Source organism: Desulfopila aestuarii DSM 18488 (assembly GCF_900143695.1).
GTDB classification, from domain to species: Bacteria; Desulfobacterota; Desulfobulbia; order Desulfobulbales; family Desulfocapsaceae; genus Desulfopila; species Desulfopila aestuarii.
Genome location: NZ_FRFE01000002.1, coordinates 288,181 through 385,536, shown reverse-complemented (window position 1 = coordinate 385,536; position 97,356 = coordinate 288,181). Strand labels below are relative to the sequence as shown.

The following is a 97,356-nucleotide window of genomic DNA, read 5'->3' as shown; positions in this document are numbered from 1 at the left end:
CTGCTTTTCCTGGACCTGGGATTGTACCGCAAGAGGAAAAAAACGCGGTTGCGGTTCGTGAGAAACCTTCAATGAGCTCTTTCGACGCCAGTAACCAAATGTCGCCAAAGAGAGCATGTTCTCCCGGCAATATGATGATTGCGTCAGGCCGCTACTCTCCCATGAGCGGATGTGTTCCTGCCAATATTCCTGCTTGGCCGACCGATTCTTGCTATGCTCTGTTTTCATTGTGCCCTCCCGTGGTCTGGTTTGCCACAATGAAACAGATTGTTAACGATATGAAAAGATGGCGTTTGTTGAGCGCTTACCCAATAACAGTTGGGGTACCTATCCGTTCGACTGTATGAGTTGTCATGACGGCGAGTTTAACGAGATGCTCGACTCAACCCACTACAAATGGGTTGGCGCCACCACGGAAATGGCGAATCAGAATGGAACTCTCCAGGGTAAACTGACCAATTCTGTAAACAGCTATTGCATCAACATTCTCGGTAACTGGAACGTTTGTGGCAAATGCCATGTCGGTCGGGGATTGCGTCCCGACGACCAGCTTGCCGGTAAGACCAACATCGATTGCCTCGCCTGTCACAATGAAGACTATGCTCTTGCCAGGGGGCGCCAGGCGGACGGCTCACTCGCGCCAGCGCTGGCGGTCAAGATCGACAGGACACCGGAAGAACAGCTTATCCTCGATGGATACACCAAAAATATCACCAAACCGACCCGTACCAGCTGTCTGACGTGCCACGCCTTTGCCGGAGGCGGTAACGGAGTGAAGCGGGGCGATCTCTCCATGTCGGGGACAGATCTTCACGGGGTTCCTTTAGCTGAGGGAAGCAACAACAACACAGATCCCAATTTTGATGTTCATATGAATAAGGCAGGGGCCGACTTGAGCTGTCAGTCCTGCCACACCTTTGAAAACCACAAAACCATCGGCAGGGGCTCTGACTTGCGACCCACCGACGACCTGGCCAGAGGTGCGGAGATCAGCTGTGTTACCTGCCATACCGGCTTTGATGTCAAAGGTGGCCACGCCGCAGCAGGTGCCAATAGGACCGACGCCGACCGCCACGTTGCACGTGTTTCCTGTCAGGCGTGCCATATCGACAGATATGCCAAGGTGACGACAGAGATCAATCGTGACTGGCGCTATACCCCTGACAGCAACCCGGCCGATGGCACAGCAGGCCCGAGTCATCCGTATCTCGAGATCCTGGACAATATCCTGCCAGTCTACAAATTCTGGAACAGGACCAGCAACAACTATCTTCTCGGTGATGTCGCCGTAATGGACCCGGAGACTGGCGGTTACCCCACCTCCAAACCGGTTGGTGACATCAACAATGGCAAACTCTACCCGTTCAAGTACAAAACGGCGGTACAGCCAATGGTCACCTCGGACAAACGCCTGGTGGCTCTCGATACCTACGAGTACCTCAAAGTGAGCGGCAATGTGGATGCTGCGGTCGCTTCAGGTCTTGAGAACATGGGGTACCCTGCAAGCGAGCCCGTTGAATGGGTTCTTACGGAAACCTACCAGCTGCTCAACCATGGCATCCCGACCGCTGCAACCGTCGACTGTCTGAAATGCCATCAGTCCATTGATGTCAGCACGGACAGCGAACTCGATCTCCTCGGCTACAAACTGAAAGACGACACATCGCTCATATGCGCCCAGTGCCACCGGGAAAAGCGACCCAAGTCGAGCCATAGTAGCATGCATAGCCATATCAACAAGGGTGCCGGCATGGATTGCCTGTTCTGTCATTCGTTCACACGCCAAGCTGAACGAGGTGGTATCAGCCCGTGTGACCCAGAGGCGAGCCAGTTCGTCGATAATATCCCATATCAGCATCAGGAATGTAAGTAATCGCCCGTCGTCTTGTAGCCTGCACTGGGGCTGCCCCTGTTAAGGGGACAGCCCCAGTGCGGGTCAAAGCGCTCGTTGACACCGTCAACAGGTTGAAAGTCAAAATAGCTCTATCTTTCTAGGCTCTAATAAATAGACATTAACTACTTCTGACTCCAATGTGCGCCATAACCAAGCTGTGCAAGCAATTGGGGATAGTCAGTGATGATTTTGTCCACGCCTTCTCTGAGGAAGCGGGCCATGGATTGTGTATCATTGACTATGTATAGATTTACCCTGCAACCATGCTGTAACGCTTTCTCAATCTGTTCTGAATCTATAACATTTGCATCAGCGTTATAGACCGCAAATTCATAATTCCCCCAATTGTTTATCAGAAAGGGGTATCCGCCAATGAGTGCATTGACTTCTATATCGGGACGTAGCTTCTCAATTTTTTTGAGATAAAGGTGATTGAATGAAGAAATGGAGAACATGTCAGAGGCGAGTTGCACACTATCGAGCAAAGAGAGAACTTTTTCCACAATAGGGAAGGTGGCAATTGCTTCGGGCAAGTTCTTTATCTCTATATTGATAAATAATGATTTTTGCTTAACAAATAATAGCAGCTCTTCAAGTGATGGTACGGAGATGTTTACCATAGCCTGCTGCTCCTCAAAAGTAACTTCACCACTTTTGATCGTTGCAAAAGGGTCGACCTCAATGAACCAGGAGCCGGCGTCGAGTTTTTGGATTTCTTGCCAAGTAAAGGTGTGTAGCGGGTCTTCTTTTCTCTTCGGAAAAATCTTTCTGATATCAGTAGTTCGTATGAAAGTGTCATCATGGAAGAGAATAAGTTGACCATCCGATGTTACGGAAACGTCAGTTTCAACTCCATGAGCACCCGTTTGCCATGCCTTAACAAAAGCTGGCATGGTGTTTTCTGGAGCGAGGCTGCGAGCCCCACGATGGGCAATATTATAGATATATTTGCAGTTTGACATAATAATCGATAAGATACTTTCACTGTAGCTCATTCACGAATTAAGATACCAGATTTCTGTACCTCGTAAAGCGGGGAATGATGTCGAAATACCACTATCAACGATTGCAGCCCCAATCTACACCCAAGATAAGGAAAGAGCCTCGGTCCGCAACTATGGATGTTGTTCGTCGTCGACTGTGCAAGAGGCGGAGCTTTAGTTTTGGAAAGGTAATCCAGGTTTAGATGCTACTGCGTTTCTTGGACGCATAGATCCTGATCCGGTCACAGCAGTGCCAGTCAAGAAAAAACGATCAGATGATTTTTTCCCGTGTGAACCAGAACATCAAACCTGATTGATGTGAGGCAGTATACGAAACTTCGACCGTGGGATGCGTCGATTTTTTCGACGTATTCAACTTATATCTATCTGTGTTGTATTTGATTTTATTTAAAAAAATTGAGATCAACCTAGGCGGAAAATTTAATCATTGAGGTAAGATTTCAGTATGACCATTGATACATCGAACAACGTCAATTTCAGCGAGACAAAGAGAAAACCGAATCAGATCTGGCCTGATTGGTGTGAGGCCATGAGAAAATTTCGGGCCTCTAATAACCTGAAAGCCACCTGGCAAATAATCAACACGATAGTCCCCTATTTTTGCTTATGGTATCTGACGATCCGATCAATACAGCATGATTATCCATCGGTGATTATAATACTTCTTATTATAACTTCCGCCGCCTTTCTGGTCCGGATATTTATTTTGTTTCATGACTGTGTGCATTATTCGTTCTTTCAATCCAAGAACGCCAATATATTTTTCGGCTACTTCTTCAGTCTGTTTTTGTTTATTTCATTTGCAGATTGGCGTTTCACGCACCTCAGACACCATGGGAAATACGCCAATCTCGATTCCAGAGGTTATGGAGACGTATGGACCATGACAAAAAAGGAGTATGAAAACACAACAACGTTTCAACGCATACGGTACAGACTCTTCCGTAACCCTTTGGTGCTCTTCGGCCTCGGAATATTCTTGCTCAGCAAGCGTCCCTCATATTTCATGGTAAAAACGAGAGAGCGTATAGACGTTCTTTTTACCTATCTACTCATCTCTGCAATAGCATTCGCTGTCTCAAGGATTATAGGATGGTCTACATACTTTCTTATTCAGTTGCCGGTGCTGTGGCTTGCTGGTGGTTTTGGCATCTGGTTGTTCTATGTCAACCATCAGTTCGAGGGGGTATACTGGGCACGCAGAGGTGAATGGAATCCATTTTTTGCCGCGATGAAAGGGAGTTCTTTTTTTAAATTGCCAGCAGTGTTGAACTGGTTAACCAGTAACATCGGTTACCACCACGTTCATCATCTTGATCCCAGGATTCCCAACTACCACCTGCAGCGCTGTTACAATACCGTTCCAGAATTGCAGAATGCTCCACCAGTGACTGTTACCAAAAGCGTGGATTGCTTCCGTTTGAAATTGTGGGATGAGGATTTACAAAAAATGGTACCATTTCCTTGCTAAGGGAAGTTCAAATGGAGACTCCAGAGTCCTGCCAAGCAAAATGCTGCAAAACGAAGATGAACAGACTTGGGGGGGAGGCTAAAGTATTATTTTCTTATCCAATTGCTTGTCATTTCAGACGCTTCAGTTGCTGTGGCAATGAGAGCTATACAGAATAGCTCCTTTAACTCACTACTTCTAAATCCTGATAACCACGGAGAGAGCATACCAATGGGAGATTGTTACAATAAAATCGAAATTCATTCTCCAATCTCAGACGTTTGGAACACCATTAGCAATTTTCATGATATGACATGGGCCACTGGTGTCACTATTAATGTCAGCAAGGTCGGAGACAAAGAGGGAACTGAAATCGGAGCAAAAAGGGTTATTAATGGTGCAATTCATGAGACATTAACCAACTTTGACCCTGAAAAATTTACTTTTTCATACAGTATAGATCACGGGTCAGGACCAGTTTCGAATTTTGTCAGAAATTATTTTGTAGTAGTCAAGCTCACTTCTACTGAGAGTGGTACTCTCGTTGAATGGCATTCAAGTTTTGAGTCTGATAATGATAACGATGTTAAGGGATTTATTTATCCCATGTATTCCACACTGCTTTCAGCTCTCAAAAAGACACTTTCATGATTTTTCCCATACTCTTCTCGATTGTTGGTTGCTAAAGAGTATTAGGGCGATTTGACCGGTGTTTCTGTCATATATTTGTATTGCCAGCCTCATTCATGTCTCGCGATAATACCTTATTTTATTACACTTTCTTGAGCTGGTGAGGCGGGAAACCGGAACGCCTCGCCTATCCGATCAAAGGTTACAATGGAAAAACCAGACGGTTTTCAAGGAACAAAAAACAAATCAGGCAATCTTCTGATCTGTAATGCAAGAGTGATTGACGGGACCGGAGGTCCCATACGTAAGGGTGTATCGATATTGATCCGTGAAGGTCAAATTGAACAGATAGACGAAAATATCTGCGCCGACGGTACACCTCTGCTCAATGTGAATGGAGCGTATGTGCTTCCGGGTCTCATAGACTCACATGTTCATCTTATGTGGGGACCTGGTGTTGTGTTACAGAATTCGGAGATACCAAACGAACAGAATTGGAAAAACGGTTGGGGTAAATATTCTTCTCTCTACTTGAAAGCGTATCTGGCTTGCGGTGTCACCACGGTTCTCGATGCTGGATCTCCTCCATATGTGGTTCGTGCAATTCGTAATTATCTTTCCGAGAATAATCCGGGTCCTCGTTATCTCGCTCTTGGTCCGTTTATAGCTCCTCCTGGTGGCTATGGCACTCGAATGGAGCATACTGTCTCAACCCCTCATGAAGTGGAAGAGCGATTGAATGGCATCCAAGTCCTGCATACGCATGGCATAAAGACATCAATTGAAAAAGGTTGGTGTCCGTGGGGATTAAAATATGTAAGGCATTCACCTGAAATTCTTACAGCTATCAAGCGAGAAGCCGATAGACGAAACCTACCTATCTATGTTCATGCAAGCTGTGAAGAAGACCAGACGACCGCGTTGAAGTTGGGAGTTCATGCACTGGTGCACACTCTTATAGCAAGACAGGAACAGATATCAGACGAGTTCATAGAACTCATGAAAGATATAGGCACCTATCAAATAAGTACGCTGTCGACAATGGACGCAGAGTTAACGTACTATGATACTGAACGATTAGAAGATCCGCTTTTGGTGCTGACCTCGCCAGATGTTGAGTTGTCAACAGCCAGGGACATTCAAAAAAGACGACTCGTTTTTTCTATGTCATTCATGTACGGACTCCCCTGGCCATTCGAAATGTGTGGTAGACTTGTAAAGTTTTACCAGAGATTTCCTCGTCTATCCATTGCGCTATTCTTTCGGCTCTTAAAGTTCTTACACGGTAAAAGAATTCAGCAACGATCTCTTCTGAATAGTAATAACGCTATCTTTCGCTTATATAATGCGGGAGTTCCTATTGTTATGGGAAGTGATTCAGTATATTCGCCATCGGCAATCTATGCTTTCCATGGCATTACGAGTTTGCGGGAGATAGAGCTTCTCGGGGAAGCAGGACTTCCTCCTCAAGAAGCAATTAAAGCGGCAACTCTGACGCCAGCGAATATGCTTGGTTTAGCAAATGAAATCGGAACAATAGAGGTCGGAAAGCGGGCCGATCTTGCTATCGTACGAGAGAACCCTCTAGAAAATCTTCGAGCGCTGCGGACCATTCAATGGACTGTGAAAGATGGCATAGCGCTTACCCCTAAGGAATGGATGAACCAATGATTTTCTGTTTATCCACCTTTGTTTACCTTCGATTGAATTATTATATTTACGGAAAAGCACATTCTAACAGATGCACTCGTACCGCTCCTCACCGTGACATAGCTCTGGGCAAGGCGGGTGTTACCAGTGATAAAAGTCAAAAGGCCTCCTATCGATCTGGAAATACGTTGAAAATATGTTGATATTGCAAAAAATATTGGCCAATTTCTCAGGAACGATGCAACTTTAGAAATTAGAAGCGAGTGCTTTTATGATAACAAGAGTAATATCATCATCAAGAGGTACATTCTTACAGAAAACTGCAAGCTCTTGAAATACAACATCTACGATTTCCTCAGCTGAGAGATGGCTAGATATTCTGAGTAATTCCTTGAAGCGGTCCTTGCTGAAAAACTCTCCGTCTTCATTTATTGCATTCCAAATGCCGTCAGTCCCAATAGCGATTATCGTTCCTTCAGGCGGTCTTGCAAATTGATAAGCATTATAGCAATAGTCGCAGTCAACTCCAATTGGTAACCCAAATCCTTTGAGTTCGTAAAACTTGTCAAGATCTGGTGTGAGAAGGAGAGCCGGATCGTGTCCAGCTCGTACCCAGGAACCATTTCCTGTGTCAAGATCAACATCAAGATAGAACAGGGTCATGAAATGGCCCGTTCTGGTATTATCCAGACAAAAATGTCTATTTACTTTTGAAATGAATTTGTCAGGTTTTTTAGATCTGGACCAGTGGGAGCGAATAAATGCTCTTGCTGAACTCATGAGCAATGCGGCATCTATCCCATGGCCCGAAACATCGGCAACAACGATTTTTGCTGTTTGATGAGGACAATCCAGATTGAGAAAAAAGTCAAAATAATCTCCGCCGATTCCTGTACAAGAAATAGAGTTCCCTGCAAGTTCATAGCAGCCTAGGCACTGACTGCACGATGGGAAAAATGAACGTTGGATTTTTCCTGCGATAGCTAATTCATGCTCGATAGAATCAATAGTCAAGTCATGACGGGAGAATTGTCTGCGATCATAGGTGTTCGCTATCATTTCAGAACCTCCATCTACTGTATGACACAGTAGGCAGCAATTGAAACGTATATGCTCCTACTTTATTGCAAGTTCATGACATATGGATTGCAATCTTCAAGACAGCAGTCATAAATTGTTGAATCTGTTTATATCACTGTATTGCCGTTATTATAATGGATTCCTCTTACAAATTTCTTACGAGGAAAAGTTAAGGCAGTGGAAGTAAAGGTAGTCCTCTCACCTAAAAACATGGTGAATTGATAAGCACAGCTTCTTGGTGGCGAGGACGGCTCCTTACCCATTGATGGCAACAGAAATAGAGCAACCGCCGATTTTAGATTCACAGAATAGGTTTATCAATAATTGCGGCACGTTCTGTTGTGGTTTCGAAAACTGCAAGAACACAGCTATTGATAAACCTATTCTGTCATTTTTTCACACGCCTTGATTTTGAACGAAAATGATATTTTTGCAAAAGGCTCTCAATTGAGAATTATAAACATCAGTTGATGTATTCGTGGTTAGTTGATCATTTTTAGATAGGAATGCCCGATCGATTTGATTATGTTCATGGGAACATTCAATTTCACATATCCGATCTGGATCGGACCATGACAACACCATCTGTGCTGATGACAACTCAATATATATGCTTGTAGCATTGAAAATATCATAGTGCTCAAATTCTGGGGGGAATGGGGAGCTAGATTTATCATCAATACTTCGGGAGGATACGCGATTTGTTGATCGTGTTGTAAAGGATGATGAAAATCAAACCAAAAATTTTGTTGGTAGATGATGACCCCCGCTTTATAGAAAGTTTAGAGAGCGTTCTATCTCGCTATGATTATAGCTGCACAAAGGCATTTACTGGTGCTGAGTCGAAAGCACTTCTGCAACGCCAATCTTTTGATCTTGCACTACTCGACATTGAACTTCCTGATATGTCCGGTTGTGAGATTGCCAAGTTTATCAAATCATCTTGCATTCAGACAACGGCCATCATGTTGACGGGAATGAAAACCGTTGAGAACGCGGTGCTGGCAATGAAAATGGGGGCCTATGATTTTCTCACCAAGCCGCTCAACCACGAAATGTTGTTAAAGACACTCCAAAATGGTTTAGAGCATAATCGTTTGAAAGCAGAGTTGAAAAACAGCGAGCAGAAATTTCAAATGCTCGCAGAAGCAGCCTGGGAAGGAATCGTGGTTCATGAGAACGGTAATATTGTTACGGCAAATCGACCGTTTTTAAAGATGTTCGGTATATCTCAGAGTGACCTGAAACATGGACTTTCCATAGATGTATTACTAGGTAAAGCAGTAATACCCTGGCTAAGGGACGGAGTTTCTCGTGGTGATGTGATACCTCGAGTAATGATCGGTTGTCGAAAGGATGGTGGAGAGGTACCAGTTGAAGTAATTTGCCGTCCAAGTTCTCAAATTGGCGAATCTTCTGATATCCTCGTTGTAAGAGATATAACTGAGCGTTTGAAGGCCGAGAAGGAAAATATGTTGTTACAGAAGAAACTGGCTGAAGCCCACAAGCTAGAGACATTGGGCGTAGTTGCGAGTTCAGTAGCACATGATCTTAATAACATCCTGACTGGCGTTGTAAGCTATCCAGAACTTCTGTTAATGCAAATGGACCCAACGCATACACATTATGAGCCAGTTAAAAAAATTCAGTTAGCTGGTAAGCGGGCGGCGACGGTCGTTTCGGATCTATTGACGATTGCAAGAGTTAGGACCAAACAGAAAGCAGCGCATAATCTGAATGACCTTATTATGAATTACCTGAACTCACGAGAGCATAGTGAGCTGTTGACCAAACATCAGGAGGGATTTGTGTTAACAAATTTGAGTTCAGAAGAATGTATCATATCTTGCTCTCCTCCTCATATCTACAAGGTGTTGTCCGGTCTGATCTGTAATGCACTTGAGGATGTTCTGGAGAACGGGAGGGTATGTATTTCGACAGAGAAGTGTGTATTTACACATCCTTTACATTCTGGAGAAGAGAGACCTGTAACTGACTATACAAAGCTTGTTATTGCAGGCAATGGTTCTGGTATCGAAGAAAAGCATATTGATCATCTTTTCAACCCGTATTATTCCACTAAGGTTATGGGGAGAGGTGGTACAGGACTAGAGTTGTCAGTTGTATGGAATATTGTTCAGGACCATGAAGGGTGGATTGAGGTTATAGGCAATGCACCAGGTGCAGTATTTGAAATATATTTTCCGGAATATACATTGACGTCTGTTTGATCAGGCAACCCTGTCACGGTATCAATAGAAGGCATTCCCTCCTTGGGGAATGCCTTCATCTTTTGAAAATAGTCCCAGAAAAATCGCCAATTGTCGATGTTGGACAAAGCGGCGAAGGTTTTAACTCCTTGCAATGATTGTTGAAAGAGCTATTTTTGAAAAACTTTCAAGAAGATAGCTGCACTAACCCCCCAGAGAAGGGTGAAAAAAACGGCAAAGGCTGGAGCGGTGTTTCCAAGATTCAGCCCCATCATGCCTGCGCCCATTTTAGGAAACATTACAAAGAGCATGAACAATAAAGGGCCGCAGCTTAGCAGAATACCCTTTTTGATCAAACTATCTCGCCAGAATGGTAATAGAAATAGTAACCCCCATAGGCCACTGCTTATCAATCGTGGCATTAACCAGGGAATGCTTAGCGTTGGGGTCATATTGAACCCTAGAGCCTCGTTAATCCCTAAAGCCCCGAAACCCCATATGCCGATGCTATTAACAATTCCGCCCATGATTCCGGCTAGAACAACTACGATAACCTTCATTCATACCCTCATTTTGGAATACAGATTATTAAAAGATCACAGATAGACTGAGAAATCTGACGTGTTCCATGAAATTGCTATTGTGTGGAACAGAGAATAGACTTTTGTGAATTATATTCCTGTTCGTTAATTTCTCCAGAAGCGAATCGATTTTTCAATATATTTAGTGCGTTGTCATGATTGTTTGTTTGGCGAGCAGAGAACAAATCCTTTATTCTATGGACAATGATAAAAGCGATAACCCCCCAGAATAGAATGGGGAAATCCCATCCAAGAAACCACGGCCCTTGATCAAAGGATGGTCCCCAACTGCAAAATCCACCGCTCCATTGACCAGCATGAACTCCCCACATATTAATTCTGTATGATATTTTCAAAATTTTAGCAGACGTAATGGTCTGGTAATTAGCTATATACTACACTTAAGGCGGAAGTATTTCATTAAATTCTTTTTTACCTGGGTCTGTAACTAATTGTTGCAGTGTGCTGGGAAGGTGTAGACTGAAATGGGAGGGAATTTTGATGGTAGATAGATACGAGTGGTTGAAAAAGGTCTGATTGATATTGTGTGAAAGAGAATTTTTAAATATTCCTAACGTTGAAATAGCTTACAAACCCGTCTTGGGGCTACTTCAACGATCACCCAGAGAATGCGTCCCTATCGACAGGTTCCTTTTAATGTGAACGCGAATGGACGGGGAACCTCATAAGATGAGAAATCAGGCCTGACCGACAATCACTATGAGATCCCTAGGGTTAATATATTGGAATTAGTGATTATGGTTTTATCTGTATCCTTAAAAGAGGAGGAATACATGAACAAAGGAGACACAGTCATAGCAGAACATCCTGATAGCAGGACAAAGAAAAGAGTCAGATCTTACGGTATCGTTCAAGATATAACAAAAAGAGGCAACGTCATCATCGAGATGGCCGATGGCTCCCTCATCAAGAGAAAATTCCACACAATAGCTGTTTTCATCCAGCCACCCTCGAACTGGCAGGAATTGTACGAGCAGCAGCATGTCAGCTTCGTATATGGCAAGAAGACAATGATGCCTAAAAGATCATCAACTGCATAGCTAGACGCCGCAAAACACTACAGAATCTCTACCCGACAGATCACTTGCATGTGGTCTGTTGTCCTATAGTAACTATCTAACCTTCATGACTAGGGCATTGAAGCCTATCATTTTAATGGTTTATCTTCAAAAGAAGTTGGGTATCCACTTTGACAGCCTGCCTCAAATGAAAGAGTTCCGCATCATAGCAAACAAGTGTAGCCACGAGTGATCAAATCATCTATAATTCCCGTTAACAGGTGGCTAGACTTTTCTAGGCACATCTTTTTGATCGACAGCTTGCCGCTTTGCCTGAACCAAGTACAGGATACACAAAGTATATCAAGATGAAAGACAACGTGTTTTCAGTCTGAAGCTGTTTGAATCCATCTCCCTAAAGTTAACTGTGGTAAAGAACTGTGGTTGAACCGGTACATTTTCGAGAGCCGTTTTAGCGAAGGTGGAGTTTTGATTATCCCCCATCTCGAACGGAGGCTCATTTCGAACAGACTCATGATCGTGAGAGCTCAAGCAAGGTTGGCAAATCATAGTACCTAAAGGCGCGAGAGAGACAATGACCGGCGCTTCTAAAACAACAAAAAATGGGAGGGACAAACAGATGAATGGAAAATGCCCGGGATCACATGAAATGTTTGTGCGCTGTATGTTCACTGTGGTGCTATCCTTGATGTTCCTGGTGGGAGGGGCCGAAAGAGGCAGCGCTGATGAGGCAGATGCTCGACGGATACTCAAGGCCATGTCGGATTATGTAGGAGCTCAGGAGTCAGTCTCGTTAGAATTCGATGCCACCCTCGAGGTTGTTACCAAGGAAGAGCAGAAACTGGCGCTGGCGAGTTCAGGTACCCTGACGCTTAACCGGCCGGACAAGATCCATGTTACCCGCCAAGGTGGGTTTGCAGATACGGAGATATTCTTTGACGGGAAAGTGATGACGCTGCTGGGTAAAAACCTTAATCTCTATACGCAGCTGGATGTGCCCGGCACAATTGATCATCTGATCGACGAATTGAGGGATACCTACCAAAGACCGTTGCCTGCCGCGGACTTACTGCTGTTGAATTCCTACGATGCGCTGATGCTCGATGTTACTGATGTAAAGGATCTTGGTAGCGGTGTAATCGGTGGCATTGAATGCGATTTCCTGGCTTTTCGTACAAACGAGGTAGATTTTCAGATCTGGATTGCACAAGGCAATCAACCTTATCCCTGCCGATATGTCATTACTTCAAAGCGCATTAGCGGTGGGCCGCAGTACACAATTCAGATCAGAAACTGGAAGACTGGAGACGAAGCGTTAGCAGCAGATTTCACATTCAAAAACCCTACCAACGCAGACAAGGTTGATCTGAAGGAACTTAAGGGGGTTGGTATGTTACCAGACCATTTCAAGGAAGGAGATGCAAAATGAAAACTTTGAAGATATTGGGTGTCGTTGTAGTAACCGGAGTCATCATGACACTCGGATCTGAGGTTGGAGAATGGATTTCTTTTCCCGGTAGTCAGAGTTTGGTGCCGACTGCAGCCGCCATCGTCGGTCGTCCTCTAACTCCCGTGAGTGTTGCAGGGGTGGCGCGGCGCACAGTACGACGCTGCGCTGTAGGGGTCTATCATTGCAGGCTTCCCGGTCCCCCAGCTAGGGAGAGCGTGCTTGGGCAGACACTTTCCGAGTCGATTCGCCCTGAGAATATCCGGCACGCAGAAGTCTCGAATCAATTCGTTCCGGCGGCCGGATGAGGTCGGGTTGGTGATGGGGAGATAAGTAAAAACAGGAATGAGGCGAATAAAACATCCAGCCGTCTCATTCCTCTCTCCTTACCCCTCACGTTATGTAGCTGAGCTTTCGGTGTAATCAGAAAGAGTAAAAGAGTCTTCTGCCAGTTACAGACCAAAACGGGGATAAGGAGAGAGTTGCCGGGCAACAACCACATCATTTTGCCACTTGCGCCCATCAGCTTCCAGCAATTTGTCCGCCTCCGCCGGGCCCATCGATCCTGAATCGTATACTACCGGCGGTGCGGCGAGATCACGCAGCCTGTCAATATATTCCCAACTGGCCTCAATCCAGTCGTGCCGGGGGAAGAGGCTGTGGTCACCCTCCATGACGTTGTAGAGAATCGATTCGTAGGCTTCAGGGGTATTGGGACCAAAGTGGCAATGATGGCAGAAATCCATTAACACCGATTCCGTCTCATCCTGCTCAGTAGGTTTCTGCACATTAAATGCGAGGGCCAGGCCCTCGTATGGCTGGATACGAATTATGATCATGTTCGGCTTTCCACACCTTCCGACAAGGTTGTTTGCCGTATGTTTGAAAACGATTCTGATTTCGGCGTAGCGTTGCTGCAGTCGTTTACCGGTTCGCAGATAAAAGGGCACACCCAGCCAGCGGTCGGTATCGACATGGGCACGGATGGCCACATAAGTCTCCGTCGTTGACTCATCCCCCACGCCCTCCTCCTGGCGGTATGCAAGGACGTTTTCACCGTTGATGCTGCCAGTTCCATACTGGCCCACAACAATATCCGATGGTTGTAATGGACGAAGATGCTCCAGGACCTTCACAGCTTCATTTCTTACCCCGTCTCCATCAACCTCCGCCGGCGGCTCCATGGCGACAAAGGAGAGCAGCTGCAACAGGTGATTCTGGAGCATGTCGCGAACTGCGCCGCTCCGATCATAATATCCGGCACGCTTTTCCACACCAAGGGTTTCTGCAACCGTTATCTGGACATGGTCAATGGCCTGCCGTCGCCAGGCACCAGAAAAGATCTCATTGGCAAATCTCAATGTCAGGATGTTCTGCACCAGCTGTTTTCCCAGATAGTGATCGACGCGGTAGATCTCTTCTTCATCCAGAACACTATGGATATCACGGTTCAGCTGCACAGCACTGGCCAGATTTTCACCGAAGGGCTTTTCAAACACCACCCGCCGCCAGCCTTTGTCAAAATTGAGGGCACCAATCAGCTGTGCTGTCTGGAGAAAGGCGGTGGTGGGAAGGGCGAGGTAGATGAGGATATTGCTGGTACACCCATAACTCTGCTGGATTCCTTTTATCCCTTCAACAAAGTCTCCCGTTTTGTGACTGGCCGGGTCGAAATGAAAATAGGCGATTCGTGACAGCAGGTCTTCCAGTACGTTTTTTTCGATATTGTCGACATACCGGTCAGGTGCGAGCAACTCAAGAAATGATTCCGTTGTCATCTTCCGTCGTCCGATACAGACAATCGGTGTACAGCTGGTTAACCGTTTTTTCTGCAGCAGATGGCAGAGAGATGGAATCAACTTCCGCCTGGTGAGATCTCCGGTGGCCCCGAAGATAAGAATCATCTGGGATTCGATGTTCATGGGTTTGGCACCTCCTGATCAGTCAACAACGAGTAGCCCTGCAGTTCCATTATTATCTTTGCCGGGCAATCAACAATCGATAAATGGGTATCAAGGGCATTACGCAAAGCCCTGGCTTTTGCGCTGCCGAGGAAAAGCACGACACCTGTATCTGCCTGCATGATCAGCTTGCGGCTCGCTGACATTCTCTCGGCCGGTGGTTTCGGTGCATCATGTACAATAATAAAGCTGCTGGCAGGGTTGCCAATCGATGGATGCCTGGGAAACAAAGAGGCGATGTGACCATCCTCGCCACTGCTTGCCAGGACGATGTCAAATCTGCCGCCAAGACCTTTCAGTTTTTTATTGTATTCTGCCACACCTCTTTGGGGTTCCTCCGGATAATGTGGGAACGGATGAAGCATCCCCGGTGGAGCGACCATTCCCAGTTGCTCCTTTACCAGTCTGTAGTTGCTGTCCTCATGGTCTGTTGGCACCAGACGTTCATCGAGCAGAAAAATATGGAGCTGCTCCCAGGGCAACTCCTGCTGTCGAAGTTTGGCAAAGATTGCCGCTACACTCCTGCCGCCGGGTACAGCAAGTATTGCCTCATTTTTTACGGCGATGCATTGCCTGATGGCCTGGGCTAAAATTGCTGCTGCTTTCTCTGTGAGTTGCTCGAAAGTACCTTGGATTATCATATGACTCCATGCTGTTTCAGCAAAAAGGTTTCCACGTGCTGAGTTCAACGGATTCTCTCCAACTGAGTCTCGTCGCATGTGAAGCGAATATATGGCAAGAGGCAGATTCTTTGAGCGCGAACACGATCTATAGCGGAATAGGGAGGCAGGCAGATTTTCTGAGAGGGGCCTATCTGCCCAATGGCGGCGCTCCCATCATCGCTCTGAAGTCTACTGCGGGAAAATGGGTGTCCAGAATTCTTGAAAAAAGCCCGGAAGGTGTTTCCCTTACAGCCATTGCAGCAGATCCTGTGGTAATCGTGTCTGAATACGGGGCATTTGATCCACGCGGATTCAGTATCGGAGAGCATGCCCTGGGTATCGCCTATCTTGCTGAACCGGAAGGTAGAGAGGTTACGTTTATTACCTATAGGGAAGGTTACAGTGAAAATGTAGATCCGTCAAAAAAGAAAAACAGCAGCAAACCTGACATGAATACACCGTTTGGGGTATAAAGAACTATTATTGATTTTTCGCCCCTGACGTAAGAGTTGAACATTTATTGCAGTGACCTTATCAAACGATTTTCATACCAAAAGAGCAACAACACCCATGTTGAAATTCACTCAGGCTGGAGTTCTTGAAATAGAATATTTTGATCACGGATCTGCAAGTGGCGACATCGTGTTGCTTCTTCATGGCTTCCCATATGATGTGCATGCTTTTGATGTGGTGAGCGAGATTTTGGTTTCCAAGGGTTGTCGAGTGATCATCCCCTATTTGCGAGGATATGGACCGACGCGGTTTTTATCTGCGGATACAATGCGTTCAGGCCAACAGGCAGTGCTTGCTCATGATGTTCTTGCATTCATGGACGCACTCAAGATTTCGAGAGCTGTGCTTGCCGGATATGACTGGGGTGGCCGTGCTGCGTGTATCCTGGCTGCTCTCTGGCCTGAACGTGTGAGCGGACTTGTTTCGGTAGGGGGGTATAACATTCATGACATTCCAGGTTCGATAAAACCTCAGAATCCCGAAAACGAATACCGTTTTTGGTATCAATACTACTTCCACACCGAGAGAGGGCGGGCAGGGCTCTTCGAGAACCGTCGCGAGCTTTGCAGACTTCTTTGGCGGTTATGGTCTCCGACCTGGGAATTCACAGACGATGATTTCAACCAGACGGCGACCTCATTTGACAATCCTGATTTTGTGGATGTAGTGATTCATTCCTACCGGCATCGATTTGGACTGGTACCGGGCGATCCTTCGGTCGAAGAAACCGAGCAGCGTCTTACTCAACTACCAAAAATATCTGTGCCGTCTATTGCATTTGATGGGCTTGACGACGGCGTTCTTCCCTTAGGTGGATCGGCGGGGCATCGACATTTCTTCACCGGCCCATATGATCTTCGGGCAATTCCCGGCATCGGTCACAATCTTCCACAAGAGGCACCGCGTGAGTTCGCGGAAGCTGTGCTCTCCTTGTTTCCATTACACGGTAAGCTGTGACATCTGAGGGGGCTCTCTACATAATAGAGTGACCCGGTTTTTCCCTGCTCCTTCTTTCGGTAACACGCGGGGTCTGGAAGGTGCATGAGTTGTGAAAAAAAACTTCCTGAATACTCTCTTGTGCAATTTTTTCGATTTCCTTCGTGTTGCCGATAAAAAGGAACGTCACGAACTCATCTCCGCCCAGACGTGCCAAATTCTTCATGGTTGATCACGGGTCCGGCTTGTCGTTTTTCATCTAACAACGCTTATCCAGAGTCAGCTCAACTAGGCTTCTCTTTGGTACGTAATGGACACCGGCATCATCCCGGTAATATTTGATTGATCCGTTTTCCGTCACGTCAACGATACGAACATCTTCCGCAGGTTTGCCGAGGGCTAGAACGAGACTGACATCCATTTCCGGTTGCAGGGAAAAATGAGCACGTAATTTTTCCCTGTCCAGAGCCCCGATGATACAACCACCTAATCCCTTTTCTACCGCGCCCAGCAGCATTGTCTGGGCCATTATACCCAAATCGAATTTGGCGAACTCCCAATCTTTGGATGTATTGACCATGACGATGTACGCCGAGGGCTGTTCTGATGGGGCGGGTCCGTCCCAGTCAGTAAGATAGGCTGCCCATTTCAAGCAGGTGAAAATTGCGTCATTGTCGGAAGGGGCGGTGCTCAGGATGAACCTTAAGGGCTGTTTGTTGGCAGCAGAAGGGCAAAGCCTGGCTAGTTCCACCAGTTCTTCGAGGGTTTGCATCGAAACTGGTACGCTGTGATCAAATCGTCGATAACTTCGGTTGGACTGTACGAGATCTTTGAACATGAATTTCTCCTGATTTCATGGGCAATATATGATTGAATAATCTAGGTGATTGAAGGTGATTGTATGGTTAGCATCTACTTGTTGTTGTTTCAATTTGTTATTTGCTCAAATTGAAAGAAAGTGGAAACGGTAGCAACAATTGATATGGCAGCAAGAGTACGCACTATTGATGAGGAAGCAAATAGTGATAAAATACAAGATATCCGAGACTCTGCCACTCAACAGACCATCTCAGGTTGTATACAGCTTTGGCCACAGTGGAAAACGACAGGCGAGGGGTGATTTATGTTGAAAAAGACAGGGAATGTACTTTTGCTGGGTATTTTAACCATGGCATTATTACCGACAACGAGCATGGGCGGCAAGTCAGGTTATCATGGACGAGCAGGAGTTTATTATGGTGGCTCTCATGGATACTCCAGTCATTCTTACAGTGGGTATCATGGTGGATCAGGTTACTCTCACGGTCATCATGATTACGATGACGCGTGGCTGTGGGGGGTAGGTGGTGTTTTGCTGGGAACGGCAATTGCTGCTGCAACGCTGTACTCTCCTCCGCTTCAGCAAAATGTCTATGCTGCACCACCGCCACCGCAGGTTATGTATGTTCGGCCGCAACTGCAGGTTAATATACCGGCAATACCTCCAGGCATGTGTCGATGGGAGCGGGTAGCGTGGGATAGTTATGGACGGACTGTTATGGATCAATTTGGGCAGCCAATAATCGAATACACGATAGGCCCCTGTAAATAATCATCTCATTGGGGGGAGGGCGTCAATAGTAAAAGGCCATCCTTGATTCGTTTGATCTTGCTGATTTTTGAGGGAACTGCGCCTTGCCTAACCCATTGTTCGGTTGTTTGCTGAGTGGAATTGACTTGTGAGTGCTGGCATTATTTGATAGGCTTGTGGCGAGTGTATATGATCATATTGGCGCAAAAACAGTGTCATCATGGTGACGACACATCAAATGCACAGATGTTACCCAGTTCTAATCCCGACCTGCGGGATGCTTTCAGTAGCCCCTCTCAGCGTCAATTGCCTGACTGAGGGGAAAAAGCACCTTCACGAAATATAACCTCTCAGGCCAGGGAGTGTTTTTTTAAGGTTCCGTTTATCCGAAGCGTTTTTTTTTGAAAATGCTGGCGATCATGTAAGACAATACATTTTTTTCCCATTTGTACCCTGTAGCAACGTCTCGTAATTCATTGAGGAAGAGGGTGATGGAGTGTACGTCATCCACAAGTGCTTCTTAACGAATGACCATGGAGAGGGGCTATGCCGGAAAAGATAAACTGGAATGTTGTGGCCCAGGTAATGAAAGGCCCAAGTATATCGGCGGCAGCGAGTGTTGAGGTCGACGCCTACGATAAATTTCAAATTACACTCCTCGATACTGTAACCCAGGTAGTTAATCTCGTTCCGGGAGGGACCATATCGTTGTTGGTCATCAATCCCAAAAAACCTGATGAAAAACTTACCTATGACCTGGGGGGAACCGATGTAAAGCTCGATGGCCCCCATATCCTCATTGGCACCGGAGCAGTCGGTTTGCTTGGTGGGGTTACGAGTCTATCATTCACTAACAATACCGGCGCCGATGCAACTATCGAAATATTGATCGGTCGAGACGCAACCCCCTGACAGATTTTCTACTGGAAACGCAAGGTTACTTTCTAAATCGATCTTCTCGATGAGTTTAACCGCAGCTATTCTGAGCAGATGTATCACGGGTAAATTACAAGAGCAGACAATTTAGAGATATTTGCGTTTCTGGATGGGAACCTACTCAGGGCCTGATTAAGGAGATGCATTATGCCCGTAACATTGTCCTATCCCGGCGTGTATATCGAAGAGGTTTCAAGCGGCGTCCGTACGATCACCGGCGCAGCTACGTCAATTACAGCTTTCATTGGCCGTGCCCTGCGGGGGCCGGAAAATGAGCCCACACGTGTCCAGAGTTTTGCCGAATATGAACGGCATTTCGGAGGGCTCTGGCGTAACAGCACCATGAGTTATGCGGTTCAGCAGTTTTTCCAGAACGGCGGCAATGATACCCTGATTGTGCGGGTGCACAATGGGGGTAGTGCCGCCAGCCTGACCCTTGCCGTCGATTTTCACCTGGTTGCCGCCAGCAGTGGCGACTGGGGTGAACGATTACGAGTACGGGTCGATCATGAAACACGTGATTCGGCAGATACTACGCTCTTCAACCTTACCATTCGCGATACGGCCACCGGGGTGACCGAACGCTTTCTCAATCTTTCCACGAATACGGCGAACGCCCGTTTTGTCAGTGATGTCCTGACATTTCAATCCAAGCTGATTCGCACCTCGGGAGCTATACCTGCACTCAGACCGGCTGCTCATGGCGACCCGCCGACGGGGGTTGATCCCTTGCTGGATGATAGTTCATCGACAGCTTTCAACAGTGATGGGGATGATGGCCTGGCAATTACCGACAATAATATTTCGCTGGCTTCACTTGAGGCAGCAAAGCAGGGCATCTGGGCACTTGAGAAGGCCGATATTTTTAATCTGCTCTGTATCCCGCCGCTGACCAGGGAGGCAGGGGGAGATGTGAACTCCCAGACCCGTAATGCTGCCACGACCTACTGTGAACAGCGACGGGCTATGTATGTGGTGGATCCCCTGACCAGTTGGGATGAACCATCTGACCTGACAGGAGGCCGTGGACTGGAAAGCGCGGAATGGGGCCTTGGCCGCAGCAGCAATGCGGTGCTCTATTTTCCACGCATTAAACAGCCCGACCCATTACAGGAAAACAGGCTGGCGGAGTTTGCCCCTTGTGGCGCGGTTGCAGGCGTTATGGCCCGGACTGACAGTCAGCGTGGAGTATGGAAGGCTCCTGCCGGGAATGATGCTGTTTTGAAAGGTGTTGTCGAGCTGAGCGTGAAGTTGACCGATGGCGAAAACGGCCAGCTGAATCCCCTGGCAGTCAACTGTCTGCGGGCTTTTCCGGTCACTGGCCGGGTAGTGTGGGGCGCGAGGACCCTGCGCGGTGCTGATCAGTTGGCGTCTGAGTGGAAATATCTGCCGGTGCGTCGGCTGGCACTCTTTATTGAAGAGAGCCTTTTCAGAGGTACTCAATGGGTGGTGTTTGAACCAAATGATGAACCTCTCTGGTCGCAGATCAGGCTAAATCTCGGGGCATTCATGCATAACCTGTTTCGTCAGGGGGCCTTCCAGGGTACAACGCCGCGGGACGCCTACTTTGTCAAGTGTGACCGGGAAACGACCACCCAGAACGATATCGACCAGGGCATTGTCAACATCGTTGTTGGCTTTGCGCCTCTAAAGCCTGCTGAGTTTGTGGTTATAAAAATCCAGCAGATAGCTGGTCAGATTCAATCGTAAGGAGAGATCAATGGCACAGTTTAGCGTGAATGCACAACGTTTTGATCCCTATAAAAACTTCAAGTTCCGGGTGAAATGGGATGGCCGCTATGTGGCCGGTGTTTCAAAGGTGGGCGCGCTCAAACGAACCACCGAGGTGGTGGAACACCGGGAGGGTGGCGATCCGTCCAGTTCCCGTAAGTCGCCGGGACGGAGCAAATACGAGGCCATTACCCTTGAGCGCGGTGTTACCCATGATCCCGAGTTTGAGCGCTGGGCCAATAAGGTCTGGAATTACGGCTCCGGTCTGGGCAGCGAGGTATCCCTGCAGGATTTCCGCAAGGATATCATCATTGAGATCTATAACGAAGCCGGACAGCTTGCCATTGCGTATAAGGTGTATCGCTGCTGGGTCTCAGAATATCAGGCTATACCTGATCTGGATGCCAATGCCAATGCCGTTGCTATCCAGAGCCTTAAACTGGAGAATGAGGGGTGGGAACGTGATTACGAAGTGACCGAACCCAGTGAGCCCGTCTTTACCGAGCCGGCGTAAGGGGAGTGGGCGTGAGAGGGTTGACTGCCCTGGATACAGTGGCGGTATGGGAAACCGCATACCGGCTCCACCCTATTGACCGGGTCTTGTCTCTATTGCTGCAGGTGATGGCGGATCATAGCCGCGAAACGTTGGCGGCCCTGCCGTTGAGCGAGCGCGACAGTCTGCTGTTGGCATTGCGCAGTGCCACCTTCGGCGATGCCCTGCCAGGAAAGAGTAATTGCCCCCGGTGTGGTGAAACGGTGGAGTTTACCCTCAGCTGCCGCGAGTTTGCACCACAGGCGAAACCACGGTTGAGGCAGGTGGAAAGGGACGGTTACAAAGCAACGATTCGTCCTTTGACCAGCTATGACCTGGCAGCCTCGGCAAATGCCGCGACGCTGAGAGAAGCCAGAGCGTTGCTTCTTGAGCGTTGCGTGGCTGGGGCGAGTTACAATGATGAAAGCATAGAAGCGAAATGGCTGCCGGAAGAAATTCAGCACGCTATCAGTGAGATTGTTGCCGAGACGGATCCGCAGGCGGAGATGCTGATAAACCTCAATTGTCCCAAGTGTGGGCAGCAGTGGCAGATTCTCCTTGATATCGGCCATATCCTCTGGCTTGAGATCAGCTCCCGCGCACAGCGTCTCTTGATGGAGGTGCATCTACTGGCCAAAGCCTATGGCTGGACGGAGGAGGAGATTCTGAAACTGAGCGGCCAGCGTCGATCGGCCTATTTGCAGATGGTGATGGCATGAACGATTTCCTGACACGTATGGCGCGATACAGTCGCGGTGAAGTAGATCTGGTGACGCCAGTGCTTCCCGGCCTTTTCGGACCACAGTCTGAATCAGAGCCGGTGGCGACTGCTATGGATATCTCCGTGCCACAGGGAAAGGGTACACAGCCCGATAATGAAGCAGCGATACCTGCCGTTGCTGGCAAGGGGGAGATCCTGCGGCAACCGGTAGTCCATAAGGGGGCTAAAACGGAACAATCTCCTGTGGCTGACAATGCATCCTTGCCGCCTGATAGGGAAGGGGATGCTCAATACTCTAATGCGCAGAAGGCGATGAGTGGCAGTGCCCCAGTTGCTGAGCTTCATGATCCTGCCGTTTTTCCCAGTACGGTAGAGTCACAAATACAGCCAGTCACTGTCATTCGGAGCATATCTTTAGCCGAGAAGGGATTGTGGTCGGCCTCTGCACTTGACAATAGCGAGGTGGTGCCGGCTGCTGAAATGAGGTTGGTGAACCAGGCCCCGGTTGCTACTATTGAAGATTCGGCCTTGCTCGTTCCACAGGAGAGGAGTACGTCGTTGCCTATAGAGGCGCAAGCCGTATCGCAACATGATATGGCTCAACTGACGACCAGCTTTGGGCAGGATACTCAAAAAGAACAGGCTATCCATATTACTATCGGCCGCATTGACGTTCGGGCCCGGACGCCGGCGCCTGTCTCTGTGGCACGCACGTCACGATCAAAATCCGCAAGCAGTCTTTCGTTGAGCGCGTATCTCAAACGTGGTGGAGGTGGATCATGAGCAGCCCTCTTGCGATAGCCTCTGTCACCGCGGTGCTACGCGATCTCCTCAACAATGGCATGATAGATCATAATATCGTCGGGGCACTGGGCAGCAATGTCACGGTTTCGACAGTCCCTCCGGACACCATCCAGCTTGACAGCGTAAATATCCAGACTCGGTTAAACCTCTTTCTTCACCGGGTTACGCCAAACCCTGGCTGGCGCAATGCGGGGTTTCCCTCACGGGATGCGCGTGGGGAGCGACTCACCAACCCACCGCTTGCCCTTGATCTCCATTATTTGCTCACCGCCTACGGGGCCGAGGAGCTGCATGCCGAGATTCTTCTGGGGTATGGTATGTATCTGATGCACGAGACCCCGGTGTTGACCCGTCAGGCTATTCGCACCGCTCTTGCCGGCAGCACCGTGGACAGCTCAATCCTGCCTCTTGCCTATCAGTCGCTTTCTGCTGCCGATCTTGCAGATCAGGTTGAGCAAATCAAGGTCACTCCTGTGACCATGAATAACGAAGAGATGTCGAAATTATGGTCCTCCTTGCAGGCACATTATCGGCCAACATCGGCCTATATTATTTCGGTGGTACTGATCGAGGCTGAGAAGATCACTCGCTCAGCACTTCCAGTCTTGACCAGGGGACCACGTGACCCAATAACCAGGCGTGAGGCGGGTATTACTGCCACCGCCGGTCTTATTCCGCCATTCCCGGCTCTTGCTCTTGCTGAGCCGCCCCACAGGCAACTTGCGGCAGCGTTGGGCGATACCATTGTCCTGCATGGTCATAATCTTGATGGAATAAATCTGGAGGCTCGCTTTGAACACGACCTGCTCGACGCGCCGGTCCTGATTGCGCTGGGCCCCAATGTCAACAGCGACAGGGTAAACGTGGTTTTGCCGGACACCCCTGTGGCAGTCGCAGGCTGGCCTCCCGGCAACTGGCGTGTCAGTTTGAGCTTGCAGCGACCGGGAGAAACGGAGCTTCGCAGCACCAATGCCGTTCCGCTTATGCTGGCAACAACCCTGGATATTGGTGGTTGCAGCGCCATCCGCGATGGTGGTTCGGGTGAGGTTACCGTACATCTCGTCTTTCTTCCCGAGGTGCGGTCTGCCCAGCATGTCAGCCTCAATATCGGCGGGCATGAGGCTTTGCCCCTTGATCTCGGTAGTCAGACTGATACCCTTGATTTTCTTTTTCCTGCTCTCCCGGCAGGCAGCCAATGGTTGCGGTTGCGTGTCGACGGTGTTGACAGCCTGCTGGTTGACCGGGCCGTGAAACCACCGGAATTCGATGTTTCCCAGCAACTGGTGATCCCCTGATGAATGTCTCAGCCAACATAGACCATTGGCTTGATGCCAATCAGCGGGCCTTGAGCGGGGAACTGGCGTGGCTGCAGGGTTTGCTTGAGAAGGCCATCGTGAATAGCGGGGATGCCAGCAGTGCAATTCCTGACACGACCTCGGCAGTCCTTGATTGTGTAGCGGACCAGTTCGGGTTATCGAGCTTTGAACGAGCCATACTGCTTCTCTGTGCCGGCACGGAGTTGCAATCCTGTTTCCGCGACCTCTGTGGCAAGCTGCATGGTAATGATCGTCTTGACTATCCCAGTTTCAGTCTGGCTCTTTCGGTATTGCCAGACTCGCACTGGAGTGCCTTGCTTCCCGATGCTCCCCTTCGTTACTGGCACCTGATTGAAGTGCGTTCGCCGGATACGCTGGTCATGTCACGTTTACACCTCGATGAGCATATCCTACATTTTCTACTTGGCGCTGACAGTATAGATAAACGTTTTGACGGACTCGTTCATTCTCTTGAACCGGCTGATCCTTTACCTCCTTCTCAACAGTTGCAGGCGGAACATCTTGCCGGGCTCTGGCGTGAAAGTCGAAAGCCTCCGGTTGTCCTTATTAAAGGAAATGATCGAGTTGCCGGGCGGCAGGTAGCGGCTCATTCCTGCTCTATGCTTGGTGTACGCCCGCAGCTTCTCTGGGCTCAGGATATTCCGGCTGCATCTGATGCACGCACTCTTTTCGCTAGGTTGCTGACCCGTGAGTACCTGTTGTCCCGTGCAGTGCCGGTGATTGATGCTGTTGACAATTTCCATGCACAAATAGCAGTTTTTGCAGAAGAACTTGAATGTCCGGTTATCCTGATGGGCGATGGGCCGATGCCGCTCATGCGCAGTTGCGCCATTGTAGAGGTGAAAAAGCCTACTGCCGAGGAACAGCTCAATTTTTGGAGAAGAGGGCTGGTCGGTCTGGACGGTTCAGTGCATGCTGAACTGCCATCGCTTGCGGTTCAGTTCAACCTTTCCTTGCAGGATATCGAGACGATTATCGACACGCTTCAGGCCGAAGCAAAATGGGGAATCCCTCTCAACACGGGTCTCTGGCAGCAGTGTCGGAGATATTGTCGTGGAAGCATCGGGCATCTGGCTCAACGTCTCATCCCCCATGCGAAATGGGAGGATGTTGTTCTTCCTAAAGGCCAAAAAACAGTACTGCGGGACATCAGCCGCCAGGTGAGGCATCGTGCGACAGTTTATGATACGTGGGGCTTTGCAGGCAAGAGTGAGCGTGGTCTTGGTATCAGCGCGCTCTTTACCGGTGAAAGCGGTACCGGCAAGACCATGGCTGCTGAAGTATTGGCCGCTGATCTGGGTCTTGATCTCTACCGGATTGACCTGTCGGCGGTGGTGAGCAAATATATCGGTGAGACCGAAAAAAATCTCGAGCGGCTGTTTCAGGCAGCGGAAAGTAGCGGGGCCATCCTGCTTTTTGATGAGGCTGATGCTCTTTTCGGCAAGCGAAGCGAGGTCAAGGACAGTCATGACCGGTATGCCAATATTGAGCTTGCCTATCTGCTCCAGCGCATGGAGTCCTATCGGGGACTCTCCATCCTGACTTCGAATATGAAATCGGCCTTGGATACGGCTTTCCTGCGCCGCATCCGCTTTGTGGTCCAGTTTCCCTTTCCTGATGTGGATGAGCGCAGTCAGATCTGGCACAAGATTTTCCCGGACATTCTTCCGCGCGGTGAACTGCAGATTGAGCAGTTAGCGCGCCTGCATCTGGCGGGTGGCAATATCCGCAATATTGCCATGAATGCCGCTTTCCTGGCTGCGGAGAAGAATGAACCGCTTTCCATGGCTGATCTGGCCCATGCCGTGCGCATGGAGTATGTCAAGCTGGAGAAACCCATCAATGAAGCTGAGTTGGGGAGATGGCAATGAGCGGTGATATCTTTCTCACTATCGATACCATTGTCCTGCATGGTCTCGAGCATGTTGATCGCCATGGTTTTGAAGTCGCATTGGAGGAGTCTATCCGCCAGTATCTTACGGCAAATCATTGTTTCCATCCTGCAGATGCGTCTCGGCTGCAGTTGCAGATCACGCTGCCGGCGGTTTTGACCGCCGAGAGTCTGGGGAGTGCCCTTGGCGATAGACTGGCAGGATCTATTGGAGGGAGTGGGGAAAGCCGGGACTTTGGTAAACACAACTCAGCTAAAGGTGACGGGAAATGACGCATAGCCATGTGTCTGTAATGCAGGCGGTCAACACCGGCAAGGACAATGCACCTCAACAGCAGAATTCACCTGATATTGTGCGTGATGTCCTCAGTTCTCCGGGGCAGGCTCTTGAGGAGAACATTCAAAAAGAGATGAATGATCGGTTTCAATATGACTTCAGCACAGTACGGATACATACAGATCAGCAGGCCGCCGAGTCGGCAGCCTCGGTTGATGCCCAAGCGTATACCGTTGGCAATCATGTGGTGTTTAATCGAGGGCAATATGCACCTACCTCCTCACGTGGCAGGCAGTCGCTGAGCCACGAACTTGCCCATGTCATACAGCAAGAAGGCACAGCCATGTGCTCAGCAATCCCTCTTGGTGCGCTGCATGACAGTGCCGAGCAGGAAGCGGATCAGCTGAGCAGGGGAGTGAGGTATGGGAGACAGCCTCTTGTGCGGAGGCCACTCACCCTGATGCGTCAGCCAACGAGTTTGCAGACAATCCCGCTAAGCGAGAGACGAGCTATTCAGGTCAGCACCATGGCGGTTACCATCCCCAATGCCAGGATAGTTGCATTTTTCCGGCTGATGCCGAGTGGTAATCCGGGTGAACGGCGTTCGGTCGGGGCGACGAACAGCTATTCGCCAAATATACCTGCTGCGCTTAAAGTCGGTCTCGCCAGTATCGGGGCCTGGATTCAGGGAGACACCAACGCCCTGCCGCTTAACAGCTCCATTGAAGTTGATCTTGATCTCAGTAATTTTGGAGGAAGTCATTCTACCTATCGGTTTACCTACTTTACCCACGCATCCGGAAGGGGGCGAAGCAGAACAACAGCCAATATCATGCTTATCGAGCAGGTAGGAAATGCCGTTGCTGCGCCTGCTGGTCAAGCAGCTCCTGCCAACAGCTTTACCATTGGTTCTTCCACATTTAATTTGTCAGGAACCTGGACCAACGATGAGTACGCAGTTCTCCGCCAGGCTCTTGGCCTTTTGCCGGCCCAGGCCATGAGTGATGCAGCAGGAGTGACCTTCAGCAAGTCAGGAAGCAGTGGCAGCGCAGCAGAGGCAGGCAATTATGACCCCGCTACAGATACCATCAGCCTGCATAATAATGCCTTTCCCTCATCATCGGTTCGTGTCGGTCAGCGATCACTTGGGGCTCACAATGTACTTCATGAGATCGGCCATGCCTTGGATCTTCGGGTGTTACAACGAGCCTGGAATACCTTCAATGCCGCAGGACAGCCAGCTTCGGCGCGAGCCGGATTCCTGGGGCAGCGTTCGCCGTCCGGTTCACGTCAAGTGCGGGACGCCCAGGGAGACTATAATGTTGAGCAGAGCATGGACGACACAAGCGGTGCGTTTCGCCAGGCCGCCAGACGTGATCAGGTCCGCCGAGATACCAGTGGACGCACAACGGCAGTAGGTTCCACGGCCACTCTCTCAGGTGGCGTCACCAGCTATGCAGATACCGATTACCAGGAGCTGTTTGCAGAAGCATTTGCCCTTTATATCAGTGCTCCCGAGACTCTGCGCCAGCTTCGCCCCAATATTTACACGTATTTCAACTCCCGTTATCCAAGGCCGAGGACGCCATGACAGTTAGCTACAATGGCAATTGTTCAACAATAAAAGGTTATTGAACTTTATCAATAGATGATCACGAGGTTGCCCAATGAGCAGTTTCCCCAACTCGCCCAGACTTCTTAAATGTGGAATCGTCGTAATGGAACCTGATACGGGCAGGGTGATCCGGGTGATCTCCCTGCAGTACAATCCGGATACCCTTTCTCGAAGTTTTCAGGTGCAGGCCTATGAGGAAGGGGGGGACCGCTCCGAGGTCCTTCGGCTGAAAAGCTCTCCGGTGGAGATCATACGGCTTGAAGCTGAGATCGATGCCACTGATCAGCTTGAGTTTCCAAAAGATAATCCCAACATTGTCAAGAACGGCATTCATGGGCAGTTGGCGACGCTTGAAACCATGCTCTATCCAAGCAGTGAAGCCCTGCAGAAAAACTATGAACAGGCAGGAAGGGGAGTGCTGGAGATCGTCCCCATGGAAGCGCCACTGACACTTTTTATCTGGAGCCGCCATCGTGCGGTACCCGTGCGGGTGACTGAATTTTCCGTTACTGAAGAGGCCTTTGATCCCTCTTTGAATCCAATCAGGGCGAGAATCAGTTTAAGCCTGAGGGTTCTGTCGGTCCATGATCTTGGTTTTCATCATCGTGGTGGCAGCCTGTTCATGAGTTATCTCAAAAACAAGGAAACCCTGGCCGGTTTGGTGGGGAGTGGTTCTCTGGGTACCCTCGGGATGGAGAGTATATGATGAATGATCCGCTGAAAGCATTGCTTGATGCCGGTGTCCTGAAGGCCAACACCTTTCCGGAAAACAGCAGATATCACGGTACTGACATTGGTATTCTGGTACAGGATGGCAGGATGCCGGTTGCCTATCTGAAACGTCGATTCATTCCGGGACCGGAACGTTTTGCCGTAATTCAGGAACATACTGTCGCAGAGGGTGATCGCGTGGACAATCTGGCTGCGCAGTATCTGGGAGATCCTGAGTTGTACTGGCGTCTCTGCGATGCCAACGGGGTGATGCACCCTGAGGAACTGACCGAAAGGGTTGGCGCTAAAGTTGTCATAACCCTTCCAGAAGGCGTTCCGGGAGTAACTGATGCAGAGTAGCGTCGAGCTGAATCTCTTTATCGGGCCTGCGGTGCCTGTTCCGGCACCCCGTTCGGTAATTGATGCACTCAGAAGGGTAGAGGTGCAGATCGGTTCGGGCGATACCCCGAGCGGTTTTCAACTCACCTTTTCGCTCTCAAAACGTTCACCACTGCAGACCCTTTTCCTGCTCACCGGCGGCAGCAGTATTCCGATAGTACGGGTAGTGATCATGGTCAGTATGGGGGCAAAGGCAGAAGTTGTCATGGATGGCGTTATGACCCATCATGAAATTCAGCCGGGTGGTGCCGGTGGTACATCCAGCCTGATTGTGAGGGGAAAGGACCTGACCGCCTTGATGGATTTTATCGAATTTAACGGGCTGCCCTATCCCGCTATGCCGCCAGCGCTGCGGGTGCTGACCATACTGGCCAAGTACGCAGCCTTTGGGATGGTCCCCATGGTGATCCCGAGCGTGGTTGAAGACCTGCCGATTCCCATCGAGCGTATCCCGACCCAGCAGGGGAGTGACCTCACCTATGTTTCGCAGCTCGCCAGCGAGGTGGGATATGTTTTTTACATTGATCCGCTGCCGGTTCCCGGTACATCCAGGGCCTACTGGGGGCCGGAGATCAAGGTCGGGCCGCCGCAACCGGCGCTGAATACCGATATGGATGCTTTCACCAATGTCGAGTCACTCTCATTTCGATTTGACAAGGAGACAAAAGAGATGCCGGTGGTTTTTATACAGGACCGGGTTACCAGGGCGCCGATTCCGATCCCGATTCCGGACATTACGCCGATGAATCCACCCCTTGGCCTGGTGCCGCCGCTGCCACCCAAGCTCCGGTATCTCAACGATACGGCCAGATTGTCTCCACTGGGAGCGGTGATGCAGGGCATGGCGTATGCCTCCCAACATTCGGATGCTGTTACCGGTGAAGGCAGTCTCAATGTCAGTCGCTACGGACGGATATTAAAAGCGCGCCAATTGGTCGGCGTACGTGGAGCCGGTGCCGCTTTTGATGGTCTGTATTATGTGAAAAATGTCAGTCATCAGATCGAGAGAGGTGAGTACCGGCAGAATTTTTCTCTGGCTCGCAACGGCTTGCTCTCAACACTACCAAGGGTTCACGTATGAGTAACAACCAGCAATATTTCGGCAAATATCGAGGCACAGTTGTCAACAATGTTGATCCGATGCAGATCGGCCGTTTGCAGGTCATGGTGCCGGATGTTTCCAATGTCATGATTTCCAGCTGGGCCATGCCCTGTATGCCGGTAGCAGGAACAAATATGGGTATCTACACCTTGCCGATGATTGGTGCCGGAGTCTGGATAGAGTTTGAGCAGGGCAACCCGGATTATCCCATATGGGTCGGCTGTTATTGGACCACCGCCGCGGAGGTACCTGTTCTCTCGCGTGTTGTTCCGCCGGCAGTACCAGGCATTACCATGCAGACCGCGCTCCAGAACGGTATCGTGGTGAGCGATGTGCCCGGTCCCACCGGTGGTATTCAACTGCAGACAGCAACCGGAGCCATGATCTCAATCACTGATGTCGGTATCACGATCTCCAACGGCAGGGGGGCCATTATCAACATGACCGGGCCGACGGTGGATATCAACGCCGGCGCCTTGACGGTCGTATAAGAGGAGGTTCTCCATGCCTGCCCCAATCCTTCATCTCGGTGCTGTCATCACCTGCATGCATGCTGGCCCCGCCCAGCCACTAACCCCTTTCCCGCGGGTTATGGTCAGCGGTCAGCCAGTGGTGACGCTTTCCACGCCCTATGCGGTGACCGGTTGCGCCCTGACCGGCACCGGTGCGCCACCCTGTGCCACGGCCCAGTGGGTGACAGGGGCCGTGCGTGTTATGGCAGGTGGAGCGCCGGTAATCATCCAAACCAGCCAGGCGGTTTGCACTCCTACCGGTACAGGGTTGCTGCCGCTGGTAGCGCAGACAAGGGTATTGGCAACATGATGCGAATCGATTACCCCTTACAGTTTGACGGCCGTGGCCGTACCGGCCAGAGTCGTGAGGATGAATATATCCGTGAGCTGATTGAGCAGGTGCTGCTGACCACGCCGGGAGAGCGGGTGATGCGTCCGACCTTTGGCTGTGGTGTCCGGGAGCTGGTCTTTGGCGCGGCGAGCCCTGAAGTGGCCACTGCCACCCAGTATCTGGTGCAAAGCTCTCTGCAGCAGTGGCTGGCTGAGCTGATCACGGTCGAGGCGGTGGATGTCGAGGTCCTTGAGAGTGCCTTGCTGGTAACTGTGGTCTACATTGTTCGGCGCAGTCAGAGCCGGGTCAGGGTCGAGGTCACGGTTTCGGGGGATTCGCCATGAGGTATTTCTGCTGTGATGAACGACGCCGGGAAGTAGTCAAGCTCAATGGCGTATTAAACGGCCTTGATTATGTTGAAGTGGATGACAGTGGCATAGCCGGCGATCCCATTCGTCAACGCACCCTGTTCCTGAAATTCCTTCAGCCGCCCCCTGTGCTGGCGGTAACGAATATTGTCATTGATGGCGGCGAGAGGATCGAGTCGGTTGCCGTCGACTGGCTCGCTCCGGCAACCGCTCTTCCGGCAGGCGAGCCGCCCGAGTTGGTTGAAGAACTTGATCCACCAGGCCATTTTCTGGTGATTCGCACCCGCTTTTATGGGGATTTTTCCTTCTACACCCTGCGGTTGGTCAGCGCCCCGGGGGACGATACTCCACCGGCAGGTTTTGACCCACGCCTTACCTCATTGCAATTCTCCTTCAAGGTACAGTGCGAGGCTGATTTTGATTGCGCCGAACAGACAGCCTGTGCCTCTTCGCCATCATCTGCTCCGTTGCTTGATTATATGGCCAGGGATTATAGAAGCTTTCGCCGCCTGATGCTTGACCGTATGCGTGTTCTTCTGCCCGAATGGCAGAGCCGTAGCAGTGCGGATCTCGGTGTTGCCCTGGTGGAGTTGTTGGCCTATACCGGTGACCATCTCTCATATCAGCAGGATGCTGTTGCCACCGAGGCATATCTGGGAACGGCCCGGCGCCGTACGTCCCTTAAACGGCATGCCCGATTAATGGATTATAAGGTTCATGAAGGTTGTAACGCCCGTTGCCTGGTGCGCGTATTTGTAAACGATGATGCGGTGATGCTGCCTCGTGCTACGGCCATGCTGACTCGCACTGCCAATATAGCCAACCGCATTGCTCCTGGTGGGGATGATTGGCTGGATGCTCTTGCGGCCGGAGCGGAAGTGTTTGAGACAGTCGAAGACAGTCTGCTGTACCAGCCGCATGAAGAGATGGAGCTCTATTCCTGGGGAGAACGCGAGTGTTGCCTTTCCAAAGGGGCGACAGCAGCGACCTTAAGAGGCCGTTACCCGCACCTTAAGGCGGGTGATGTAGTTATCCTGGCCGAGCAGTTCGGGCCACGAACAGGTTTTTCAGAAGATGCCGACCGCAGCCATCGGCATGGTGTGCGCCTAACGCATGTGCAGCCGTCTGAAGATCCCTCAGGCGGACTGTTTCTCGAGCCACCGGATACTCATCCCGTCCCTGTCACTGAAATTCAGTGGGAAGAGGCCGATGCTCTACCCTTTACCCTGTGTATTTCGACCATAACCGACAAGGTCCATGGCGAGCAGTATCTTGATCGAGTGAGTGTCGTTTACGGTAATGTGGTCCTGGCAGATCATGGCCGTAGCATCAAAAGTGAACCTCTGGGAGTTGTCCCCCGTGGCACCCTTGCCGGAGCCGCCTTGAACACAACATTGAATTGCGACCGTTTGTCTCCTGCCTATATCCCCCCCCGCTTTCGGCCGCTTCTCGCTGAGGGACCATTAGCCCATGCACTGCCTTTGCAACGTAGTCATTACTTTGCCATGGAGACCACCCCGGCCATCCTGGCTGATTTGGAGGGGCTGAATTACTCTGCCGATGTGCAGGCGGCTTTGCAAGGCCAGGGGATACATTTCAGCGGAACTGTGTTGATACAGGGAGGGGATGGTTGTTGGTCCGTTGCCGATGGCCGCAGTAGTTATCGGCTCGTATTTGAACTGGGGCGGCTGCAGGTTTATAGCAATGGGTTGGCCGTTACCCGTCTGCTTGCGGAAGATCCGCGCAGGGCACGGCCCCAAGTCACCCTTTCCAGTTATTATATCGACCAGACAGATACCTGGCATCCCCGGCAGGATCTGCTGGCGAGTAACGGTGAGGCACGGGAGTTTGTCGTTGAAACCGAACATGACAGGACTTCCTTTATCCGTTTTGGTGATGATTACCATGGACGACGACCCGAAAGCGACACCGAGTTCAGTGCGGATTACCGTATCGGCAACGGTATATCGGGCAATGTGGGTTTGGAATCCATTGCCCATATCGTTACTCACGATGGTCGTCTGCTGCGGGTGAGTAATCCCATGCCCGCCCGGGGTGGGGTCGATCCTGAAAGTGCCGAGCAGATAAGGCGCGATGTCCCTGAGGCCTTCCGCACCCAGGAGCGGGCGGTTACCCCGGCCGATTACGCTGAGATAGCTGCGCACCCGAGCGATGTCCAGAAAGCTGCCGCCACTTTCCGCTGGACGGGGAGTTGGCACACGGTCTTCATCACTGCTGACCGTAAGGGCGGAAAAGCTGTGGATGATCAGTTTGAAGATGAGATTCTCGATCACGTTGAACGGTATCGTATGGCAGGCTATGACCTGGAGGTCGACGGTCCCCGTTACGTGCCGTTGGAATTGGCCATGACTGTCTGTGTGAAGCCTGAGTATTTCCGCTCCGATGTCCGTGCAGCCCTGATGCGCATTTTCAGTAAGGGCTGGCTGGAGGATGGCCGGCCGGCACTTTTTCATCCGGATAATTTTACCTTCGGCCAGCCGGTGTATCTCAGCAGACTCTATGCCGCCGCCCAGTCGGTCCAGGGAGTGGCCTCGGTGGTTATCGATCGTTTTCAGCGGCTGAGAATGGTGGATGACAGACAGCCTCTCGATGATGGTGTGCTGAAACTCGGTCGACTCGAGATTGCCAGGCTCGATAACGATCCGAACTTTCCGGAACGTGGAGTGGTGCACATTGAAGTAGGAGGTGGCAAATGAGCAAAAGCGATTTTACAGACCACCCGTCGTCACAGAATGCCTGCGGTTGTTGTGAAGGTGTCGGTAGTCAGTCTCCTGCTCGTGTTTACAATCGACCTGGTCTTACGGCCGTCGCGTACCGCATTGGCAATCATGGCAGCGTTCTGGCGACCCTTCTCGCACGCCTGTCGGCGAAGGACTATCCGGCTCTGGCGAAACTGCGAACCCGCGATCGTGACGATTTTTCGATCGCCCTGCTTGATGCCTATGCCTGCATGGCCGATGTCCTCTCGTTTTACCAGGAACGTATTGCCAACGAATCCTATCTGCGGACAGCGGGTGAACGGTTGTCCATGCAAGAGCTGGCCCGTCTGATCGGCTATCGTCTGAACCCCGGGGTTGCAGCCGAAACCTATCTGGCCTTTATGGTTGAAACAGCGGAAGGTGCCCCGAAACAGGTCCAGCTTGCAGCCGGAATCAAGGTGCAGAGTGTGCCTGGGCAGGATGAAAAACCAGAGACCTTCGAAACCGTCGAAAAGATAGAAGCACGACCGGAATGGAACATCCTGCAACCACGGATGAGTGAGATGAAGGTTCCTGTCTTTGGAACCAAAACCATTTATCTGCAAGGCACCGCAACGCAGCTGAAGGCAGGTGATGCGTTACTCTTTGTCGGCAGCGAGCGTGAAAAAGAGTCCGGGAGCGAGCGCTGGGATTTTCGCAGGATCAGCAGTCTCAAGGTCGACAGTGCTGAAGGTACAACCAAAGTGATACTGGAACGCGGTCTGGGATCGGTGTTCCCAAATGTTGATCCTGCTGGAAACCCCGATGTCTTTGCGTTGCGGCAGCGGGCCTCGCTTTTTGGCTATAATGCACCCGACTGGCGCATCATGTCCGAGCAAATGCAACGCGGTTATCTGGGCATGGACGCCGATGACGCTACCGACATTCCCGCTACCGACTGGCCAGGTTTTACCATTGCCGATATTTCAGATCCGCCTGTCAGGACGGCTTCCGGAAAAGGTCTCTATGCAGAATATTTTGACACCAAAGAGCTGACCAAACGGAAACTCACGCGTATTGACCCCACCGTGAACTTTGACTGGGGAACAGGGGCGCCCGATCCGTCGATTGGTGCTGATACCTTTTCGGTACGATGGTCCGGCTGGGTTCAAGCGCCTGTGACCGGGAGTTACACCTTCTACACCCGATCCGACGATGGTGTGCGGCTGTGGGTCGATGACCAGCTGATCATCAATGAATGGTCCGTTCATGCTCTCAAAGAGGACAGCGGTACCATCTATCTTAACGAAAAAGAGAAAGTTAACATCAGGTTGGAATTTTATGAAAATGGAGTGAACGCAGTCATCAAGTTGTACTGGGCCTATCCGGGGCAGAGCAAGCAGATCATCCCGCAAGAGCGGCTGTATCCACGTAATATCCATACGCTCCATCTCGATGCCGTTTATCCGGGAATCGTTCCAGGTAGCTGGCTGGTGTTATCCATTCCGGAATATCAGGAGCTGTACAGCGTTACCTCTGCGGGAGAGGATTCCCGGGCAAGTTTCAGCCTGACTGGAAAAACGACCCGTTTGCAGGTGAAAGGCGAGAATCTGCTGGAGCTGTTCAACGATCAGGTGCGTGAGACAGCTGTTTTTGCACAGAGCGAGAAACTTACTCTGGCCAATACCCCTATAGTCAATAACGTTTCGGGTTGGTCTCTTGCTGTCGATAAGAAGGTTGAGGGAATCCTGCCTGAGCACAAACTGCTACTCTGCGGTGAGACCGTCGCCGGAGCAACGAACTGCGAAGTGTTAACCGTCTCAAAGAGTGAGCCGGATGGATCGGCGACAAAACTCTACTTCACCAGCCAGCTGAAGCAGACGTACAAACGACAAACGGTGAAGGTCTATGCCAATGTGGTTGTTGCCACTCACGGCGAAACCGTGCATCAGATTCTGGGGAGCGGTGCAGCACAGACCGCCCATCAGCGCTTTGCCCTGAAACATGCGCCCCTGACCTTTGTCCGTGCCGACAACGAGAGTGGTGCCGAGACTGCTCTTGAAGTGCGGGTGAATGATATCGCCTGGCATGAGGTCTCTTCTCTCTATGGCGCCGAGCCGGATGATCGCAGCTATGTGGTCCGGGTGGATGGAAATGGTGGTGGTGAAATCCAGTTTGGAGATGGCAAGCGGGGGGCTCGTCTCTCGACCGGCCAGGAGAATGTGCTGGGCATCTACCGTAAAGGCATCGGTAGCACCGGCAACTTGAAGGCAGGACAGCTGAGACAGCTGCTCACTCGACCGCTTGGGCTAAAAGAAGTGTCCAATCCGCTGGATGCCACCGGTGGCGTCGATGCTGAATCGGTAGAGGATGGTCGCCGCAACATGCCTCTCGGGGTGCGAACCCTTGGGCGCGCTGTTTCACTACAAGACTATGAAGATTACGCCCGTGCCTATACCGGTATTGCCAAGGCCAGGGCAGATGTCCTGAACCTCAGGGATAACCGCACCATCTTCATAACGGTGGCGGGCAAGAATGCGGTGCAGCCGGTAAGTGGTGGGCCAACCCTCACGAGTCTGCTCAACTCACTGAAAAAAAACAGTGATCCATTCGTTGCCTGTACGGTTGCAGCGTATAACCAGGCCTATTTTAAGCTGGCATTGCGCATCAAGCGTCATCCCGATCATGTAATAGAGCGTGTCCTGTCTGATGTGGAGGCAGCACTGCGAAACGCCTTTTCCTTTGATGTGCGTGAGTTTGGCCAGAGTGTTGCCCGTTCTGAGATTATTACTATTGCCCAGAAGGTAGAGGGGGTGGAAGGCGTGGATGTCGATCGCCTTTACCTTGGAACCGACTGGGCACTGGAAAGCAGGCTGGTTCCGGAACCTGCCTTCGCGGGCAGTGACGGTAACGGGGTGGCGGCCGAGTTGCTGCTGCTTGATCCAGGCCCGCTCGACTATCTTGAGGAGATGCTATGAGCAGAATTGTCGACCTGCTATATCAACGCTTGCCTGCCATTCATCGTATCCGTGATGCTGAGCAGGGCTATCCTCTGCGTGAGTTGTTGAGCGTTGTAGCCGAACAGCTGGCAGCCATGGAGGAGAACCTTGAGCAGCTCTACGATGATCAGTTCATTGAGACCTGTGCCGAGTGGGTTGCCCCCTACATCGGTGACCTGATCGGCTATCATACCCTGCACGGGGTGGTGCCGGGGGTGGCCTCTCCTCGGGCGGATGTTGCCAATACCATCCGGTATCGACGTCGCAAGGGCACAGCCTCAATGCTGGAGCAGGTGGCAAGGGATGTCACCGGCTGGCCGGCCAGGGTGGTGGAGTTCTTTCAGCTGCTGGGTTGGACCCAGCATATGAACCACCATCGCTTAAAGGCGCATTACAGCCCGGACCTGCGTCAGTGGCAGCGATTGAAATGGCTCGACACCCCGTTTGATACTGTGGCCCACAGTGTCGAGGTGCGGCGCATAGCAAGCGGGGCAGGCCGCTACAACATCCCCAATGTTGGTCTTTTTCTCTTTCGAATCCGCGCTTTTCCATTGACCCGTTCCCCTGTAGTGGCCGACCCCGCTCTGGGTGGTGGTGCACTGGTCCGTTGTAATCCGCTTGGAGTCGACATGGTGTTGTACAATGCGCCTGAAACCGAGGAGGAGATCAGCCATCTTGCCGAGCCCGGCAACGTTCCCCAGCCACTGACGAAGCGCTGGATCAAGACGCACCTGGCAGACTATTATGGCCCGGACAAAAGTTTGGTGCTGGAGCGGGCCGGGGCTGATCCGCCGCAGCTGATTTCCAGCGAAGATATCTGTATCTGCGATCTCAGTGATGTGGAAGATGGCGGCGGTACAGTAATCGGCTGGGCCTGTCAGCCTGCCGCCGGTTCCACGAAGGTTGCCATAGATCCGGAGTTGGGACGTATCGCCTTTGGCGATCCACCTGCGACTCCGGTACTGGTAAGCTTTCATTATGGCTTTTCCATTGCTATCGGCGGCGGTGAATACGAGCGAGGTACTGCCGAAATAGTGACGGTGGATCAACGCGTCAGTGGCGGCGCGCTGCTGCAGCCTGCCCTTAATCTTGTCAAGAGCGGCGGAATCGTTGAGATCACCGATAGCTATAGGTATGAAGAGACACCGGTAATTGCCGTTGATTCCCGAGCCAGTGTCACCCTTCGCGGGGCAAATGGTGCCCGACCATTTCTGCAGGCGATTGGCGACATCAGCCTGCAGCTGGGAGGCGAAGCCACCCTGGTCCTTGATGGCCTCGTCATATCAGGAGGTATGCTGAATTTGCCTGACTTCGGCGACGATGAGCCACGCTACCTGGTCCTCCGGGACTGTACCCTGGTTCCGGGCGCTGGTGCAGCACTCTCTGTGGCGCATTCTTTTACCGAAATCACCCTTGAACGCTGCATTACCGGGCCATTGCATATCGTGGCCGACAGCAAGGTGACCTTGCGGGAATGTATTGTGGATGCCACGGATCCGGAACTGGTAGCCTATCGTGGTCCGGGTGGCGATGATCTCTCTGTCGGCGGTATCATGAGGCTTGAGAACTGTACCATTATCGGCAAGATCCACACCCGGCAGGTGACGATGGCCAGTGACTGCCTGTTTGTTGCCTGGCTGGCTGCAACGGGAGATACCTGGAGCGCACCGCTATGGGTGGAACGAAGGCAGAAAGGGTGTATCCGTTTTTCCTATGTTCCATCAGGTTCACGTACTCCGCGCTGTTATCACTGCCAGCCGACAGAGGGGGATCTGCAGACCCGGCCCCATTTCACATCCCTTCGTTATGGTGACCCCGGATACTGCCAACTCCGTCAGGCAACGCCTGACACAATTCGCCGGGGAGCCCATGACGAGAGTGAGATGGGCGTCCTGCATGGCTTGTATCAACCACAGCGGGAGACCAATTTGCGGATACGGCTGGATGAATATCTTCGTTACGGTTTGGAAGCGGGCATTTTTTATTCCAGCTGAGGCAGGCAGGGAAAAGGGAGGGAACTATTCAGCCAATGGCAAATGACTCTCATTCTTCCCAGATTTGTAACTATTTATCAGTGCTTCAGATATCAATAAGCAGGTCGATTAGCTATACACCTGTATGCTGGGCGGCCTGATAGTTGACAGATGGAGTGCTGCTGAATAGTTGCAAGCGAGGAAGCACAAACGCTAGACGAGAAGGAGAAAACACCCATGAGTGGTGATTATAGTCGTTATCGATTTGGTCCTAAAAACAACTATGTCGGCGTCAAAATGCAGCAGGGCAGGGTGCAGCTCGACGCAGACTGGAACGAATGGGCCGATGCCATTGACCGGCGCAACAGGGCGGAAACCGTAGATACCTTCGGTATTGCCGGCTCCCCCGGCATTGGCTGTGTGGCAGTAGTTTCGCCGCTTACGCCCGATGGATTCCTTATCGAGGTGAGCGGCGGTAGTTTTACCATCGGCGAGGGCCGTATGTATGTGGATGGCTTGCTAGCGGAAAACTTCGGTGATCCGGATGGCGCACAGGCGTTTGATCCGGTGCTGGCCGAAGAGTATGGCGAAGATCCCATTGCTTATGATCAACAGCCGTATCATCCTGATCCTGCTTTATTGCCGGATGGCGGACCGCATCTTGCCTACCTGGAAGTGTGGCAGCGGGAGGTGACCCATCTGCAACGCCCCGATCTGGTGGAACAGGCTATCAGTGTGGATACCACTACCCGCACCCAGATTGTGTGGCAGGTCAGACTGCTGGAGAACATCTCTACCGGGATCACCTGCACCAGTCCCGACACTGATCTGGAGGCGGCATGGGACGATCTGACAAGCCCATCGGCTGGACGTCTCTCAAGTCGGGATGTTGAGTTTACCGGCGGTGATGACCCCTGCCAACTCCCCCCCAGCGGCGGCTATCGCGGAATGGAAAATCAGCTCTACCGTGTCGAGATACACGATGGAGGTGATCTCGGCTCAGCCACATTCAAATGGTCGCGCGATAACGCAAGCGTTGCAGTGTCTGTTACTGAAGTGATTTCTGCCAGCGAGTTGAAGCTGGCGAGTCTTGGACGCGATGCGGTGCTCCGCTTTAACAGCGGGGACTGGGTCGAGATCGTCGATGACTGGCGTGAGCTTTCCGGTGACGATGCAGATCCTATGCGGCGTTTTGGCGAGATGCGAAAAATTACTGTTAATGATGCCAAGCAAACCATTACGTTTAGTCCGGCACTACCCGCTAATCTCGTCCCAACCGATATCGGCGATGATACCCTTGAGAAACGGCATCTGCGCGCCATACGCTGGGATCAGAAAGGTGAGGTCCGGGACGCTGAAGATAACCTGCTCGTCGACCTTGATGGGGCCGGTAGCCAGGGTGTCATCCCGGTGCCCGCTGCCGGTGTCTGGGTGCACCTGGAAAACGGGGTGCAGATAGCGTTCAGCCGTGATCCTGACGGTGGTGAGTTCCGTTGCAACGATTTCTGGAATATCGCGGCCAGGGCTTCCGATAGTTCATTGGAAAAGCTCACGACGGCCCCGCCTCAGGGCATACACCGTCACTATGCCCGCCTGGCTCTGGTCACTTTTCCAGGGGATGAGACAGATTGCCGTGAACACTGGCCTCCCGACTTTAGCGGCGGGTGTTGTGACATCGTGGTCAATCCGGGTGAGAATATCCAGGATGCAATTGATGCCCTGGCGGAGACGGGGGGCTGTGTCTGCCTTCGCACCGGTGTACATGAGATCGCAGCACCCCTAGAAATATACACATCCGACATCCGTTTCCATGGGGAAAGCCCAGGTGCAATCGTCCGTGACAGCAGCGGTCTTGACTATATGCTGGAGATTGGCTGCGCCGATCAGGTTGTAACCAGGGTGGAAGTGGAATCCATTCGTTTTGAAACGACGGTGGCTGCGGAAGAATCGTTTCTGTTGTATCTGCATGATTGTTCCGAGGTATTGGTGACCGGATGTGGTTTAGCTGTTGTGGGACAACAGCTTTCAGGTCATGTTGGTATCCTGATGCAGGATGTGGCTGATGTGGTCGTTAGAGATAACCATATGCGTAATATGTTTGTGGGCATTTGGGTTTTCGACTTCAGCGATCGCCTGCTGATTGAGCGGAATAGCATCAGTGGCATGGTGTATAGATTATTGGATTCTACTGATAGCAATCTGACGTTTTCTTTTGGTTTGTATGGAGTCCGGATTGATAGCGACATGGACGCTTCCTGTCAGATCGACAGTAATCGGTTCCATGATTTTCAGATAGGTGTCTGGCTGCGAGGAGGGGCACGCTACTCACAGGTTGTCAATAATGAGATCCGTCGCACGGGTGAGATTGTGGGGTTGCCTGTACCTACAGACACAACAGCGTTGCGTGTCTATCTCGACGACAGTGTCTATGCAATCATGGTTGATGTGGAACAGTGCCGAGTCGCAGACAACTTTATTGAGCTGCCAGGTGCGCTCTGGGGTGGTATTCGGGCTGGGGCTGATCATACGGTAGTTGTTGATAATGTTCTACACTCCGCCAGTAAACCCTCTCCGGCGGCGGCGTTACCGGCCGGTATCTATTGTCTAGGCCCGTTGGCGAAAAATGACGGTACAGGGGATTATAGTCGTATAGACGGAAACAGGCTAATCGGTCCAAGTGTTGGGATTGTTATCTCCCGCGTGAATCATGTTACGGTCGAAAATAATCGTATCGATGGCATGGGGAGTGGCTGGTTTGGTGTACGGGTTGATGACTGCAACGAGACGCGCGTATGCAGGAATACGATAGAGGAAGTCTATTTTGGCATCTTGCACAGCACAGGTGAAGATAATCACGTTTGCGGGAACAGTGTTCAGCAATGCGGTATGGGCATTACATCCCTTCAGGAAGATTTGCTCAAAGTCAGCGACAACAGAATCTCACAATGTCTGATGAGCGGTATACTCCTTGAGATCTTCGCCTCGGCAAACCTCAGCAACAACCTTGTCAGCTGTTGTGGGTACAGTGGTTTTACCTCACTTGGCATTACTGTATTTGCCGAGCATCTTTTCGCAGAGTCGGATGCCATGGTGCGTATTGAAGGGAACGAGATCCTCGATACCGGTATTGATCCTTTGACCAATACTGGCAGGGACATGCCTGCAATAAGTATCGGTGTCGCCTGTCCGGTCTGTCAGATAAACCACAATCGTACCGGCTATACCAGTAACGGATTTGAGGCTCAGAGGGAACATCGGGCGCTGTTATTGATCGGGCCGATGGGATTCCACTATGATCTGGAAAAACTGGCCATTGAATTGATGTTTGGCAGCGCTGTGGTCACGGATAACCATTTCCGTGGTCCCGGCCGCAGTTGTCTGGTGGAATTTCGCTATTGGGCCATCAACGAATGGATAGAATTTTGCTTCGAGAAAGTCACCTTCAACAATAATGTATGTGATCACCTGCAAACTGAGCCTTTGGAGGATGGGGCTACAATACGCTTGTGGGGACGGAATTTGATTGCCATGGGCAACTATGTCAAGGCGGGATACAACGTTAATTCCATGTCGCTTGGCAATCGTCACCGGGTTGCGCTGATGGGCAATATAACTACCGGAGACTTCATTCGGGTCGGCACCACTACCCCGGCACCGCTGACCGATTTCAATATTCGTAGCTAAGGGAGCGTGAGATGGAGATAAAGGATTTTGATCAGGCAATGAAACAGCACAAAGAAATCTCGACCGCATTAATGGCCAGGATTGAGAAAATCCGCAAAGAAAAACCACCTACGACAGCAGTAACAATCAAGGAGCAGGGAAAACGTGTAGCCCAGGCCAAACGGGAACTCACTGCCGTGAAAAAGGAAATGGACCTGGTTGTAGCCTCTTTGAACAAGAAGATACAAAGCAGGAGTAAGACCGTGGAACGCCTGGAACACGAACTGCAGGAAATGAAAGAGAAGGTGAAAGAGCAGGAAAAGATCAAAAAGAAATAGGAATGTACTGGTGGGTGAAATCAGTGCTGCCCTGGATGTTGTTGTGTCACCTTTTTCTGATTAGTGAATATCAATCAAGTGGTTGGTGATGCCGATTTTGGTGCAGTCTTCCACTATTGACGAACTTCCTCAATGAGCAATAGCTGGAAAAGGCGGAGTGCAAAGCCCAGAGCATCAATAGCAGCATAAACAATTTTTTGATTACCCCTCATTCTCAGCCTGATAAGGTTAGGTGAGAGGTGAGAGGTGTGACATATTGGGAAGTGGTCACTCAACAGAATTTCTCCTACTTTCATATTGTTGGAACGAGCACTATCATTTCATGCAGGCGCTCCTCACTCCTCTCTCCTAACCCTTCACTTCATGTAGCTGAGCTTTCGGGGTAATCAGAAACAATTTTATACTGACATAAGTTTTGCTATTGCTGATAGCATGTAATATAATATGCAATAGGCGGAGAGCTAACCGCAAGGCAATGATGGACGATCGAATGTGATCAATCTTTGCAGGTTGTTTCGGAGCAAGCTTTAAAGGACATAATGATGATTCAGATGACATCTTCGGCAGCGAAGGCCATGACAGAGTTCTTTCAAAACAGGGAATCGTCACCTGTTCGCATTTCGTTGTTGACCGGTGGTTGCGGTATTCGCTTTTTCGGTATCAGCACCGATGCTCGAAAACAGGAAGACCAGTGTTATCAGATCGAAGGCTATACTATTATGGTCGATCCTGCACTGATGCATGAATATGGTCCGATCACCATAGACAGTGACGGGTTTGCATTTCGTTTAAGTGGGAGCGGAATAGTTCCTCCAAATGCATGCGGAACATGTGCATTCGGGTGTAGTCCTACCGGCAAAATGCGCTGTAACGGCATATGCAAAAGCTGCGAGACCCCCTGTGCGAAAGGCAGACGAATGAGAGCCAGACGCAAGCTTGCTGCTGCAAAAATGTAACCCACCGCTTGTCGCTTCTGTATAAGAGAAGCGACAAGGGGTGTGCTTAACCTCTGTCAGGTCCTTATTTCTACGATTTTTCTCGCTATCCCTTCAAACCTGCTTGGCGCGAGTCGGAGGGCCAGGCATTCGCTCCCAACCATCAGTTGTGCATTCCAGATGCGAAGACAGAACGTAATACCTTGGTCAGGTGACCAGCTCAAGGCACCCGTCAAATAGTCATTATTCTGCTAGCCCATCAGGTTGGGTAGAAACAGGACAATTTGCGGAAAGATAGCCATGAGAATTGAACCGATCAAAACTGCGATCATGAATGGGGCGATTCCCTTGAAAATTGATTCTAACCTCATTGGTGGGCCCGGTAATCCCTGAGACACGCCATAGACGACATAAACATTGATGCCGACAGGCGGTGTGATGACACCCATTTCAGTGACCATGACGATGATGATTCCAAACCAGATAGGATCGTAACCGAGATTCATAATAATCGGGAAGAACACAGGGATGGTAAGCATTACCAAGGCCAGGGAGTCCATAAAACAGCCACCCAGGAAGTACACCAGAATAATCATAAATAAAATAAGGAGTGGCGGCAGATCAAAACCACCGATCCAGGTGGCGATATCATACGGGATGCGGGTTACAGCGAGAAATTTACCAAAAACCGTGGCACCTGCGACCAGCATCATTATCATGCATGAGGTATTGAGCGTTTCGTAGAGGGCATCGACAAATGATTTCCAGCTGAGTTGCCGTTGGACAACGGATATTGTCAGCACACCGATAACACCTACCGATGCCGCTTCAGTAGCTGTACAGATGCCAAAAAACATACTGCCGATGACCAGAATGAAGATGAGCAGGGTTTCGCCCATGCCCCGGAGTGATCGAATTCTCTCTTTCCAGCTGAACCTTTCTCCTTTCGGTCCATGTTCCGGGGCAAGTGCACACCAGATGAGAACGGTCAGGATGAACAATATGGTTACAAGGATAGCCGGAATTATCCCGGCCATGAAGAGTTTGCCGATAGATTGCTCAGTGAGAATTCCGTAAATAATCAAGACGACACTGGGGGGCATGATCATCCCCAGACCACCGCCTGAGGCCACAGAGCCCGCTGCCAGAGAGTCGCTATAGCCGAATTTTCGCATCTCAGGCAAACCTACCGTTGCCATGGTAGCTGCGGTTGCTGCGCTTGATCCGCAGACTGCCCCAAAGGCAGTGCAGGCCGTTACTGTTGCTATGGCCAGGCCACCCTTTTTGTGACCGAGAAATCGATATGCTGTTGCGTAGAGTTTGCCGCTAATACCGGAATTGAAGGCAATTTGGCCCATGAGGATAAACAGTGGGATTGTGGTCAAGCTATATGATGAGAAAACTTCATAGAAGTCTTTGACCAGCAGATTCATGCTGCCATGCATTGAGGCGGTTAAAGCAAATCCAAGAAAGCCAACCGTAGCCATGACATAGGCTACCGGCATCTTGGTTAAAAACATGGCGATCATAAATACAATTCCAACAACACCTATCGTCGTACCACTCATTATTTCCACAATTTGGTAAAGGTTTTAATGATCGCCATGACCATAACAAGGCAGAGGATGACGCAGCAACAGGCCAGGGCCAGAATAATGAAATACTCTGGCAGATGCAGATTGAGGGATACCTCACCCGAGGCCTTTTGCTTAAAGCCAAAGAGGAACATACGCCAGCTGATTATGCTAAACAGTGCAAGGCTCAGTATCTCGACACACAGCTCAATGAACAATCGTAATTTTTTTGGCAGCTTCGTTACCAATAGTTCGACACCGATATGGATTCGGCTGACCTGGGCAACCGGCATTGCTGTGGCTATGGCGAAAACTGCCATGAAACTGACAAGTTCTACCGTACCAAAAATCGGATGTTTAAACAGGCGTCCGATGATGTCGGCACAGGTGAGGACTGCCATGCCAAAAAGACAGAATGCTCCAACAATTCGCAGTTTTTCCGAGAGAAACTGGATCGACTTTTCCAAAATATCCATTACTCTCCCTTCTCCTTGTAAGGGGAATTGCCCGTCTGCAGACTGAAACAAAGAAGCCGCTCAGTCTGCAGAGTTGGCCAGACAGGTTTCTATTACTTATTGGCTTTCAGAGATGCCTTGATGGTTTCGATGACATTTTTACCATCTATTCCTTTCTTGCTGATCTCAGCGGCATACTCATCAATATAAGGCGTAACTGCGGCTGCCCAGCGGGCAGATTCCTCTTCGCTGAGATCGATAGTGGTATTTCCTTTTTTCAGGAAATCGTCCATGGCGACTTTGTCGCTTTCATCCCATGCCTCACCATGCTTAACGAGCCATTCTTTATTGATAGCTGTAATAATTTCCTGGTCTTTGGGGTCAAGAGAGCCCCATTTATCTTTGTTGATGGCGACAAAGAAGGTCGTGGTGTAGGCAACGGAGTAGGCGCGTGTGGTATACTTGATGACTTCGCCCAATTTCCAGCCAAGATTGGCTTCCATTGGATGGGCGCTACCATCAACCACACCTTTTTGCAGACTTTCATATGCCTCTCCCATGGACTGGGCAACCGGAGTTCCGCCGAGGCTCTTGACCATGCCTGCACTCATGCCGGTTGAACGGATTCGCAGTCCTTGGAGATCTTCAAGTTTTTTTGCCTCTTTATCTCTGGTGTTAATGAAACCCGGACCATGGGCATGCAGATAAAGGAGGTGAACGTCGTCGAATTCCGACGGTTTCAAGGTGTTGTACACGTCATTGGCGACTTTAGTCGCAACAACGCCTGAAGGGTATCCTAGGGGCAGATCGAGAGCTGCGGTGACAGGAAAACGGCCAGCGGTATAGGCAAGCACCGAGAATCCAACATCAGCAATGTCATCAACCACGCCATCATATATCTGTTTGCCGTTCAGGAGGCTGCCACCTGGATAATACTCAAACTTTACTCTTCCTTCAGTCTTTTCTTCAACGGCTTTGCACCAGGCTTCGGCCAGCTGACTTTGACTGTGGGTTGGGGGGAAAAACGTTGCGTATTTCAGGGTGACATCTTTTGCGGTGGAACCAGAGGGGATGATGAGGAGCAGTGACCAAATTGCCAGAACGAACGAGCCGGAATACAAGATTCTTTTCATGCGTAACCTCCGTTGATGTTGTTTTCTGTCCAGTTGGTTTCTAATGCCGCTGTCATATACAACTGTTTGTGCCACAATGGCATGGCGAACGCCCTGTCATCTGTCAAGGTGAACCAGTGACAGGCAAGTCGCTATTATCCTAACAGATGTTGCAGTCGTAATGCTTGGAAAAGTGACGTCATTGGGGTTTTGCCCCAGAAAATGTCAGGCATAATGTTCAAACAACGGGCACGGATCAATGGCAAGAGCATTGCCTCTGTTTTCGGCGTCGGTACGTTCATATGTGCTTTTGTGATTGTAAGTGTTAAGTACAACGGTAAAAAACACGTGATTGGCTGGGTCAATTTTCCTGGATTAGCAGGGAATGGGTCGGAGAGGAAATGGGGACTTTCTTTCAGAAAATGATCAGTGCGTCTCCGACTTGAGGGGTGATCTGTAGTGAGTTGAGAAATTCGCACCAGGATAACTTGAGGAAAAATTGAACCCCATAAGAGACGGAGAAAATTGCTCCATGCAGTGACAGTCATCCTGTAGCCTTTTGGATTCATTTCTTCCTCATTTTCACGTCACTTTTGCTGTAGCCAAGGTGACTGTGATCAACTGTTTGCTACAGAAGATTTTGGCGCTCAATTTATATGTAATCTTGCATGCAATTTATGTTTTGTCAATAACATTTATTTAAAAGCGCCATCAATAACACTAATAAAAGCTCAGGCCCCGGTGAATTGTATTTGTCTGTGACATCGGCAAGAAGATCACTCGTGGTTCATTGAAATGTTAGTTGAGAAGAGAGCATTTTTGGGTAGTCATTACCTCTCTTCTTCAATTCTTCAGCTGGACCAGTATCATTTTGCCGGTGGCACAAAGGGTCTCTCCGGCGAAAAGCTGAAGAGCTACTGTTACTTTGCGGTTTTTAATTTCGGTCGCTTTCCCGCGGATTTCAAGTTCGATCCCGATTGGAGTTGGTTTCACGAAATCGACGTTAAGAGAAGCGGTGACAAACCGCGAGATGGGCTCCCCACTTTCTCTCGATTTTGCGGCAGCAGCGGTGGCGGCACCATGACAATCGATGAGCGAGGCGATCATTCCGCCATAAAGAAATCCTGGTACTCCCCCGGTATAATGAGATTTTGGAGTGTGGCGGCAGATGCACTCATCGCCTTGCCAATGGCTTTTCAGCTGCAGCCCGTGCTGATTATTTCGCCCACAACCGAAGCAGTTGGCAAACTCTTCCGCATAAAGATCCTGTATGGCAGTATCACACATGTTATTCCTCTGTAAAGAATGTTGATCACCTGGAAATTCGTTTTTAAATCAGTTGTTATTTCAATATGCTGACAATGTCGATCCCAAATAACAGTTGGACACCCGTCAAAAACAGTAGGCCGTAGATCAGCCGGTTGAACCACTTGTCACTGCATCGTTGATTGAGCAAGAAGCCAAGTTTTACTCCGAGAAAAGATACCGGCAGAAGTATCAGCACGACGGTCATATTGCCGACATGCAGCAGATTAAGCTGGGCGTAGGGGATCAGCTTGACGAGGTTAGTGATGGTAAAGAAATAGATCGTGGTGCCAACATAAATATCCCGTGGCAGGTTTTGCGGCAGGAGATAAACCAAGGCCGGTGGGCTGCCCACGTGGGCAAGCGTTGATGTAAAGCCAGAGAGTGTACCCCAGAAAAGCCCTTCACCGACATTCGGTTTGCGTTCTTTAATAACTCCAACAAGTCGTGCATGTCCGAGCTGGAAGGAGACAAAGGCCAAGGCAAGTAACCCGATGCCGATTTTCAGAATTCGTTCGTTGCCCCGGAAATAGCCGAAGAAGAACCAGCCGATGGCAATACCTGCGACGGCACCTGGAATCATAACCATCAAGTTGTGTCGGTCGAAACGTGCGCGATACTGTCGGATTGCCATGAAATCAGAGATGATGAGGATCGGCAACAGCAGGGCGGCTGCCTCGGCGGTAGGAATCGTCAGTGCCATGAGAGGGGTGGCGATAACTCCGACTCCCGCGCCAAAACCTGCCTTGGATATGCCAATGAGGATGACAGATGCAAGGGCACTTATCCAGAAGGCTATAGGGTATTGCGAAAAAATTTCATACATAGGCATATAATGCACTTAAGCATCCAATGACTTCTCATTTTGTCAGGAGTAATATGGAGCGGCTACTCGTACTGGCCTGTGACTGCTACTATGAGCGCTTTTTCCTCTTGACGGGTGGCAGCATGCTGAGAGGACTTCAGCTGGAATAGGTTGCTCAGTCAATTAATGTATCCTATATTACATGTAAAGCCCATGGCAAATTACTTGTCGGTAAGAATATCTACGATTTCAGAGAGTTTTTCTCAAAAAGGAAAGCTATGAATTTTCAACAAGCACAAACAATCGCTCAGTTAAACGGCGAAGAGGCCATCCCTACGGTATGTGGCATGTGCGGTCCTGGTGGACCGGGAGGGGGATGCGGCATATATGCATTTGTCAGAAATGGCGTGTTTACCAGGGTCGCCGGAATGGACGAATGTCCCGTAAATAAGGGGGCCATTTGTGCCAAGGGCCATGCGGCCCCGCAATGGGTGTATTCTGCGGATCGACTCAAATATCCACTCAGGCGTGTCGGGAAAAAAGGTGAAGGCAAATTTGAACGGGTGAGCTGGGAGGTTGCCATCACCCACATTGCCGAGGTACTCACAGAGCAGAAAGCGCTCCATGGTGCAAAATCACTGGCCATTTTAACCCCGGCAAAGCGCGCCTACAGTGCATACCTGCAACGTTTTCTTACAGCCCATGGAAGCCCCAACTATGGTCACAGCGGTATCTGTGCCATGCAGCGAGCATTTGCCTTTCTCTATACACTGGGGGACTACCCCCGCCCTGACTACAACAATGCCGACCTGATCATCTATTGGGGGCGCCAACCTATCTATGCTGGTCCCGTCGCCCCACCTGCCAGGGCTTTTCTGGCCGCCAAGAAACGGGGAGCCAAAATCGTAGCCATCAAACCATCGGTGGAGCCAGATGTCGGCATGGCCGATATCTGGCTGCCGGTTCGACCGGGGACGGACGCTGCTCTTGCCCTCGCTATGCTGCACGTCGTTATTCGAGAAAACCTGATTGATCATGAATTTGTTGAGAAATGGTGCTACGGGTTCAATCAGCTCCGTGATCATGTACTGCAGTTTACGCCAGAGTGGGCGGAATCTGTCTGTGGTGTACCGGTTTTTCAGATTGAAGAGCTGGCCAGACTTTACGCGACGACGCCACGGGCGACAATCGACCTCGGCAATGGTGTAGAACACGCACCTTCAGCCAATGACGCCATCCGGGCGATTGGTATTCTCATGGCGATAACAGGGCATCTCGATCGGAAAGGGGCCAATATTTTTATCAAACCGCCTGCGAATGCACCCAAAGACATCACTTTGCGCGACCGGTATGACCGGGATCTGGTGGAAGCCCTTGTTGGACCGGAGTTTCCTCCAGCGTTTCAACCGTTCCTCGAGGGCCCATCATCGGCCTACTATCGCATATTGGAGAGCGTGCTTACGGAAAAACCCTATCCCATTCGTGGTATCATCGCTCCGGGGACCCAGCCTTTGGTCAGCACCAGAGGGACGAAAACAGTGCTGGCTGCCCTGGAAAAACTTGAGTTCTTTGTAATCGTCGATGTTGCCAGAACTGCCGAGATGGCCTATGCGGATATCGTTTTGCCGGTTGCCACCTGTTACGAGACGGATCATCCCTACCATAACGTACCTGGCTGGTTGATGGCGCCAAATCGAGTTATCGAACCTCTGGGGCCGTATAAATCGACGTTTGAATTCTTTCTGGATCTCGGCAAGGCCATGGGCTATGGCAATGACTTCTGGAGTGGAGACATCGCTGCGGCCATGGATGACCAGCTTATGCCTCTGGGGCTTGATATGGCGCAATTACGGCAGCATCCCACCGGCATCGTCAAGCAGCCTCCTCCCCAGGATTATGAAAAATACCAGACGGTGTTCAATCGCAGGAGTCCAAGGTTGGGTAATCCTCCGTTCCTGCCCCAGGGTAAGGTTGCCCTGTATAACAACAGTTTTGAACAGGAAGGATTCAGCCCCTTGCCGGAATGGCGAGAACCGCCGGAGAGTCTGAGCGGCACCCCGGAGCTGGCGGGAGAATACCCGTTGATTCTCTCTGACTATCATACTTCAAGGAACTACAGCGCCTCATGGCAGCGAAATATCCCACATTTGCGTGAAATACAGCCGGTGCCCGTGCTGCATATTCATCCGGAGGCGGCATCGGCACGGGAAATTAGTGAACACGACTGGGTTCGGGTCAGCTCTCCGTATGGGTGGATGAAAGTGCAGGCCGAACTCTACCCCGGTATTCGCCCCGATACGGTAATGATTCTCCACGGCTGGTGGCAGGGCTGCAGTGAACTCGGCATTGAAGATTATCCCATTGCTGATGGTGGAGCCAATGTTAACCTGATGTACAGTGTGGACCCTGAAAAAGCCTATGATCCCCTGGTCACCGCCATGACCAGTCAGACATTGGTCGAGGTGACAAAATGGAGGGAGCTGCAATGAACACGACTGGTAATGAACATTACATCTCTTTTCAACCGGAAAACTGTACCCAGTGCCATGGTTGTGAAATCGCCTGTAAAGCCTGGCGGGAGTTGGAGTATGGGGTGCAGTATCGTCGAGTACGCAATCTCTGGCGGGGGGATTACCCTGAGATACGCAGTTTTACTTTGTCTCTTGCCTGTCTGCATTGTGTCGAACCAGCTTGTGCGGCCGTATGTCCTTCCGAGGCGATAACCAAAGAGGCTGAGGGTGGGGTAGTCACGGTGGATGAAGCGTTGTGCACTGGCTGTAAACTCTGTGCTGAGGCGTGCCCGTTTGGAGTGCCGCAGTTTGGAGAGGAAGGAGTCATGCAGAAATGCGACCTATGTCATTCGCACCAGCCAGCCGATTGTGACCCACCTTGTGTCGATACCTGTCCCGGTAAGGCTCTGGTATTTGTCAAGGAAGGTGCATCCGAAAAACGCAATGCTGAACAACGTCTCGTGCGGCTCATATCATCGGCGGAGTAGGTGCTTGTGGATACTTGTTCATTTGACAGAGAGAGCTACCTGAAGCGTATAGGTCATTCCGGTGATGTGAAAGTCTCAGAGGAGGGTCTTGAAACATTACAGCGCGGCCAACTGTTTCATATCCCATTTGAGAATTTTGACGTCTTGCTTAAAGGGAGTATTTCTCTTGAACCGGATGGCCTTTTTGACAAGATTGTCCGCAGAGGGCGTGGCGGGTATTGCTTCGAGTTAAACGGCCTCTTTCTCGCCGCCCTCAAGTGTTTCGGGTTTGAGGCACGCCCGTTATTGGCCAGGGTGCACCGGAGCGGGCCTCCAATGGGACGCGGCCATCAGATTTCACTTATCTCAATTCAGGGCAGACAGTGGATTGCCGATGTCGGGTTTGGTGTTCCATTTCCCCCTTGTCCGCTTCCACTGGAGTGTAATCGTCTTGTCCAGTTTAATGGCCAGTCATTTCGCCTCACTGACGCTGGTCCTTTTGGGATAATGCTGCAGCACCTGAAAGAAGCTGAGTGGCAGAATCTCTACAGTTTTGATCTGGGACATGTTTGTGCCGGTGATATTATTTATGGCAACCACTATGCCGCAACTCATCCGGCTTCTGTTTTTACCTCGAATCGGGTGGCAGCGCGGCCAACGTCGGATGGAGATGTTTCCCTGTTTAACAGGACACTCAGGCAACGGACCTCCAAAGGTGAACATATCCGCGAACTCGTTGATGGCCCCTCATACCTAGATACGTTGAGAACGCATTTTGACATTACACTTGATGTGTCCTATGAACGTCTTCCTCCAATGGAGTGAAAGAAAGCGTCCTGCCCCAGCATGATCAAAACACCTTATTGGGCAGCCAGGTGGCCATTTCAGGCCAGACCACCTGGTCAAAACTGTTCATACGTAGTCTATTCTAAACTACTCTATTTTCGACAATACATCAAAATATCATCCTAAAGAGATTAACTTTCATCAAGGAATTGGTATGTTGGTTTCGAAGCAAATGAAAATGTTTGCAGAAAATGTACCTCGAACAGGGAAATTCTGTTACCGACGGCGACCTGCTTCTAGCTCTTTTGAAGAGTCGCCTTATATAAAAAGGTTTTATCAATAAGGTTAGCCACCTTCAGCGGTGCTACTGGATCAATATGGTACAACAGCTACGAAATGTCGGTCGGCCTCAGAATCTGTATATAGAGGCCATGAACTCCATAAAGGATGCAATTTTTCGGGGTGATTTCAGTCCTGGTCAGTCGCTGCCAAGTGAAAAAGAGTTGTCGCTCCAATTAGGTGTAAGCCGACCGGTCCTGCGCGAAGCGCTGCGGGTCTTGCAGATCCAGGGTTTTCTTGATGTCCGCCGTGGCAGTCGCGGCGGTACCTATGTCACTGATCTGAGTAATATTTCGATCAGGGATAACCTGGAAGACTTGCTTAGGATTGGCAAACTCTCAATGGCCGATTTGACCCAGGCCCGTTTTCTCCTCGAGCCGGAAGTTTTCCGTCTGGCAGCGCAAAATGCCACAGAAGAACAGCTGCAAGAAATGGAAGAGGTGGTCCATGATGCGACTGTGACTAAAGATCAGAAGCTCAAAATCAAGCTCCACTCCGACTTTCACCGTCTTGTGGCAAAAGCTTCCGGCAGCCCGATCTATCTTCGTTTCATGCAGATCATTTTCGATTTCATGGAAGTTTTCGCGATTAATATTCAACCAGAATATTTTCAGGCTCACGATGACCAGGACCACGAAGAGATTTTTGCAGCTTTGAAAAGTCGCGACTCCAACCTGGCAGCAACGCTTGCCAAAAAGCATGCGGAAAAGATCACTGGAGTAATGATAAAGCTGGAAAAGCAGTGGTTGAAGAGTCTGGAGTCTTAAGAATTGGAGATACGGTCAACCATGTCGATACTTCGGAAGCCGCAAGTGCGAAGCCTGCAATACAATGGGGTGGGTTGCAATATTGGCAGTCAAACATTCTGCTATGAGTACCACGCTCATTGGGAAACTCCGACTGGTTCTTCTTTACCCTTTAACGGCTGATTCAGAGGCTTTGCTTCGAAGGGTGTGACTCAGCCAGGCTGTGTCACACCCATCGCTTTTCCTCCATCATTGTCAACGTGTCAGGTCACGTCTTTGCGTATCAAGCAAAGGTTTGGGCGTCCGGGGCCCGATTTCTTCGATATTGCCCTTTGTGCCTTCCCCCTTCTTATGGCAATGGCAAACAGTTACCATCAGCATCCAATCCGTTTAAACACGCAAGCCCAGTATTACTTATCCCGGCTGCCTCGCGCATATACCGTACATATGCACACTGATCCATGATTTCGAAGTAGCGTCTGGCACCCTCTTTCCCAATCAGAAATGGATTGCGTTGACATTCTTGATTTTGCCAGCCACCATGACCTTTCCACTTATTCTTGTTGCCACTTCTGTCGTTACATTCTCGAATTAACGCCATACGATCAAGCGATCCATCCACAAATGGATGACTACTTATTGCAATATCCGGCTCTAAATTATCCAGATAAGTAAACCACTTCTCCATAGAAGCCAGATAAACCTCTATATTTGCCAGTGGGCTGTTAATGCCTGTATTTCCATAGGTCGCCCACAGGTGCTGTTTTCCCTTGATTTTGACAGGGATGAAATAGGATAGTCCTCCTCCACCAACGCTTCGTGGGGTATTAACCATCGTAACCGTCGTATCTCCCAAGGTCAGCGTTTGTCCGTCTGTTGGGACAATGACATCGTCATGGTCAATTGATGTCTGGTCGCTCTTGGCCCATTCCGGCCCACTCAGGACTATCTTTGTGCCGTATGTTTCGTTGAAATACTTGACCCCGCCAGCGTGATCACCACCACCTCTACCTATGCTTCCATGTGTAATCATGATGTATTTAACCTGCGCGGGATCCAAGCCGAGTTTCTCCATGTTGGGCAGAAGGATCTCTTCAACGCCATAGTCATAAGACGAGTCGAGCATGATGTACCCGTCTCCGGTATCGATTAACCAGCCACCAACCTCCATGCCTCCCACATAATACACATTGTCAAACACCTGTGTGGGTACGGCAGGCACCTCTTTCCACGCGGGAGGGGCTCCAGTAAATGATCCATTAAATCCAGGAGGTCCTACTATGGTGTAAGTATCGTCAATATCATTACACTGCAGACGCTGGGTTGTAAGAAAATACGGATCATCTCCCGCTAGATCACGCGCTATATCCATCTGTTCCATAACCACCGGCGTGTCCATCAACTTGTTAGGGCCCTGGCGTAGCCAGATTTTGGCAGGATCCTGGGCCACCGCCGGCATCGAAATTCCCCAGCTCAGACAAAGAGAGACAGCCAAAAAATTCAAGACTTTTCTTTTCATTTTTTTCTCCCAATAAAATATTTTTGCAACCTCGTTTTCCTCCCTTCCTGAAAAGGGAGGAAAACGACTTCTTTATCAAAAGGCGCTCGCTGTAACTATCCAAGAGGTTGAATTATCGTTATTCAACCTCAGCGATTTTCTGAGATACCGCGTAGTCGAGACAATCAAAGAAGAATTGTACGCTCTCCTCGCCATAGATAAACGCGTCCGAGGAACCGGTTTCACGGACCTTGTCAAGTTTCAGTAGTGACTGGTCAACAAACGGATGGACACTGAACTCAACATCTACATTTCTTTCTGCAATAAAGTCAGAGAAGTACGCTACGGAATTTTTATAATTCAGCATTCCTGCGATATCTTTTGGGTAGTTGGTGCCGCCCCAGTTGGCGAGCTTATGTTCGCTGCCATCAAAGGCAGTGACAGGAACAACGAAGGACATGGAGCCAGGAGTATGACCTGGAGTTGCTGCAAATTCAAAAGTCAAGCCACCAAAAGTTACTACACCACCATCGGTGAGGTAACCGTCAATAACAGGAGGAGCTATGAGACCACCTGGACCTGGCATAGACATCATTCCTTTGTCCTCCGCAGAGATCATGACTTCTGCTCCATAGGTATCCTGGAGATACTTCGCACCACCAAAATGATCCCCGTGACCATGGGAAATCATGATAAGCTTAATGTCGTTGGGGTCGAGACCAAGGGTTGCCATATCCTCTTCGAAAAAGGCTGTATCCCCAGTTACATCTTCGGGGAACAGCGCATCCCACATAATGATGCCATCTTCTGTTTTGAAAAGCAGACAGCCAACAAATGTCTTGCCGATATAATAGACGTTTTTAAAAATCTCCAATGGTTCAACATGGTCTCCAGGGATAGCAAGGGCAGTAATCGGTGGGGTGTAGATGATGTTAGGGACAAAAAGTATATCCGCACCATAACCAAACGTCTCGTATGTTTCTGCTCGTGGGTCCCAGTTCGGATCAGCTGTAAACTTGGTTATATTTTGATTCACCTGTGCTTTAAGAGCAGACATGAAAAACTGCACACCATCGGTACCGCGTACCATTGGATCAGACTGACCGTATTCACGAATTTGCGATATCTTTAAGGTCGAGTAATCGACAAACGGGTGCATGCTCAACTCTACATCGGCGCCTTTTTCTTCACAGAAAGCGGCAAATTTCTCGACAGAGTCACGATAGGTATAACTGGCTTCCAGTGATCCTGGCATGCCTGTGCCACCCCAGTTGACTAAAACATGCTCGCTACCGTCGAATGCAGTAACCGGTACGGCAAAAGACATGGAACCTGCTGTGTGGCCTGGAGTGGCAATAATATCAAATACCACGTCCGCGCGGTTTCCTTGGTTGCCATTGCTATGCCCATTCTTATTGCCCTTAGTGAAACCCTTCTTCTGGCCAAGATTACCTTTCAAGGAAATTTTGTGACCATCCTTCAAGTATTTATCGATAATAGGGTGCTGAGTGGGATTGCCATTCCGGTCCCATTTCATCAGTTCTTCGTCAGCCTGGGCCATATAGACTTTTGCCCCATATGTATCCTGAATATACTTCGCGCCGCCATAATGATCGCCATGCCCATGAGAGATCATAACGAGTTTGATGTCGGCTGGGTCCAAACCAAGCGCTGCCATATCAGGCTCAAGGATGTTGATCATATCGTCTGTGTTATTCATTGCGTCCCACATGACGATGCCGTCTTTGGTGTTGTACAGCATACATCCAACAGAGGTGGTGCCTATGAAATAGACATCCTTAAAAATTTCTGTGGGTTCAACGTGGACGGCAGGAATACGCGCTCCGGCAGGCAAAAAAACAGCTTCTGGGATGTTCAATCCACCACTGTTATACGGGGACGGTTCTTCAGCAAAAGAACTTCCGCCCAAGCAGACCATTGTATAAAGCATGCAGCAGGTGGCAATTCTGAAGATAAAATTGTTCATCATGTCAACCTCTTTGAGTTTTCTATTCATAAAAAAGATTTTAACTGTAACCAGCTTTCACCATTGTCTTTTTTGATCGCCTTCCTCCTTTTGCAATTGAAATTTGAGATAAAACCCGCAAAAGCGCATTTTCCACAGTGTTACTGCCCATTCAATACGCCTTACGGTGCCACAGCAAAAACCTTTGAATCCTTCAAGCGTTTCTCCTGACATAAGAAACGCTGGATCAGGCATGGGTGTGTTTGAAAGAACTATCATGCCCTTGCATAATTCATTGCCCTGACCGATTCTTCCTGAAGACCACACAATATGAGTGGATAGGGCCTTACGTATTGGAGTGGTCATGGTTTCGGATTGGTGTCCGTAACTCAAGAACCTACGAGGACCGACTGTCCGACCTTGCAGGTCTCCGCATTGCTGGAGACGTTGCTATTTCATGAGGCGTTCAAGAAAAAGCTATATATTTCAGATAAATGTGATTACTTTGGAATTGGGCGCAATGTTCCGTTACGTGGAAGGCTCGAATAACCCCACTGTCAACATTTTTTTCTCTGTCTATTTTCAGGTCAATGCTTCGGCAAGAACCTCAATGGGATGTAATGGTCGGCGACCCGTACCGTCCTTGATCTGTTCCCGACAGGACGTTCCTGCAGCCACGATGATCGTCTCGTCTCCTGCAGCTCGCACAGCCGGGAAGAGAACCTGTTCGCCGATGGCCATCGACACCTCGTAATGCTCCTTTTCGTAGCCGAAGGATCCGGCCATTCCACAACAGCCGCTGGGGATCTCCTCGACCGTGCCTCCTGGGATAAGTCCCAGCATCGCTACAACGTTCGCCGCGGTGCCCATCGATTTCTGATAGCAATGGCTATGAACCAGGATTTTACGGCCCTTATCTTTTTCACCAAGAGCTGCACGCAGCACCTCAATATTTTCCGGCTGGGTAACAAACTCTTCAAAGAATACGCTGGCATTTGCCACCAGACGTGCGTCTTCACTTCGTATCAAATCCGGGTATTCGTCACGGAAGCAAGCGATACAGCTCGGCTCAACTCCAATGATAGGTGTCCCCCGGCTTGCGTGCTTGACAAGTAGGGCGATATTGTGACGGGCCAGTTTTGCAGCGTCTTCGAGGAGCCCTTTGGAAATCATCGGCCGGCCACAGCAACTGCGTCCGTCCTGACATAAGACCTGATATCCCATCGCCGCCAGAATCTTGACGGCTGCTCGGCCCAGTTCCGGCCGGTTGTACGTGAGATAGCAGTCATCCCAGAGCAGAACCGGGCCACGTGATGCCTCAGCTTGCTTGAACTCGCTCCTGTACCAATGGTCGAAGGTTGGGGATGCAATTGACGGCAGTTCGCGACGCTCATCAAAGCCGATCGTGCGGTCGAGCAGTTTCTTAAAGCTCCTATTTTTATAGAGGCGATTGGCAAGCAACGGCATCTTGGCGGCCAGTCGGGATGAATCCGCCATATGGCCGACTATTCTGCTACGTAGGGGAATTCCATGCTGTTTTTGGTAAATGGCGAGAAACTCATACTTGAGCTTTGCCATATCGACACGGGTTGAACACCCGTTGCGACAAGCTTTGCAGGCCAGGCAGAGGTCCAGAGCCTCGTATACTTCAGGCGAGGTGAGTCCCTCGGGACCAAGTAGCCCGGTCATTGCCGCTCGCAGGATATTGGCCCGGCCACGGGTGGTGTCCTTTTCGTCATGGGTTACCCTGAAAGAAGGACACATTGTTCCAGATACCTGGGATCTGCAGATTCCCTGGCCATTGCACATCTCAACCAGGCCGGCAAAACCGCCATAGTGTGAAAAATCAAGATGTGTCTGTTTTGGAGCATAGGGAGTGCGGTAGCCCGGGGAATATTTCAGCCAACCGGTATCCCAGGGGGCAATGACGTCTCCAACCACCTTGCCGGGGTTGAGAAGACCGGCAGGGTCGAAAATCTCTTTAACTTCAACGAATGCCTGATGCAGACGAGATCCGTACAATTGCTTGTTAAAATAACTGCGGGCCAGCCCCTCGCCGTGTTCACCTGTGGTAGAGCCGCCATGGGCAATGGCAATGGTCATGATCTCCTTGCAGAGGAGTTCCATGGTCCGCAATCCCTCCGGGGTCCGCAGATTTATGTCGAGCCCCATATGCAGACAGCCGGCCGAGGCATGGGCATCAAAGTTGATCTGCATACCGAATTTACGGCCTGCTTTGACCACATCCTCGGTATAGCCGGTCATCTCCTCGACAGGAACGCTGGCATCGTCGATCACCCAGACCCTTTTGTCGTCGCCGGGTTTACTCATGATCAGTCCGAAAATCGCCTTGCGAATCCCCCAGACTCGAGCAATTTCCTCGCTTGTGTTCGCGTGGCTGACATAGTCAGTGAAACCAACATTCCTTAGCTCAACTTCCAGTTGTTCGATTCGTTCGGCCAGTTCAACCTCGTCTGCGCCAGCTACTTCGATAATGAGAATTGCCCCAGGTTGGCCTTCAACGAACATGCGCAGTCGCGACCCTATCACAGGGTGGTCGCCGGCAAGTTTCAAGGTGGGGGCGGTCATCAGTTCCACTGCCGCCACCTGGTGTTTCAGAATCACCGGCACGGCTTGCAAGGCACTTTCAAGGTCGCGGAAATGAGGAATGACCAATCGAGCAAAACTGGGGCGTTCGACAAGACCAAGGCGCACCTTGGTGATTGTCGCCAATGTCCCCTCACTACCGACCACAAGCGGTGCCAGGTTGAGTGTTTTCTGCTCATCCAGCTGCTTTAACATCCGGTCGAGGCCGTAACCGGCAACATTACGCCAGGTCTTCGGGAAACCGGTACGTATATCTTCTTGGTATCGACTGATCAGCCTTGGAATCTTCAGGTACATTCGCCCTTCAAGGCTCTCTTTCTTCGCGAGAGTGTCCTGCTCATCCACGCTCTTCTCTTCAAGTCGGACCAGAGAACCGTCGGCCAGTACTACCTCCAGAGCCTGGATATGGTCGGCCATCATCCCATAAACGAAAGAGTGAGCACCGGTGGAGTTATTACCGGCCATGCCGCCGATGGTCGCGACGGCACTTGATGAAGGATCAGGCCCGACCATCAACCCATGTTTGGCCAGGGCGGCGTTGAGGACATCAAGCACCACGCCGGACTCAACTTCAGCCCATCTCGCCTCTGGACTGATGTGTATGATTTTGTTGAGATATTTGGAGTGATCGATAACCAGGCCTAGGCCGACCGTTTGCCCGGAAACGCTTGAGCCGCCACCTCGGGGAATAACCGGGATGCTGTACCGTCCGGCAATTTGCATTGCCATTTGGATATCCTCGACATGACGGGGGATAACGACCCCGACAGGTTCTTTGCGAAAATCTGAGGCGTCAGTGCTGTACAACTGACGACTCAGACTGTCGAACCTCACTTCACCTTCTACAGCTCCCCGCAGCTCCTCGATCATGGCCCTGATCTGTTTCTCACTCTTCGCGGCGTCAGCTTTTTCCGTCATGGTCGTCCCCTGTCTGGTGCAACCGTTGTTTGAGTTATTTGCTTTACATAAAAAAAATCAGAAGCTTAATTTTGTGATCGAGGAAGAAAAAAAGTAACTATATTGCAATTATTTACAGCACGCTTGGTAACCACAGTGAGATTGTGGGGATGTAGGTTACCATCATAAGCCCGACAATCAACAGGGCCAGGAACGGCATAACCGCCCGGCCAATCTGAGTCAGTGATTTGCCTGTTATTCCCATGGCGACAAACAGGTTGAGGCCGAAGGGAAAGGTAAGAAAGCCGAGTTCAATATTGACGATCATGATTATGCCATAATGTATCAGGTCGATATCAAATTTTTCCAAAGCTATCAGCAGGATCGGGGATATCACAATGATTGCGGAAACGATATCCATGACGCAGCCGATCAACAGCAGAAAGATATTGATAATGAAAAGAAATACATATTTATTCTGGATGTGTGTCGTTAGAAAATCCGCGGCAATTTGAGGTATCGTCTCACGAGTCAGGAGCCAGATAAAGGTCATTGCACAGGCGATAATGAAAAGCAGTGCTGAAGAAAGAATCACAGAATCCCTTAGGATTTTATTGAATTTCTTCAGGTCCATGTCCTTGTAGATGAAAAATTCAACAAGCAAGGCATAGATAACAGAGACAGCAGCGGCTTCGGTCGGAGTGAAAACTCCAGAATAGATGCCTCCCAGAACCAGGACAGGCATAGCGCATCCCCATGAGGCATCCAACAATATTGCCCACCTCTCACCTTTAGCATACGTTCTCCCTGCACCCCAACCATGCTTTTTGGAGAGTATAACGGAGTAAACAATCAACAGTCCTCCGATAAGAAGGCCGGGCATAAATCCTGCCATGAACATCTTGCCAACCGAGACATTCATGACCAAGGCATACAGGACCATAGGAATGGAAGGTGGAATCAGTATTCCCATCGACCCGGCGGAAGTGAGGAGTCCAATGCTGAAATCCTCATCATGACCATGCTTAATCAGTGCCGGGATCATGATCGAGCCAATCGCAATCACCGTGGCTGGGCTTGAACCTGATATTGCTGCAAAAAAAACACAGGCCAGGACAGACGAAATCGCCATTCCGCCGGGGACTCTCCCGACAACCAACTGCATGACATTGACGAGTTTTCTGGAGATTGAGCCTTGGGCCATAATGTTGCCGGCCAGAATAAAGAATGGAATGGCCAGCAGGATGAAGTTATCCATTCCATTGAAGAGTTGTTGCACCAGGGCCTGCAGGGGTATGCCCAGATAAAAAAACAGGGTCGCACCGGTAACCGCCAACATGATAATGGCGATTGGTGTAGAAATAACCAGAAGTATCACAAACAAACAGACCATAAATGTTAACATCAGTGTACCCCCTGGTCGTTTTGGTAGGGAGTATTCTGAACGAATCCGTTTACATGGATGACCGTTTTAACGAAAAATTGGATAGCTATTACAGCGGTAAAAATGCCTAATGGCAGGTAGGGGACATACATTGGAATTCCCAGTGATGGAGTCGTCGCTCCAAATCTATGCAATTTTTCAATCTGAATCCAGGCATAATAGCAGACGACAACCAGAGTCAGAGTAGACACGAGATTTGCCAACATTTTAAGGAGATGCTTGAAACGATTGGGCACATACTGCAGCAGTGCATCCATGCAGAAATGACTGCCATATCTGGCGCAGACCCCTGCACCAACAAAGGTGATGAGAATACACATATACCTTGAGCATTCATCTACCCAGTCATAAGCGATGCCAAGCGTATATCTCATGAACACCTGGATTGTGGCCACGGTTGCTATAAGAACCAGGGCATAGCCGATGAACAACTCTTCGTAAGTATACAATTTTTGGAGCAGCTTTTTCATGAAGGCATCCCGAGCTTAATCATTGTGATTGCCAATGGGACGAGAGATCTCGTCACCATTGGCAATTTCACACTTACGTTTATTGATATTGCTTAACTTTGTCTTGAATCATCTGCAGATAAGTCATTCCTGCGTATTTGCCGTATTCTGGCTTGTTAGGAATCTTGCCAACTTTTTCCTCGAATGTGGCATAGACAGGCTGAACAGCTTTATTCCATTCCGCTCTCTCCTCAGGAGTCAAATAGGTGACTTTGACTTTTCCCTCTGCTTTCAGCTTGTCGATTATCCCAGGCATCATTTTAGCGCTGCCTTCACGATTGACTTTGATGCTCAGCTCGGCAGCCTCGCGAAAAATCTGCTGCTGCTCAGGGGTAAAACTTTCCCAAAGATCTATGTTCACCATTTGAATTGTTTCCTGAAGCGAGTAATCAAGCTTCGTCGCGAAAGGACAGACTTCAGTAAATTTGACCATTACAGAAGTCATGAGTGGATTCTCCTGAGCATTAATTACACCCTGTTGCAATGCGTTATACACCTCTGGAAAAGGCATAGGCACAGGACTCGCTCCAAGTGTTTTCCACGTCTCGAGATAGACAGGTGATTCCATTACTCGTATTTTCATGCCCTTAACATCTTCAGGAAGGCGAACCTCACGGTCTATATTGGTGATGTCACGAAATTCGTTTTCCCCATAGCCAATCATAACAAGACCTTTTTGAGGGAAGGCATCTGCAAAGATTTTAAAGAACTCAGGATCGGCCAGGACTTTGTAGGCTACTTCTCTTGATGGCCAGAGGAAGGGGAGATCAAAAAGAGCGACTTCAGGTACAAAGTTTGACAAAACGGCGGTCGTGCAGTGCATCATGTCGAGGGTACCGCCCTGAACCTGTTCTGCCATGGAACGTTCCCCGCCGAGTGTACCCATAGGGAAGACATCAAGCTGAATCTCTCCATTGGTTTTTTCTTTGACATAATCAGCAAAAGCCTGTCCTGCTAATACCTCTGGGTGGCTTGGAGGTGCCACGACACCCAATTTTAATTTTCTTTCGGCAAACGAGACGCTACAGAAACTAAGAATGAGGGAAAGTACTGTGCAGCTGAATAAAAGTTTTTTCATCGTTATTCCTTCCTTTTAAAAAGTTTCCCGATACTATCGGAGTGTTGTTACTCCCCCAGCTGGTCTAATAAAATTAGGGATCGTCGAGATTCTAGGGTTTTTCAGTCTTCCTCCTTTTTGTTTGTTATTAACATTTGTGCTTTGTCGCCGATAACAATGAAAGTACTTGTTATGATGAATGAAAAGCAGGCAGGATAACCCCGCCAGCAGGAACGATATTGACCGTTGCCTCAGCATGATCTTCTGCGACCAGAAGCAGAGCATCCTGCAGGGTTGCCGCGTGCTGAAAGCCAATTCGGGCGATCTGGTCGGCCGAGATGTCACCCGTAACAAGGATGACGTTAAAGTCACTTTGGGCGAGCATTGCCTGAGCCATGGACATGTTCAGTTCAGGCGGGGCATCAGCCATGATTGGTCGACCATCAGCGAAATACGTAAGCACTGCCTGGCGCAGATCTCCGCCATGTTCACTCCTGAATTTTTGACAGGCTGAAAAATAGTGCTCGGGGAGGGGAGAGCGGCAATCCGCATAGAGGATGATCGTGCCGCCGGGCCGGGTAATCATTTCCGCCGGAGCAAGCGGCTTCATGATCTGTGGCCCCTCGGTGTAGGGAAAGGATGAGATAATCGTCACATCCGCTTTTTGTTCAAATTGTCTGGATGTGATAGCTCGACATATCTCTGTTCCGGCCTTGTGAGCAACAATCGGATCCCCTGCAACAACCTGATGGAGAAGGTCCTTGTGATTGAGGACACTGTTGACGATAAAATTCAACCGGCCTGCCGTGGCCATTGCGTTGATTTCATCATGAAAATCATTGCCGCCCAGGATGCCGAGAGCACTGTTGCCTCGAAAACTGTGGCGCAGGTGGTGCTTGAAAATCGAATCGTAATCTGCAACCCCGGGAAAGAGAATCTTGCCGCCGCCACCGAAACCGTTTAAGGGATGCGGGAAAATTGAGCCGATACCGATGCGGAAATCGGCGGAATAGGCGAGGCGGTTGATTTTCACTGCAGTACCGTCTGCCAATTGGCCGATTTGTATCAGGTCGGCAGCATGGCAATCGTGATTGACAAACGAATATTCCGCCACAATCTCCGGGCCAAAAGCGCCTGCCAGTTCCTCGTGAGACAGTGGACGATGGGTACCGAGTGCTATGACTACGACGATATTCCCTGAGGGTATACCGATATTTCGCAAGATATTGAGGACAACTTTGAGAATCTCCTTTTTCGGTGAGGTTCTCGTCAGATCTTCGATGAGGATGCAGACCGTGTGATGCGGTTTGAGTTGTTGATCCAGGGGGGGAGCGCCATGTGGTGTTTGTAACGCCTCAATGGCCATGGAGCTGGCATCAGAATGAGTTGTTGTCTCGGAGAAATCGGCCAAGGTCAGGAGTTTCCAGGCAAGAGGAAGCGACATCGGAAGAATGCCGGCCTGGGAGCGGAGAAAAGCGTCTGATCCTGTGAACTGTTTCCTTCGCTGATTCATGATGGTAACGACCCTCTGAACTCATAGTGGAAAACATGTATTGCCAATTTGTACTCAGATAGTTGCATATTTACATGTAATATGCAATACATTTTTCTTTGCTATTATTATGTACTTTGGCGATTATTTGTGTATACAATCCTCAGTATATTGCAAAGCATTGCAACTCTTGCGGTTATGTGGTAATACCACCTGAGTCACGAGCGAAAAAAACGTTAATTAGCAGTGTTGCATGCCAGGAGATGATTCGATGATCAAGCCGGTAAAACACCGTAACGTTGCCGATCAGGTTTATGAACAACTTCGCGATATGATTTACCGCGGGGAGATTGAAGCGGGAGGGCGCTTACTCTCAGAACGTGACCTGTCTCAACTCTTCAAAGTGGGACGACCGACCATTCGTACCGCTGTTCAGCGACTGATCAGTCAGGGGCTCGTTGAAAGTCGTCGTGGAGTTGGGGTGTTTGTTCTCGACCGGGAACAGGGGCTCGACAAAAAGCCTCTGCTTCAGGCCCTTAACTGTGAGGTTTACAGTATAGCTGATATCCAGGAAATTCGTATGGCCCTGGAGGCGAAGAGCGCAGAACTGGCTGCAAAAAGAGCGACTGACGAAGATATCCGATTGCTGAAGGCTGTTCTTGAACGGATGAAAAAAGAACGGGTCGAACATGAGATCAGCATCAATACCGATATCAGCTTTCACATGAATATCGCCTACGCCAGCAAGAACGTGGTGCAGATCCACCTCATGAAGAGTTTTTACGAGGTCCAGAACTACGCAATGTCCTACTCGTACACAAATCTTCTGGAATCACTCCATATCGACCAATTGATAGATGCACAGCACGAGGAGATTTTCGAGGCAATCGTCAACCACGATCCAATCCGGGCGCGACAGGCCATGGAGGATCATATCGGTACTGTTCTGGAAATCTGTATCCAACATGGTGTCTAGCGTTTGAACCAGTTGTCGCTGCAACATTTTGATATGAGAGCATATCGCCGAGAACAATAGACCATATCCCATAGCTCACCAAAAAAGCACTTAGCTCAAGTGAGAGCCAAGTGCTTATCGTAAATAGATCTGCCAGTTCGTCATCACTATTGTCAGGAAACATACTTGCCGGCTGCAGAGATTGCGCCAGCAATTTTTTGTCGTAACGAAATGATATCAATTGGTGTGTAGTTGAGCAGCTTGTTCAGATCGCTTTGCATATTCACCAATTCGCTCCCTGTTACCAGAGTTGCGATTATTTCCCGGGCTGCCAGTGAAGTTTTCTCCACTGTCGTATAGATAAATGCTGTGGCCATGTTGGTCTTGAGCTTTGCATTCTGGCCATTGGCTGCCGCAGTCTTCTGGGTTCGAAGCCAGGTACTTTCGGTAGTGTAGGCTTGAATGGCAAGATCTGCCAGTCGACCAAGAATTTCCTGCTGCTTCAGGATTTCATCGCCATATCGTTCATACGACACACCCATAACGAATAAAAAAACATCCTTGATTGCTTGAACAACATCACCGGGATTTTCGCGGGCTACCGTTTCGCCGTTGAGATACACTTTCAATTCTTTCATGGCATCCTTGAGTGGGAATCCACCCCTGGCGGCGCGCCTGAACAACGTCGTGGGAATAATTATCCTGTTGATCTCATTGGTACCTTCAAAGATTCTTCGTATCCTGGCATCACGATATAATCTTTCAATGGGATACTCGGCAATGTAGCCATACCCACCATGGATCTGTACCCCCTCATCAACAACAAACGCCTCCATCTCTGTGGCAAACACCTTTTCAAGTGAACATTCGACGGCATATTCCTCAATACCCTCGGCAATGACTTTATAGCCATCGGGACCGCTCGGGTCGAGAGTGTTGATCATCTCTGTCAGCAGGCCGCCAGTTCGATAGACAGTACTCTCTGCCGCATAAATGCGCGTGGCCATTTCTGCCAGCTTTTCCTTGATCATCCCGAACTGGGCGATTGGCACCTTGAATTGTTTTCGCTCGTTGGCATAGGTGGCAGAAAGATCCAGGGCATATTTAGCCGCACCAACCGAGTTGGCAGCGGCCTTGTGTCTGCCGATGTTCAATATGTTGAAGGCTACGACATGTCCTTTCCCAGGTTTGTACAGTAAATTTTCAACCGGTACTTTTACATTGTCGAAAAAGACACTGCGGGTCGATGAACCCTTAAGGCCCATTTTTTTCTCTTCCGCCCCCGTGGTCAGGCCATCAGTATGAGCGTCAACGATAAAAGCGCTGAACTTCTCACCATCTATTTTTGCATAGACAATGAACATATCAGCGATACCGGCATTGGAGATAAAGGTTTTATCACCGTTTAAAATATAGTGCTTTCCATCTGGGCTTAATACAGCCTTCGTTTTGGCAGACAGGGCGTCTGAGCCGGATCCAGGTTCGGTCAGGGCGTACGCCGATATTTTCTCGGCTGTTGCTATGTTGGGCAGGTACCGACTTTTTTGATCTTCATTGCCAAAATAGACAATGGGTAAGTTGCCGATACCGCAATGGCCACCATGACCAATAGCAAATGCACCTGTTGCACCAAGTTTTTCTGCTATAATCGTCGAAAATATTTCATCAATTTCCGAACCGCCATACTCCTCGGGTATGTCAGCTCCTAAGAGACCAAGTTCTCCAGCTTCCACAAGGAACTCTCGCATCAGACCTTCTTGCTTGGCGTCCATCTCCTCCATTCTCGGAAATATTCTTTCCTCAAGAAAACGGGAGAGGGTTTCAGCAATCATTCGATGTTCGTCATTAAAATCCTCGGGAGTAAATATATTTTTCGGATCGGTGCTGCCGAGAAGATAACCGCCACCTTTTGGTAGTTGTGTCATAATTGCTCCTTTTGCGCTTGCAGGAGTATGATCTTGCAAGCGCGAGGCATTGATCATGGTACTTAGGCATGTTTAATCAACACGTAAGACCAACGCTGCACCGGTGTCACCTGCGGCACAACCGGCAATGAGCACATAACCGCCTCCACGAATAATCGCCTCCTCAATGCCTTCTATAACAAGTCTGGCTACGGTGGGGGCTTGCGGATGGCCGAAAATCATTGAACATCCGTAATTGTCCATTGTCCTGAGATCAATACCGAATTTTTTCGCAAAGTAGAGATCATTGGCCGCAAAGGGGTTGTGGGTTTTAATGACCTTTACGTCTTTGATGGTTATCCCGGCACGGTCAAGAGCCATCTGCGCAGCTGGAACCGGAGCGGCGGGCATAAGCGCTTTTCCTTCTCTGGCAAAACCGTAGGAGATGATCTGGATCGTTCTATACCGATCACTGCTCAAGTTTGCTGCCCGTTCCTTGGTAGTGACGATAATTCCTGCATTACCATCAGCCGGATGGGTTTGACTGGCAAAGGTATGAATTCCACCAGGCATGACAGGTTTGAGGTGGGCAATGCCGTCCTTTGTTACCGGAGTTACACCTTCATCGGCGTCAAGTGTGATAGTTTTTTTGCGGTTGATTTTCACTTCAACCGGGAACATGTATCGCTTCTGGAAAGCCCGATCGTCTTTCAATGCATCGAGATACTGCTCATATCGCATGACGGCAAGGTCATCGGTTTCCTCGCGGGTGGCATTGACCAGTTTAGCAACATTTTCTGCAGTATTGAGCATTCCCTGGCCGGTTGATGGATCCGCGTTGATGTTGTCCATATTCCAGTTTTCAGCGATCACCTCGCCGCCTGGACCTTTGGGATTTGGCCAGATGAGATGAGGCGCATTTGACATCCGGTCAGCCAGGAAACAAAAGGGTGTGGTTTGGGTGCCGGTTTCAACCGCAAGAGCTGCCGCGTGAATACAGGTTGTTGAAGTCGAGCAAGCCTGGATAATTGTCATCCCGGGTACCTGGTGATCCATCATTGCATTTGCCCAGGTGCTGCCATAAAAACATGATTTTTGCACGACTGTAATGCCGTGGTAGGTATAGTCAAAGACAGGCGTTTCCCAACCTTTGGACTCAATCCAGCGTTTTGCGGTTGCAGCACCCAAAACAATCGAATTTTCATTTGACAAACTTCCCTGCCATTTGGCAAAAGGGCTGCAATAGTAACCACCGTAGGGAATATAGGCTTTGGTAAACATCATGATGACAAACCTCTTGTAGTAAATTTATCTTCTCGCTCTATTGTCGGCCCTACACAACAGGGGCGGCTTTCAATGCGGATACGTTCGTTGGCGATTCAGCTATTTCTTAAAGTTCGGTTTTCGCTTTTGCAGGAAAGCCATAACGCCTTCTTTGGAATCCTCAAGGCAATGGGTATCGCCAGAACGGTCGTAGTTAATCTCAAGAGCGTTGTACAAGCCTTCTGTTTTGGCGCCTCGGTTAATGACGTCAGCGATAACTGTAAGTACTTCCTTACTTAATGGATCACCATTGATTGCTGCAGGTTGATCAGGGACAACGAATTCAGGAATGTCGACAGGAGCGTCACTGATTCGTGGGATATTGCCCTGTAAACGCTCAACTTCCTGCATTGCCACATCAATCATCTCTGAATAACTATCAACCAGATGGTTAATGATGCCAATTTCCCTGGCTTCAGCAGACTTCATGACTTTTCCCTTGCCAATCATTTCATGGAAAGTTTCTGCAGCGTGCGGCCATTTTCTGTAAGGGATAACACAGCCACCCATGCCAGGAAGTATCCCGAGCGTAATTTCAGGCAATCTGAAAAATGCTTTTTTGTTTGCTACAACACTATGACAACGGAGCATCGTCTCAACGCCACCACCCATCGCCAACCCATTGACGGCGGCTACAATAGGTTTCGTCATCTGGTCCATGTAATGCAACATTTCGGAATTACCTTTTGCCAGTCCGACTCCCGCTTCTTTATTGTCAAACGCGTCTACAAAGCCACTTATATCAGCTCCGGCGCAGAACGCTTTTTGACCATAACCGGTAAGTATGAATCCCTTAACATTCGGATCGGCCGCACCTTTTTTCAGTTCCGCCAGAATTTCCGGGGCAGTTCCCCATCCTAAAGCGTTTGCTGCTTGAGGTCTTCTGATTGTGATAATCCGCACACCGTTTTTGTCGTCGACAAGAATGTCCCTTGAAAAATCAAGGTATTCGTCAATTGGTTTGGTGGGTACAGGATAACCAGGTCTTTCCGCAACAAACGCATCTGCGATTCGTTTGACCTCTTCAGCTCCCATATCCGCCATGGTGTCGAATACACCCTTCTTGAAACCCAAGGCGATTAAACTGCCAAAGTTGAGGTCAGACCGTGTGCCAATATTCCGGTCGGCGATATCAAAACATTGAGAGAAGACCAGGCCGATAAGGCGATCGCGTATCCAACTGCGATGCGCATCAGGCATTTCTACCTTTTCGCCACGTTTTTTCAGGTTCCAGCTTTTTACAGAATTGAAAATTTTTGGTGGCTCGTAGCATTTTCGCTCAGCCATTCTCCTCAATTGCGATTCATAGGTGAGAGGGTTACCACCGGCCATTTCAAGGACAAAAAACGGCCCGGCACCGACAAACTCCTCAGCGACATCATCGACTTCAAAGGTCGTTGCTTTGTCGAGCAATACTGCGGCTTCGTTGGTCCAGTTTTCAAAGATTCTGTTTAAAAGGAACGAGAACACATTTTTGGTCACAACAGGCGCTTTGCCGGTATTCGCGAAAAACCAGATCAAGAAATTCAATACCTCAGGATCCAGGGTATCCCATCGAACCACCTCAACCGCCATGCTTCTCCAGGCAGGAGCGAAAAAGTGCGTAACGGTGCTCCGTTCAGGATGTTTCATCCCAGTGAATATCTGGTCAGCCGGGATAGAGCTGGTATTAGATGTCAACACAGCGTCTTCGCTGACAATTTCTTCAAGCTGGGCAAAGATCTTCTTTTTGATATTCAGGTCTTCGGTCGCAGCCTCGATAACCAGTTTACAGTTTTTGATTTGACTATAATCGGTTGTGTAGACAATGTTGCCGAGAACCTGATCAACCTGCTCCTGGGAGAGGATTTTTCTGGAGAGGGCCTTCTGGGCGTATCCCTTAAATCGTTCTTCTGCCTTTTTTAATGGTTCTTCAACCACGTCAACCAGATATAATTTTTTTTCCGGCGCGCCGGTTCGCATATAATACGCGATATCAGGGCCGATATTTCCTGCACCGATCACCGCCATCTCATCAGGCATTGGTCGATTCGATTCAATGAGGAACGGATTGACAAATGAGGAATAGAGTTCTTTGGTCTCTGACATGGAGCATCTCCTTTGATTTCTGGTGCCGTTTGTGTTTTCTGATCAAGTCGATGTAATGAATATGGCCACAGGAAGTATGTTTATAAAAGGTACATTTGGTCGTCCATATTTGCTGACCACTAATGGATATAATGTAGCTTTTATATAGCTTACTTATAGCCAAGCTACATTATGGCTATAATGCAGTCAAGGGAAAAGTATTCGTGTATTACAACCGTCTCATCATAAATCATACAACCCAATCAGATTGCCTGAAGCTTTTCCGTAAGTACTGGCAGAAACTGCAGTAGGTCTGCTACAACCAGCACATCTGCCAATTCACCAATAGGTGCATCACGATCGGTATTAATTGCTATGACGAAATCGGATTTTTTCATCCCGGCAAGATGCTGAATCGCACCTGAAATACCGCAGGCAACATACAACTTCGGGGCAACAGTCTGTCCTGTGGTTCCAACCTGGCGTTCATGTGCCATCCACTCCATATCCACCACCGGTCGGGAAGCCCCGTACTCACCTCCCAGGGCTTTTGCGAGATCTTCCACGAGCTGCACATTGTCAGCTTTTCCTATCCCCCTCCCGGCGCTGACGATAACCTCGGCCTTGGTCAGATCCACCGCACCTTTATCTGCAGCCTCATATCCTTCAAAACGAAAACGTCCAGTATCCGCAACTTCAATTTTTTCAATTGCCATTGGAGAGGTTGCTGACGAATCCGATGCAGAAAATGCACCTGCCTGAATGGTTACGACGGTAATAGCGGTTTTAGATGTAACCTTCCGTCGCAATTTTGCATTGCAGACAGGTACCACCATATCGTTTTCAGCCACTGCTACTACCTCCGATATCTGGGCAGCCTGCAAAGCACAAGCAATCCTGGGAGCCATATCCCAGCCATACGACGAATGACTGAAAACAATCATATCGGGTTGCTCTCTGGCAACCACTTCCAATATCACCTTTTTGTGCGCATCCGGATTACATTCACCACAGACAGTCGCATCTGCCAGATACAGTTTACCGCCATACTCGGGAAGAGTGTTCTCGTTGCCGATAAGAACCATTACATTCTCTCCACCGAGTATATTGGAAAAGCCGATGAGTTCGTTGCTGCTGCCAAGCACCTTTCCATCACGGTATTCTGCCACCAGAAGTGTTTTCATGATTTCCTCCTATTTCAGAACAGCTGTTTTTTCCTGCAGAATCGTAATCAACCTGTTTGCGAGTTCACCGGCTTCACCTTCGAGAATCATTCCACCACCTTTCTTTTCTGGAATGTACATTTCAATGGTTTCCTGAAGTGGATCGACTTTGAGAAGCTCCTCAAAAGAAACGGCCAGCAACTCTTTTTTCTTGGCCTTCATGATGTTTGGCAACGTTGGATAACGAGGAGTGTTAAGGCCGAGCTGACAGCTGATAACAGCTGGTGTCGTGGTTGTAACCCGTGCCTTCATCCCACCTTCCAGCTCACGTTTTGCTTCGATTTTGCCATCGCTATAGGCAAAATCGACAATGGTTGACACACAGGGGATCCCCAGCATCTCGGCCACGAGAATACCAACCTGGGCACTGGCCTGATCTTGAGACTGCATTCCGGTAAAGATGATATGAAATCCTTTATCCCTGGCATATTCCGCAATGACTGCTGCTTTCTGGTACGGTTGTCGGCTATATGCTTCATGGTCGACAATATGAACTCCACGGCTGCAGCCCATGGCTAAAGCCTTTTTCATTGTCTCCTTGACTTTGTCAGGGCCTATGGACAAGACGGTCAAGTCGGAATCCTTTTCCTGTTCGCATAGACGAACTGCCTGTTCAACTGCATATTCGTCATACTCGTTCATCCGCCAGGCAAGATCCGTGGTATCGTACCATGTGCCGCTTTCTGCGACTTTGAATCTCGACTCCATATCCGGAACCTGCTTTATGCACACCAGAATTTTCATTTTTGACCTCCAGTTGCTTGCGAACAGCACCTGCCGTTCCTTGGTTTGCTTACAACCTCACAAACGATTCGCAAATACTTGTGTTGGGCGACACGCCCTCCTTAGCGGCAGCTTCTTTTACATCTTTTGCAAAAAATGGAAGAGGGCAGTGCAATATACATTGCAGCTTCAATGTATTTACAATAAAGCTGTAATGTAGCCACATGATAAAGGCTGGTTTATGCAAATGTCAAGTAAAAGGGAAACGAGTGGAGAGCATTTTCCATTTCGTATTTCTCATGGTGATACAGAGATTCGTGCATTACAAAAAGCAAAACAGGGATAAATCTTGACAATCATGTGGTATTTTCTATCCTTTTGTATTTTCGAATGCTTGGAAGAGGGCACTGTATAGGAAATGTTGGCTGAAGGATGACAGCACCAGCAAGCCAAAAATACCCCTTTGCTGAAAGGCCACGAGACTATGTCATATCATGTCAAACGATTAACTGAGATGAGCTGGGTTGAGGTTGAAGCCCTGGATAAAGAACGTTCATTTGTTTTGGCTCCTCTCAGCCCAATTGAAGAGCACGGTCCTCATCTGCCCTTGGGCACCGATATATTTGGTGCTGAGGATATTGCTCAATTGACCGCAGAGGTGGTTCACAAGAAGGATTCGACGCTGCAGGCGATCCTGGCTCCTTCCATCCCGCTTGGCTGTTCGTCAATTACAGCAGATTTTCCAGGAACCATCTCACTGCGGGGGGAAACCCTGTATAACCTTCTTGTCGACTTCTGTTCTGGATTGGCGGAGAGCGGTTTTCAATATATTGCTATCGTCAATCACCATCTCGACCCGGTTCACCTTAAAGCTATCCTTGAGGCAATTGAGACTGTCGAGAATCGTTTCGGGGTAAAAATTATTGAAACTGCCGGCAGGATTGTCTATTCCGGGAAAGTGATGCGGGAAGTCACCCATGGTGAAAAACTGGGTGTACCGATGAAGACCGAAATACACGCCGATATGAGGGAGACATCCTATATCAAATACAGGTACCCGCATCTGATCAAACACAATCCTGAGGAGTTACCTGCTGTTCGTATCGATGTCAAAGAGGGATTGAAAAATGGGCATACGACCTTCAGGGAAATGGGGGCAAGTCAGGGGTACATTGGTACGCCAGCGCTTGCTTCGGAAGGCTTAGGCAAAATCCACCTGGAAGAACAAGCTGAAAATACCGCCGACATGATCATACAGCTCGTCGGTGGTCATCCGCTGCCTGAAATGAGTCCGGGGATTTTAAACTACTTGAAACATAAGATTAAATTGTAGGGCACTCTTGAAATAATGAACGAATTTCCAAGGTGCCCTATAGCTGGTGAGATATCCGCTGGAGTTGTTTGTCAGTCGAGAGTTTTCTTCAAATTGATGAAATTGCTTCTTTCAAAACCCATGGTTTTGAAGAACGAGAGCAGATCGGTTGAATCCCAGCGAACGGAAGTGTAGACAGTTGAGATTCCACGAGCTTTAAAAAACATAAAAACTTCTTTGGTCATCCCGGCGCCTATTCCCTGGTCCATATATTTGGGGTGTACACCCATCGTAGCAATATAGGCACAATCCTCGGCTCCAAATCCAAAAGGAAGGATATAGCTAATCATAAAGCCAACAATTTTCCCGCCTGATTCAGCGACAAAATGTCCATCCTCAACACCTTTTGACTGAGCCCGCTCAAGAACCATCCGTCTGAAATCGGCATCAACCCCCTTATTGGTTATAAGGTTGTAAATCTGACAGATTTCGTCGACATCCTCTGTTCTCCATCGTCTAATGGAGACATTATTTGTATTGTGATCCATTCTGTTCTCTGCCTAATCAATCTATTCTAATGATTTTGACACGATGTCCGACCCAGTCGGGTGGCAGATAAATCCTGCCGCTATTGCCACTCGACTTGACATCTTTCTCGAGCATCTCTTCGCCATAAACCTCGAATTTCACCTTTTGATGAGCAATGCTTGTTTCATCAACGGATTTTCGTGGATCATCGTTTTGTTGTTCTTTCACTTTTTCATCCATTGCTGCTTATCTATCATTATGCCCCAACCTCAACATGCCCTCTATGTATGCTGATGAATAGAGATCTCTATTGAGAATACCATCACTGAGGGGATGCGCTGGTTCAGCGTAAATTCACATTTTTTCACTGTGTAAGCAAGGTAACATACCTAAATATACAAAATCCAGATATATTGAAGTGACTGCAGTGAACCAGCTGATCAGATCAAAGGTGGTATTGCAAAGTAGATATAAGGAAATCTGATTACCCCAAGAGCTCAGCTACATGAAGTGAGGGGTAAGGAGAAAGGAGTGAGGAGCGCCTGCATGAAATGATAGTGCTCGTTCCAACAATATGAACGTAGGAGCAGTTCTTTTGAGTGACCATTTCCCAATGTGCCACGCCTTACACCTCGCACCTCTCAACTAACCTTATCAGGCTGAGAATGAGGGGTAATCAAATAAGGAAAAACTCTTGTTTGCTTTGTGCTGTAATGACAATTATGAGATGATATGGCCTATAGAATTTTAGCGGTAAATCCGGGATCTACTTCGACCAAAATAGCTTTGTTCGAAGATGATCATAAAGTAATGGCACGAAACATCGCCCATCCTCCCCAGGAATTGTCCGCTTTTCAAAACGTGTGGGAACAGCAGGCGTATCGTCAACGCACCCTGATTTCTTTTCTATCTGAAAATGATCTATCTCTTGCCGATTGCGACATTATCGTTGCCAGGGGTGGGACCACACGGCCTATTTCAGGGGGGATATACGATATAACGCTTGAAATGCTCGCGGATATGAAATCGGGCCGATATGGTACCCATCCCACCAACGTCGGATGCCATATCGCTTTCGAACTTGGCAAGAGATATCGAAAACCGGTTATTTGTGTGGACCCTCCGGTAACCGATGAGATGTGCCCGGTGGCCAAATATACCGGCATACCCGAAATCAGGCGCCAAAGCAGCTTTCATGCTCTCAACCAGAAGGCGATCGCACGTAAACTGGCTGCGGATCTCGGCAAGAACTACAGCGATATCAATGTTATTATCTGCCATTTAGGTGGCGGTATCTCAGTTGGGGCTCATCAGGGTGGCAGGGTGGTGGATGTCAACAACGCACTCAACGGCGACGGCCCATTTTCGCCGGAAAGAGCTGGAGGGATTCCTGCGGCTTCCCTGGTTGAACTCTGCTTTTCAGGAGAGTATGAAAAAGGGGCTATCCTGAAAAAACTCACCGGACAAGGAGGCCTGACCGCCCATCTCGGAACCGCTGATTGCCTGGAGATCATTGAGCGTATAGGTTCGGGGGACCAAAGAGCGGCAGAGGTTTTGGATGCCATGTGCTACCAGATAGCAAAAGAGGTGGGTGCCATGGCCGCTGCTTTGCGTGGCAAAGTGGATGGCATTGGCTTGACCGGCAGCCTTGCCCATGCAGAATATATTGTCTCGAAACTGAAAACACACATTTCCTTCATCGCACCGGTCTATCTCTATCAAGGTGAAAACGAAATGGAAGCCATGGCTGCCGGTGCCTTGAGATACTTACGTAAGGAAGAAGAACCAAAACACTATACTGGACAGCAAGATGACAACAACGCATGTTAGCAATGATGTGATCGAAAGTTTTGAACAGTTGATGGCAAAAGCAAAGTCACTTCCAACCCGTCGAATGGCGGTGGTTGCGCCCTATAGACCAGAGGTACTTGAGAGTGTATTGCAGGCCGAGAGAGAAGATCTTGCCCACTATTTCCTGGTAGGCGACGAGACGATCATCACGTCGGTGGCAAATAGCAATGGCATCACCCTCAACCCCAGTAGGATTATCCATGAGCCGGATGCAAGCTCGGCAACGCCCCGGGCGGTGGCCATGGTACGTAATGGCGAAGCAGATTTGCTGATGAAAGGGCACTTGCACACCGGCGCCTTCTTAAAAGCGATCATGGACAGAGAAAATGGGCTGCGGAGTAATGACAAACTGTTGAGCCAAGCCGGTTTGTACCAGAAGCCGTTTGGCAAAGGACTCCTCATTATCACCGATTGCGCCATCAACATCTCCCCGGATCTGAACGACAAGCTTAAAATCTTGGACAATGCGATCAGCATGGCCCATAAACTTGGATGGAAAGAGCCCCGGGTAGCGGCTCTGGCAGCACTGGAAACGGTTAACAGCAATATGGTCGCAACCATGGATGCAGCGCTTTTAAGTAAAATGTCCGATCGGGGTCAGATTCAAGGCGCGATAGTGGATGGACCTTTGGGACTGGACAATGCTATTTCCCCTGAAGCTGCGATAGGCAAAAATATCAAGAGCCCGGTTGCCGGGCGGGCAGATATATTGCTTGTTCCGGGGATTTCTGCCGGAAATTTTCTCCACAAGGCTATCGCAATCTTCGCAAAGGTCGATATTGCGGGATTGGCATTGGGGACGAAGGCACCCATTGTGATGACCTCACGGTCCGATTCAATGAGGTCCAAACTGCTCTCTATCGCTTTGGGATGCGTGATGGCAGATTGAATCATTCAGAGGCCTTGGTTTTTGTTATGATGTCCAAGGATCTTCATTCATCGTTTCCCATCTCTTCTTCATCGAGTATTTGCCACAATGAATCAGGATACGACTCCAAAACTCATTGAAATTCCCTTTGATTGTGATTCTTACAACGTCAGTGGAATCAACTTGAGCTTTCTTGACAGTGGGGGGGATAAACCTCCTCTCCATTTCTATCACGCCAATGGTTTTCCGGTCAGTGTTTATCTTCCTATGATGATCAGACTCACTGAACATTACAGGGTTATTGGTCTGGGTTTACGCGGCCAGGATGCTCAAACGGCAGGAAACACCTCCTGGCATCAAGTAGCAGAAGATTTGATTAGCTTTCTGGACGATCAGCAGCTTGGTCCTGTGTTGGGCGTGGGACATAGCGTCGGTGGGGTGGCAACGATGTTTGCGGCTGCCAGGAGGCCGGATCTTTTTTCAAGAATTATCCTTATTGATCCGGTTATTCTTCCCTATACATCGGTTGCTGCCCTGGCAGTGATGCGACTATTTGGGAAAAAGAAGAATTTTTTCCCCGCCAAAAGGGCTAGGGCCAGAAGAAATGGCTGGACTGATCGGTTCGAGCTTTATGAGTATCTCAAAACCAAAAGTCTGTTTAAGCGATTTGACGATACGTATCTCAAATCATACGTTACCTACGGATTCAAACCTGCTGATGGGGGCGGTGTAGAGCTCTTATGCCCGCCCGAAGCTGAGGCAAGGATTTTTGAAAACTATCCTCTTGATGTCTGGTTCTGGGTGCAACGACTAAAAATTCCTGTTCTGATCGTAAGGGGGGAATACTCAGATGTACTCTTTGAACGTACTGTCATCCGTATTTGCAGAAAAGCTGAAAATGCATCATCCTATCTGATGGAAGGTGCCGGGCACCTCATTCCCATGGAAAAACCTGATGAATTGATTCATCTCATTGAGGATTTTTTCGGAAAGCAATGAGGGGGAGGTTGGTCCCCCCCCACATATCGCTACTCGCAAATCACCTTGTGTTGAGCACACTTAACCTGTGGTGGTTGCTTTGTATATTTCCCTGAGTTGTCGTTTCAAAAGTTTGCCTGTGCTGCTTTTAGGCAACTCCTCTACTTCGATGAATTCCTTGGGAACCTTGTAATTGGCCAGGCGCTCACTCATGTACGACTTAAGTTCCGAGCTATTTATATGCTGGCCGGGTTGAGGAATAATAAAAGCCGTTACCCGTTCGCCAAATTCAGGATCGGGTAATCCCACTACTGCACATTCCAAAATTTCTGGTCGGGTAAAAAGCATCTCTTCAATTTCACGGGAGTAAACATTCTCACCTCCGGTGATAATCATGTCTTTCAGCCGATCCACAATGTACAAATAGCCATCTTTGTCAAAGACCCCGATATCCCCAGTACGGTACCATTCGCCAAAGAAGGCCTCCTTGGTTTCTCTGGTCCTGTTTAAATATCCTTTTGTGACATTGGGGCCTTTGACGCATATTTCTCCCCTCTCTCCCTGGGGCATAGGTTTGCCGTCGATATCACTGATCTGGACTTCAACAAGATTGACAAGTGTGCCTACAGAGCCGACCCTGTGGCAATAGTAATCGTTGTAGGTTATCATCGTGGCCGTTTCAGTCATGCCGTATGACTCAAAGATATCCAGTCCTGTTTTCTCCTTCCATTCCCGAACGATTTCCAAGGCCATGCTAGCCGCTGCTGAGAAACAATAGCGGATCGATTTAAACTTTTCCTTAAGGTTTGATAAACCTAATAATCTAATATAGATAGTCGGTACCGCATAAAATTTGGTCACCCCATATTTTTCAATGGCTGAAACGGCTTGTTCTAAATCAAAAGATGGCTGAAGAATTGTTGCTCCACCACTATAAACTGTTGAATTCATAATGTGTATCTGGCCAAAAACATGATTTAGTGGCAGAAAACACAAAGCTCGGTCATTGATATTGCAACGTTCATAGTAGGCAATATTGAAAACAGATGATTTTATGTTTTGGTGAGACAACATAGCACCCTTCGGAAAGCCGGTTGTACCACCGGTATAGAGAATAGCGGCCGTTTCATCACGGTCACAATCAACCGTTGTAAATCGCGCATTACCTTTTTCCAGCAAGGCGTTGAGACTAATATCACCTGAGTCGCTGATCACATAATCCAGGTATGATTCCTTCCGTTGCTGACTAAAATCATCAAGTTTGTCATCGCAGGTAAATAGAAATTTGGGCCGACTATCGGCCATAACGTTGGCAAGCTCATTCTTTTTCAGCAAATATGAAAATGTAACTGCAACAGCCCCGGCTTTAATGGTCGCAAAATAGATAACCAGCCAACCATATGAATTTGGCGCACATAACGCTACGTGGTCGCCTCTTTTCAAACCAAGACTGACCATTGCGGATGCGACCCGATTCACATCCTGATTGAATCGTAAGAAGGAGACGGTGTTTTCTTCATAGATAACAGCTGGTCGATCTGGAAAATAGAAAGCGTTATTATCCAACATGGCAGCAAGGTTCATCGGGTGTCCTCCAAGACTCAGATAATTGTCTACTATATTTTTTCAATCTTACATATTCGAAGGTATGAATAAGGCGATCTGCGGGAAGATGATGATGGCTGCAATACATACCACTGCAGCAACAAGAAAAGGCCACACTCCTTGAAACATCGTCGTGATGCTTATGCTTGGGACCACTCCTTTTATGACAAAAACATTGAGCCCGACAGGAGGGGTGATGAGCCCAACCTCCAGCACAATGACCATGATGACGCCAAACCAGATCGGATTAAACTGCATGACCTGGATAATAGGAAAGAGTATGGGAACCATGAGAATCATGATGGCAAAGCAATCCATTACACAACCGAGCGCAATGAAGATAAGAAGCATGAGGATCAGAACAACCATCCTCGGCAATGCCAGAGCTGCAACGGTTTCGGCCAGCATAAACGGTATCCCGGTCAAGGCCAGAAAAGACGAAAAGATGGTTGCGCCGATGATTATAAGAAAAATCATCGCGGTCATGTTACCCGTAACCAGGAGACTTTCAGTAAGGGTCGTGAGGTTAATCTTTTTCTTGATAAAGGTGATAACAAATGCCCCAAATGCCCCTATGCCGGCAGCTTCTGTAGGGGTGAAAAAACCAAAATAGATCCCGCCCATTACCAGGAAAAATAACGATAACATGGGCCAGGTGTCGTACAGGGAATTGAGTTTTGTTTTCCATGTTGTCGGTTCACCCTTAGGGCCCATGCCCGGGCTGAAATGACACTGCAATATTATTGCGAACAAAAAGAGCGAGGCAAGCAGGAGGCCAGGGATAATACCGGCCATAAACAGCTTCCCGATGGATTCCTCAGTCAGGATGCCATAAATGATGAACCCTATACTGGGGGGAATCAGAATGCCAAGTGTCCCTCCGGCAGCTACACAGCCTGTCGCCAGGCGAGGGTCGTACCCATACTTTTGCATTTCAGGAATGGCCACCTTTGCCATGGTCGCTCCGGTGGCAAGGGACGATCCGCACACCGCCGCGAACCCGGAACAGGCAACAATGGTCGCCATTGCAAGACCTCCCCGTAAATGTCCCATCCAGCTATACACCGCTTTGTAAATATCCTGACTTATGCCGGAGATAAAAGCGAACTGTCCCATCAGGATAAAGAGAGGGATTACGCTGAGTGAATAGCTCGATCCTTCAGCCCATGGAACCATACCCAAAAGATTTAAACCGGCCTTCACATTGACAATGAGGCTGACACCACCAAAGCCAATCAGTGTCATGGCTAAACCGATGTGCATCCTGAAAGCCAGTAATACAAACAGCAACACAATCCCGAGAACTCCTATCATTTCTGCGCTCATGGTCATATCTCTTTCTTCTTGTTTTTCCCAAACGTCTTCAGGATATCCCTAAAAAATTCAATACATAGGACTCCACAACCAAAAGCTAAAAAGAAGACAAACGGGTATTGCGGTATTGGCAGATTCATGGGTTTATCCCCTGTTGCCAATGATTCCAGAGCTTTTTCAATCCCCATCCATGTGATCAAGATCATCAGGATAAGGCTTACGGTACAGTTCAGCAGGTCAATAAGAGATTGTGTTTTCTTGGGGAAGGTATTGACAAGAATGTCTACGTTAACGTGCCACTTCTCGCTCTGTGCATAACCGATAAAAGAAAAAACCAATACGACGACCAAATATTGAGTGATTTCAAATGAACCAAGTATAGGCGAATTGAAAACAAAGCGTCCGACAACATCGACCACTGTTACGCCCATCATCATCAAAAGAGCCAGGCAGCCGATCCTTGCAAAGACATAACTGAATACGCGAGTTATTTTGATTATCTTTTCAATATTCATATATCCTCGAAGAATATCCTGAGCTTGACACATGTCCTTGTCAGGCAAAATCAAAGGGATGGTGTAAAACATATTCCCCCTGATTTTGCCAATGACGCTGTTTGGTTGTCACCCCAAGGATGTCATGCGAAACGCGATGTATTCCAATCTCGAAAAGCTCTCATTTTCGACTCTAAGCGATGCACAAAAACATGAGCTGGTACATCGCTCCAGAGCTTGTGAACAGGGCGAATCAGAGGCCAGTAAACATCATTCATTCGTATAGGAAAGTGCAGTTTTCAGGACCTCTTTTCCGGGTAGACCCTTTTCTTCCATTTCCATAGCCCACTCGTCTCGCAGGGGCATGGTAATGTCTTGCATCTTCGCCAGTTCAGAAGGATCAAGTGCGATCTCCTCAATGCCCTTTTTCATACTGATTTCTCTAAAAGGTTTTTCGGCGTCATCAAAGGCCTTGCCCGCTGCTGCGGACATCTTTAAACCAGTTGTATTATCAATGAGTTCCTGTACGTTTTTGGGGAGGCTGTCCCAGGTTTTTTTGTTCATGACGATCATCATGGGCATGGTATACAGGTCGGCAAGCGTGGTAAATTTGGTCACTTCATTTAATTTAAATACCACAATCCCTTCATAGGGAAGGGCTGAGCCATCAAGAACTCCCAGTTGCAGGGATTGATAGGTTTCAGTGATTGGCTGGGCAACCGGCACAGCACCCCAGAGAGTCAATGCCTTGCTAATAGCAGGATTAGCTGTACGCATTTTCATCCCTTTAAAATCTGCCATGCTACGAATGGGAGTTTTTACTGTATGAAAATGTCCACCAGCATGGCCAAACAGGGCCAATACTTTCACTTTGCTGTATTCTTCCTGGTATTTTGGTTCCTTCTCAAATGTTTTCCACATCGCTTCCGACACCTTCTGACCTGTCGGTGGCATAAAAGGCAGAGAAAAAACGGACGTTAAAGGAAAGCGACCGGGCGTATAATCGGCCAAATGGTACGACATGTCGGCAATACCTTTTTCAGCCAGGTCGAATTGCTCAGGCGCTTTTCCAAGGGCACCGGCTGGGAAGAGTTTAATTTTTACTTCACCGCCACTCGCTTTTTCGATTTCTTCGATCCAGGGTTTAATGACTTTGCCAGTGATGACCTGTTGGACTGGAAAAGGACTTGAAAATGTGAGTTCTATCGTCTCAGCAAACACAGGGGTGCTTGACAGCAAAAAAGCACCTGACAAAGCAAGAAGAAATAAACGATTCAAAGGAACACATTTCATGCTGATACCTCCAAGAATTTTGTTGGTAATCTGACCAAGACACGAGCCAGTGACGGGCCTCTCCTTATGCTCACCTCCATCTCTCCCTTCGAGCGAAAGGAGAAAACTATTTTTTTCGTGTTCCCCCTGGATGGTTTTAGACAATGTCGGCACCAGAAGCGTTACCAGACCGACATTGTGCGCTCGTTTCCATCATAAAACTCCCGTGTTTTATGATGGAAACGAGTTAGGGGTACATCAGATTTGACTCGACTTCTCAAGCCGTTTCAATCGACATGCAGTTCTTCTGATCAGCCAGGGTAACTGCTGCCTTTACATAGCACATCCAGGGTTTTGAAACGTTTATCAACCTTAGCCTGCAGGCTCTTTACATTGTCCTCGCTCAAGTGTTTGAACTTGCCAAGTAAACCTGTCAATTCTTCAATGGGTTTTGGTTTTGCCACCTTCTGGGTAATCCGGTATTGACCGTTCTCCGACTCCCAAAGGGGAAAATAATTGGTTCGAACCGCCGCACGGCAAACCTGGATCGATAAATCCATGTTGAACTTCCATCCCACCAGACAGGGACAGAAGACATGCAGGTAAACAAAACCCTCTTTGGCTTTCTCTTTCGCTTTTGCCAGTTTTTCAGCATAATCATCGAGATGGCTCAAGGTCGCAGTAGCTACGTAGGCGACATCGTGCATGGACATGATCATTGGCAGATTCTTGGAACCGGTGGTTTTGCCCTGACTGACGGCACCACTTGGCGTTGTGCTGGTAGAAGCACCAAAAGGTGTTGCGCTGCTCCGCTGGATACCGGTATTCATGTATCCCTCGTTGTCGTAACAGATATAAATCATCTTCTCGTTACGTTCCGCTGCACCACTCATGGTCTGAAAACCAATATCAGAGGCACAGCCATCACCGGTAAAACAAACCACATTGCCTTCGATACCGGCACGCTGGTAATAGCGGGTGATGCCCGTGGCGCTGGATGCCACACCGGTCATGGTGCAGGCGTAATGGCCCATTTTATGCCAGGCGGCGGTATTTTGTCCGTTAAGAACAGGAGCAGAGCAGGATGGTGTGCCTACCAGAATAGTCTTTTCCCCCATAATCCTGGCGACGAAACGAGCATTAAGCTCAAGAGCACATCCTGCGCAAAACGCCACTCCACCAGAGAACTGGTCCTCGCATTGGAAGTGTTCACTTCCTTTCTGCGGTTTTTTCTCAATTGCAACCATTGTCATTGTGAAACCTCATTTTGTATTATGGCAACCAGGTTACTTCCTCATAGCTCTCGCCTCGGGCCGCACTCTGGATATTGTCGATCATTGAGCCGATATGTTCCTTGGTGATGTCCATATTGGCCAGGCCATCAATGAAAGAAAGCATTGGCACGATGCCGATCTCAGGGGTGATTGCTTTGACTTCCTGATAGAGCGGCCCGCAGTTCCAACCAAAAGCAATACTTCGGTCGAGAACTCCGATTGCCTTTTTACCTTTCAAGCATTCGGCCAGGCGCTGGACCGGAAATGGCCGATAGAGCCTGAGTCTCACTAATCCGACCTTCATCCCGGCTTCCCGCTTGGCGTCAACTACAGCACGGGCTGTCCCGGCAGCACTTCCTGAAGTGACCAGGACAATCTCGGCATCTTCCGTTTTATACTCTTCAACTTGACCGCCATAACTTCTGCCAAATGCCTTGGCAAATTCGGTATCGATGTCATCGACTTTCGCCTTGACCCGCTCCATGGCATCCATATGCTTGCGACGAAGCTCAACATAACCGAGGCCAATACCATGACTTCCACAACCCTGAGCTTGTCCAGGGGTGAGCTTTGGTCTTTCAGGTTGTGTTTCCAAAACTTTCAGAAAACCATCGACCTCATTATCAGCGGGAATATTCACTGCCTCGGCAAGAAACGACAGATAGTAGCCATCATAGTTAACGATCACTGGCAACTGGATGTCGTAATCTTCTGCCAGGCGGAAGGCCTGAATCGTGAGATCGAGGATTTCCTGACAATTGCTGGCAATGAGCTGAACCCAGCCGGTGTCACGGACGGAAATCATATCCTGTTGACCGGAACAGACCGCATGGATTCCTGGAGGCTCACGATTCACGTTGACCATAACCACCGGTGCACGGTAACCAGCAGTGTTGAACATGGCATCGTACATATAGACGAGACCATAGGAGGAGGTGGCCGTAAAAGCACGAGCACCCGCCATGCTGGCCCCACAGACAACGTTCTGAGCGGAGTTCTCACCCTCTACCGTCACATATTCGCAGTCCAGCACGCCATCGGCATGAAATTTAGCCAGTTGCTCAACCAGTTCACTCTGAGGTGTGATAGGGTAGGCAGAAACAACATCGGGCCGGCATAACATCGCAGCGTAGGCTGCTGCTGCGTTCCCTGTTATAACTTTAGTGGATTTAGCTATTGGGGCATTCATTCGGAAAAACCTCCTTCGGGTTCCATGGTGATCGCCTTCTTTGGACACTCCGTGGCACAGACACCGCATCCCTTACAGAATTTCAAATTGGCCTTGTAATAATCACCATCATCAACCATGCACTGCGGCGGACAGAAGCTGACACATATTCCACAGGCATTACACTTTTTCTGTATCACGACCGGGCGGGATGTTCGCCAATCACCCGTTTCAAGACAAAGCATTTTGTTGCCTTTCGCATCACTCCAGGCAGCTTCTGTTTCGAAGATGCATTTCTCACCCTCTTTTATGAATCCCATGATTGTACCTCCACTTCTTTATATCCCCGTGTTGCATTACGAATATTTTTCTCGAGCATACTGCCCTCCAGATACTCGCTTAATCCTTTGAGTACAGACTCCAGGGACACCCAGCCAGTGGTTGCTGCAAGTGCACCGATAAGGCAGGTATTGGGGATATCTCTGCCAATTTCTTCCATTGCCACGCTGGTGGCATCGATACGGCCAACCTTTGCCAGATTGGCGCTCGGCCTGGTGGTAAAAGGCTTATTGCTGTTGAGAATGAGGACACCGCCAGTCTTTAAACCATCAAACAGGGTTGAGATGGCTAAAAGAGTAGGGTCGACGACCATCAGAAGATCGGGAGTGTATATCTGGGTCTTTTCCAGAATAGGTTTTTCGTCAAAACGTGTAAAAGCTACGACCGGCATTCCCCGCCGTTCAAAGCCGTACATGGGGAAACTTGCAACCGATTTGCCCTCAATGGCGAATGCGGATGCCAGCATCTTGGCTGCCATGACGGCCCCCTGACCGCCTCGTCCGTGCAACCGTATTTCTTTTCCTGTCATGTACTCCTCCTTTGGTTGTTGATCGGTGTAAGTTGCTGTCGGTTTTCCTTTCACAGCGCATCAACTTACATGTCTATTTGACCAACAGATTTATTGTTCATATCTGGCCGCAACACCGTATATCGAAGCTTTGGCGTTGTGCATTTCCCGCTTCAAACAATGTCTCTACTATATTGCCAAACCAATTGTTGCTCCTTCACGTACAGCGTCAACAATCAAACCCGGTTCACGGCAACTGCCGACAATGTGGACTTCGGCAGCCAGTCCTGAAAATTTGTCAGCCAGCGCCCTGTTTGGACCCCAGTCCTGGGTAGTAACCACTTGCTTGCATTTCAGGGTGTATTTCCGGCGATCCTGAATGCGGATATCAAGCCCTTTTTCATTAATTTCAAGATATTCAACCCCGGCCCAAATGGGGATGCTGTTTTGCTTCATCCAAGGCCAAAGCATCTGTAAATCGTCGATAGTCATGCCCTTGCCGAGTTCTTCTTTCGGACCGTTGTGTACCATGGCTACCTTGCGACCTCGCTTGGTCAGGAACTCGGCCAGCTCACATCCATGGAGGGTGCCACCCATAACCACGACCTCTTTGCCAACCGGCATCCAGATTTTGGAAAGCTTTTCGAGTTGTGCGGGGGTGAAAAAGCGAAGGAAAAATTTGAGCATGCTGTGAAGCTTTTCTGTCCTGAGCACTTTAGAGCTGTTTGCTCCAGGCAGCTCAAAACTGGTGTGGGCTGCGCCGGCAGCAACGACAAGAACATCGGGCTTTTCGCGCTGAACAAGTGCAGGAGTTACCGCAGAGTTCATGTGGACAGCAACGCCTTCTTTTTGTACCTGGGTAGCAAGGTACTTCACGAACATCGTGAGATCTTCGGTTTCCAGGTCTTTGACAATAGCTGCCAGAGGAATCGAGCCACCCAGGAATGCGCCTTTCTCATACAACGAAACATCATGACCGCGCCGGGCAGCAAGACGCGCAGCTTCCATGCCTGAAGGACCGCCACCGATGACCATTACCTTTTTTTTCGATTTGGCTTTATTGAACTGATATTCCGGCATCAATTCTCTGCCCAAAGTGGCATTGACCCGACACTCAAGAACTCCGTTTTTATTACGCATATCAAAACAGTGCAGGCATCCGTTGCACCATCTGATATCCTCTGTACGTCCTTCCATCACCTTTTTAGGCAAATCCGGATCGGCAATAAGACGCCTTGTCATGCCGACAAAATCCAGATTGCCTTTCTGCAGATATTCTTCGCCATTATCCTGATCCAGACGGCAGGCAGTCCATACGGGAATCTTGACCCCTTTGGCTTTTACAGCTCTAACCAGCGGTACAGTTGCCCCTTTTCCCCTTTGGCTCCAGTCAAGACCGGCGGGGAGTTCGTCAGGTGGTTCAGGAAAAAGTATGCGATCCGGTTGCAGGAGACCACCGCGGTGACCATAACGCTCAGCCCGACAATTGATGCCATCGGCGACTTCTGCTACCAACTTGGCCATCTCTGCCCCTTCCTCAATGGTAGTTGCCAATGGATGACCATATTCGACAATATTGAAAAGGGTGTGGACGGCAAAATTTGGGCCGCAACGGCGTTTGGCCTCCTCGATGCAGCGACGTAAAAACCGTGTTCTGTTTTCGAAACTTTGAGGGCCGTATTCATCTTCACGTTTGTTCCAGATACGGGAAAGGAAGGTGTTGCCCTGGTGGCAGGTGCCATGATTGATTTCGCAGGCGTCAAATCCAGCCTTAAAGGCCCTTTCCGCAGCACTGGCCCAAAAATTAATCTGCTCTTCAAGCTCATCCCGGGTCATCTCTCGACAGGGAAGGAAATCAGGTCCTGGCAAATCAGCTGCTGTCATAGTAGATGCGCACTTTACATCACGAACATTCATGTCTCTTGGCAACAGGCCGGTGGGATTCCAGGGGCCTGCATGCTGAAACTGTATGGAGACGGGACATCCGTGCTTGTGGCAGGCATCTGTCAATTTTTTAAATCCGGGGATAAACCGGTCGTCATCCAAGTGCAGCTGCACCCCCTGGTAACTGCCATCCTCGTAATAGTGAACATGTTGAATACCAAGTGGGTACTCTACACCGCATGACTCCACAACCAGGAAACCGACACCGCCTTTCGCCAGTCGCTCATAGAAAGCGATCATACGATCCCCGCAGGTTTGATCCGGGTCCATGAACGAAGTGCCATTGGCCGTTTTGATGATCCGGTTGCGGGTCTTTACCGGGCCGATCATTGCTGGTTCCAGCAATTTTGCGAATTGTTGAGTCATCTGATCTCTCCTTTTCCGCCCGGTGGGATTATTGGTTAGCCGAACTTAAGCTTGTCTCTACGATTGACATAGCAGGTCGTAAGGTGGCGACAGTCTTTTCCAGACCAGCCATTTCATCGTCAGCCAAATCCAGCTCAATGATATCGACAATCCCTTCACGACCAAGCACGACGGGAACTGACATGCTCATGTTGCGCAAGCCGTATTCTCCATCAAGGACGACCGAACATGGAATAACGCACTGTTGATCTTCAACAATTGCCCTGACGATTATTTCAAGGCCAATAGCACAGGTCCAACCTGCTGTCCTGCCAGCCTTCAACTCCTCGTACCCTTTCAGGATGTTAGGTACCCCGGCCCGTAAACTTTGTTTCTGTTCTTCGGTAAAAGAAACATTTTGACCATGAACCCGCGCGGTACTAAAGAGCAGTACCTGTGAAGAACCGTGCTCACCTAAAACCAGTCCATCTACCTGACTGACCCGGGCGTGTTTCGCCTTGGCGATCATTTCTTTAAAACGGAAAGTGTCATTAATCGAATAGCCAATAAGCTTATGTCGGTCAAAGTCTCCAGCCAGGAAGGTCGCGTAGTTCAATGGATCCACAGGGTTTGTGGCAGTAATGAAAAATGCATCAGGACAATACTGTTTCACCTGGGTAGCAATACCTTCACAAAGCGAAATGTTTTTTGGCAACATCTCCATTCGATCGGCAATAACCCCCTGGGGTGCTCCAGCTGCGTTGATGACAATGTCGGAACCACCCATGTCGCTATAATCGCCGGCTCGAATCACCATATCCATTGCTGATACGGCAGTACTTAGATCCATAGCATGCTGTTTCAGCACGTTTTGTTTCCTGCCGCCTATCATCACGACTTCGTCTGCCAATCCCTTTGCGGCAAGGTAAAAAGCCGCAGGTGCTCCCACACTGCCTGCTGCACCAATAATACTTATCTTCATGCTGGCTCCTTTATAGATGAAATCTCGGGTACCGGATACGATTTACTGTATACCGTACCCTACATTCCAAACAATTATCCTGTCAAGTAAATTGTGAATAGAAAAGCCGCAAACAGCTTGATGTGTTGTATGTATATAATATTATGCTTTAAAAGAAGGATATTGTCGTGCTGGTCATTTGGAGTGAGAGGCAAAAAAACAAGAATTCAAGGTATTTCTTATGGAAGAGAACCGTTTGACTTTGCACTTGAGGTACGGTATACAATGAACACGATGTTGAATTTAAGAGCGAATTTTTCTGAAAATACTCTCCCATGTTGAGCGGTTTTCGGTATCCAGTATCACTCAATGGAACCATCTATATCGAGGACAAAACCATGCTGCAAAACGATAAACTGATAATTGAACAACCTGTACCTATGCGAAAACAGGTTTACGAACATCTGCGAACCCAAATACTTAATCGGACTATCGAGCCATCTAGTCGACTGGTTGAGGCGCAGATTGCAAAAGAGATAGGCATTTCCCGTACACCGGTTCGAGAGGCCTTGCATTTACTTGAAAAGGACGGATTTCTGGAATCCCTGCCGAGAGTTGGTTATTGCGTTAAAAAGCTGGCATGGGACGAATTGGATGAAATATTCGAGATACGACGGGTAAATGAGCTCCTGGCTTGCCGGTGGGCTATGCAGAAAATTGACGATATCCAATTGGAAAAACTTGAGAGGAATTTAGAGAAGGTCAAAGATGGGCTTCGCAAGGATGAACCCGATATATTTCTCCATTACGATGAGGAATTCCACGAAATCATTTTTGAGGTTGCGGGTAGCAGGCACCTTTTTGAGATTTGTCAGCAACTGCGTCGTCTGATGCTGAGATATCGGGCGGCAAGTATAAAGTCTCATGAGACGGTCAAGGTGGCATTGCAAGGGCATGAAACGATTTTGCAATGCCTGAGATCAAGAGACGAACGGGGACTGGAGGAGGCCATGACAGCACATCTCGAATTTTCCAAACAAGATATCCGCAAGGAGGCCTTGTCCGGTGATATTCAAGAATGATTGATTGTAAGATTCACCCTAGGTTGGTCCTTGATGATGAGGTGATCATATACAGCGAAATAGCACCAGGGGATCTTGTTAAATAATATACGTAGACCATGCCCAGGAAATCGGCATAACGATTATAAGTGCCGGAATCATGTTGGCGACGGGAAGATTTTTGATGCCGCAAATACGCAAGCCGACGGCAAGAAGAATAATTCCACCGCATCCCGAGAAATCGCCCAGCATATCTGGGCTGGTAAACGGCACGATCATGGCTGCGCCACAAAATAGCAGGGTCTGAATAATCACCTGGGGAATGCACAGGATACCCAATGTGTAGCCCATTGTTGAAGCAAATATGAGGCTGGTAAAAATATCGAGGATGCTTTTGACGATCAATAAGGTTGGGTCCCCAGTCATACCTTCTTGTAAAGAACCATAGAATCCCATGCCGCTAAAACAAAAGAGCACCGTGAGGGGCACAAACTTATCGAGGAAATCTTTCTGGTCGACTCTCCCGGAAGGTTTTGTGATTTTTTCGATCAATTTGACAGCATAACCAACCGCTCTTTGAATACCAGTCTCCAAATGAATGATTTCTCCCAAAACCGTGCCAAGAATCACTGCCAGCGCCACAGGAGCAAGGAGTTTGGCCTTGACGATCATGGCAACGCTGATACCTATCGATGTGCATCCAAAAACCATTGGCATGTGGAGTCGAAAATCCTTGCTAAACCTCGGGCCGATAAAGCCCCCTGCCAAGCTGCCGATGAGCAGTGCTGCCCCGTTGATGTAAGGACCAATCATATATCCTCCTTGAAAACCTTATGTTGAGATACGTTTAATTTTATAATGTGAATGAAAATAAGATCCTACGCGCTTATGTCTGAGAAGAAATATAACTCTCAAAAGCATCGATCAGCGCTATACAATCGAAAGGGAGCAGAAAGTTCATCCTTCACTCTGCATTGGTGTAGCCGAATTCAGCCTGCACTTTCGTATAGAAAATACGGAGTTTATTTTCTTTGATGCGGAAAAACAGTTTGTCGAACTCATCATACGTGAGGGCCAGAAGGACTTGCTGTGGTCGATCTTCTAAATCGAAATAGCTTGCTGAATGAAAACACCCATCATCGCCAAATCCCTCCTGACCCGATAACAGCGTTGCCCCTCGAACATCAAGTTTTTTGGCTTCCTCAATGATCCAATTGGCTAGAGATATTCCGTTATGTTCCCTGTTTTCCTGGGTGAAAAATGTCACAACATATCCTTCCATAAGCGACCTCCTATAAGAATCCTCACTTCGATGGGATTTGTAATTATGCCACAGAGTCTGACCACCCTGAAATCGGTGGCTTGACGAGAACAATACGACAAGCTGCCAATAGTGACTGATAGATGATCAAAGACTTGAGTACCATCAAACAAAAAAACGAGCTCCCATTATATAATGAGAGCTCGAAATATATGAAGGTTGGTAAAATCTTGTGCGGAATATTTATGCAGTCTGTGCTTCTGCTGCTCCTAGAGTCTCGTTATTCCTGTCAAAATTTGTTACAACCATATGAATAACATACGGAATGAGGATTACCGGGAATGTCAAATATCCTAAGAAACCATATCCTTTTGCTACAAGCGCGATCAGGCCGAATTGAGCAACGCCAAAACCTAAGAGACACAATACCAGTGTGGAGGCTGCAACCTTCAAAGTCGGTTTTCCATCAGCGTCAAAATTCTTGTCAAGCATCTTGCAGATTCTTGCGGTACCGGCTGATACCATGTTTACCGCAGTTGAAACAGCGCCAAGGATAATCAAAACTGAGAGTATCGGCATCAAGTACGATGCACCAACACCTTTTTCGATCAGAACAAGAACTGGCAGGGGAGATTGCGCGTATTCAGGGGTGCTGACGATTGCCAACAGACCAAAAGTTGAAATGAAAACCATGATGCTGTTGACGAAAAAGCCGAGAGTAAAGGTAAATGTTGCATCACTCGGTTTTACCAATGCTTTAGAGTGCTGGGAAAAGATGGCCGGAGATGCAGCGATCTGGAATGCAGCGTAGACAATCATACTCCAGACAGCGGGCCATACTGGTAATTTGGTAGCGGTCATTTCATGAATTGTGTTCATGATTGCTGACCATTGTGCATAAATGTTTGGAATAAATACTACAAGGAGTCCAGCGACAATCATAACTGAGAGTATTACAGCAACTTTTCGTACAATAGCTGTTCCGTAGATTGCTACGACGAAAATAAATACTCCAATAGCGGCAGTACATGCAAAGTAAGGTATTCCTGTTAATTTTGCCAGGGTGCTGCCTCCAGTCGCAAAAGCAACCGCAGGAACGATCAGTAGAACGAAAATGTACACAATTTCGAACAGGTTTGAAAAGACAGGAGAATACTTGCCGTAGAACTTATTGTTGAAACTTCGGTAATCGTGTGTGCCATGTTTTTTACAATAATAAGCTATGTATGCGTTATAAAAAGCCGCAATAGCCTGTGCGCCAATACATGTCACTAAGCTGAAGATGCCATACTGAATAAAATACGCCTTTAACTGGGCTCCTGAAGCAAACCCTCCACCAAACTGTGTTGTAAACCAAACAAAAGATATACCAAATGCTGCCGCGAGTTTTGTTCCTGACCGTGCCATTGAGCTTCACTCCTTTTCCATGCGTAGGTGATAAGACATTTTTTTGCTAGCCAACCTAACATATAAAGCTGCGATTTTTTTTAGTTATCCTTTTTGGATAAACTCAAATTACTATATAAAACCTTGAATAATTGAATCGTTGGTCAACTGTCGAGGCGTGCGAATAATTCACCACAGGCCCAGATATGGTTTGCGTGGGGATGAGATTATCAGCACAGCGAAGAGATGGGGGAGAAGAAGCAACTATTCAAGGCGTTCTTATAGGTTGCTTCTTCTCTTATCCATACTGACCATTGCGAGTTTATGATGCACTTCCCATACACTCATCAATGAGATAGAAGATATTGCGATATGGAACCTCTCCATGAAGGGAGAGGCCGATTTCACAGGTTCGTGATGTGGAATAACCCATATCACATCCCTGAATCTGATTTTTCAGCGTTGCCAGAGCAACTTCGTTAAGCTGGGGATGTGAAAAACCTTTATCTCCAGAAAAACCGCAGCACTGGATATCCTGAGGCCAGACAACTTCTTCCGCACACTGCTGGGCGAGTTTCATGAAAGGCTCTGCAAGGCCCATGAGGCGGGTCGAGCAAGTTGGATGGATGGCAATTTTCTTTGCAACCTTTTGTAAAGTCAAGCGATCAACCAGGTATTTGGTTGCAAATTCAACTGGTTCATACATCTTTAATCTTTCATCCATTACTTTGCGCATCCGAGCCAGGCAGGGGCTGGTTTCGCAGAGAATTGGATATTTGCCATTTTCGCTTGCCTTCAACAGTACAGCTTCCATTTCACGGCTCTTGTTATCCGCTTCTTCAAACAGGCCTTTCGTTTCAAATGCCTTACCACAACATAATTTGTTAATGTTGTCCGGATAAACGACACGAAAGCCAGCCCGCTCAAGTACACGCAACGTGACCTCTGCCAGTGACTCGGCTGGATCGTGTACGCTATCTCCCATGGTGCGTATGGCGCATGACGGTACATAGACGACAACATCATTGCCCTTGGAACTGGTGGTGGGAAGCTTTTTTGCACCTTTTGGCATATGTGCATTCCATGTCGGTAGGCTGGGGCCGACAATCTTTTCTGCAAGGCCTGCGCTTTTGTACATAAAAGCATCACCTGCAAGACGCTGAACGAGGGCAACTCCATTGAGAAGCAGTGCGGCACCTCGGGTGGCGCCCCCAATGCTACAGCCAACTTTATTCGCAATTTTTTTGGTTGTCTTGCTGGCGAGCTGATCTCTTCTGTCGCGGACAAAACCCGCTACGTCAACCCGCATCGGACAACGAGTGGTACAGATCCCATCTGTGGCGCATAAATCCGTGCCAAGTTTATCGTAAGCCTTTTCCCACTCCATTGCCTTGGCAGGTTGGCTATCTTTTAAATGGGCGATCGCTCGCCATAAAGAAACACGTTGCCGTGGGCTGGATGCAATTTTACCTGATGGGCATACTGGTTCGCAAAAACCACAGTTGACACATTTATCCAACTTGGGATGGCTTGCGATAGGCACTCTCAGGCTTTTGGTGTGACAGGTCGGATCATCATTGATGAGTACGCCTGGATTCAGGATATTGAAAGGATCAAGAAGCTTCTTGGTACGACACATAATATCGTAGATTTCCTGACCCCACTCCATTTTAACAAAAGGCGCCACGGCATAACCCGTTCCGTGTTCTGCTTTGAGTGATCCATCATAGCTCACTACGACCTGCATAACCTCATCAAGGAATTGGTGCATTTTGTGGAGTTCTTTTTCTGTGCTGAGGTCAACAGGTATAGCAAAATGAAAGTTACCATGAAAGGCATGTCCATGTACTCCACCGATATAACCATACTTGCCAAAGAGCTTGCCCAGTTCGCTAACGCCTTCTTCGATTTTGTCGACAGGAAAACAGATATCCTCGAGCAGTACCGATTCATGCGCTTCTCTGTTACCAACGCAAGCAGGAAACAAGGCGCGCCTGAATGCCCAAAGTGACTCGCATTGCTCTTCGTCGGTGAAGAATTCATAGTCTGAAAGGACTTCAAGGTCGCTGATGGCCCCTGAGAGAGCATCAACCTTTTCCTGCAGTTCTGCCTGGTTAGAAGCTTTCGCCTCAAGAAGAACGCAGCATGCATTTGGGTCGATGCCTTGCATTACCTTGGGGGCTATAGGGAGATTGACTAATGCTTGCAGAGTCGGACCGTCAAAAAGCTCAGCGGCATTGGCAGCTTTAGTTTCCAGCCAGCGTGAAACTGCTTTGGTGCCAGTGCGAAGATCCGGGAAAAAGATAAGAGTCGTCGCCCGGAATGAATGACAGTCGATGGTTCTGAGGGTTGTATTGGTAACGAATCCGAGTGTTCCTTCAGAGCCTATCATGAGATGCGTAAGAATATCGATAGGATCCTCAAAATCAACAAAGGCGTTTACTGCATATCCGCAGGTATTCTTAATCTTGTATTTTCGTTTAATGCGCTCTGCGACCTCTGGCTTACTGAGTAATTCATTGCGCAATTCAATGAGCTTGTAGAGCAGCGATGTATGACTTTTACGAAATTGAGCCACACTTTCGGCATCTGAGGTGTCAAGGATAGTGCCATCTGCTAAT

At 49.1% G+C, this 97,356-nt stretch carries 83 protein-coding genes and 1 pseudogene (1 of these 84 only partly in view); 42 read left to right on the top strand and 42 right to left on the bottom strand.

The window, feature by feature from the left end:
• Positions 1 to 228 (bottom strand): IS66 family insertion sequence element accessory protein TnpA (gene tnpA / locus BUF15_RS26765; protein WP_327021844.1); only part of this gene is annotated, 228 nt, incomplete at its 3' end.
• Between the two features lie 58 nt (positions 229 to 286).
• On the opposite strand from tnpA, the gene BUF15_RS03490 reads away from it, so the two are divergent.
• Positions 287 to 1,873, top strand: coding sequence for a multiheme c-type cytochrome (locus BUF15_RS03490; protein ID WP_073612059.1), 1,587 nt, complete (start codon positions 287 to 289; stop codon positions 1,871 to 1,873).
• Between the two features lie 143 nt (positions 1,874 to 2,016).
• Here BUF15_RS03490 and BUF15_RS03485 read toward each other — a convergent pair whose 3' ends face one another.
• On the bottom strand, positions 2,017 to 2,889 hold the full coding sequence (locus BUF15_RS03485) for a glycerophosphodiester phosphodiesterase (RefSeq protein ID WP_084553436.1): 873 nt from the start codon (positions 2,887 to 2,889) through the stop codon (positions 2,017 to 2,019).
• Positions 2,890 to 3,343: 454 nt separating this feature from the next.
• Here BUF15_RS03485 and BUF15_RS03480 point away from each other — a divergent pair, with 454 nt between their 5' ends.
• The 3 genes from BUF15_RS03480 to BUF15_RS03470 all read left to right on the top strand — a co-directional run bounded on the left by BUF15_RS03480 (position 3,344) and on the right by BUF15_RS03470 (position 6,649).
• Complete coding sequence (locus tag BUF15_RS03480; protein WP_073612057.1) at positions 3,344 to 4,369, top strand: fatty acid desaturase; 1,026 nt, start codon at positions 3,344 to 3,346, stop codon at positions 4,367 to 4,369.
• 210 nt (positions 4,370 to 4,579) lie between these two features.
• Complete coding sequence (locus BUF15_RS03475; RefSeq protein ID WP_073612056.1) at positions 4,580 to 4,999, top strand: SRPBCC family protein; 420 nt, start codon at positions 4,580 to 4,582, stop codon at positions 4,997 to 4,999.
• Positions 5,000 to 5,185: 186 nt separating this feature from the next.
• Positions 5,186 to 6,649, top strand: a complete 1,464-nt coding sequence (locus tag BUF15_RS03470; RefSeq protein ID WP_073612055.1) for an amidohydrolase family protein — start codon at positions 5,186 to 5,188, stop codon at positions 6,647 to 6,649.
• Positions 6,650 to 6,874: 225 nt separating this feature from the next.
• Here BUF15_RS03470 and BUF15_RS03465 read toward each other — a convergent pair whose 3' ends face one another.
• Positions 6,875 to 7,687, bottom strand: a complete 813-nt coding sequence (locus BUF15_RS03465; protein ID WP_073612054.1) for a PP2C family protein-serine/threonine phosphatase — start codon at positions 7,685 to 7,687, stop codon at positions 6,875 to 6,877.
• Between the two features lie 743 nt (positions 7,688 to 8,430).
• On the opposite strand from BUF15_RS03465, the gene BUF15_RS03460 reads away from it, so the two are divergent.
• Positions 8,431 to 9,939, top strand: a complete 1,509-nt coding sequence (locus tag BUF15_RS03460; protein WP_073612053.1) for a hybrid sensor histidine kinase/response regulator — start codon at positions 8,431 to 8,433, stop codon at positions 9,937 to 9,939.
• Between the two features lie 149 nt (positions 9,940 to 10,088).
• Here BUF15_RS03460 and BUF15_RS03455 read toward each other — a convergent pair whose 3' ends face one another.
• Together BUF15_RS03455 and BUF15_RS28285 are read right to left on the bottom strand one after the other, a co-directional pair.
• Positions 10,089 to 10,478: a hypothetical protein gene (locus BUF15_RS03455; protein WP_073612052.1), complete on the bottom strand. Its 390-nt coding sequence runs from the start codon at positions 10,476 to 10,478 to the stop codon at positions 10,089 to 10,091.
• A 77-nt stretch (positions 10,479 to 10,555) separates the two neighbouring features.
• Positions 10,556 to 10,831 carry an SHOCT domain-containing protein gene (locus BUF15_RS28285; protein ID WP_073612051.1) on the bottom strand — a complete coding sequence of 92 codons (276 nt, stop codon included), beginning with the start codon at positions 10,829 to 10,831 and terminating at the stop codon, positions 10,556 to 10,558.
• A 462-nt stretch (positions 10,832 to 11,293) separates the two neighbouring features.
• On the opposite strand from BUF15_RS28285, the gene BUF15_RS03445 reads away from it, so the two are divergent.
• The 3 genes and pseudogenes from BUF15_RS03445 to BUF15_RS28280 all read left to right on the top strand — a co-directional run.
• Positions 11,294 to 11,560 carry a hypothetical protein gene (locus BUF15_RS03445; RefSeq protein ID WP_073612050.1) on the top strand — a complete coding sequence of 89 codons (267 nt, stop codon included), beginning with the start codon at positions 11,294 to 11,296 and terminating at the stop codon, positions 11,558 to 11,560.
• Positions 11,561 to 12,227: 667 nt separating this feature from the next.
• A complete protein-coding gene (locus BUF15_RS03440; protein ID WP_073612083.1) occupies positions 12,228 to 12,968 on the top strand; it encodes a DUF2092 domain-containing protein in 741 nt (246 codons plus the stop codon).
• Positions 12,965 to 13,174: pseudogene (locus BUF15_RS28280) on the top strand (hypothetical protein); the annotation flags it as partial. The gene BUF15_RS03440 and the pseudogene BUF15_RS28280, both read left to right, overlap by 4 nt.
• A 264-nt stretch (positions 13,175 to 13,438) precedes the next feature.
• Here the strand turns inward: BUF15_RS28280 and zwf are convergent.
• Positions 13,439 to 14,908, bottom strand: a complete 1,470-nt coding sequence (gene zwf, locus BUF15_RS03430) for a glucose-6-phosphate dehydrogenase (RefSeq protein WP_073612048.1) — start codon at positions 14,906 to 14,908, stop codon at positions 13,439 to 13,441.
• The gene (gene pgl / locus BUF15_RS03425; RefSeq protein ID WP_073612047.1) at positions 14,905 to 15,588 is read right to left on the bottom strand and encodes a 6-phosphogluconolactonase; all 684 of its coding nucleotides are present in this window, start codon (positions 15,586 to 15,588) and stop codon (positions 14,905 to 14,907) included. The genes zwf and pgl overlap by 4 nt, the downstream gene beginning before the upstream one ends.
• 110 nt (positions 15,589 to 15,698) lie before the next feature.
• On the opposite strand from pgl, the gene BUF15_RS03420 reads away from it, so the two are divergent.
• Positions 15,699 to 16,082, top strand: a complete 384-nt coding sequence (locus BUF15_RS03420) for an acetyl-CoA hydrolase/transferase C-terminal domain-containing protein (protein WP_234981088.1) — start codon at positions 15,699 to 15,701, stop codon at positions 16,080 to 16,082.
• Positions 16,083 to 16,179: 97 nt separating this feature from the next.
• Positions 16,180 to 17,079 carry an alpha/beta fold hydrolase gene (locus BUF15_RS03415; RefSeq protein ID WP_073612045.1) on the top strand — a complete coding sequence of 300 codons (900 nt, stop codon included), beginning with the start codon at positions 16,180 to 16,182 and terminating at the stop codon, positions 17,077 to 17,079.
• Positions 17,080 to 17,317: 238 nt separating this feature from the next.
• Here BUF15_RS03415 and BUF15_RS03405 read toward each other — a convergent pair whose 3' ends face one another.
• Entirely contained in the window at positions 17,318 to 17,896 is a 579-nt protein-coding gene (locus tag BUF15_RS03405) for a nitroreductase family protein (protein ID WP_073612043.1), read from the bottom strand.
• A gap of 285 nt (positions 17,897 to 18,181) precedes the next feature.
• Here BUF15_RS03405 and BUF15_RS26755 point away from each other — a divergent pair, with 285 nt between their 5' ends.
• From BUF15_RS26755 to BUF15_RS03300, 22 genes are all read left to right on the top strand, one after another.
• Positions 18,182 to 18,649 carry a hypothetical protein gene (locus BUF15_RS26755; RefSeq protein WP_143170623.1) on the top strand — a complete coding sequence of 156 codons (468 nt, stop codon included), beginning with the start codon at positions 18,182 to 18,184 and terminating at the stop codon, positions 18,647 to 18,649.
• A 525-nt stretch (positions 18,650 to 19,174) separates the two neighbouring features.
• The gene (locus BUF15_RS03400) at positions 19,175 to 19,540 is read left to right on the top strand and encodes a hypothetical protein (protein WP_073612042.1); all 366 of its coding nucleotides are present in this window, start codon (positions 19,175 to 19,177) and stop codon (positions 19,538 to 19,540) included.
• A 171-nt stretch (positions 19,541 to 19,711) separates the two neighbouring features.
• Positions 19,712 to 21,274 carry a phage tail sheath family protein gene (locus BUF15_RS03395; protein WP_073612041.1) on the top strand — a complete coding sequence of 521 codons (1,563 nt, stop codon included), beginning with the start codon at positions 19,712 to 19,714 and terminating at the stop codon, positions 21,272 to 21,274.
• 10 nt (positions 21,275 to 21,284) lie between these two features.
• Positions 21,285 to 21,809 carry a phage tail protein gene (locus tag BUF15_RS03390; protein WP_073612040.1) on the top strand — a complete coding sequence of 175 codons (525 nt, stop codon included), beginning with the start codon at positions 21,285 to 21,287 and terminating at the stop codon, positions 21,807 to 21,809.
• A gap of 11 nt (positions 21,810 to 21,820) precedes the next feature.
• A complete protein-coding gene (locus tag BUF15_RS03385; protein WP_073612039.1) occupies positions 21,821 to 22,546 on the top strand; it encodes a T4 family baseplate hub assembly chaperone in 726 nt (241 codons plus the stop codon).
• Positions 22,543 to 23,331, top strand: a complete 789-nt coding sequence (locus tag BUF15_RS03380) for a hypothetical protein (protein WP_073612038.1) — start codon at positions 22,543 to 22,545, stop codon at positions 23,329 to 23,331. The genes BUF15_RS03385 and BUF15_RS03380 overlap by 4 nt, the downstream gene beginning before the upstream one ends.
• Entirely contained in the window at positions 23,328 to 24,647 is a 1,320-nt protein-coding gene (locus BUF15_RS03375; protein WP_073612037.1) for a Pvc16 family protein, read from the top strand. The genes BUF15_RS03380 and BUF15_RS03375 overlap by 4 nt, the downstream gene beginning before the upstream one ends.
• A complete protein-coding gene (locus BUF15_RS03370) occupies positions 24,647 to 26,560 on the top strand; it encodes an ATP-binding protein (RefSeq protein WP_073612036.1) in 1,914 nt (637 codons plus the stop codon). The genes BUF15_RS03375 and BUF15_RS03370 overlap by 1 nt, the downstream gene beginning before the upstream one ends.
• Positions 26,557 to 26,853 carry a hypothetical protein gene (locus BUF15_RS03365; protein WP_073612035.1) on the top strand — a complete coding sequence of 99 codons (297 nt, stop codon included), beginning with the start codon at positions 26,557 to 26,559 and terminating at the stop codon, positions 26,851 to 26,853. The genes BUF15_RS03370 and BUF15_RS03365 overlap by 4 nt, the downstream gene beginning before the upstream one ends.
• A complete protein-coding gene (locus BUF15_RS03360; RefSeq protein WP_073612034.1) occupies positions 26,850 to 28,448 on the top strand; it encodes an eCIS core domain-containing protein in 1,599 nt (532 codons plus the stop codon). Before BUF15_RS03365 ends, BUF15_RS03360 begins: the two co-directional genes overlap by 4 nt.
• A gap of 76 nt (positions 28,449 to 28,524) precedes the next feature.
• Positions 28,525 to 29,178 carry a hypothetical protein gene (locus BUF15_RS03355; RefSeq protein WP_073612033.1) on the top strand — a complete coding sequence of 218 codons (654 nt, stop codon included), beginning with the start codon at positions 28,525 to 28,527 and terminating at the stop codon, positions 29,176 to 29,178.
• Entirely contained in the window at positions 29,175 to 29,543 is a 369-nt protein-coding gene (locus BUF15_RS03350) for a hypothetical protein (RefSeq protein ID WP_200802317.1), read from the top strand. The genes BUF15_RS03355 and BUF15_RS03350 overlap by 4 nt, the downstream gene beginning before the upstream one ends.
• Positions 29,533 to 30,663: a hypothetical protein gene (locus BUF15_RS03345; RefSeq protein ID WP_073612032.1), complete on the top strand. Its 1,131-nt coding sequence runs from the start codon at positions 29,533 to 29,535 to the stop codon at positions 30,661 to 30,663. The genes BUF15_RS03350 and BUF15_RS03345 overlap by 11 nt, the downstream gene beginning before the upstream one ends.
• The gene (locus BUF15_RS03340; RefSeq protein WP_073612031.1) at positions 30,660 to 31,175 is read left to right on the top strand and encodes a phage baseplate assembly protein V; all 516 of its coding nucleotides are present in this window, start codon (positions 30,660 to 30,662) and stop codon (positions 31,173 to 31,175) included. The genes BUF15_RS03345 and BUF15_RS03340 overlap by 4 nt, the downstream gene beginning before the upstream one ends.
• A 13-nt stretch (positions 31,176 to 31,188) precedes the next feature.
• Complete coding sequence (locus BUF15_RS03335) at positions 31,189 to 31,506, top strand: hypothetical protein (RefSeq protein ID WP_073612030.1); 318 nt, start codon at positions 31,189 to 31,191, stop codon at positions 31,504 to 31,506.
• Complete coding sequence (locus BUF15_RS03330) at positions 31,503 to 31,871, top strand: GPW/gp25 family protein (protein ID WP_143170622.1); 369 nt, start codon at positions 31,503 to 31,505, stop codon at positions 31,869 to 31,871. The genes BUF15_RS03335 and BUF15_RS03330 overlap by 4 nt, the downstream gene beginning before the upstream one ends.
• Positions 31,868 to 34,612, top strand: a complete 2,745-nt coding sequence (locus tag BUF15_RS03325) for a putative baseplate assembly protein (RefSeq protein WP_073612029.1) — start codon at positions 31,868 to 31,870, stop codon at positions 34,610 to 34,612. The genes BUF15_RS03330 and BUF15_RS03325 overlap by 4 nt, the downstream gene beginning before the upstream one ends.
• The gene (locus BUF15_RS03320; RefSeq protein ID WP_073612028.1) at positions 34,609 to 37,572 is read left to right on the top strand and encodes a putative baseplate assembly protein; all 2,964 of its coding nucleotides are present in this window, start codon (positions 34,609 to 34,611) and stop codon (positions 37,570 to 37,572) included. Before BUF15_RS03325 ends, BUF15_RS03320 begins: the two co-directional genes overlap by 4 nt.
• Positions 37,569 to 39,587 carry a hypothetical protein gene (locus BUF15_RS03315; protein WP_073612027.1) on the top strand — a complete coding sequence of 673 codons (2,019 nt, stop codon included), beginning with the start codon at positions 37,569 to 37,571 and terminating at the stop codon, positions 39,585 to 39,587. Before BUF15_RS03320 ends, BUF15_RS03315 begins: the two co-directional genes overlap by 4 nt.
• A gap of 216 nt (positions 39,588 to 39,803) precedes the next feature.
• A complete protein-coding gene (locus BUF15_RS03310) occupies positions 39,804 to 43,250 on the top strand; it encodes a DUF6519 domain-containing protein (RefSeq protein ID WP_073612026.1) in 3,447 nt (1,148 codons plus the stop codon).
• 11 nt (positions 43,251 to 43,261) lie between these two features.
• Complete coding sequence (locus tag BUF15_RS03305) at positions 43,262 to 43,567, top strand: hypothetical protein (RefSeq protein ID WP_073612025.1); 306 nt, start codon at positions 43,262 to 43,264, stop codon at positions 43,565 to 43,567.
• A gap of 551 nt (positions 43,568 to 44,118) precedes the next feature.
• Positions 44,119 to 44,523 carry a hypothetical protein gene (locus BUF15_RS03300; protein ID WP_143170621.1) on the top strand — a complete coding sequence of 135 codons (405 nt, stop codon included), beginning with the start codon at positions 44,119 to 44,121 and terminating at the stop codon, positions 44,521 to 44,523.
• 230 nt (positions 44,524 to 44,753) lie between these two features.
• Here BUF15_RS03300 and BUF15_RS03295 read toward each other — a convergent pair whose 3' ends face one another.
• The 5 genes from BUF15_RS03295 to BUF15_RS03275 all read right to left on the bottom strand — a co-directional run bounded on the left by BUF15_RS03295 (position 44,754) and on the right by BUF15_RS03275 (position 49,780).
• Positions 44,754 to 46,070, bottom strand: coding sequence for a TRAP transporter large permease (locus tag BUF15_RS03295; RefSeq protein WP_073612023.1), 1,317 nt, complete (start codon positions 46,068 to 46,070; stop codon positions 44,754 to 44,756).
• Entirely contained in the window at positions 46,070 to 46,552 is a 483-nt protein-coding gene (locus tag BUF15_RS03290; RefSeq protein ID WP_073612022.1) for a TRAP transporter small permease, read from the bottom strand. The genes BUF15_RS03295 and BUF15_RS03290 overlap by 1 nt, the downstream gene beginning before the upstream one ends.
• A 92-nt stretch (positions 46,553 to 46,644) precedes the next feature.
• Positions 46,645 to 47,664: a TRAP transporter substrate-binding protein gene (locus BUF15_RS03285; RefSeq protein WP_073612021.1), complete on the bottom strand. Its 1,020-nt coding sequence runs from the start codon at positions 47,662 to 47,664 to the stop codon at positions 46,645 to 46,647.
• 822 nt (positions 47,665 to 48,486) lie between these two features.
• Positions 48,487 to 48,930, bottom strand: a complete 444-nt coding sequence (locus tag BUF15_RS03280; RefSeq protein ID WP_073612020.1) for a PaaI family thioesterase — start codon at positions 48,928 to 48,930, stop codon at positions 48,487 to 48,489.
• Positions 48,931 to 48,985: 55 nt separating this feature from the next.
• Positions 48,986 to 49,780 (bottom strand): sulfite exporter TauE/SafE family protein, encoded by a 795-nt coding sequence (locus BUF15_RS03275; RefSeq protein WP_084553431.1) that lies wholly within the window; start codon positions 49,778 to 49,780, stop codon positions 48,986 to 48,988.
• Positions 49,781 to 50,031: 251 nt separating this feature from the next.
• Here BUF15_RS03275 and BUF15_RS03270 point away from each other — a divergent pair, with 251 nt between their 5' ends.
• The 4 genes from BUF15_RS03270 to BUF15_RS03255 all read left to right on the top strand — a co-directional run bounded on the left by BUF15_RS03270 (position 50,032) and on the right by BUF15_RS03255 (position 54,622).
• Complete coding sequence (locus tag BUF15_RS03270; protein ID WP_073612018.1) at positions 50,032 to 52,242, top strand: molybdopterin-containing oxidoreductase family protein; 2,211 nt, start codon at positions 50,032 to 50,034, stop codon at positions 52,240 to 52,242.
• Positions 52,239 to 52,751, top strand: coding sequence for a 4Fe-4S dicluster domain-containing protein (locus tag BUF15_RS03265; protein ID WP_234981087.1), 513 nt, complete (start codon positions 52,239 to 52,241; stop codon positions 52,749 to 52,751). The genes BUF15_RS03270 and BUF15_RS03265 overlap by 4 nt, the downstream gene beginning before the upstream one ends.
• 6 nt (positions 52,752 to 52,757) lie before the next feature.
• The gene (locus tag BUF15_RS03260; protein WP_073612080.1) at positions 52,758 to 53,555 is read left to right on the top strand and encodes an arylamine N-acetyltransferase family protein; all 798 of its coding nucleotides are present in this window, start codon (positions 52,758 to 52,760) and stop codon (positions 53,553 to 53,555) included.
• A 392-nt stretch (positions 53,556 to 53,947) separates the two neighbouring features.
• Entirely contained in the window at positions 53,948 to 54,622 is a 675-nt protein-coding gene (locus BUF15_RS03255) for a FadR/GntR family transcriptional regulator (protein WP_159441211.1), read from the top strand.
• 328 nt (positions 54,623 to 54,950) lie between these two features.
• Here BUF15_RS03255 and BUF15_RS03250 read toward each other — a convergent pair whose 3' ends face one another.
• The 8 genes from BUF15_RS03250 to BUF15_RS03215 form a co-directional block, all read right to left on the bottom strand.
• Positions 54,951 to 56,120, bottom strand: a complete 1,170-nt coding sequence (locus BUF15_RS03250; RefSeq protein WP_073612015.1) for an MBL fold metallo-hydrolase — start codon at positions 56,118 to 56,120, stop codon at positions 54,951 to 54,953.
• Between the two features lie 118 nt (positions 56,121 to 56,238).
• Positions 56,239 to 58,089, bottom strand: coding sequence for an MBL fold metallo-hydrolase (locus BUF15_RS03245; RefSeq protein WP_073612014.1), 1,851 nt, complete (start codon positions 58,087 to 58,089; stop codon positions 56,239 to 56,241).
• A gap of 54 nt (positions 58,090 to 58,143) precedes the next feature.
• Complete coding sequence (locus tag BUF15_RS03240) at positions 58,144 to 58,431, bottom strand: hypothetical protein (RefSeq protein WP_143170620.1); 288 nt, start codon at positions 58,429 to 58,431, stop codon at positions 58,144 to 58,146.
• Positions 58,432 to 58,647: 216 nt separating this feature from the next.
• On the bottom strand, positions 58,648 to 61,590 hold the full coding sequence (locus tag BUF15_RS03235) for an FAD-binding and (Fe-S)-binding domain-containing protein (protein ID WP_084553425.1): 2,943 nt from the start codon (positions 61,588 to 61,590) through the stop codon (positions 58,648 to 58,650).
• 112 nt (positions 61,591 to 61,702) lie between these two features.
• Entirely contained in the window at positions 61,703 to 62,974 is a 1,272-nt protein-coding gene (locus BUF15_RS03230; RefSeq protein WP_073612012.1) for a TRAP transporter large permease, read from the bottom strand.
• On the bottom strand, positions 62,974 to 63,483 hold the full coding sequence (locus tag BUF15_RS03225) for a TRAP transporter small permease (RefSeq protein WP_073612011.1): 510 nt from the start codon (positions 63,481 to 63,483) through the stop codon (positions 62,974 to 62,976). Before BUF15_RS03225 ends, BUF15_RS03230 begins: the two co-directional genes overlap by 1 nt.
• 79 nt (positions 63,484 to 63,562) lie before the next feature.
• Positions 63,563 to 64,600: a TRAP transporter substrate-binding protein DctP gene (dctP, locus tag BUF15_RS03220; protein ID WP_073612010.1), complete on the bottom strand. Its 1,038-nt coding sequence runs from the start codon at positions 64,598 to 64,600 to the stop codon at positions 63,563 to 63,565.
• Positions 64,601 to 64,769: 169 nt separating this feature from the next.
• Positions 64,770 to 66,092 carry a lactate racemase domain-containing protein gene (locus BUF15_RS03215; protein ID WP_073612009.1) on the bottom strand — a complete coding sequence of 441 codons (1,323 nt, stop codon included), beginning with the start codon at positions 66,090 to 66,092 and terminating at the stop codon, positions 64,770 to 64,772.
• Between the two features lie 250 nt (positions 66,093 to 66,342).
• Between BUF15_RS03215 and BUF15_RS03210 the strand changes: the two genes are divergently transcribed.
• Entirely contained in the window at positions 66,343 to 67,047 is a 705-nt protein-coding gene (locus BUF15_RS03210) for a FadR/GntR family transcriptional regulator (RefSeq protein WP_073612008.1), read from the top strand.
• 152 nt (positions 67,048 to 67,199) lie between these two features.
• Here the strand turns inward: BUF15_RS03210 and BUF15_RS03205 are convergent, their stop codons facing one another.
• The 5 genes from BUF15_RS03205 to BUF15_RS03185 form a co-directional block, all read right to left on the bottom strand.
• Positions 67,200 to 68,951 (bottom strand): acyl-CoA dehydrogenase family protein, encoded by a 1,752-nt coding sequence (locus BUF15_RS03205; protein WP_073612007.1) that lies wholly within the window; start codon positions 68,949 to 68,951, stop codon positions 67,200 to 67,202.
• A 72-nt stretch (positions 68,952 to 69,023) separates the two neighbouring features.
• A complete protein-coding gene (locus tag BUF15_RS03200) occupies positions 69,024 to 70,211 on the bottom strand; it encodes a thiolase family protein (RefSeq protein ID WP_073612078.1) in 1,188 nt (395 codons plus the stop codon).
• A 102-nt stretch (positions 70,212 to 70,313) separates the two neighbouring features.
• Positions 70,314 to 72,341 (bottom strand): 3-hydroxyacyl-CoA dehydrogenase/enoyl-CoA hydratase family protein, encoded by a 2,028-nt coding sequence (locus BUF15_RS03195; RefSeq protein WP_073612006.1) that lies wholly within the window; start codon positions 72,339 to 72,341, stop codon positions 70,314 to 70,316.
• Between the two features lie 242 nt (positions 72,342 to 72,583).
• On the bottom strand, positions 72,584 to 73,504 hold the full coding sequence (locus BUF15_RS03190; protein WP_073612005.1) for an electron transfer flavoprotein subunit alpha/FixB family protein: 921 nt from the start codon (positions 73,502 to 73,504) through the stop codon (positions 72,584 to 72,586).
• 9 nt (positions 73,505 to 73,513) lie between these two features.
• Positions 73,514 to 74,287, bottom strand: coding sequence for an electron transfer flavoprotein subunit beta/FixA family protein (locus BUF15_RS03185; RefSeq protein WP_073612004.1), 774 nt, complete (start codon positions 74,285 to 74,287; stop codon positions 73,514 to 73,516).
• A 463-nt stretch (positions 74,288 to 74,750) separates the two neighbouring features.
• On the opposite strand from BUF15_RS03185, the gene BUF15_RS03180 reads away from it, so the two are divergent.
• Positions 74,751 to 75,599 (top strand): creatininase family protein, encoded by an 849-nt coding sequence (locus BUF15_RS03180; RefSeq protein WP_084553420.1) that lies wholly within the window; start codon positions 74,751 to 74,753, stop codon positions 75,597 to 75,599.
• 71 nt (positions 75,600 to 75,670) lie between these two features.
• On the opposite strand, the gene BUF15_RS03175 is transcribed toward BUF15_RS03180, so the two are convergent.
• Positions 75,671 to 76,126 carry a GNAT family N-acetyltransferase gene (locus BUF15_RS03175; protein WP_073612002.1) on the bottom strand — a complete coding sequence of 152 codons (456 nt, stop codon included), beginning with the start codon at positions 76,124 to 76,126 and terminating at the stop codon, positions 75,671 to 75,673.
• Positions 76,127 to 76,142: 16 nt separating this feature from the next.
• Complete coding sequence (locus tag BUF15_RS03170; RefSeq protein WP_073612077.1) at positions 76,143 to 76,283, bottom strand: DUF2080 family transposase-associated protein; 141 nt, start codon at positions 76,281 to 76,283, stop codon at positions 76,143 to 76,145.
• A gap of 555 nt (positions 76,284 to 76,838) precedes the next feature.
• Here BUF15_RS03170 and buk point away from each other — a divergent pair.
• The 3 genes from buk to BUF15_RS03155 all read left to right on the top strand — a co-directional run bounded on the left by buk (position 76,839) and on the right by BUF15_RS03155 (position 79,824).
• The gene (buk, locus tag BUF15_RS03165; protein WP_073612001.1) at positions 76,839 to 77,936 is read left to right on the top strand and encodes a butyrate kinase; all 1,098 of its coding nucleotides are present in this window, start codon (positions 76,839 to 76,841) and stop codon (positions 77,934 to 77,936) included.
• Positions 77,917 to 78,846, top strand: a complete 930-nt coding sequence (locus BUF15_RS03160) for a bifunctional enoyl-CoA hydratase/phosphate acetyltransferase (protein ID WP_073612000.1) — start codon at positions 77,917 to 77,919, stop codon at positions 78,844 to 78,846. The genes buk and BUF15_RS03160 overlap by 20 nt, the downstream gene beginning before the upstream one ends.
• Before the next feature lie 87 nt (positions 78,847 to 78,933).
• Positions 78,934 to 79,824 (top strand): alpha/beta fold hydrolase, encoded by an 891-nt coding sequence (locus BUF15_RS03155; protein ID WP_073611999.1) that lies wholly within the window; start codon positions 78,934 to 78,936, stop codon positions 79,822 to 79,824.
• Between the two features lie 60 nt (positions 79,825 to 79,884).
• Here the strand turns inward: BUF15_RS03155 and BUF15_RS03150 are convergent, their stop codons facing one another.
• The 10 genes from BUF15_RS03150 to BUF15_RS03105 form a co-directional block, all read right to left on the bottom strand.
• Positions 79,885 to 81,387, bottom strand: a complete 1,503-nt coding sequence (locus tag BUF15_RS03150; protein ID WP_073611998.1) for a class I adenylate-forming enzyme family protein — start codon at positions 81,385 to 81,387, stop codon at positions 79,885 to 79,887.
• Positions 81,388 to 81,435: 48 nt separating this feature from the next.
• Positions 81,436 to 82,734: a TRAP transporter large permease gene (locus tag BUF15_RS03145; RefSeq protein WP_073611997.1), complete on the bottom strand. Its 1,299-nt coding sequence runs from the start codon at positions 82,732 to 82,734 to the stop codon at positions 81,436 to 81,438.
• A gap of 2 nt (positions 82,735 to 82,736) precedes the next feature.
• The gene (locus BUF15_RS03140; protein ID WP_073611996.1) at positions 82,737 to 83,309 is read right to left on the bottom strand and encodes a TRAP transporter small permease; all 573 of its coding nucleotides are present in this window, start codon (positions 83,307 to 83,309) and stop codon (positions 82,737 to 82,739) included.
• Positions 83,310 to 83,486: 177 nt separating this feature from the next.
• Positions 83,487 to 84,509, bottom strand: coding sequence for a TRAP transporter substrate-binding protein (locus BUF15_RS03135; protein WP_143170618.1), 1,023 nt, complete (start codon positions 84,507 to 84,509; stop codon positions 83,487 to 83,489).
• Positions 84,510 to 84,799: 290 nt separating this feature from the next.
• Complete coding sequence (locus BUF15_RS03130; RefSeq protein WP_084553418.1) at positions 84,800 to 85,741, bottom strand: thiamine pyrophosphate-dependent enzyme; 942 nt, start codon at positions 85,739 to 85,741, stop codon at positions 84,800 to 84,802.
• 19 nt (positions 85,742 to 85,760) lie between these two features.
• A complete protein-coding gene (locus BUF15_RS03125) occupies positions 85,761 to 86,951 on the bottom strand; it encodes a pyruvate synthase subunit PorA (RefSeq protein WP_073611994.1) in 1,191 nt (396 codons plus the stop codon).
• Entirely contained in the window at positions 86,948 to 87,250 is a 303-nt protein-coding gene (locus BUF15_RS03120) for a 4Fe-4S binding protein (RefSeq protein WP_084553416.1), read from the bottom strand. Before BUF15_RS03120 ends, BUF15_RS03125 begins: the two co-directional genes overlap by 4 nt.
• A complete protein-coding gene (locus tag BUF15_RS03115) occupies positions 87,238 to 87,798 on the bottom strand; it encodes a 2-oxoacid:acceptor oxidoreductase family protein (RefSeq protein WP_073611993.1) in 561 nt (186 codons plus the stop codon). Before BUF15_RS03115 ends, BUF15_RS03120 begins: the two co-directional genes overlap by 13 nt.
• A gap of 168 nt (positions 87,799 to 87,966) precedes the next feature.
• Positions 87,967 to 90,087 carry an oxidoreductase gene (locus tag BUF15_RS03110; protein WP_073611992.1) on the bottom strand — a complete coding sequence of 707 codons (2,121 nt, stop codon included), beginning with the start codon at positions 90,085 to 90,087 and terminating at the stop codon, positions 87,967 to 87,969.
• A 28-nt stretch (positions 90,088 to 90,115) separates the two neighbouring features.
• On the bottom strand, positions 90,116 to 91,048 hold the full coding sequence (locus tag BUF15_RS03105) for a malate dehydrogenase (protein WP_073611991.1): 933 nt from the start codon (positions 91,046 to 91,048) through the stop codon (positions 90,116 to 90,118).
• Positions 91,049 to 91,425: 377 nt separating this feature from the next.
• Here BUF15_RS03105 and BUF15_RS03100 point away from each other — a divergent pair, with 377 nt between their 5' ends.
• A complete protein-coding gene (locus BUF15_RS03100) occupies positions 91,426 to 92,109 on the top strand; it encodes a GntR family transcriptional regulator (RefSeq protein WP_159441210.1) in 684 nt (227 codons plus the stop codon).
• Positions 92,110 to 92,187: 78 nt separating this feature from the next.
• Here BUF15_RS03100 and BUF15_RS03095 read toward each other — a convergent pair whose 3' ends face one another.
• From BUF15_RS03095 to BUF15_RS03080, 4 genes are all read right to left on the bottom strand, one after another.
• Entirely contained in the window at positions 92,188 to 92,901 is a 714-nt protein-coding gene (locus tag BUF15_RS03095) for a DUF554 domain-containing protein (protein WP_073611989.1), read from the bottom strand.
• A gap of 151 nt (positions 92,902 to 93,052) precedes the next feature.
• A complete protein-coding gene (locus BUF15_RS03090) occupies positions 93,053 to 93,370 on the bottom strand; it encodes a DUF190 domain-containing protein (RefSeq protein WP_073611988.1) in 318 nt (105 codons plus the stop codon).
• Positions 93,371 to 93,592: 222 nt separating this feature from the next.
• A complete protein-coding gene (locus BUF15_RS03085) occupies positions 93,593 to 94,756 on the bottom strand; it encodes a YkvI family membrane protein (RefSeq protein ID WP_073611987.1) in 1,164 nt (387 codons plus the stop codon).
• A gap of 301 nt (positions 94,757 to 95,057) precedes the next feature.
• Positions 95,058 to 97,356, bottom strand: the 3' portion of a protein-coding gene (locus tag BUF15_RS03080) for an FAD-binding and (Fe-S)-binding domain-containing protein (RefSeq protein WP_073611986.1). 515 nt of this gene lie beyond the right edge of the window; 2,299 of the gene's 2,814 nt are visible here — the last part of the coding sequence; its start codon lies off the right edge, out of view; it ends in the stop codon at positions 95,058 to 95,060.

Excerpts from the sequence above, each read along its gene's own strand:
- BUF15_RS03490 (WP_073612059.1), top strand. The coding sequence starts at position 287 with ATGGCGTTTGTTGAGCGCTTACCCAATAACAGTTGGGGTACCTATCCG.
- BUF15_RS03485 (WP_084553436.1), bottom strand. The coding sequence starts at position 2,889 with ATGAGCTACAGTGAAAGTATCTTATCGATTATTATGTCAAACTGCAAA.
- BUF15_RS03480 (WP_073612057.1), top strand. The coding sequence starts at position 3,344 with ATGACCATTGATACATCGAACAACGTCAATTTCAGCGAGACAAAGAGA.
- BUF15_RS03475 (WP_073612056.1), top strand. The coding sequence starts at position 4,580 with ATGGGAGATTGTTACAATAAAATCGAAATTCATTCTCCAATCTCAGAC.
- BUF15_RS03470 (WP_073612055.1), top strand. The coding sequence starts at position 5,186 with ATGGAAAAACCAGACGGTTTTCAAGGAACAAAAAACAAATCAGGCAAT.
- BUF15_RS03465 (WP_073612054.1), bottom strand. The coding sequence starts at position 7,687 with ATGATAGCGAACACCTATGATCGCAGACAATTCTCCCGTCATGACTTG.
- BUF15_RS03460 (WP_073612053.1), top strand. The coding sequence starts at position 8,431 with ATGATGAAAATCAAACCAAAAATTTTGTTGGTAGATGATGACCCCCGC.
- BUF15_RS03455 (WP_073612052.1), bottom strand. The coding sequence starts at position 10,478 with ATGAAGGTTATCGTAGTTGTTCTAGCCGGAATCATGGGCGGAATTGTT.
- BUF15_RS28285 (WP_073612051.1), bottom strand. The coding sequence starts at position 10,831 with ATGTGGGGAGTTCATGCTGGTCAATGGAGCGGTGGATTTTGCAGTTGG.
- BUF15_RS03445 (WP_073612050.1), top strand. The coding sequence starts at position 11,294 with ATGAACAAAGGAGACACAGTCATAGCAGAACATCCTGATAGCAGGACA.
- BUF15_RS03440 (WP_073612083.1), top strand. The coding sequence starts at position 12,228 with ATGTTCCTGGTGGGAGGGGCCGAAAGAGGCAGCGCTGATGAGGCAGAT.
- zwf (WP_073612048.1), bottom strand. The coding sequence starts at position 14,908 with ATGAACATCGAATCCCAGATGATTCTTATCTTCGGGGCCACCGGAGAT.
- pgl (WP_073612047.1), bottom strand. The coding sequence starts at position 15,588 with ATGATAATCCAAGGTACTTTCGAGCAACTCACAGAGAAAGCAGCAGCA.
- BUF15_RS03415 (WP_073612045.1), top strand. The coding sequence starts at position 16,180 with ATGTTGAAATTCACTCAGGCTGGAGTTCTTGAAATAGAATATTTTGAT.
- BUF15_RS03405 (WP_073612043.1), bottom strand. The coding sequence starts at position 17,896 with ATGTTCAAAGATCTCGTACAGTCCAACCGAAGTTATCGACGATTTGAT.
- BUF15_RS26755 (WP_143170623.1), top strand. The coding sequence starts at position 18,182 with ATGTTGAAAAAGACAGGGAATGTACTTTTGCTGGGTATTTTAACCATG.
- BUF15_RS03400 (WP_073612042.1), top strand. The coding sequence starts at position 19,175 with ATGCCGGAAAAGATAAACTGGAATGTTGTGGCCCAGGTAATGAAAGGC.
- BUF15_RS03395 (WP_073612041.1), top strand. The coding sequence starts at position 19,712 with ATGCCCGTAACATTGTCCTATCCCGGCGTGTATATCGAAGAGGTTTCA.
- BUF15_RS03390 (WP_073612040.1), top strand. The coding sequence starts at position 21,285 with ATGGCACAGTTTAGCGTGAATGCACAACGTTTTGATCCCTATAAAAAC.
- BUF15_RS03380 (WP_073612038.1), top strand. The coding sequence starts at position 22,543 with ATGAACGATTTCCTGACACGTATGGCGCGATACAGTCGCGGTGAAGTA.
- BUF15_RS03375 (WP_073612037.1), top strand. The coding sequence starts at position 23,328 with ATGAGCAGCCCTCTTGCGATAGCCTCTGTCACCGCGGTGCTACGCGAT.
- BUF15_RS03370 (WP_073612036.1), top strand. The coding sequence starts at position 24,647 with ATGAATGTCTCAGCCAACATAGACCATTGGCTTGATGCCAATCAGCGG.
- BUF15_RS03365 (WP_073612035.1), top strand. The coding sequence starts at position 26,557 with ATGAGCGGTGATATCTTTCTCACTATCGATACCATTGTCCTGCATGGT.
- BUF15_RS03360 (WP_073612034.1), top strand. The coding sequence starts at position 26,850 with ATGACGCATAGCCATGTGTCTGTAATGCAGGCGGTCAACACCGGCAAG.
- BUF15_RS03355 (WP_073612033.1), top strand. The coding sequence starts at position 28,525 with ATGAGCAGTTTCCCCAACTCGCCCAGACTTCTTAAATGTGGAATCGTC.
- BUF15_RS03350 (WP_200802317.1), top strand. The coding sequence starts at position 29,175 with ATGATGAATGATCCGCTGAAAGCATTGCTTGATGCCGGTGTCCTGAAG.
- BUF15_RS03345 (WP_073612032.1), top strand. The coding sequence starts at position 29,533 with ATGCAGAGTAGCGTCGAGCTGAATCTCTTTATCGGGCCTGCGGTGCCT.
- BUF15_RS03340 (WP_073612031.1), top strand. The coding sequence starts at position 30,660 with ATGAGTAACAACCAGCAATATTTCGGCAAATATCGAGGCACAGTTGTC.
- BUF15_RS03335 (WP_073612030.1), top strand. The coding sequence starts at position 31,189 with ATGCCTGCCCCAATCCTTCATCTCGGTGCTGTCATCACCTGCATGCAT.
- BUF15_RS03330 (WP_143170622.1), top strand. The coding sequence starts at position 31,503 with ATGATGCGAATCGATTACCCCTTACAGTTTGACGGCCGTGGCCGTACC.
- BUF15_RS03325 (WP_073612029.1), top strand. The coding sequence starts at position 31,868 with ATGAGGTATTTCTGCTGTGATGAACGACGCCGGGAAGTAGTCAAGCTC.
- BUF15_RS03320 (WP_073612028.1), top strand. The coding sequence starts at position 34,609 with ATGAGCAAAAGCGATTTTACAGACCACCCGTCGTCACAGAATGCCTGC.
- BUF15_RS03315 (WP_073612027.1), top strand. The coding sequence starts at position 37,569 with ATGAGCAGAATTGTCGACCTGCTATATCAACGCTTGCCTGCCATTCAT.
- BUF15_RS03310 (WP_073612026.1), top strand. The coding sequence starts at position 39,804 with ATGAGTGGTGATTATAGTCGTTATCGATTTGGTCCTAAAAACAACTAT.
- BUF15_RS03305 (WP_073612025.1), top strand. The coding sequence starts at position 43,262 with ATGGAGATAAAGGATTTTGATCAGGCAATGAAACAGCACAAAGAAATC.
- BUF15_RS03300 (WP_143170621.1), top strand. The coding sequence starts at position 44,119 with ATGACATCTTCGGCAGCGAAGGCCATGACAGAGTTCTTTCAAAACAGG.
- BUF15_RS03295 (WP_073612023.1), bottom strand. The coding sequence starts at position 46,070 with ATGAGTGGTACGACGATAGGTGTTGTTGGAATTGTATTTATGATCGCC.
- BUF15_RS03290 (WP_073612022.1), bottom strand. The coding sequence starts at position 46,552 with ATGGATATTTTGGAAAAGTCGATCCAGTTTCTCTCGGAAAAACTGCGA.
- BUF15_RS03285 (WP_073612021.1), bottom strand. The coding sequence starts at position 47,664 with ATGAAAAGAATCTTGTATTCCGGCTCGTTCGTTCTGGCAATTTGGTCA.
- BUF15_RS03280 (WP_073612020.1), bottom strand. The coding sequence starts at position 48,930 with ATGTGTGATACTGCCATACAGGATCTTTATGCGGAAGAGTTTGCCAAC.
- BUF15_RS03275 (WP_084553431.1), bottom strand. The coding sequence starts at position 49,780 with ATGCCTATGTATGAAATTTTTTCGCAATACCCTATAGCCTTCTGGATA.
- BUF15_RS03270 (WP_073612018.1), top strand. The coding sequence starts at position 50,032 with ATGAATTTTCAACAAGCACAAACAATCGCTCAGTTAAACGGCGAAGAG.
- BUF15_RS03265 (WP_234981087.1), top strand. The coding sequence starts at position 52,239 with ATGAACACGACTGGTAATGAACATTACATCTCTTTTCAACCGGAAAAC.
- BUF15_RS03255 (WP_159441211.1), top strand. The coding sequence starts at position 53,948 with ATGAACTCCATAAAGGATGCAATTTTTCGGGGTGATTTCAGTCCTGGT.
- BUF15_RS03250 (WP_073612015.1), bottom strand. The coding sequence starts at position 56,120 with ATGAAAAGAAAAGTCTTGAATTTTTTGGCTGTCTCTCTTTGTCTGAGC.
- BUF15_RS03245 (WP_073612014.1), bottom strand. The coding sequence starts at position 58,089 with ATGATGAACAATTTTATCTTCAGAATTGCCACCTGCTGCATGCTTTAT.
- BUF15_RS03240 (WP_143170620.1), bottom strand. The coding sequence starts at position 58,431 with ATGACCACTCCAATACGTAAGGCCCTATCCACTCATATTGTGTGGTCT.
- BUF15_RS03235 (WP_084553425.1), bottom strand. The coding sequence starts at position 61,590 with ATGACGGAAAAAGCTGACGCCGCGAAGAGTGAGAAACAGATCAGGGCC.
- BUF15_RS03230 (WP_073612012.1), bottom strand. The coding sequence starts at position 62,974 with ATGTTAACATTTATGGTCTGTTTGTTTGTGATACTTCTGGTTATTTCT.
- BUF15_RS03225 (WP_073612011.1), bottom strand. The coding sequence starts at position 63,483 with ATGAAAAAGCTGCTCCAAAAATTGTATACTTACGAAGAGTTGTTCATC.
- dctP (WP_073612010.1), bottom strand. The coding sequence starts at position 64,600 with ATGAAAAAACTTTTATTCAGCTGCACAGTACTTTCCCTCATTCTTAGT.
- BUF15_RS03215 (WP_073612009.1), bottom strand. The coding sequence starts at position 66,092 with ATGAATCAGCGAAGGAAACAGTTCACAGGATCAGACGCTTTTCTCCGC.
- BUF15_RS03210 (WP_073612008.1), top strand. The coding sequence starts at position 66,343 with ATGATCAAGCCGGTAAAACACCGTAACGTTGCCGATCAGGTTTATGAA.
- BUF15_RS03205 (WP_073612007.1), bottom strand. The coding sequence starts at position 68,951 with ATGACACAACTACCAAAAGGTGGCGGTTATCTTCTCGGCAGCACCGAT.
- BUF15_RS03200 (WP_073612078.1), bottom strand. The coding sequence starts at position 70,211 with ATGTTTACCAAAGCCTATATTCCCTACGGTGGTTACTATTGCAGCCCT.
- BUF15_RS03195 (WP_073612006.1), bottom strand. The coding sequence starts at position 72,341 with ATGTCAGAGACCAAAGAACTCTATTCCTCATTTGTCAATCCGTTCCTC.
- BUF15_RS03190 (WP_073612005.1), bottom strand. The coding sequence starts at position 73,504 with ATGAAAACACTTCTGGTGGCAGAATACCGTGATGGAAAGGTGCTTGGC.
- BUF15_RS03185 (WP_073612004.1), bottom strand. The coding sequence starts at position 74,287 with ATGAAAATTCTGGTGTGCATAAAGCAGGTTCCGGATATGGAGTCGAGA.
- BUF15_RS03180 (WP_084553420.1), top strand. The coding sequence starts at position 74,751 with ATGTCATATCATGTCAAACGATTAACTGAGATGAGCTGGGTTGAGGTT.
- BUF15_RS03175 (WP_073612002.1), bottom strand. The coding sequence starts at position 76,126 with ATGGATCACAATACAAATAATGTCTCCATTAGACGATGGAGAACAGAG.
- buk (WP_073612001.1), top strand. The coding sequence starts at position 76,839 with ATGGCCTATAGAATTTTAGCGGTAAATCCGGGATCTACTTCGACCAAA.
- BUF15_RS03160 (WP_073612000.1), top strand. The coding sequence starts at position 77,917 with ATGACAACAACGCATGTTAGCAATGATGTGATCGAAAGTTTTGAACAG.
- BUF15_RS03155 (WP_073611999.1), top strand. The coding sequence starts at position 78,934 with ATGAATCAGGATACGACTCCAAAACTCATTGAAATTCCCTTTGATTGT.
- BUF15_RS03150 (WP_073611998.1), bottom strand. The coding sequence starts at position 81,387 with ATGAACCTTGCTGCCATGTTGGATAATAACGCTTTCTATTTTCCAGAT.
- BUF15_RS03145 (WP_073611997.1), bottom strand. The coding sequence starts at position 82,734 with ATGAGCGCAGAAATGATAGGAGTTCTCGGGATTGTGTTGCTGTTTGTA.
- BUF15_RS03140 (WP_073611996.1), bottom strand. The coding sequence starts at position 83,309 with ATGTTTTACACCATCCCTTTGATTTTGCCTGACAAGGACATGTGTCAA.
- BUF15_RS03135 (WP_143170618.1), bottom strand. The coding sequence starts at position 84,509 with ATGAAATGTGTTCCTTTGAATCGTTTATTTCTTCTTGCTTTGTCAGGT.
- BUF15_RS03130 (WP_084553418.1), bottom strand. The coding sequence starts at position 85,741 with ATGACAATGGTTGCAATTGAGAAAAAACCGCAGAAAGGAAGTGAACAC.
- BUF15_RS03125 (WP_073611994.1), bottom strand. The coding sequence starts at position 86,951 with ATGAATGCCCCAATAGCTAAATCCACTAAAGTTATAACAGGGAACGCA.
- BUF15_RS03120 (WP_084553416.1), bottom strand. The coding sequence starts at position 87,250 with ATGGGATTCATAAAAGAGGGTGAGAAATGCATCTTCGAAACAGAAGCT.
- BUF15_RS03115 (WP_073611993.1), bottom strand. The coding sequence starts at position 87,798 with ATGACAGGAAAAGAAATACGGTTGCACGGACGAGGCGGTCAGGGGGCC.
- BUF15_RS03110 (WP_073611992.1), bottom strand. The coding sequence starts at position 90,087 with ATGACTCAACAATTCGCAAAATTGCTGGAACCAGCAATGATCGGCCCG.
- BUF15_RS03105 (WP_073611991.1), bottom strand. The coding sequence starts at position 91,048 with ATGAAGATAAGTATTATTGGTGCAGCAGGCAGTGTGGGAGCACCTGCG.
- BUF15_RS03100 (WP_159441210.1), top strand. The coding sequence starts at position 91,426 with ATGCTGCAAAACGATAAACTGATAATTGAACAACCTGTACCTATGCGA.
- BUF15_RS03095 (WP_073611989.1), bottom strand. The coding sequence starts at position 92,901 with ATGATTGGTCCTTACATCAACGGGGCAGCACTGCTCATCGGCAGCTTG.
- BUF15_RS03090 (WP_073611988.1), bottom strand. The coding sequence starts at position 93,370 with ATGGAAGGATATGTTGTGACATTTTTCACCCAGGAAAACAGGGAACAT.
- BUF15_RS03085 (WP_073611987.1), bottom strand. The coding sequence starts at position 94,756 with ATGGCACGGTCAGGAACAAAACTCGCGGCAGCATTTGGTATATCTTTT.